Origin of the sequence: Leifsonia sp. fls2-241-R2A-40a (genome assembly GCF_030209575.1) — a bacterium.
Taxonomy (GTDB): Bacteria; Actinomycetota; Actinomycetes; order Actinomycetales; family Microbacteriaceae; genus Leifsonia.
This window is the reverse complement of sequence record NZ_JARVRS010000001.1, coordinates 388,660-502,328: the sequence shown is the minus strand read 5'-3', so window position 1 is coordinate 502,328 and position 113,669 is coordinate 388,660. Positions and strand designations below refer to the sequence as shown.

The window sequence follows — 113,669 nt, the reverse complement described above, 5'->3', positions numbered from 1 at the left end:
TCGACGAAGATCGAGGCGTCGCGCACCGAACGGTCGACGTGCGACTCGGCGGCGAAGTGGACCACGGCGTCGACCGTCGGGAACAGCTCGTCGAGCAGTCCGCCGTCGCGGATGTCGCCCTTCACGAAGGTGTAGCGGGGCGAGTCGGCGACCGGCGCCAGGTTGGCGAGGTTGCCGGAGTAGGTCAGTGCGTCGAGAACGACGACCTCGGCGCCCTCGAGGCCGGGGTATGCGTCCTGCAGAGTGCGACGGACGAAGTTGGAGCCGATGAAACCGGCGCCGCCGGTGACGAGAATCTTCATGGAGTAGGGGACCTGCCTCGGGGAGTCGGAGATTTCCCGGGAGATTCTACCGGGTGGGTGGCTCGGGGGAGACATCGGGAAACGGTCAGCCCTTGCGGTCGGCTACATACGGCACGGTATGTTCGGATCATGCTCTTGGGGGGAATGCGGGCTCGGACCCGCGCATTGGTCACTGCTGTGCTCGCTGTCGCCGTGGTGGGAGGCACGCTCGCGGTCACGGCGCCCGCGTCCGCGGACGACTCGCCGAACGCCGAGGCCTACTACGCGGCGCAGGCGCGCTCGGCGGCTGCGCAGCCGAGCGACGAGCAGCAGAACCAGTACCTCGCAGAAGGCCTCGCCGGCTCGGTGCAGCCGTTCGGCGCCGCCGACGCCGACCCGTCGAAGTTCGTCGACGGCGATCTGGTGAGCGATGCGGTGTTCTACAACGGGACCGCCTGGTCCGCTGCGACGATCCAGAGCCTCCTCACCACCAAGGGTTCCGGCTGTCGCGCCACGAGCGAGGCGGTCTGCCTCAAGGACTACACGGCCACCACGCCGGCCAAGGCGGGTGGCGCTGCATGCGCGGCCCTCGCCGCCCAGACCAACGCGACGGCCGCGAAGATCTTCGCCGCCGTCGGTGCCGCCTGCGGCATCAACCCGGCCGTGCTCGTGACGATGGTGCAGAAGGAGCAGGGACTCGTCAGCACGGCAGCGCCGACCAAGTGGATGTACGACCACGCCACGGGCTGGAACTGCCCGGATGTGGGCGCCGACCCGAACTGCGACAACACGCCCACCTCGACCGGCTTCTTCAACCAGGTCTTCGGCGCGGCGTGGCAGTTCAAGCAGTACGGGATCGACTCGTCGTACTTCGACTGGTTCCCGGTGGGCAAGGTCAGCGCGGTCCGGTACAACCTCGACGCGTCCTGCGGAAGCAAGCAGGTCGCAGTGCAGAACAAAGCGACCGCGGCGCTGTACTACTACACCCCGTACACGCCGAACGCGGCCTCGCTCGCGAGCTACCCGGGTGAGGGGAACGCCTGCTCCGCCTACGGCATCCGCAACTTCTGGATGCTCTTCAACGCCTGGTACGGCTCCTCGACGGCAGGGTCGGTCCCCGCCACGACCCGCATCGCCGGCGGTGACCGGTTCGAGACGGCCGCGGCCATCTCGAAGGCCGCGTACCCGACGCCCGGCGTCAACGCCGTGTACATCGCGAACGGGCTCAACTTCCCGGACGCGCTCGCCGCGGCGCCAGCTGCCGCCAAGCTCGGAGGGCCGCTGCTGCTGGTGCAGACGACGGCCGTCCCGCAGGTGATCATGACCGAGCTGGCGCGACTGAAGCCCAAGCACATCTACGTCGCGGGCGGAGCCACCGTGATCACCCAGGCCGTGCTGCAGCGGCTCGCGACCGTCCAGCCCGCGATCACGCGGATCGGCGGGTATGACCGCTTCAACACCTCCGTGCTCATCGCCAAGAACGCCTTCGGCAGCTCGACGACCGCCTACCTCGCCTCGGGACTGGGCTTCCCGGACGCGCTGTCCGCGGGCGGAGCGGCCGGTGCGAAGTCGCAGCCGGTGCTCCTGGTGAACGGCGCGCTCGGATCCGTCGATGCAGGCACCCTGCAGGGACTGAAGGACCTCCACGTCACCACCGTGAAGCTCGTCGGCGGGACCACGATCATCTCCAACGGCTTCCAGAAGAGCCTGACGAATGCCGGCTTCTCGGTGAAGAGGCTGAGCGGGTCCGACCGTTTCGCGACCAGCATCGCGGTCAACGCTGACGCGTTCCCCTCCGCGACCAACGCCTCCTTCTTCGCCTCCGGGACCTCGTTCCCCGACGCGCTCGCCGGAGCGGCGTGGGCGGGACGGGCCGGCGGCCCGCTGCTGGTGTCGCCCGTGGGCTGCGTCTACCCCGGCGCGGCCAACCTCGCGCTCCGCTCCAAGGGGATCGTTCTGCTGGGAGGTGTGAACGCCCTGGGAGGGCCCGTGAAGGCCCTGGCGGTCTGCCAGTAGACTCTCGGGGTGCAGATCCGCGAATTGAGCATCCCCGACTCGTACGAGATCACCCCGAAGCAGCATGCCGACGACCGTGGCGTGTTCCTGGAGTGGTACCGCTTCGACCGGCTGGAGGAGGCCGTCGGCCACCGCCTCGACCTCCGTCAGGCGAACACGTCCGTGTCCCGCCGGGGCTCGGTGCGCGGCATCCACTTCGCCGACATCCCGCCGGGGCAGGCCAAGTACGTGACCGCGACGCACGGGGCGGTGCTCGACTACGTGATCGACATCCGCGTCGGCTCGCCGACGTTCGGCCAGTGGGACTCGGTGCTCCTCGACGACACCGACCGCCGGGCGATCTACCTCGCCGAGGGGCTGGGTCACTGCTTCGTCGCGCTCACCGACGATGCGACCGTCAGCTACCTGGTCACCGACGTCTACAACCCGGGTCGCGAGCACGGGATCAACCCGCTCGACGCCGAGATCGGGCTGCGCTTCCCGGATGCGGCCGGCGAACCGCTGCTCTCGCCCAAGGACACCGAGGCCCCCTCGCTCGCCGAGGCTGCGGCGAGCGGCCTCCTCCCGACCTGGGAGGACGCCCGGGCGTTCTACGCGTCGCTCGACGCATCCACCGACAACGGAGGCAACTGACCGATGCGCGGCATCATCCTCGCCGGAGGCTCCGGCACGCGACTCTGGCCGATCACCAAGGGCATCTCGAAGCAGCTGATGCCGATCTACGACAAGCCGATGGTCTACTACCCGCTGTCCACGCTGATGATGGCGGGCATCGACGAGATCCTCATCATCACGACGCCGGAGTACAACGAGCAGTTCCGCGCGCTTCTGGGCGACGGCTCGCACCTCGGCATCCGGCTCGAGTACGCCGTGCAGGAGTCGCCCGACGGCCTGGCGCAGGCGTTCATCATCGGCGAGGAGTTCATCGGCGACGAGTCGGTGGCTCTCGTGCTCGGGGACAACATCTTCCACGGGACCGGTCTCGGTTCGTCGCTGCGCAACCACAGCTCCATCGAAGGTGCTCTCATCTTCGCGTACCAGGTGAGCAACCCGACCTCGTACGGCGTCGTGGAGTTCGACGACGACTTCAAGGCGATCTCCATCGAGGAGAAGCCGGCGAATCCCAAGTCGCGGTTCGCCGTTCCGGGTCTCTACTTCTACGACAACAGCGTTGTCGAGATCGCCAAGACGATCGAGCCCAGCGCCCGCGGCGAGCTGGAGATCTCCACGGTCAACGAGCGCTACCTCGAGGCCGGACGGCTGCAGGTCCAGGTGCTCGACCGCGGCACCGCGTGGCTCGACACCGGCACCTTCGAGTCGATGATGCAGGCGTCCGAGTACGTGCGCGTGATCGAGGACCGGCAGGGCTTCAAGGTCGGCTGCATCGAGGAGATCGCCTGGCGTGCCGGCTGGATCGACGACGCCCAGCTGGAGACCCTTGCGGCGCCGCTGGTGAAGAGCGGCTACGGCTCGTACCTGCGCGCCCTCCTCCAGCAGGACTGACCTCGACGCGAGGAATGCTCAATATTCCGTCGCGATCGGCACGTTCTCACACGAAATCTGCGTCGCGACGCTGATTCTTTGCGCGCGCGGGCTAAGCTCGCTCGTGTGACGCCTTCTCGCCACCGGTTCCGCCTGCTCACCGCCGTGCTCTCGGTCCTCGCCGTCGTGCTGGTCGGTTCGCTGGCGACGGTGCCCGCTCCGGCGCAGGCGGCGAACGGCGCGGACTTCCAGCCCGGCTACATCATCAGCGACTCGAACTTCTACAACGGGAACGCGATGGACGCCGGGAGCATCCAGGGCTGGCTGAACGCGCAGGTTCCGACCTGCCGTGCGGGCTACACGTGCCTCAAGGACTACCGCGAGTCGACGTACTCGCGGGCCGGCGATGCGATGTGCGCCGCGTACGCCGGCGCAGCCAACGAATCCTCCTCCACGATCATCGCCAAGGTCGGCGCGGCGTGCGGGATCAGCCAGAAGGTGCTGCTCGTGCTGCTGGAGAAGGAGCAGAGCCTGGTCACCGACACCTGGCCGACGACCGGGCAGTACCAGAAGGCCACCGGCTTCGCCTGCCCCGACACCGGGCCCTGCGACCCCCAGACGCTCGGGTTCTACAACCAGGTGTACAAGGCCGCGTGGCAGTTCAAGCGGTACGGGAACCCGCCCGGCACGTCCAACTACTTCTCCTGGATCCCGGTCGGCCAGGTCAGCGCCATCCGCTACAGCCCGACCGCCGCGTGCGGCGCATCCAACGTGCTCGTCCGGAACACCGCGACCGCCGCCCTCTACTACTACACGCCGTATCAGCCGAATGCGGCGGCGCTCGCGAACATGTACGGCACGGGCGATGGATGCTCGGCCTACGGCAACCGCAACTTCTGGCGCCTCTACACGGACTGGTTCGGCTCGACCACCTCCGGCGTCCGCCCGATCGGCAACTACGAGTCCGCAACGCTCGGGGGCTCGACGTTCACCATCGCAGGCTGGGCGATCGACCAGTCGCTGATGCAGACGCCGCTCACCATCCGGATCACCTGGAACACGCCCGCGGGTGTCTCAACGACGTCGGTGGTCGCCAACGGCAACCGGCCCGACGTGGGCAACGCGTACCCGTTCGCTGGACCCGCCCATGGCTTCACGGCGAGCACACCGCGCGCGGGTGACGGCCAGTACTCCGCCTGCATCGTCGCCGTCGCCGCCCCGGGCAACCCGTCGGGCAACAGCGACTTCGGCTGCCGGACGGCGTTCTACTCCACCGCGCTCAGCGGAGCGCCCGCGACCACCCGCCTCCAGGGCGCTGACCGCTTCGACACCTCGGTCGCCGTCTCCAAGGCGGCGTACCCGAACCCGCGGGTTCCGGTGGTCTACATCGCGTCCGGCTTCAGCTTCGCCGACGCCATCGCCGCAGGCCCGGCGGCCGCAGCCCAGAAGGGACCGCTGCTGCTGGCCACGGGCGCGGATGTCACCGCCAACGTCCTCGCCGAGGTGAAGCGCCTGGCCCCGGCCAAGATCGTCGTCGTCGGCGGACCGAACGCGGTGTCCAACACCGCCGTCGCCAAGCTGGCGGCCGTGCAGGGCAACATCCAGCGCATCTCCGGCTCCGACCGGTTCGAGACGTCGCGGCTGCTGGCCCAGTACGCCTTCCCCGGTGTGAAGGGCGCGTACTTCGCCTCGGGGCGCAACTTCCCGGACGCGCTCTCCGCCGCCTCCGCGGCCAGCGCGAGCGGGCAGCCCGTCGTGCTCGTGACCGGCTACGGCGCGGCGGATGCGCAGACCGCCGCCTACCTCGGCACGGCCAAGCTCACCACGGCCACCGTCATCGGAGGCACGGCCGTCATCTCGCCCGCGTTCGACGCCTCGGTGAAAGCGGCCGGCGCGGCGGTGACGCGGATCGGAGGCTCCGACCGCTTCGACACCAGCCACCTGGTGAATTCGCAGAAGTTCCCGACCGCATCGACCGCCTACATCGCTTCGGGCGTCGACTTCCCGGACGCGCTGTCCGGCTCGGCCATGGCGGGGGCGGGAAAGGCGCCGCTGTTCGTCACGCAGTCGTACTGCCTGCCGCGATCGATCGGGAACGACCTGGTGAAGATGAAGACGTCGAAGGTCGTCTTCATCGGCGGTCCCACGGCTCTGTCGGCCGACGTCGCGTCGTTCAGGCCCTGCTGACCGCCCGCCGCTGACGACCGCTGACGGGCCGCCGCTGACGGCCGGTCGTCAGCGGCTGTCGTCGAGCTGCAGGTAGCGGTAGAACTCCGCCTTGCGCTCGGCCAGCGTGTGATGCTGGTTGGTCTCGTCGAGCACGAATTCGACGGGGGTGTCGACCTTGCGCAGCACCCAGCCGCGCTTGCGGGCGTAGCCGCACATCCAGATGTCCTCGAGGAACGCGAAGTAGCGGGGGAGCTCGGTGAAGAACGAAGGGTCGGAGACGATCTCCAGGTCGCAGGCACAACCTCCCGTGCCCACGTAGCTGACGCGGTCGCCGGGCTCCGCGGGCGTGCGGGCCCAGTACTCGCCTTCCATCGTCCACGCCCAGATGCCGGCGATGATGTGCGGTCCGGAGGCGTCGAGCAGGTCGGTGAGGAAGTGGTCGCTGACGTCCTGGTCGTCGTCCAGCATCACGAAGGCGCCGCGGTCGCCGGCCGTCCACAGCTGACGGGCGACGAAGAACCGGCCGAGACCGCCGACGTTGACCGGGCTGCTGAACAGCGAGACCTCGGCGAGGGCCCCGTGCGGCCGGTAGGCGGCGATGCGCTCGCGGTAGTAGTCGTCGTCGGAGGGACGGTTGTTCCAGAGCAGGAGGCGCACCCGGGTGCCCTGCTGCGCATCCAACTGGGTGAGCACGGCGTCGATCCGCTCTCGACGGTTCCACAGGCACATCACCACGGCGATCTCGCCGGGGGCGCCCGCACGCAGCAGCTCGCGCATCCGGAACCGCCCGGCCCGGTAGCGGCGCATGGCCAGCCGCCAGCGGGCGGCGGAGACGGCACGGCGGGCGAAGGAGGCGGCACTCACCGCGAGACCCACCACAACCGGCCCCACAGACCGAGGCGCACGGCCAGCCGCAGCGGGGCGAAGTACCAGGCCGCGTAGCGCCGCGAGAGGTACCGGTAGGCGCTGTCGTGGTGCGCCTTCTCCATGCGCTTGCGCTCGCGGGAGGTGGAGTGGGCGCCGGTGTGGGTGACGACGGCCTCGGGCACGTAGACGTTGCGCCAGCCGGCACGGCCCAGCCGGTCGCCCAGGTCGACGTCCTCGAAGTACATGAAGTAGCCGGGATCGAAGCCGTCGAGCTCGCGGTACGCCGCGCCGCGCACGAGCACGCAGGCGCCGGAGAGCCAGCCGGCGTCGCGGCGAGTCTCCGTCTTGCCCTCCGCGCGGTAGCGGACGGTCCACGGGTTCCCCGGCCAGATGCGGCCGAAGAGGGCGTGGGCGACGCCGGTGCGCAGCGACGGGAGCCGCCGAGCGCTCGGGTACACCGTGCCGTCGGCGTCGAGGATCTTGGGGCCGAGCGAGCCGGCGCGCGGCAGCTGCTCGCCCGCGGCGACCAGGGCGTCGACCGCGCCCGGGGTGAAGATCACGTCCGGGTTGGCGACCAGGATGTAGTCCGGCGTCGCCGAGGCGGCGTCGACCGCGCCACGGACGCCGCCGCCGTAGCCCTCGTTCCGCTCCAGCTCGACGAAGCGGTACCCAGCGGCCCGGACCGCCGCGCCCACCTGGTCCGCTTCGGCGGAGGCGTTGTCGGCGACGATCACCTCGTCGATGCGCCCTGCGGTCGCGAGAGAGGTGAGGAACGGCTCGATGGTGTCCGCGGAGTTGTAGGTCACCGACACCACCAGCACCCGCGGGGCGGCGTGCGGGGCGCCACCGGCCGGTGCGGCGTCGCCCGTCCGGTCGGCCGTCACGCCGACGGCTCGACGACCTCGGGGACGGCGTGGACCATCCCGACCGCGAGCGGGTAGTACGGAACGTCGAACGAGCAGGCCTGCGGCATGTCGGACAGGTGCCGTCCGGCGCTGTCCATCAGCGAGGCGTTGACGAAGTACTTGCCGGCGCCGAAGCGGGCGTCGCGCAGCAGGAAGGCGACCGTCCGGCGCTCGCGGAGGCGGTCGAGGTCCGCACCGACACGGGTCGTCGTGGTGCCGTAGACGGGCTGGCCGAGCGTGTTGTCGATCTGGATGGCGCACATCCAGTCGTCGATGCCCTCGTCGTGCTCCAGGGTGACCTCGATGCGCAGGTCGTCGCCGGGGGCGACCGGGTCGCCGGGCGCTTTGCCGTCGGCCCACGCCCGCGCCTCGATGACGCGGCCGTGCTCGAACGTGACCTCGCCGTGCTTTGACACCTGCACGGCGGCCTCCGCCTCGGCCTCGAGCACGCGGCGGCCCTCGAGGATGTTGCGGAACTCGGTGACCGCGCCGCCGGGCTCGCCGTCGTAGACGACCTCGCCCTTGTTCAGGAGGATCGCGCGGTCGGCGAGCTCGGTCACCTGGCTGAGGTTGTGGGTGACCAGGATGATCGTGCGCCCCTCCTGCTGGAAGGACCGGATCTTGTCGAGGCACTTCCGCTGGAACGCCTCGTCGCCGACGGCGAGCACCTCGTCGACGAGCAGGAGGTCGGGGTCGGTGTGCACAGCCACCGCGAAGGCGAGCCGCACGTACATGCCCGACGAGTAGAACTTGACCTGCGTGTCGATGAAGTCGCCGATGCCCGAGAAGCTGAGGATCTCGTCGAACCGCTCCTCGGTCTCGGTGCGGCTGAGGCCGAGGATCGAGGCGTTCAGGTAGACGTTCTCGCGACCGGTCAGGTCGGGGTGGAAGCCGGCGCCCAGCTCCAGCAGGGCGGCGATGCGCCCGCGGCGCGCGACGCTGCCGCCGGTCGGCTCGATGATGCCGCCGATGACCTTCAGGAGCGTGCTCTTGCCCGACCCGTTGTGGCCGATGAGCGCGACCGTGTGGCCGGCCTGGATGTCGAGGTTCACATGGCGCAGCGCCCAGAACTCCTCGCGGTGCTCGCGGCCGCGGCCGAAGGCCACAAGCCGCTCCTTGAGCGAGTTGTCCTTGCGGATGACGAAGCGCTTGGAGACGTCCGCCACCGTGACGATCTGCGGAGTCTCGTCTTCCGTCGCGGCCGCGAGGGCCGCCGTCGTGTCGGTCGTCATGCTCACACCACCTGCGCGAAGTTGCCCTGCAGGCGCGCGAAGACCCGCTGGAAGCCGAAGAGGAGGACGATCCCGATGACGAACGCGATGCCCATCCGCAGGAGCAGCAGGTCGGGGTAGACGGCCGTGCCCTGCCCGCCGACCCACATGGCCTTCTGAAAGCCCAGCACGGCGAGGGTGATCGGGTTGTCGGTGTAGATGTCGAGCGCGAGTCCGTGCCCCAGCGCCTTGCTCACCATCGACCAGGAGTAGACGATCGGCGAGGCCCACAGCAGGAGCAGGAGCACGACCTCGACGAGGTACTGGATGTCGCGCAGGTAGACGTTCACCGCCGACAGCAGGAGGCCGAACGCCGTGCCGTAGAGCAGGAGCAGCAGCACCGACGGGATGAGGTACCAGGTCTCGGCGTGCAGCGGCGGCTTGCCCACGACGATCGTCGCGCCCAGCAGGATCAGGAACTGGATGATGAAGTTGAACCCGGCGGAGCCGACGCTCGCCAGCGGGAAGATCTCACGGGGGAGGTAGATCTTCTTGATCAGACCGGCGTTTCCGACGATCGACGCGGTCGTGCCGCTGATGATCTCGCTGAACAGCCCGTAGGCGGTGAGGCCGGTGAAGACGTAGATGGCGAAGTCGGGGATGCCCTTCGCGGCGCCGAGCACCTTGCCGATGACGATCGCGTAGATCAGCAGCTGGGTGAGCGGACGCACCAGCGTCCACACGAAGCCGAGCACGCTGTCCTTGTAGCGGGATTTCAGGTCGCGGCGGACGAGCAAGGAGAGGAGTTCGCGGTGGCGCAGGATGTCGCGTACCGCCGCCCAGGACCCTCCGGACTTATCGTCGCCGCCGACCGTCACCATCTGCTCTTGGGAGAGCGCACGGTATCGATCCAGTGCAGTCATTCAGTCGTCGTTTCTGTTCTCGGGCATTCGATGGATTATAGCTTGCGGCGCCGACCGGCGACCCATTCGGAGGCGGCCCGCAGCGGCCGGGTGAGCTTCCAGGAGGAGCTGCCCTCGAGCCCGGCGATGCGCTTGTTGAGGTCGTTGGTGATGCGGGTGCGCTCCGAGACGATCCCGGCGACCCGGTCGGGCGCAGGGGAGGGGTCGGCGCAGAACGCGACCAGCGGGCGGAGCGTGTGCTCCCAGGTGTGCTGCTGAGCGTAGACGGCGATGTTCGCCGCGATGCGCTCCCGGGCGCCCTCGTCGTAGAGCAGCTCCTCGAGGGCGCGTGCGAGCGCATCCACATCCTCCGGCGGGACGACCCGGCCGAGGTCGTTGTCGCGGATGATGTCGGCGAAGGTGTCGCCGTCGGTGCTGATGATGGGCAGCGAGGCCCACAGGTAGTCGAGGATGCGCGTCCGGAAGCTGAACGCCGTCTCGAGGTGCTCGTAGTGCGTGCTCACGCCCAGGTCGGCGTCGAGCAGGTAGTCGGCGCGGTCGGCGTAGGGCACCCACGAGTCGTTGAAGAACACCGTCTCGCCCGCGAGGCCCAGATCTTCTGCGCGCTTCCGCGCCTGGACGGCCATCTGCATGGTCGGGATGTTCGGGTTGGGATGCGCTGCACCCAGGAAGAACAGACGAAGGTCGGGATGCGCCTTCCGCGCGATCGCGACCGCTTCGATGAGCGTGAGCGGGTCGAACCAGTTGTAGATGCCGCCGCCCCAGACGATCACCTTGTCGTCCGGTCCGATCCCGGGAACGGTGCCCTTGATGCCGTGGCGCTTCTGGACCGGCGGCTCGTTCTGCACGCCGAACGGCGCGACGTCGAGGAGGGTGCGCAGGCTCGGGTCGCGGTCGTAGGTGGCCGGGTTGATCCGCGCGAGACCGGCGAGCTGGCCGAGCCAGAAGTCGCGCTGCTTCTCGGAGGCGCACACCAGGAAGTCGGCGCGCTCGAGCTGGTCGTTGAGCACCTCGACGGTGTCGATCGCGACGGCGAGCCGCTGCTCCGGGCCGAGGTCCTTGCCCTGCTCCAGCTGCTCCAGGTGCATGGGGTCGTAGATGTCGGCGACGATGATCGTGTCGGTCGACTTGATCCACGGGTGGCTGCGCAGGATGTGGCCCTGGAAGACGAGCACCTCGGCCCACTCGACGTGGCCCTTCAGGGCGGTGTCGTCAGCGAAGGCCACATGGAAGCGGTCATCCGCGATGTCGCTCACCCGGTTCGTCGAGATCAGGCGCACGTCGCCGATCGCGCTGAGCGCCTGGGCGATCTCCCACGCGCGGATCGCGGGTCCGGCCATCAGCTCGCCGAGCGTGTCGGGCGTCACCACGAGGATGCGGCGGCGGGCGGCGGGATCGGTGGTCGGCATGGTGCTCCTTCTGCGTCGTCGTGCGGGACCGCACCCACCGGTCCGGGCGAGACCGTTCAGAGGGCGACACCGCGGGAGGCCTCTCGCCCGCGTACGGGTAAGCGCCGAGCACGAAAGCCGCTTGGGACGTTACCACCGCTACCGGGGAGGAAGGTGTGCGAAGTGCCGGACGGCCGCGGTTCCGGTGTGCGTCCTCTCAGCCGCGACCGCCGCGCACCAGGCGCGCGGCGCCGTCGGCGAGGCGGACGACGCGGCGGCTCCGCAGCATCCCGAGCTCCTCGTGGAGCGCCCGGTTCTCCTCGCGGGCGGCGTGCAGCTCGGCGTGGGCGCGGGCGGTGTCGTCGAGGGCCGAGGCCAGGCGGCTGTCGAGCTCGGCGAGGGCGAGCCCGACGGCCCGGTCCACCGGCTCGCTCACGGCGTCGATCGGGGTGTCCGCCACCGGGGAGGACACGCGGTCGGCGATCCGGGTGTCCAGCACGTACTCGCCGCTCTCGAGACCGGCGGCGAGCTCGGCCGCGTCGGGGTGCCGGCACAGATAGAGGGGATAGAGCACTCCCGCCAGCAGGCGGCGGTAGTCGCGCATCCCGTGGTGGTTCGGGCTCGGCGTCAGGTCGGAGTTCTCGTACGCGGTGCCGGCGTTGCGGACCTTCCGGCTGTACTGGTCCCACGAGCGCCAGGGGAAGTGGAGCACCTCGACCTCGGAGCCCTCGGGCACCGGTCCGCGGTTCTCCAGGCTGACGAAGTGGTTGCCCTGCACCACCTCCACGCCGGGATCGCCGATGTGCACGGCGTCGTGCGTGGCGTGGGCCTTCAGGCCGACGCGGTGCAGGGCCTCCGTCGAGCGCAGGTCGCGGTAGATCAGGCGCTGCAGGCCGGTGCCGGCGAGAGCGGCCGGTCCGATCATGTCGTGCACGGGGACGTCGAAGGCTTGGATGCGCTTCGGGATGCCGCTGAAGGCATCCTTCAGGGTCAGGCCGTCCGCGCGGGGGAGCCAGAACTCGTCGGCGTCGGCGTTGATCACCCAGTCGGCGCCGTGCTCCGTCGCCGCCTCGCGTGCCATCCGGGTGACGGTGACGGCCTGCTGCTTGCGGTGGACGGGGTCGTGGTGCAGCACGATCCGGCCGTCGGCGGCGTAGCCCTCGAGCAGTTCGGCGGTGCCGTCGACGGAGCCGTTGTCGGTGACGATGATGACGTCGACGCCCTGCGCCAGATGGTGATCGATCATCGCGCCGACGATGTCGGCCTCGTCGCGGACCATCAGGGTCATCGCAAGAATCACGGGCGCCTCCTCGCCCCCAGTCTAGGCGGGACGTGCGCGGCGCCTGCCCGGCTAGACTTGCCCGGATGAACGCATGGATGAGCGGCGCACGTCGCACGCTCGGCCGCCTGCTTCCCCCGCAGTCGCGTCCCGGTAAGGCGCTCCGTGCCGGCAAAGAAGCCGCACGGACCTTCCGATCCGAGCTGCGACCGCCGGCAGCGCTGCCGGGCCGGGTCGGGCCCGGGCTGACCGACTACGACGAGTGGCGCGCCCAACAGCCCCCGCTCGACCCGCTGCCCGCGGGAGCGACGACCACCTTCCTGGTGGTCGTCGAGACCACGGGCGCCGACGACGAGCAGGAGTCGGCGCGCGTGCAGACGACGCTCGACAGCCTGACCGCGCAGGTCGCGGTCGAGCCGCGTCCGCTCGTCCTGCGCACCGGGACCCCGCTGCGTGAGCTGCTGCCCGACGTGGAGGAGGACTTCGTCCTCTTCCTCAAGGCGGGATCGGTGCTCGATCCGCATGCGCTCGAGCAGGTCGCCAAGGAGCACCGGGTCGACCCCGTGCGCCGCGTGATCGCCTTCGACTCGGATCGCCTCGCCGCCGACGGCAAGCGCGTGTCCCCGCTGTTCCGGCCGGTGTGGTCGCCGGAGATCATGCTGGGCGCCAACTACCTGGGCCGCGCGTTCGCCATCCGCGTCCCCGACGCCGGGGCCGTCACGGGCGTGACCCTCGACGATCACGGGATCTGGCGCCTCCTGCTGCACTCGGAGCTGACCGACGCCTCCGTCGGGCGGGTGCCGCACGTGCTGCTGTCCGTGCCCGACGACCCGAGCGCCCCCGCCACCGCGGAGGACGCCGCCATGCTGGCCCGCGCGCTGCGCGACCGGGGCGAGGACGCGACGGCCGAGGTGAGCAACGGCGTGGTCCGCGTGCGCTTCCAGCCCGAGCGCTGGCCGTCCGTCTCCATCGTCGTGCCCACCCGGCACAGCCGAGCGAACCTCGAGCGACTGCTCCCGAGCCTGGCGCAGACCGACTATCCGGAGTTCGACGTCACCGTCGTGGACAACGGCGGCGAGACCGAGGAGAACGAGGCCTGGTACGCGTCGCTCGACCCCGGCATCCCGCTGCGCCACGTCTGGTGGCACGAGGAGCCGTTCAACTACTCGCGCGTGAACACCGTGACGGCCCGGGGGACCGCGGGGGAGGTCCTGGTGTTCCTCAACGACGACACCGAGGTCGCGGACGCCGGCTGGCTGCGCGAACTGGTCGGGATGCTGCACCGCGAGGGCGTCGGCACCGTCGGGTTCCAGCACCGCACCGCCGACGGACGTGTGCAGCACGGCGGGGTCATGATCGGGCCGGGCGGATTCGCCGCGAACCTCTTCGCCGGGATGGACCCCGAGGCCGACACCCTGATCGGACCGGTGCGCTGGTACCGGAACACGCTGGCGGTGACGGCGGCCTGCGTCGGCATCCGGCGCGACCTCTTCGAGGAGGTCGGCGGGTTCGACGAGCGCTTCCAGCTCACCGGCAGCGACGTCGTCCTGGGCCTCGACCAGGTCATCCGCGGGCGCCGGAACGTCGTCATCCCCTTCGACGCGGTCCGGCACTTCGAGTCGCTGACGCGTGGCGGGACCGCTCCGCGAGCCGACTCCTTCGCCAGCTACTGGCGCTACCAGCCGTGGCTGGCGAGCGGAGACCCCTATATCTCGCCGAACGTGTGCCGCCTGGTGGAAGTGCCCCGGTTCGCGGCGAAGGACGACCCGCCGCCCCTCCAGCTGACCATGGCGGGTCTCGGCCGGCCGTGGAAGTCGGACGCGCAGCAGTCCACCATCTCCGAGGACGCGACGGCCCTGCTGCCGCTCGCCACCATCACGGCGGAGGAGGTCGCGCACGTCATCGACACGCACCGCACGACCACCGGACGCCGCGAGGTGCGCACCATCAACTGGCTGCTCCCCGGCTTCGACCTGCCGTTCTTCGGCGGGGTCAACACCACCCTGCGGATCGCCGACAAGCTGGCCCGCGAGCACGGCGTCGTCAACCGGTTCCTGGTGAACGGCCACCCGGCGAACGAGTTCTACGAGTCGGCGATCGTGGCGGCGTTCCCCGGCCTCGCCGGTTCCGAGGTGGGCAACTACTACGGCACCGAGGAGGGCCTCGCAGCAGTCCCGCCCGCCGATGCGGCCATCGCGACCTTCTGGCTCACCGCGCGGGATGTGGCCAAGACCCCCGGCACTCCGCGCAAGTTCTACCTGATCCAGGACTACGAGCCGTCGTTCTACCCGGCGAGCACGATGTTCGCGATGACCGAGCAGACGTATCGTCTCGGGCTCTACGGCATCTGCAACACCCGGAGCATGCACGACATCTATGCGGGCGGCTACGGCGGGACGGCGACCTACTTCGACCCGGCCGTCGACCGCAGCATCTTCCACGCGCAGGGGCGGCCGGAGCGTTCGGCCGATGATCCGGTGACGATCTTCGCCTACGCACGCGACCACTTCCGCAACTGCTGGGAGCTCGTCTTCGCCGCGTTGAGCGAGATCAAGCGGCGCTACGGCGACCGGGTGCGCATCGTCGCGGCCGGGGCCAAGTACCTGCCGCCCTCCGCCGACTTCATCGACCTCGGGCTGCTCGACTACCGGGCCACCGGGAGGCTGTACCGCGACACCGACATCGGCATCACGCTGCAGATCTCACGGCACCCGTCGTACCTCCCGCTCGAGCTGATGGCGAGCGGGGTGGCGATGGTCGTGCCGGACTCGCCGTGGTTCCGCTGGCTGTTCCAGCCGGGCGAGAACGCGCGGACGACGATGATGACCTACGACGAGGTCGTCGCCGGGCTCGACGAGCTCGTCCGGGATGCCGAGACGCGCCGGCGCATCGCCGCGGCGGGTGTCGCCACCATCGACGCGGAGCACTCCGACTGGGATGCGGCGCTCGACGGGATCTACGAGTTCCTGTGCGACCCCGAGTCGAACGCAGTCCCTACGGCGGCTCCGCCCTGGATCGCTCCCTGACGCACTGCGAGGCGCGGTAGGGCCCGCCACACCGCGATCACCCCGAACGCCAGCGCGGCGATGGTGAGCAGGGTGAGCAGGATCGTGCCGCCCGGAGGCTGCCACTGCGGGTCCAGGAGGAATCGGACCCAGGAGTTGTCCGTCACGGCGTAGCGGCGGAGGGTGAACGCGAAGGCGGAGAACAGCCCGATCGCGAGGAGCACGACGAGCGTGCGCACGACATCCACCGACGCCCGGGTCAGCGGCCGTCCGGCGGCGTCGAGCGCCAGGCCTCCGGCGATGGCGATCAGCAGGAGCACCGCGAGCATGTAGCGTCCCTGCCACACGTCGCCGACCTGACGCCACAGGGCGACCTGCGTCGCGATGGGGACGATCAGGAGCACCGCGGTGAACCCGGCCGCGACCCAGCGTTCGCGGCCCCGGCCGAGCACGAGCGGCAGCACGATGATCGCCAGGAACATGGCCGTCCACAGCGTCTGCACCCCTTCGGGCGCGGGCACGTCGACGGTTCCGAACTGGCCGGTGAGCTGGCGCCAGTACACGAAGGTGTTCTCGACCATGTTCTGGGCGACGGTGACCAGGCTGCCGGGGGTGGGATGCGCCTGGCCCTGGACCCCGTTGCCGGGCCGCGTGAACCAGAACAGCTGCGCGGCGCCGATCACCGCGAGAGCGGCGAGGACGACCCAGGTCGAGGTGCGGCGGGACAGCGCGCGCCAGTCGTCCCTGCGCAGGAGCGCGAGCACCCCGGCGCCCGCCACGACGACCCACAGCAGGCCGAGACTCCGGCCGCCCGTGACCAGGGCGGTGGAGGCGACGGCGGTCGCTGCGGCGAAGCCGAACGACCAGCCCGAGGGCCGTACCCGCGCCAGCACGAGCAGCGAGGCGAAGAGCGCGCCGGCGGCGGCCATCTCCACCGCGTTCGGGTTGATGGCCCCGCCGAGGAAGACGACCTCGGGTGTGACGGTCGCGAGCGGCACGAGCAGCGTCCACCGTGCGCCGGGGAGGCGGCGGAGAAGCACCGCGGTCGCAGCGAAGAACGCGGCGACGAGCGCAGCGGAGAGCAGGCGCATCCCGAAGAAGGCGGGAAGTCCGGAGAGGACGAGGGTCGGCAGGCCCACGATGACGTAGTACACCGGCGAGTTGGTCTGCGCGGTGCTGATCGTGTCGCGCAGCTCGGAGCCGTAGGGCGAGGTCCCCACGCACGCCGGCGTCTTGTCCGGCCGCCCGGCGAAGCAGGACCCTGCGCCCGGGATGTAGAGGTAGCCCGGCGCCTGGAAGTGCCGGCCGTCGCCGACGATCTGCCCGTGGGCCGCCGCGGCCGCGCGGACGGTGTGGGAGGCCTCGTCGGGGACGGCGTAGACGGGCGTGGCGAGCGACCAGGCTCCCATGATCACGAAGAGGACGGCGAACACCGAGGCGAACAGCCGGCCGGGGAAGCGCGCGGCGGACGACACCGGATCCACGGTCAGCCCTGTGGGAGGACGAGGGAGGCGAGGAACGTCAGCGCACCGACCCCGGCGAAGATCCAGCGGGGGACCGGGCGCCGTGCGAGCAGGAGCGCCGCGCACGCCAGGAACAGCGGGACGAGCGAGATGCCGTAGCGGCCGGGCGGGGGATCCGGGTACGTGCCGAGGGTCACGTAGGTGACCGCCGACAGCAGCGGCGCCGAGATCACGGCGGCGGCGAAGGTCGCGAGGGCGACCGCGTTGCGGCGACGGCCCCAGCGGGCGACCATGAGCAGACCGATCACGCCGGCCACGGCGATCCAGGAGACCGCGTAGTTGACGAAGAGACCGGGGCCCTTGAGGAACGTCGTGATGTCGCCGACGCCCTTGGTCGCCGTGTCGATGAACAGGCCCGACTGCAGGATGATCGAGGTGATGCCGAGCGGGCGCACCTTCCCCATGTCCGGCGCCGGTCCCACCGCGGTCGCGTTCGAGTAGACGAGCCACGCGAGCTGCGCGGCCACCGAGACGACGACAGCGACGATGACGGTGATGGTGCGGCTGTCGGCGAACAGCCGTCCGATCCAGGAGGCGCGCGAACTGCGCTCGCGGTACGCGGCGACCCCGACGCGCAGCAGCACGAACAGCACGGCCGCGGCCACCGCGGCGAGGTTCTGCACCTTCAGGAGCGTCACGAACGCCGCGCCGGCGACGAACAGGATGCGCCCGCGCCGGTGCTCCACGAAGGTCGCGAGATACAGCATCAGGCCGCCGGCGAACAGGGCCGTCGCGTCCGTGCTGATGTACGTGTTCGACCAGTAGGCGGGGAGGGAGCCGATCATCAGCAGCCCGGTCGCGGTCGCCGCGACCGGGTGCACCCGCAGCCTGCGGAGGGCGAGGTAGAGCAGCAATGCCGCGGCGGCCAGCCAGATCGCGCCGATGAAGCGGCCCGCATCCACGAGTCCGACGCCCGCCCAGACCAGCGGCTCGGCCAGCACCCGCGTGATGGCGAAGTAGAGGGGGGTGTAGATGTACGCCGACGTGGCGCCGTGGAACGGGAACAGTTCCTTGTTCTCGGCGTTGGTCAGCGAGCAGCGCGCGTCGGGCGCCGGCTGCAGGAGGCGCAGGCCGCGGCATCCCAGCTCCTGCCGGGCGAAGGTGCCGGTCTGCTCGCCGCGGTGCACGGTGCCCTGCGTCGCCACCTTGGCGAAGTAGTCGATGTAGACGTACTCGTCGACGGGCGAGACGCCCTTGTGCGCGGGGACCTGCACGATCCCGACCAGCAGCGACGCCAGGATCAGGAGAGCAGGGCCGATCGACGCCCGCGAGAACAGCCGCTCCCGGAAGCGGGGGCGGGGGGCCGCCGTGGCGGTCTCGGTCTGCATGCGGTGGCGGCCTCACATCGTTCGCGTGCCGGGCGGGGGAACGCCAGAGAGCTTAGCAAGTCCGGCTGGCGCGCCCCGGGCGACCCACAGGGCCGCTTGGTAGGCTTGCGGCCGGATTCGCCAGCGAAAGGACCGCATGCCCATCACGCGCCCCGGAGTCGTCTCGGTCGTTCTCGTCAACTTTCGGGGAACCGACGACACGCTGACCGCCATCGAGCATCTCGGCCGCCTCGACTGGCCCGCCGACCGCCTCGAGATCGTCGTGGTGGAGAACGCCTCGGGCGACGACAGCGCCGAGCGCATCCGCCGTGAGGCCCCGCACGTGGTGCTGATCGAATCCAAGGCCAACCTCGGTTTCGCCGGCGGCTGCAACCTCGGCGTCCGATCGGCGTCCGGCGAGTACGTCGCCTTCCTCAACAACGACGCGAAGCCGGATGCCGCCTGGGTCCGGGCGGCGGTCCAGCGCTTCGAGTCGAGCTCGCGCGTCGGCGCGGTCGCCAGCCGGGTGCTCGACTGGGACGGCGACAAGGTCGACTACATCGGCTCGGCGATGACCTGGTTCGGCCAGGGCTACAAGCCGCTGACCGCGCAGCCCGTGCCGACCACCCCGGATGTCCCCAAGGATGTCCTCTTCGGCACAGGGTCGGCGATGTTCGTGCGCCGCTCCGTCTACGAGGCGCTCGGCGGTTTCGACGAGCGGTTCTTCATGTTCTTCGAGGACGTCGATCTCGGCTGGCGTCTCAACCTCGCCGGCCACCGCTTCGTCTACGAGCCGGCCTCGCTGGCGTACCACAAGCACCACGCGTCCATGTCGTCGTTCGGCGCGTTCAAGGAGAGCTACCTCCTCGAGCGGAACGCGCTGTTCACGCAGTACAAGAACCTCGGCGACGAGGCGCTGGCCACGGCGCTGCCCGCGACCCTCGCGCTGACCATTCGCCGCGGCGTGGCCAAGGGCGGCCTCGACTCCACCGAGTTCGACCTGCGCAAGGGCGGGTCGAACGACCCGACCATGGAGATCGGCAAGGAGACGGTCGCCGCCGTCTACGCCATCGACCAGTTCGTCGAGCACCTCCCCGGCCTCGCGGCCGACCGGGAGCGCATCCAGAGCAGCCGGGTCGTCGCCGACAGCCGGATCTGGTCGCTGTTCGGCGAGACCGACGCCCCCTCCTACACGGACGAGCACTACCTGGAGGGCTACGACAAGCTCGCCACCGCGTTCCCGGTGACCGAGCGGCCGGCCGTGACCCGCGTGCTCATCATCACCGGCGATCCGATCGGCGCGAAGATGGCCGGCCCGGCCATCCGTGCCTGGAGCATGGCCGAGGCGCTGTCCAAGGACAACATGGTGACCCTGGTCTCGCTCGCCGGCGTCGAGCCGGTGTCCGCGGCCTTCGACGTCGTGCACGTGCGCCCCGGCGACGACCGCGCCATGCGCGCGCTCGAGCGCGAGAGCGACGTGATCGTGTTCCAGGGTCTCGCGATGGCGCTCTTCGAGAGCCTCCGCAAGACCGACCGGATCATCGTCGCCGACGTGTACGACCCCATGCACCTCGAGCAGCTCGAGCAGGGCAAGGAGCTCGGCCGCGCGCAGTGGGACAAGCAGGTGCTCGACGCGACGGACGTGCTGAACGAGCAGCTCGAGCGCGGCGACTTCTTCCTGTGCGCCTCCGAGCGCCAGCGTCACTTCTACCTCGGCCAGCTGGCCGCCCTCGGGCGGATCAACCCGGCCAACTACGACGAGGACCCGGACCTCGACGGCCTGATCGACGTCGTCCCCTTCGGCCTCTCCGAGACGCCCCCGGCGCACGAGCGCGACGTGCTCAAGGGCGTGCTGCCCGGCATCGGAGCGGACGACAAGCTGCTGCTCTGGAGCGGCGGCCTCTACAACTGGTTCGACCCCAAGTCGCTGATCGAGGCGGTCGCCCGGCTGTCGGAGACGCACGACGACGTCCGGCTGTTCTTCCAGGGCACCAAGCACCCGCATCCCGGCGTCCCGGAGATGGGGATCGTGGCAGAGTCGCGCCAGCTCGCGCAGGACCTCGGCGTGCTCGACCGCTCCGTCTTCTTCAACAGCTCGTGGGTCGACTACGCCGACCGCCAGAACTACCTCACCGAGGCCGACGCGGGCGTGAGCACGCACTTCTCGCACGTCGAGACGACGTTCTCGTTCCGCACGCGCATCCTCGACTACCTGTGGGCGGGACTGCCCATGGTGGTGACCGAGGGCGACCACTTCGCGCAGCTGGTCGAGGAGGAGAAGCTCGGCATCGTCGTGCCCTCCGGCGATGTGGATGCGCTCGCCGCGGCCCTCGAGACCGTGCTCTACGACGAGAAGTTCATCCGCCTGGCGAAGCGCAACGTCGCCCGCGTGCGCCAGCGCTACTTCTGGGGCGTCGTGCTGGAGCCGCTGGTCCGGTTCGTCGCCGACCCGCGGCACGCCGCGGACCTCGTCGCCCGCGGCGTCGTCGGCCAGGGCGGTCCCGCCCGCCGCACGACGACGCGGCGGAAGAAGCACGGCATCCGGCACGACGTCGGTCTCTTCTTCCACTACCTCGGCAACGGCGGCCCGACCGTCGTGGCCAAGAAGATCCGGAGCCGGCTGGGGCGCCGGTGACGCTCGCGCCCGCCGTCTCCGTCGCGCTGTGCACCCACAATGGCGCGCGCTTCATCCGGAGGCAGCTCGCCGGGATCCTGGCCCAGACCCTGCCGCCGGCGCAGCTGGTGGTGTCGGATGACGCGTCTGCCGACGACACGCTCGCGCTCGTCGAGCAGGAGCTGACGGCGCACCGCGCCTCCGGCGCCCCGACGCCGCGGCTCCTGATCCTGCGGAACGAGACGCCGCTCGGTGTGACGGCCAACTTCGAGCAGGCTCTCCGCGCGTGCGACGGGCAGCTCATCGCTCTGAGCGACCAGGACGACGAGTGGGAGCCGGACAAGCTGGAGCGGATGGCCGCCTACTTCGCCAACCGCCCGGGCCTCGGGTTCCTCCACACCGACGCGACGCTGATCGGCGACGACAGCATGCCCGCGGGCGGCACCCTGTTCGGCGTCCTCGAGGTCACGGAGGAGGAGCGCGCGGCCGTCCATTCCGGGCGCGCGTTCGATATCTTCGTGCGGCGCAACCTCGCCACCGGCGCGACCGCCATGATCACCGCCGACCTGCTCCAGGCCGCGCTGCCGTTCCCGGCCGAGTGGGTGCACGACGAGTGGCTGGCCGTCCAGGCGGCCGCGCGCGACCGCCTCGACCTGAGCGAGCGGCCGCTGACCCGGTACCGGCGGCACGACGAGAACCAGATCGGCGCCGGGGATCCGACCCTTCGGCACAAGATCGGCCGTGTGCTCGGCCGCCGCGGGGAGCGCAACCGCATGCTCGCGGTGCGCTCACGCCTCCTCGCCGACCGGCTGGCGGACGCCGACGGCATCCCGTACGAGCATCGCGCGCTCGCGGAGGAGAAGGCCGAGTTCGAGGCGGCCCGTGCGGCGCTGCCCGCGCTGCGGGTGGCCCGCATCCTGCCCGTGCTGCGTCTCTCCGCGGGCGGACGCTACGAGCGGCTGGCTAGCCGTCGACGGCTGGACGTCCTGCGGGACCTGCTGCAACCGTCCTGACCTCGCGGCCCTCGCTCGCGTCGGAGGCCGCGCGGAACAGCAGCACGGCGGCCACGGTCAGTGCCGCCGCGGCGGTCAGCAGCGCCAGCACGACTCCGCCGGGCGGTGCCCAGGCCGGCGAGCCGAACAGGAAGGTCTTGACTGAACCGCTGGAGCCGACCGCGTAACGGTGCAGCGCCGCCTCGAACGCCCACAGCTGGCCCGCGGCGGCCGCTGTGACCACCAGGATGCGTAACCGCAGCCATGCCGACGGCGCGCGGAACGCGTCGCGCCCGAGCAGCGCCGCTAGCCCGATCACCAGGCACAGGAAGAGCGGGAGGTTGTAGCGTCCCTGCCAGATCAGTCCGCCGCCGTGGATGTACACCGCCTGCACCAGCGCCGGCAGCAGGAGGAACGCGCCGACGAGCACCGCTGCGATCAGCAGCCGGCGTCCGCGCAGCACGAGCAGCGCGCCCACCGCGAGGGAGCCGATGGCGAGACCCCAGCCGTAGAGCACGGGGTCGGGCGCCGGGGTGTCCAGCCAGCCGAAGAGGCCCACGAGGCCCTGCGAGTATCCGATCGTGCCGAGGAACACCTTCTGGAAACCGGTGACCGGGGAAGCGCCGACCCCGGGGAACTGCAGGGCGTCCTCGGGATGCGCGATGGCGTTGGCGAGCGAGTTCGTGGCCAGCGTCCAGCCGACGGCCGCGAGCGTACCCGCCGCGATGACGGAGATCGCGACGATCACGGAGGGACGGCGCAGCAACTGCAGCAGCGCGGCGCCCCTCACCAGCAGCAGCGGGACGGCCAGGGCGGCGAGCACCCACAGCGGGGAGAGGCCGCGGGCGTTCACGGCGACGACGGCCGAGACGGCCACGATCGCCACGCGGCCGCGAAGCCGCGCAGGATCGGGCGAGAGTGTGATCGCGAGCATCCCGCAGAACACCGCGAGTGTGGCTGTGGCCTCGACCGCACTCGGGTTCACGGTCCCGCTGAGGAACAGCAGCATCGGGGTGACCGCGACGGCGAAGGCGAGGACCGGGAACCGGCGATCGCGGAGCGTCATCACGACCGAGAAGGCGAGGGCGGCGAACAGCGCAGAGAGCACGGCGCTGGCCACCCGTATCGCGGTCAGCCCGGCCGAGTCGCCGAAGAGCAGGGACGGCCAGCCCACCAGCGCGTAGTACAGCGGGTTGTACAGCCCGGCGGAGGTTGGGGCGACCACGGTGTCCGCCGGGTCGCCACCGGGGACGGGACACGCCGCCGGGATGCTCGGCTGGAAGGCGTAGCAGGTGGCCCGGTGCGAGTCGGCGACGTACCGCGGCACGTGCACGAGGTTGCCCCACGCCGAGGGCTCGCCGAACAGCTCACCGCGGGCGACGCTGGCGGCACGGACGATGTGGGCCGGCTCATCCGGCGAGGCCGAGGGCGGAGTCGCCCACGCCCAGACGGCACCGAGCACGGCGAGGACGGCCCAGGCGGCGAAGAAGGCGGCGACCGGACGCCGTGCTGCTGTCGTGGGGAGGACGGCGACGATGCGGGTGAGCTCCCGCTGCCCGGTTGCCGTCGGCGTCGTCACCGCCGGGCGACGGGCAGCGTCGCCCGCGGGCCGGCATCGGTCAGTGGAGGCACGGCCACACCCTAGCGGAGAAGCGCTACGGCGTCGTAACGGCCACCGGGCGGGTCGATACCTCCGTCAGGGAGGCCGACAGCCGGGTCGCGCGGATCACCAGCCAGGCCGCACCCGCGAGGACCAGCACCTCCAGCAGCAGCCAGATGAGCACACCGCCGGGCGGGCTCCACGGCGGCGTTCCGAGCAGGAACGCCTTGAGCGATCCGGTGAGCCCGACGGAATACCGTCGCATCGTGTTCTCGAACGCATAGAACTGCGCGACCGCCAGGCCGACGGCCGTCACCAGCGTGAGCCGGCGCATCCACACGGGCCAGGTGATGGGCGCGATCGTCTGGTCGAGCGCGACGGCCACGCCGACGCACAGGCAGACGAAGAGCGGAAGCGCGTACCGACCCTGCCAGATGATGCCGCCGCCGGTGATGTAGGCCGCCTGGACGACCGGCGGGAGCAGCACGAACGCCCCGAGCAGGGTGAGGGCGAAGGCCAGCCGGCGACCGCGCAGCACGCAGACGGCCGCGAGCAGCAGCGCGCCGATCAGGCCGGCCCAGAGGAAGAAGACCTCCGGAGGCGCGGGAGTGTCGAGCCAGCCGAACAGGCCGATGGCGCCGTGGGCGTACTCGACCGTGCGCAGCAGGGTGATCCAGAATCCGCTCAGCGGATTCACCCCGATGCCGGGGAAGTGCTGCGGGGTCGAATCCGGGTTGTCGACCGCGTTGTGCAGCGAGTTGCTGCCCAGGGTCCAGGCGAACGCGAAGAGTGTCGCGAGCGCGACGACGGCTGCCGCGATCCACACGGGCCGCCTGCGCAGCAGGTCTCGCAGGGTCTCCACCCGGGCGAGGAGCAGGGGAACGGCGATCGCGATGAGGGCCCAGAGCGGGGACAGGCCGCGGGCGTTGACGGCGAACGCGCCGGCGACCGCCACGATGGCGGCGCGCACCGGCAGGAGGGCGGGGCGCGGGTCGATGACGACCGCGACCATGGCGGCGAACAGCGCGAGGATGCCCGTCGCCTCCACCGCGCTCGGGTTCACCGAGCCGCCGAGGAAGAGCAGTGCCGGCGTCATCGCGAGCGAGAAACCGAGGACGGTCAGCGCCCGCCGCCGCAGCGTCCAGAGGACCGAGAACCCGAGCGCGGCGAACAGCGACGTCAGGATGCCGCTCATGATCCGCATCGCGTAGACGCCGCCGACGTCGTGGAAGAGCAGCGAGGGCCAGCCGACGACCGCGTAGTAGATCGGGTTGTACAGCCCGGCCGTCGTCGGAGCCTGGGTGAGGGCGTCGGGGTCGGCGAGCGGGGGAGTGGACGCGGGGCCGCGGGTGGTGCAGTCCGCCGTCACGCCCTGATTGAAGGCGAAGCAGGTGTCCTGCCCGGTGCGGGCGATGTAAGCCGGGACCGTGACGATGTGACCGTCGCGCGACGGCGTGCCGATCAGCTCGCCCCGGACCACGCTCGCCGCGCGGATGATGTGGGCGGGCTCGTCGGGCGATGCGGAGATCGGGGTCGCGAACGACCAGCAGGCGCACAGCGCCGAGAGCAGCGCCCACACGACCAGCAGTGGACGCCACATGCCTCGCACCCGTTACTCCTTCTCGCGGCTCAGCTGGGCGACCCGCTCCTCGAGCTGACTGATGCGCAGCTCCTGCAGGGCGCTCCGCTCAGCGAGGGTGCGGGACTTGCTCTCCAGGGTCGTCAGCTCGGAGCTGTGCTGGATGCAGACGAGGAACAGCACGGCGATGCTGACGAAGAACACGAGGTTGACCGGAGCGCCGACGCCGACGAGGCCGGCCGCCCAGTCGAGGATCGTCGGGAAGACCCCGATGATCAGCGCCAGTGTGCCGGCGACGATCCACCAGATGGCGTGCCGCTCCCGCATCCGCCCGCGGCGGAGCATCTCGACGACGACCACGAGGGTGAGGAGGGCGGCGAGGATTCCGAAGATGTAACTGGTGATCGACATGTCAGGCGGTCGCCGTCTCCTTCAGGGCGGTCTTCGGCCGCATCAGGGCGACCAGCAGGGCGACGAACGCCCGAGCGAGGTACACCGCGGCCTTGATCGGGTTGTGGGAGGGTTGCCCGGCTGCCCGTGGACGCATCGCAACGGGGACCTGGGTGACCCGCAGACCGGCGCGCGCCGCGATGACGAGGGCCTCGACCGTGTCGCCCAGGTACTCCGCGGGGAACGAGTGCGCGAACAGGGCCACGGCCCGGGGGCCGTTCGCCTTGAAGCCGCTCGTCGTGTCCTTAAGCGGCGACTGCACGACGCGGCTGAGCACGGAGGACAGCACGTTCATCGCCCAGCGTCGCGGTCCGCGGACGGAGTACTCGCCCTCGCCGGAGAAACGCGCCCCGATCACGAGGTCGGCGTCGTCCAGTGCCGCGAGGAGGGTGGGGACGCTGCCCGGGTCGTGCTGTCCGTCGGCGTCGATCTGCACGACCACCGCGTAGTCGTTCTCGACCGCGTACTGGAAGCCCAGCCGCATCGCGCCTCCGACGCCCATGTTGAACGGCATGGAGGCGACCAGTGCGCCGGCCTCGTGCGCGCGCTCCGCGGTGGCATCGAGCGACCCGTCGTCGACGACGAGCACAGCCGCACCCGGAAGCTTCTGCTGGACCTCTGCGATCACCGCCGCGACCGACTCCTCCTCATTGAAGGCGGGCATGACGATGAGAGTGTCGGAGAGGGCGTAGGGCATGGCAGTCACGGTACTAGATGGGGGCGGACTCGGGCGGGCGGACACCGAGCGTCGCTCTCATTCTCGCACGGGCTCTCTGGATGCGAGCAGCCAGGCCCCTGCGACGGAGGCCGCGGTGAGCACGAGGACGGGAGCGACCCATCCCCCCGGCGGCTGCCACAGCGGGTGCCGCAGCAGGTCGAGCCAGGTGCCCGTCGGAGTGAGCCCGGTGACGTAGCGGCGCACCATCCACACGAAGGCGGCGACGTGCCCGATCCCGAGGAGGACGACGCCGACACGGACCAGCGGGCGCAGCGGGAGGTCGAACCGGGCGCCGAGCCCGCGGTCGAGGCCGATGCCCGCCAGGACCACCAGCAGGACCGCCGGAGCGAGCGTGTACCGGCCCTGCCAGATGTACCCGGCGTCGCCGATCACGGCCGCCTGCGAGAACGGCGGGACGAAGACGATCGCGAGGGCGACCGGGAGCGCGGCGAACCCGACGCGGCGTCCGCCGTAGACCAGGCCGGTGAGCAGGAGCCCTCCGCCGAGGGTCGCCCAGATGAGGATCGCGATCGCCGGAGCGGGGATCTCCAGCCAGCCGAACTGCGCGATCCAGCCGGTCATGAAGGAGGACGTCTGATCGATGGTCCACGAGAAGCCCTGGCCCCAGCTGCTACCGGCGCCGATCGGCTGGTAGGCGGGCGTCAGGGGGCGCGGACGCAGGTAGAACACCGCGACCGCGAGCGTCACGGCGACGACGATCCCGACACCGACCCACGTCGCCCACCAGCGGAACACCGTCCGCAGCACGGCCCGGTCGCTCAGGATGAGCGCGGCGACCAGGGCGAGCAGCAGCCAGAGCAACGCGATGCTGCGCGTGTTGACCAGCAGGATGCTCACGACGACGACGCCGGCGAGCCGCCACGCCAGGATGCGCCGGGACGACTCGGTCGCGAAGGTCGCCAGCAGCAACGCGAAGGCGGCCGCGGTCGCCGCCACCTCCAGTCCGTTGGGGTTCACCGTCCCGGAGAGGAACAGGGTCATCGGTGTCACCCCGACGGCCAGGGCGAGGGTCGCCCAGCGCGCGCGGGGCAGTGATCGCAGCGCCACGAAGGCGAGCGCGAGGAGGGCCGCGCAGAGGGCGGCGCCGACCAGGCGCATCGCGTAGAGACCCTTCGCGCCGTCGAGGACGGCGGTGGGCCAGCCGACCGCCAGATAGAACACCGGCGTGCTGATCCCCGTCGAGGAGTGGCCGGTGGTGACCGCATCCTCATCGGCGATCGGGGTGACGCACGCCGGCGTATGGGTGACGTCGCGCTTGAAGCACGGCATGTGCTTCTCGAGCTGGGCGAAGTACTCGGAGACGCGTAGGTCGAGGGTGCCGGGGACGGCCCGGGACTCGGGTCCGAACAGCTGCCCGTGAGCCGCCGCGTAGGCGCGCATCGCGTGCGCCGGCTCGTCCGGGCTCGCGCCCTGGGGAGTGGCCAGCGAGTACGACCCCATCATCAGGAAGAGCACGCCGAATGCCAGCCAGAACGTCGTCCACGGGCCCCTCGGGCCGGTCCGGCGGCGCGGCTGATCGGTCATCACGGATCCTGTCGATCGCGGATCCCGCCCCTCCAGAGGGAGACAGGACTCGTGAGGTAGGTTCGAGTGCTGGGCGGAGGCAGCCCCGGCAGGCACGACGAAATGGGGACAGGTGGACGATACCATCCGACGCTCAGGCGCCCGGTGGTGGGTCGCCGGCGCACTCCTCGTCGTCGCGCTCGGCGGTGCGGCGCTCGCCGCCGCGGGCGTGACCATCTGGGTGCTCGCGGCCGCCGCCGCGCTCTCGGTCGCCGCCGCCTTCCGCTCGCGCCCGGTCGGCGTCGCGGCGGGTGTCGTCGTCCCGCTGGTCGCCCTGGCGTTCGCCGTGCGGGCGTTCCCCAAGGTCGGCCTGGGCCTCGCGGTGGGCAATGTCCTCGTACTGACGGCTGTCGTCCTCATCGCGTGCGTCGCGATCGTCCTCGGCCGCGGGTTCCGGGTGCCGTCGACCGTGGAATGGTGGGGTGCGCTCGCTGCCGCCGTCGTGCCGGCCGTGGTCGCCGTCGTGTTCAGCGGCCTTCCGCTGCTGCGCGGTGGCCAAGCGCTGTCGTGGGCGATGCAGAACGACGCGGTGTGGAACCTGGTCGCCTCGCGCTTCCTGATCGCGGACGACGGGCTCATCCCGTCGCTCCACCCCAACGTCTCCCCGCTCGTCTCGGTCATGCTCGCGGCCGGGATGGCTCCGGGCCGTCCCGCGGCAGGCGCGCCGGGGATGCTCCAGCACGACATCGCGGCGATGGCGGGGGTGTTCGCCGCCTCGACGGTGGTGACGGCCTTCCTCGCGGGACTCGTGGCCGCGCAGCTGGTCCGGGGACGCCATCCGGTGCTGCGTTCGATCGCGGCGGTCGTCGCGTCGGCGCTCATCCTCTCGTGGTTCGTCGCGGGGTTCTCGATCCAGTTCGGGTTCTACAACGTGATGCCGACGCTGGCGTGCCTGTTCGCGGCGTGGCTCGCCTGGCGGGGAGCGGAGCACACCCCCGTCGCTTCCGTCTGCGTGCTGCTGCTGGCGGCCACGGCGCTGCTCGCCCTGTGGGCGTTCCTCGCCGTGATCCCATTGGTCCTCGCCGCTGTGGCGGGGGTCCGCTGGTTGGCCTCCGCCCGCTGGCGCGGCGGGCTGCCCCGTGGCATCCCGTGGTCGTCCTGGGCGGTTCTCGCGCTCGCGGCCCTCCAGCTGGTCGCCTACGTCCTCGTCTTCTCGATCCCGGACCTGCGCCGCGAGCAGAGCGCGCTCGCGCAGGGCGGCTCCATGGCGCCGGTGACCCCGGCGCTGCTGTTCACACTGGCCGGGGTGGCCCTCGCGCTCGCCGCGGTCACGGCCACGTCGCCCGGCCGCCGATCGGATCTGCTCGGGGTGCTGGCCATCGTCGTCCCCGCCGTCGGCGTCTACGTCTTCCTCGCCCGGAGCGTGGGACCGGACCAGTACGCCTGGGGTTACTACCCGGCCAAGCTCGTCTGGTTCATCGGCATCCTGCTGCTCGTCATCCTGCTCGGGATGGCGCTCGACCGGCTGGTGCTGCTGCCGCTCGCCGTGTGGACGCGGGTGACCGCCGTCATCGGCGTGCTGGTCGCCGTGATCTCGACCGCCGCCGGTGTGCTCCCCAAACCCCCGACACTCGGTGCACTGGTGCCGTACACCGACATCGTCCACGGCCAGGGCGTCGCGGCGGGCGACGCCGTCCTCCCGACCCTGTTCGCCCTCAAGGATCCCACCGCGCAGCGGACGATGCTCGCCGGGTACTTCGACTGGAAGGCCGACGCCTTCGCCGATCTGTGGCTCCTCGGTGCCGCTGCGAAGAGCGGGACCGACCCGATCCGCGGGCACAGTTACGCGCTCGACACCGACGACCGGGAGCAGGTGTGCGCGGCGCTGAAGACCTGGGGGCCGGGCGTCGTGATCCGCACGCGGGACGCGGGTCTGGAAGCCGAGCTGCAGAAGCTCTGCCCGGGCAACGGCGCCGAAGTCGTCGTCGGCCCCATCCGCTCAGGCGCCGGGGCCCGCTAGGGCGCAGAGGCCTGGTCGCTCACCAGCCGCGGAGGATGTGCCGCGCGAGCGCCCGCAGGCCGTTACCGTCGCGCTTCGCGACGGCCGAGGGGAGCTTCGTGGCGGCGTTCAGGCGCGACGACCAGTGCGCGCCCGCGACCCGGGCCGCACGTCGCCAGCCCCGCGCCCGCAGGCGCTTCTTGGCGTCGAGGAAGAACGCGCGCTCCTCGTCGAACCGGGTGCCGTCCTGCGCGGTCCACGACGACACGCTGCCCGCGTGCCGGCGGTAGCGGAAGGTGCGCTCCGGCAGCAGCACGAGGCTTCCGCCGTCGAGCACGATGTCCAGCTGCAGCGCGAGGTCGAGGACCACGTCGAAGGCAGCGTCGAAGCCATGCCGGCGCACCGCCGCGGTGTTCCAGCACATCGACGGGAAGTACGTCCAGTTGCCGCGGAGGAGGCTGACCGCGAGCTCCTGCCCCGACAGCACCGTCGGCTCGGAGCGGGTGGGGCGGTACCAGGACTTGACCCGGTCTGCGAGCGGCAGCGCGGGGGAGCCGTCGTCGGCGATGACCGTGACGGCGGGCTGGTAGTACGAGCCGTCGGGGTGGCGCGCGATCGCCGCGCGCATCCCTTCGACGTATCCCGGCTCCATCAGGTCGTCGCAGCCCATCAGGACGAAGTGCTCGGCGCGGACCAGGTCGACGGACTTGCTGAAGTTGCCGCTGACCCCGAGGTTCGTCTCGTTGCGGAGGTACTCGATGCGCGGGTCGCCGAGCGCCGAGACCCACTCCCCGGGAGCGGTGTCGGGGTAGACGTCGTCGATCACGACGAGACGCCAGTCGCCATCGGTCTGGGCCCGGACACTTTCCACGGCGTCGCGGAACAGGCCGGGGTCGCCGTAGAACGGCATCATGATGTCGATCGTCACTGCGTCCAGGCTTTCGTCGTAATGTTGGCGTGCCGCGAGAGGCGGCCGCCGTCCATCCTTTCACGCACCATCGGGGAGAGATCCATCACCGCGTTCGAACCGCTCAACGAGCCCATTCCGGACATCGAGGAGGCGTCGGCGCCCCGCTCGGCGCGCTCGTCGGTCGTGCTCATCCTGGGCGCGACGGCGATCGCCGGGATCGCAGGCTACGTGGTCACCTGGCGGGTGTACACGGAGGTCGGAGCCGCCGGCTACGGCGTGTTCTCGGTGTTCTGGTCGGCGCTGTTCCTGGTGGTCGGCATCCTGTTCGGCCTGCAGCAGGAGTCGACACGGGCGACGGCGCAGACGGTCGTCGCCAAGCGGGACGGGCTCCCCGGCCGGGCGGGCGTGCGCCGCACCTCGCTCTGGGCGTTCGCCGCGATCGCGGCCCTGGTCATCGGCGTCGTGGTGATCGCCACCAGCGTGCTCTGGGCGGTGCCGAGCCTCGGTTCGGCGAATGCGGGTCTCGCGTGGTTCGTGGCCGTCGGCGCCGCGCTGAACTGCCTCGTCGCCGCCGCCTCCGGGGTGATGGCCGGCGCGGGGATGTGGCGTCAGCTCGCGGCCATCGTCGCGCTCGACGGCATCCTCCGCGTCATCGGCGTGGTGGCCGTGCTGGGTGTGACGCACGACATCGTCCCGCTCGCCATCGCGGTGATCGCGCCGTTCCCGATCTCGCTGATCGTCGTCTTCCTCACCGCCCCGCGTGCGTTCGTCGAGAACGCCCGGGTCGCGATCGGCGTGCGCTCCCTGGTGGCGAACACCGGACGGACGATGCTCGCCGCCTCCGCGACCGCCGTGCTGATCAACGGCTTCCCGCTCGTGCTGTCGTTCTTCGCCGGGCCGGAGAACCACTCGGACCTCGGCTCGCTGGTGCTCGCCGTCACCCTGACGCGCGCGCCGATCCTGGTGCCGCTGACGGCACTGTCCAGCTTCCTGGTCAGCCGCTTCTCGCACCATCCCGACCGCACCGCTCGCACCATCGCGCTGCTGCTCGGCGGGATCGCCGTCGTGATCCTGCTGCTCTGCGGTGCGGCGTGGCTGTGGGGCGAGCCGGTCATGCACCTGGTGTTCGGCTCACAGTTCGACCTGTCGGCCGGGGTGCTGGTCGCTCTGATCGCGTCGTCCGGGCTGATCGGCGCGCTGTTCGTCAGCGGTTCCGCCGTGCTCGCACGCAACCTGCACGGGCTGTACGCGCTGGGCTGGGTGGCCGCCTCCGTGGTCACGCTGGCCCTGCTCTTCGTACCGCTGCCCCTCGCCGGGCGCGCGGCGCTGGCCCTCGCGGTCGGACCGGCCGTCGGGCTGGTCGTGCACCTGATCGGCCTTCGTGCCGCCGGGCGCGGCGTCAGCTCTGGTCGCGATGCGGCAGCCGCAGCCGCCAGCTCATCCCCTGCGACGCCTTGACGGTGCAGATGACGAGCACCATCCACCCCGCCTCGATCAGGATGGAGCTCTCGAAGACGCTGGTGGCGAGCAGCGCCACCAGCACCAGCGGCGCCCAGGCGTAGACCACGCTGCGCCGGTTCGAGGCGAGCAGCCACGACCGACCGAAGGCGAGCGCGATGAGGGCGACGAACAGCAGGAGCCCGATGATGCCGACCTGCAGGTAGACGTCCAGGTAGGCGTTCAGCCCGTCCGCGTGGTAGACGCCGGTGGCCGCCTGGATGGCGGTGAACGGGTAGAGATCGGTCGGCCAGGAGCCGACCCATCCCCAGCCGACCGTCTGCTGCACCGGGATGAGCTCCCAGATCTGGATCCACAGCTGGTATCGCACCTGGAAGTCGGCGCGCGCATTGAGCAGGTCGATCACGCGCGTCCGGTAGATGTAGGCGACGACGAGCACCGCGAGCGTCAGGATCGCGAGACCCCACTGGAAGTACGGACGCTGCTGCGGCGCCGCCTTGCGCAGCAGGTAGAGCGCCAGGGTGGCGAGCCCGACGACGACGGAGACGGCGGCGATGACGGGGGAGTGGGCGAGCAGGATGCACAGCCCGGCCAGCGTGATCGAGAACGCCGCGACGGGCGGGCGCACCGACCGGGTCCGCAGTTCGACCAGGAACGTGACGAATGCGATCAGGGCGACGATGCTCAGCTGGTTGCGCGAGCCGAACAGACCCTGGATGGGACCGCCGGCCGCGATGTTCCCCTGGATGCCGAGGAAGCGCAGCGGGGTGTCGATCAGCAGGCCGCTCAGCACTTCGAGGGACAGCGAGACGGTCAGCAGGAACCGCAGCGCGTCGCCGACCACCCGCACGATCTGGATGGCGTCGCGGACGAGCGCGATGTACACCGCCAGGAAGGCGAAGATCAGCTGATAGAAGACGCCCGCGACCGTGGCCCACTGGTATTGGCTCCAGAAGGTCGAGATCGCGCACCAGCCCACGAAGAGCAGCGCCGAGATGGGCAGCAGGCCATGCCATTCGATCAGGCGCCATTGCGCGGCGAAGGACAGCGCTGCGAGCACGACCAGCACCGCCAGCGCGCCGATCAGGCCCGGCCAGCCGATCAGAGCCCGGATGGCGTGGGTCGAGAAGCCCGTGATCACCGCCACCAGAGCCAACGTCGAGTTGAAGCGGGCGGAGCCCAGGAACTCGGTCACCGCGGAGGGCACCAGGGTCCGACGGGGCGTTGCCATGCTCACAGACTACGGGGACGGCGCCTTCCCGCGCGCCCGGGCGGCCGTCGAGACATCGATTACGGAGCGGTCCGCTTGGTCGCCACGGCGAGTGTCACGAGCAGCGCCCAGCCTCCCTCGATCAGCATCCGGCTCTCGGCGAAGCTCTGCGCGATCAGCGCGGCGATCAGCAGCAGCGGGAGCAGCGTGAGGGCACGGTAGGGCTGGTCGTCGGCCACAGTGAAGCGCGGGCGGTCGATCGCGAGGAACCAGGTCCGGCCGAACGTCGTGAGCACCAGCAGGATGAAGACGACGAGTCCCACGATCCCGAGCTGCAGCCAGACATCCAGCCAGGCGTTGTGCGCCTGCAGGTACTCGACGCCGTTGCGGGTGGCGAGCCCGTCGAAGGGTTTGACCCACGGCGCCCAGTAGCTCACCCACCCCCAGCCGAACACCGGCCGCTGCTGAGCGAGCTTGGTCACCGCCGCCCAGATATCGAGGCGACCCGTGAGGTCCTCGCTCTTGCCGAACAGCGCGGGGATGCGGGAGGCGAACACCGAGACCAGCACGATCGTCGCGGCGACCAGGGCGATGCCCACCACGTACACGGGCGTCCGGCGATCGGCGCCGGCACGCCGGGCCCACAGCGCGAAGCCGAGCACCACGGCGGTGACGAGGGCGGCGGCGATGACGGTCGCCGAACGGGTGAGCGCGAGCGTGAGGGCGGCCAGCACCAGCCACGTCACGGAGGAACCCCGCCGGACGGTCCGGTCGGCGACCTGGATCCCGAAGACGATCAGCGACAGCAGCGCGATCATCGCGAGCAGATTGCTGTTCCCGACGATGCCCTGGATCGGGCCTCCGTGGAACAGCAGGTCGCGGCTCCAGTAGAACGCCTGCGGGAGGGTGCCGGACGGGATCGGCTTGACCGGGGTCAATGGCAGCACCGGGTGCCGCACGAACAGGGCGACGACCAGCTCGAAGAGCAGCGACAGCCCGAGGATCCACCGGAACGCATTGCCCAGGGCACTCAGCAGCCCCGGCCAGCCCAGCCGGAGCGCGAGGAACACCCCGCCCGCGGCGGTCAGCAGCGAGCTCAGCACGCCGAGCGCGCTGGCTCCGGGGTACGCCGACCAGGCGATCGACAGCAGGGCCAGCGCCAGGAACAGCAGCAGCGTCTTGGGCGTGGTCCGCCACCGGAAGCGCGGGCGCGAGCGGACCACGAGCACGATGCAGACCACCGCGAGCACCCCGGCGAGGACGAAGTAGCCCGGCCAGCTGATGAGGTTGCGCCAGAAGTCGCCCGCGAAGAGCGTGAACAGCACGACGGCGCCGACGACCGCCTCCCCGGTGCCCGTCGCGGACCGTGCGGCCTCGACCCGGGCCGGGTCGACGCCGCTGCGGCGGCGCGTCACCGACCGGAGCGCCGGTCGCCCGGCGGGCCGGGAGGCGGCACGGCCGGCGTCGTCGGCACGGGTGGGCGGGTGGACGGGCGGGGAGGTCACCTGGGCAGGATAACCGACCCGCCGCTGCTCAACGGTTGGGATGCGCGACGAACAGGGTCCCCCGGCCGGTGGCCGTGAGCTCGCGCTCATCGGTGACGACCGCCGCGTCGCCACGGCGCAGGTGCAGCGATCCGCTCGTGCCGCTCAGCTCGACCTCCCCGTCGGTGACCAGAGCGATGGCGGTGCCCGGAAGCGGGACCGTCGCGCTCGGCACCTCCCCGGTGAGGGAGACGAACTCGAGGGCGAAGTCCGGCACGTCCGGCCGGAACGTCTCGACGCCGGCGGCCGGATGCTCGGCGGCCAACGGGGTCGCCCGGATCGGCCGGAAGTCGAGCACGCCGACGAGCTCCGGCACGTCGATGCGCTTGCGGGTGAGCCCGCCGCGCAGCACATTGTCCGAGGCGGCCATCAGCTCGATGCCGAGTCCGCGCAGGTACGCGTGGATGTTGCCCGCCGGCAGGTACAGCACTTCGCCCGGGCGCAGCGTCGCCCGGTTCAGCAGCAGCGCGAGCACGATGCCCGGGTCGCCGGGGAAGGCCTCGTCGAGCATCCGCACGGTGTCCGCGTCGCGGTCCCCGGGCAGCGCCCGTGCCGCGGCCACGACCTCGGCCACCAGCAGGTCCACGTCGGTGTCCCCGCCGAGCAGCCACTCGGTGGCGCGCCGCAGCACGGCTTCCGGCTCGCCGTCGAGCGTGCGGGCGAAGCCCGACAGCACCGCTCCGCCGTTGCCCGCAGCAGCCAGCCGCTCGAGCGCCGCCCGGCTCTCGGCCGGGTCGCGGAAGCCGCACAGCGCCTCGAAGGGGTCGCTGAGCGCGAAGATCAGCTCCGGCTTGTGGAACGGGTCCTTGTAGTTGCGGTCCGGCGAGTCGGGCGCCAGCCCTGCGGCGTTCTCGCGCTCGAAGCCGGCCCGCGCCTGCTCGGGCGAGGGATGCGCCTGCAGCGACAGCGGCCCGGCGGCGGCCAGCACCTTGAGCAGATAGGGGAGGTCGCTCGTGCGCTCCCACGCGGCGAGGTCGGCGGCGCCGTCGGCCAGCGCAGGGTCGAGGACCCGGGCGGGGGAACCGGGATGCGCGCCCAGCCACAGTTCCGCCTCCGGTCCTCCGCTCGGCTCGGTGCCGAGCAGGCCCGCGATCGCCGTCGTGGAGCCCCAGGCGTAATCGCGCGGAGTGTTGCCGATGCGCACAAACATGCGTTGCCATCCCTTTCGTTGCGTTGGACCAAACTACCAATCGCTTTTGTCGCGACCGGCCGGGTTCCTTAGGCTGACGGGCGCCCGACCATCCACGTGGACGCAATGGAGCAGACATGCCCTTCGAGACCATCGCCGGCGACTTCTACGGCTTCGAGACCCTCCTCACCGATCGCGAGAAGGACTTCATCGCGACCCTGCGCGAGCAGTTGGAGGCCGAGGTGAAGCCGATCGTCAACGAGTACTGGGAGAAGGCGGAGTTCCCGCACCAGATCCTCGATGTCATCCACCGCAACGGCACGGTCGGGCTCGGCTTCCCGGAGACCGCGGCGTTCGAGAACTCGGCGGTCTTCCGCGGCTGGGTCGCGCTGGAGCTGGCGCGCGTCGACGCGTCGGTGAGCACGTACGTCGGCGTCCAGAACGGTCTGGCGCTCGGCGCGATCGGCGTGTGCGGCTCCGACGAGCAGCGCGCCGAGTGGCTGCCGAAGCTGGCGAGCGGCGAGGTGCTCGGCGCGTTCGGCCTCACCGAGCCGACGTCGGGCTCCGACTCGGCGCAGGGCCTCAAGACGATCGCGACCCGCGACGGCGACAACTGGATCCTCAACGGATCGAAGCGGTGGATCGGGAACGCCACCTTCAGCCACATCACCGTCATCTGGGCGAAGAGCGCGGAGGACGGGCAGGTGAAGGGCTTCATCGTCCCGAACTCCACCCCGGGATTCACCACCACGAAGATCGAGGGCAAGCAGTCGCTCCGCATGGTGCAGAACGCCGACATCACCCTCGAGAACGTCATCGTGCCCGAGTCGCTGCGGCTGCAGAACGCGAACAGCTTCAAGGACACCGCCCGCGTGCTGCGCCTGACGCGTGCGGAGGTCGCCTGGGCCGCCGTCGGCGTCGCCGTCGGCGCCTACGAGGCGGCCCTCCGCTACACGAAGGAGCGGGTGCAGTTCGGCAAGCCGATCGCGTCGCACCAGCTGATCCAGGACCTGCTGGTCAAGTCGCTGGGGAACATCACCGCATCCATCGGCCTGTGCACCCGCGTCTCGCAGATGCTCGACGACGGTGAGCAGCGCGACGAGCACTCGGCCCTCGCCAAGGCGTTCGCGACGGCCCGGATGCGCGAGACCGTCGCCTGGTGCCGCGAGGCATTGGGAGGCAACGGCATCGTGCTCGACTACGACGTCGCGCGCTTCTTCGCCGACGCGGAGGCGCTCTATTCGTACGAGGGCACCCGGGAGATGAACACGCTGATCGTCGGCCGGGCGATCACCGGTCAGGCGGCGTTCGTCTGAGCTGAGACGACGGCGGCCGCCTCCGGGCGGTTCGTCCACGGCCGGTAGGGTTGCCCCAGGTCTGTCGGACGAACGAGCAGGAGGACCGCCGTGGCGTGGTTGGTGACCGGAGGCGCAGGGTACATCGGAGCGCACGTCGTGCGGGCGTTCCGCGACCAGGGGATCGACGTGGTCGTCGTCGACGACCTGTCGAGCGGCCATGAGGAGTTCGTCCCGGCGGGCGTCCCCTTCTACCGGGGCACCATCCTCGACGGCGAGCTGCTGTCGCAGCTCTTCGCCGAGAACACCATCACGGGCGTGGTCCACGTGGCCGGCTTCAAGTACGCCGGGGTTTCGGTTCAGCGTCCGCTCCACACCTACGAGCAGAACGTGACGGGCACGGCGGTGCTGCTCGCGGCGATGCAGGATGCGGGCGTCGACGCCATCGTCTTCAGCTCGTCGGCCGCGGTGTACGGCACCCCTGACGTGGACATCGTCACCGAGTCCACCCCCAAGAACCCGGAGTCCCCGTACGGCGAGTCCAAGCTGATCGGGGAGTGGCTGCTGCGCGACCAGGGGGTCGCCGTCGGCCTGCGTCACGCCTCGCTCCGGTACTTCAACGTCGTCGGCTCGGGCGACCCGAGCCTGCGCGACACCAGCCCGCACAACCTGTTCCCGCTCGTCTTCGACGCGCTCGTCGCCGGGCGCACCCCGCGGATCAACGGAGACGACTACCCGACCCCGGACGGCACCTGCGTGCGCGACTACATCCACGTGGCCGACCTGGCGCTCTCGCACGTGGCCGCGGCCAAGCGGCTGGATGCGCACGAGCCGATCGAGCCCGTCTACAACCTCGGAAGCGGCGACGGGGTGTCGGTCGGGCAGATCATGTCGACGGTCGCCGAAGTGACCGGCATCCCCTTCACCCCAGAAGTGGGGCCTCGACGTCCGGGGGACCCGGCGAGGATCGTGGCCTCGGGAGAGCTCGCCGCGCGCGATCTCGACTGGGAGATGCGCCACTCGCTCGAGGACATGGTGCGCAGCGCCTGGGAAGCACGCCAGGCGGCATCCTGACACCGTCCCCGGCCGCGTGAATCGACCGGGCGTGTCGGGATTGTTGTCGATCTCCGGCGCGTCGCGAACTCTCGACCAGCGGTCAAGGCTTTACGATTCGCGACTTGACGTGAGCGAATGACAACGGTGTAATTAGGTCACACGGGAATCCCGTGTTTCAGCTGTTCATGGGTGGGGAGACCGATATGCCAGTTCCTGAATATCGTTCTGGGGTACCCGACGACTGGTTCATCGACCCGGTCAAGCTCGGGGTCCCGGGCGTCCGTACGGTGGAGGTCGAAGAAGACAACCCGCTCGCCTGGCAGACCGACGCCCTGTGCGCGCAGACCGACCCCGAGGCGTTCTTCCCCGAGAAGGGCGGCTCCACCCGCGATGCGAAGCGCATCTGCACCTCGTGCGAGGTGCGGTCCCAGTGCCTGGAGTACGCGCTCGCCAACGACGAGCGGTTCGGCATCTGGGGCGGGCTGTCCGAGCGGGAGCGTCGCAAGCTCCGCAAGCGCGCCGGCTGAGGCCCGCGCCTAATCCACGCCGCGCCCGGCCCAAAGACCGGATCGGCGCGACCCCGACCTAGGCTGACTGGCGATGTATCCGAGAGTCACCGCCATCGTCGTCGCCCACAGCGGCGGCCCCCGCCTGCAGCGCACTCTCGACGCCCTCGCGGGACAGACCCGTCGACCGGACGCCGTGATCGCCGTCGACTGCGCGACGTCCGACGACGCGACGCGCCTGCTGTCCGAGGCCCAGCCCACCCAGCTGCTGAGCGTCCCCGAGAAGCTCCCCTTCGGCGCTGCGGTCGCCGCCGCCGTACGCGTTCTGCCGCCCGCTTCCGATCCGGAGCAGCTGCTGTGGCTGCTCGCGAACGACACCGCGCCGGAACCGCAGGCCCTCGAGGCGCTGCTGGCTGCGCTCGAGGTGTCGCCGTCGGTCGCCGTGGTCGGCCCGAAGTTGGTCGACTGGGACGACCCGGCCTTCATCCGCGAGTTCGGCGAGGCCATGACGCCGTTCGGCGCGTCTGTGCCCCTGGTGGAGAACGAGCTCGACCAGGCCCAGCACGACGGCCTCAGCGATGTGCTCGCCGTGTCCAGCGCCGGGATGCTCGTCCGCCAGTCCCTGTGGGAGCGGCTCGACGGCTTCGACCCGGCACTTCCGACCATCGACGATGCGCTCGACTTCAGCACCCGCGCCCGCCTCGCCGGATTCCGGGTCACTCTGGTCGCGCAGGCGCGGGTCGCCATCGCCGGCGAGGGCGTCGCCGGCCCGAACTTGTCGCCGAAGTGGACGGTCCGCCGCCGCCTGGCGGGGGAGCGGCGTCGCGCACAGCTGCACAGACGCATGGCCTACGCGCCGGGATGGGCGGTGGTGCTGCACTGGCTCACCCTGGTCCCGCTGGGCATCCTCCGTGGCATCGTGCGCCTGCTGCGCAAGGAGCCCGGGTCGATCGGCGGAGAGCTCGGAGCCGCGTTCCGGGTCGCCTTCTCCGGTCGTGCGGTCAGCAGCGCCCGGCGGCGGCTGGCGTCCGCTCGCGAGGTGAGCTGGGCGGCCGTCGCGCCGCTGCGCATCCCGTTCTCGGAGGTGCGGCGCGCCCGCGCTCTGAAACGCGAGGCGGCGACCGTCCGCCAGCAAGGCGAGAAGCAGGACCTCGACTTCTTCGGCGGGGGCGGTGGATGGGCGGTGCTGGCCGCCCTGCTGGTCGGCCTCGCCCTGTTCTTCCCGCTCATCGGCTCCGGAGCGCTCAGCGGCGGCGGGTTGCTGCCGCTCGATTCGTCCGTCGGTCAGCTGTGGGCCGACCTCGGCTACGGCTGGCGCGACGTGAACCTCGGCTTCACCGGTGCCGCAGATCCGTTCTCCGCCGTCCTGGCCGTGCTCGGAACCCTCACGTTCTGGCAGCCGTCGCTCTCGCTCGTGCTGCTCTGGGTGCTCGCCCTCCCGCTCGCCGCACTGGGAGCCTGGCTCGCCGCAGCGCGGCTGACCACGCGCCCGACGCTGCGCGCGTTCGGTGCGCTCGCCTACGCGCTCGCGCCCACTCTGCTCGTTGCCCTGCAGGGCGGCCGTCCGGCCGCGGTGCTCGCACACATCCTGCTGCCCTGGCTGTTCTTCGCCGGGCTCGCCGCTCGCCGGTCGTGGGCGGCCAGTGCGACCACCGCACTGCTCGCCGCGGCGACGGTCGCCTGCGCGCCCATCCTCATCCCGGCCCTGTTGATCGCGTGGATCGCCGCGATCGTCTTCGCCGGACGTCGCGCCGCACGCATCGTGTTCATCCCGCTGCCCGCCATCGTGCTGTCCGCGCCACTCGTCTGGCAGCAGCTCTCCCGCGGGGCGTGGCTGTCGATCTTCGCCGACCCCGGGGTCGCGCTGGATGCACGGCAGACGCCCGCCTGGCAGCTGGCCCTCGGCTTCCCCGACGGGACGCTCGGGGGCTGGCACGAGCTGGCGTCGTACTTCGGGCTCGCGGGGATCGCGGCCAATCTCATCGTCCCCATCCTGCTGGCACCGCTCGGGATCCTCGCCATCCTGGCGCTGTTCCTGCGCGGCACCGTGCGCGCGATCGTCGCCCTGCTGGTGGCCCTCGCCGGCTTCCTCACGGCGGTGCTCGCGCTGCACCTCCAGCTCGCCGTCTCCGGCGGGACCGTCGTGCCGATCTGGGCCGGCAGCGGAGTGAGCCTGTACTGGCTGGGCCTCATCGGGGCAGCGGTGCTCGCCCTGTCCGCATTGGGACGCGCCGCGGTCTACCCGGCCTGGGTCGCCATCGTCACGCTCGCCATCGCGGCCGTCCCGATCGGGATCGCGACGTTGAACGGCCACGCCGCAGTGGCCGAGAGCGACGGCCGCACCATGCCGGCGGTCGTCACCGCGAAGGCCGCAACCCAGCCGCGCGCGGGCACCCTGCGGATCGTGCCCCAGGCCGACGGCGGCATCCGCGCCGAGATCGTGCGCGGGAGCGGTGAGACCCTCGATGACCAGTCCACCCTCGCGAATACCCAGCGTTCCCTGACCCCGGGCCAGCAGAACCTCGCCCTGCTCGCGGGAAACCTGTCCTCGCGGAGCGGCTACGACGCCTCCACGCAGCTGAAGCAGCTCGGGATCGACTTCGTCCTGCTGACGCCGTCGATGACGGAGACGGGCCAGCCGGCCGAGCCCGCTGCGGAGGCGACCCGGTCCCGCGCAGCGGTCGCGATGGATGCCAACCCGCTCCTGGCGCCGGTCGGCGCGACGGGGAACGGCCGGCTCTGGGCCTTCGACCGCGGAACGGCCGCCGTCCCCGCCGCCGCGAAGATCCCCGTGGATGCGGGAGGCATCTGGCGCGTGATCGTGCTGGTCGTGCAGGCGGTCATCATCGGGGCGACGCTGCTCATGGCGATCCCGACCACCCGGTCCGCCGACCGCGTGTCCGAGCTGTCGGCGCGGCGTCCCGGCCGGCGGAAGGCGGAGGAGACGGCCGTCGAGCCGGACGATGAGCCCGAGGGTTCTGAAGCCGCGCCGGACGGCATCGCGGGCGAGAGCCTGGACGAGTACGAGGCGGAACCCGAGGACGAGGCCGTCGTCGAGTCGGCCGAGGTCGAGGAGGTGCCGGAGCGCGAGCCCGTCGCCGAGTCGGAGCCGCTGGAGGAGCCGGAGCCGATCGCCGAGCCGGAGCCGATCGCCGAGCCGGAACCGGAACAGATCGCTGAGCCCCAGCCGGTCGTCGAGCCGGAGCCGGTCGTCGACCCGGAAGCTGATCCCGAACCCGAACAGTTCGCCGACCCGTCAACACGGCCCACCCCGCACCCGGACGTCGACACCGACCACCGCTACGAGCGCGTGACCACGCCGCCCGCCCCGACAACGCTCGAAGAGGGCCTCGAGGAGACCATCATCCGACCCCGACGCACTTTCGAGGGAGGCGACCGTGGCTGACCGCAAAGGCATCGCCCGCATCGGCTTCCGGACCCTCGGCGGGGTCGTGGGGATCGGCGTCGCCGTCGTCGCCATCGCCGGCGCGACGCTGCTCCCTCTGCCGAATTTCGCGATCGCCGCGCCCGCGAAGACCGTGACCCCCGTCCCGGCCGACCAGCAGCGCGTCTGCCCCGGCCCTCTCCTCGAGCTGGCCGCGGACGCCGGCGCGGCCACGCGGCCGAGTTCCGTCGGTGCGCCCACGTTCGCCGCCGACGCGGACACCTCCGAGGTGCGGACCAGCGCGTTGAAGCCGGATGCGGATGCGTCCGGGTCGGACGAAGCGCCGCTCGTCGCCAAGGTCTCCACCCCGCAGGGGTCGACCGCCCCGCCGCTGTTCGCCGCCGCGCAGGTGCAGTCGGCCTCGTCGGAGGACCTCGCCGGACTCGCCGCCGCCGCCTGCGCGGAGCCGAGCGCCGACACCTGGCTCGTGGCCGGATCCACCTCCCTCGGACAGACCAGCCTGGTGCTGCTCGCGAACCCGAGCGAAGTGGATGCGACGGTCGACCTGACGATCTACACCGAGACGGGTCCCGTGAGCGCACCCGGCGCGGCAGGGATCGTCGTCCCGGCCGGATCGCAGAAGGTCGTGCCGCTGTCCGGGCTGGCGCCGTCCGCGTCCGCACCCGTCGTCCGTGTCCAGACCACCGGCGGCGAGGTCGTCGCCTCCCTCCAGCAGAGCTACGAGCAGGGCATCCAGCCGCGCGGTGCCGAGATCGCCGGCGCGACCGGGACCCCGAGCCGTCAGCAGATCATCCCGGGCGTGACGATCGCGTCGATGGCGGCCATCCAGGGCGCCCAGTCCGCCGAGGGAGTGGGCGTCGACTTCCCGGTCGTGCGGCTCCTCGTCCCGGGCGACAAGGACGCCCAGGTGACGATCGGCGCCGTCGGTGAGGCCGGAACGGCCGCGGGCGACTCGTACGCGACGACCGTGAAGGCGGGGACGGTCGCCGAGGTGCCGCTCGACCACCTGAAGGACGGCAACTACACCGTGACCGTCAACTCCAGCGTCCCGCTCGTCGCGGCGGCGCGCACCTCGGTCATCGGACCGAAGACGCGCGACTTCACCTGGTTCTCGTCCTCGCCGGCGCTGCAGAAGAGCTTGCTCGCGGTCATCCCCTCCGGAGCCGTGGCCATGCTGCACCTGGCGAACCCCGGCGACAAGGATCAGACGATCACCGTCGGAGGACTCGATGGCGGCGGCAAGCCCTCGAAGCTCGTCGTGCCCGCGGAGGGCGGCGCGGCGGTCAAGATCGCGCCCGACAGCTACCGGATCGCGGGAGCCGACGGGCTCTTCGGCAGCGTGAGCTTCTCCGGTGCGGGGAGCGCGAGCTCGTTCGCGCTGACGCCTCCCGGGCCGCTCGCGGCGCCGATCACCGTCTACCCGAACTGAGGCCGGGCTCCGCTCAGAAGTGGCGGTACCGGTCGGGCGCGAGGTCCCACGGGTCCTTGCCGAGCAGCTCGGCGACGGCGCGGAAGACGCATCCCTCGATGTACATGCGGCGGTGCAGCTCGTCGTCGCGGTGCAGCTTGGTCAGGCGCTGGATGGGCACGCGGTAGAGCACGATGCGCCGGCGCCCGGCGTCCACCCGCCAGCGATCGACGCCGTCCGACCCGGAGTTGCCGATCGGGGTGGCGGCGACCTCGAAGTGGACGTTCGACAGCTCGTCCGGCCAGACGCCTTTGAGGTAGTCGGCCGTGGAGGCGACGGTCATGTCGAAGAAGTCGATGCGGTTCTGCAGCATCGGCAGGTGCGGACCGGTCACCGGGCCCCGCGCGCCGCGGCCGTGCCTGCTCCGCCAGCGGCTCGTCGCCGGGGGCTGGCTGCTGGTGCGGCGGTTGCGGGGCATGTCGCCATCCTACGACCGTCGTGCTCCGGTAGTCTGAGCCCGATGTTGAGCCGTCCCTGTTCCCGAGTCGCGTGCCCGCGCGACGCCGTTCAGACGCTCACGTACGTGTACGCCGACTCGATGGCCGTTCTCGGGCCGCTGAGCCTCAAGCACGAGCCGCACTCGTACGACCTCTGCGCCATCCACGCCGAACGGCTGTCGGCGCCGCAGGGCTGGCAGATCGTGCGGCACGTCAGCGTTCCCGATCTCTGAACCCTCGCCGCGGTAGGTTAGGGGCCATGAGCATCACCGGTGACCCGCGCCTGCAGTCCGTCGTCAAGACCTACGACATCCGCGGGCTGGTGGGGAAGGATCTCACGGTCGAGGTCGTCGAGGCCATCGCGGCGGCCTTCATCGACGAGGTGGATGCGGCGGGCCGCGACGTCATCGTCGGTCACGACATGCGCGACTCCTCGCCGGCCTTCGCAGATGCGTTCGCGCGCGGCGCGCGGGCGCGCGGCGCGGACGTCGTGTCGATCGGGCTGTGCTCGACGGACGAGTCGTACTTCGCCTCGGGTTACCTGCAGGCGCCGGCCGCCATGTTCACGGCCAGCCACAACCCGCCCACCTACAACGGCATCAAGCTGTCCCGCGCCGGAGCCCAGGGCCTCAGCATGGACACCGGGCTCGGCGCGGTGCGCGACCGGGCCTCCGCTTACCTGAAGGACGGCATCCCGAAGGTGGATCGACCCGGCTCCTTCCGCGAGGAGGACGTCCTCGAGCGCTATGCGGCCTACCTGCGGTCGCTGGTGGACCTCAGCGGGATCCGCCCGATCACGATCGTCGTGGATGCGGGCAACGGGATGGGCGGACTCACCGTCCCGGCCGTGCTGGAGGAGGCGGCCGGCCTCCCCGCGCTGCCGATCACCGTGGTGCCGCTCTACTTCGAGCTCGACGGCACCTTCCCCAACCACGAAGCCAACCCGCTGGAGCCGAAGAACCTCGTCGACCTCCAGCGTGCGGTGGTCGAGCACGGCGCCGACCTCGGACTCGCCTTCGACGGCGACGCCGACCGCTGCTTCGTCGTCGACGAGCGCGGCTCCGCGGTCACGCCGTCGGCGGTCGCCGCCATCGTCGCGCTGCGGGAGATCGCCCGCGCGCGTGAGGAGGACCCGGACGCCGAGATCACGGTCATCCACAACCTGATCACCTCCAACATCGTGCCGGAGACCATCGAGGCGGCTGGTGCGGTCCCGCTGCGCACCCGCGTCGGGCACACGCTCATCAAGGACGCCATGCGTCGTTCCGGCGCCGTGTTCGGCGGAGAGCACTCCGCGCACTACTACTTCCGCGACTTCTGGAGCGCCGACAACGGGATGCTCGCCGCCATGCACCTGCTCGCCGAGTACGGCTCGCAGGACCGGCCGCTCTCCGAGCTCTCCGCCCGCTACACGCCGTACGCGATGTCCGGCGAGATCAACTCCACCGTCGACGACGTCCCCGCCGCGTTCACGCGGGTGGTCGAGGCGTTCACCGGGCGCGCCGAGTTCGACGAGCTGGACGGGCTGACGGTCACCGGGCGCGTCGGGCAGGACGACCCGTTCTGGTGGTTCTCCGTGCGGCCGTCGAACACCGAGCCGCTGCTGCGGTTGAACGTGGAGGCGGCGGACCAGGCGACGATGGCGCGAGTACGGGATGAGGTGTTGGGGCTTATCCGGGGGTGAGGTGCCAGAATAGAGCCCATGCCAGCTAGCACCAGCACCGCCACCTCCCTGCCGTTCAAGGTCGCCGACCTCTCCCTCGCAGAGGCCGGACGCCACCAGATCCGGCTCGCCGAGAACGAGATGCCGGGGCTCATGGCCCTCCGCGCCGAGTTCGGCGACGCTCAGCCGCTCGCCGGTGCCCGGATCGCCGGGTCCCTGCACATGACCGTCCAGACGGCCGTGCTCATCGAGACCCTGGTCGCGCTCGGCGCACGGGTGCGCTGGGCCAGCTGCAACATCTTCTCCACGCAGGATGAAGCGGCCGCCGCCATCGCGGTCGGACCGGAGGGCACCCCCGAGGCCCCGGCCGGTGTGCCCGTCTTCGCCTGGAAGGGCGAGACGCTCGAAGAGTACTGGTGGTGCACCCAGCAGATCTTCGACTGGTCCGCCGAGGCCGCCGCGGACGGCGCCGACTACCTCGGCCCGAACCTCATCCTCGACGACGGCGGCGACGCCACCCTCCTGGTGCACAAGGGCCGCGAGTTCGAGCTCGCCGGAGCCGTTCCGGACGACGCCGAGGGCGACAGCCACGAGTACCGCGTGATCCTCGCCGCGCTCCGCGCCTCCCTCGCCTCGTCGAAGGACCGCTGGACGCGCATCGCGGGCGACATCATCGGCGTCACCGAGGAGACCACGACCGGTGTGCACCGCCTGTACGAGCTCGCCAAGGAGGGACAGCTCCTGTTCCCGGCGATCAACGTCAACGACTCGGTCACCAAGAGCAAGTTCGACAACAAGTACGGCATCCGGCACTCCCTGCCGGACGGTCTCAACCGGGCCACCGACGTGCTGATGGGAGGCAAGGTCGCCTTCGTCGCCGGCTACGGCGACGTGGGCAAGGGCGCCGCCGAGGCGCTCCGAGGGCAGGGCGCCCGCGTCATCGTCAGCGAGGTCGACCCGATCAACGCGCTGCAGGCCGCCATGGACGGCTACCAGGTCGCGCGTCTGGAGTCGGTGATCGACCAGATCGACATCCTCATCACGGGCACCGGCAACCTCAACGTGGTCACCCTCGACCACCTGCTCGGCCTCAAGCACCTGGCCATCGTCGCCAACGTGGGTCACTTCGACAACGAGATCGACATGGCCTCGCTCGAGACGCTCCCGGGCGCCGAGAAGGTCGAGATCAAGCCGCAGGTGCACGAGTGGCGCCTTCCGACCGGCCGCAGCATCCTGGTCCTCTCCGAGGGCCGCCTGATGAACCTCGGGAACGCGACAGGGCACCCGAGCTTCGTGATGAGCAACTCCTTCACGAACCAGGTGCTCGCGCAGCTCGAGCTCTTCGTCTCGCCCGAGAACTACCCGGTCGGCGTATACGTGCTCCCGAAGCACCTCGACGAGAAGGTGGCGCGCCTCCACCTCGACGCCCTCGGCGTCGAGCTCACGACGCTGACCGCCGAGCAGGCGGCCTACATCGGTGTGCCGGTCGACGGTCCCTACAAGGTCGACCACTACCGCTACTGATGGTTCTCGACTTCGCCGACCGGGAGCTCCCCGGCGGCCTGATCCTCCGGGTCCGGAGGGTGCAGGACGCCGGGCCGCTCGCCCACGCCTACCAGCGCAACCGCGGTCACCTCGCGCCGTGGGACCCGACCCGCACCGAGGACTTCTTCACGGAAGAGGGGCAGCTCTCCCAGACGCGGGAGCTGCTCGCCCTGCGCGAGATGGATGCTGCGCTCCCGCTGGTCCTCGCCGACGGCGACCAGATCGCCGGCGGCGTGACGCTCAGTCAGCTCGTCCGCGGGGCGTTCCAGTCGGCGTCGGTGGGCTACTGGCTCGATCGCGACCACGTCGGGCGCGGCCTGGCGTCCACGGCGCTCACGGCCGTGCTCGAGGCGGCACGCGACGACTACGGTCTGCACCGCCTCCAGGCCGCGACGATGCTGGCCAATCACGCGTCGCAGTCCGTCCTCACCCGGGCCGGGTTCGAACGGATCGGCGTCGCACCGAACTACCTGCAGATCGCCGGCCGCTGGCAGGACCACGTCCTGTTCCAGCGCATCCTGCACGACTGAGGCGGCGCGCGGTCAGCTCGCCGGTATCTCGGCGAACGCGCGGACGGGGAAGGTCCCCAAGCCCTCGATCGCGGGAGGTGCCGCGGTGAAGAGCGCACCGTGTTCCGGCAGCTCGCCGAGGCGGGTCAGGTGCTCGACGACGTGGATCCCTGCGGCGAGCAGGATGCTGTGCGCCGGGCGGCTCCCGCCGGACTCGGTGTCGTCGATGTTCAGCGAGTCGATGCCGACCAGCGCGACGCCCGCGTCCACGAGGGCCCGCGCGCCGTCCTCCGTCAGGAACGGTGCTCTGGAGGCGTAGGCGGCCGTGCCGAAGTGCGCGTCCCACCCCGTGTGGAGCAGGACGGCCGAGCCGGGCGCGAACTCGCGGAGCGCTGACGCGGCGATGCCGCGTCCGGCTTCTCCGCTGAGGTGGACGACCTCCGCCGGCAGCCCCAGCAGGGTGTCGAGGTCCAGGCCGGCCAGGTCGCTCCCGTCCGCGTAGCGGTGGAAGGGGCTATCGAGGTACGTGCCGGTGTTCCCGATCATCGTGATGACGTCCATCGCGAACTCCGTGCCCGGCGCGTAGACGGCGCGTGACGCCTTGCGGGTGAGGTGGGGTTCGATCGTCGGTGCGGGCAGCCCCGGGTAGGTGATCAGGCCCGCGCGGATGCGGTGGCTGAGGTCGACGATTCGGCGAGGGGGCACGGGGTCTCCGATACGGGGCAGGTGGCAGGAGTGCAGGGCGGGCGGTGCGGGCGAGGGTGCGGGTCAGCGCTCGGGGAAGCCGTGGGGCAGCGCGCCGAGCACGGGATCCAGCCGGTCCAGTCGCTGCTGCTCGAGGGCGAGCCCGCGGGCATCCCGCTCGCGCCGCAGCACGGCGACAGCGACCAGGAACGTCTCGGCGTCCACGGGCGGGAGCGGTGAGACGTAGGGCGACGCCTCCCGGGCCAGCTCGGTGCTGAGACCGGCCCGCGCGGCCGGCGTCAACTGCGGCGCCTGGCGCACGAACTGTGCGATCCGCCGCGACAGGCGGTCGGGGAGCCGGGCGACGTCGGCCGTCTGCGCCCAGGCGGTCAGGTGCGGTGCCAGGTACAGGGTCAGCGGCTGCGGTCGCGGTACCCGGACCAGCTGGCTGTAGGTGCCGGCGAGAAGGTCGCCGAGTCGCTTCGAGCGGGCGTTGAGCAGCCCGGTCAGCGCGGCGATGGCGCCGATGGTCATGAAGATCTCGAGCACGCCCACGAGAGCGCGGATGAAGGAGTGTCGGAAGCCGATCGCCCCGCCGTCGTCGCGCACGATGCGGGCCCCGACGGCGAGCTTGCCCAGAGAACGGCCGTGGGAGAGCAGCTCGATCGTCGTGGGCAGCACGACCATCCCGAACACCAGGATGAGCACCACCAGGACGCGGACCAGGGCTTCGTCGATCCCCGCGCCGGTCGCCGCCAGCAGCAGGAAGCACCCGAGCATCACCAGCATGTACGTGAGCCAGTCGATGATGGTCCCGGCGGCACGGAGGATGTAGCTCGCGGGCTTCACATCGAGTGCGACGGCCTCGCCGGTGTAGGAGCCCTGCTCGGCCCCGGCCTGCATCATAGATATCATCTAAGCAGATGGACCTCGACGCCTTCACCGCCGCCCGCAGCGCCGACTGGGACGAACTCTCCCGGCTGGCCGCGAAGCGGCGCCTGGACGGCCCGGAGGCGGACCGCCTGATCGATCTGTACCAGTCCGGTGCCGCCGATCTGTCCGCCATCCAGACGAGCGCGGGGGCGACCGCGGTCGGCGATCGGCTCTCGCTCGCCCTGTCGTCGGCGCGACTGCGCTTCACCGGCGCAGGCAGCAATCTGCTCGCGCAGCTGCCGCGGTTCTTCGTCCTGCAGCTGCCCGCGGCGCTGTACCGGCTGCGCTGGATCGTGCTCGGCGTCGCCGTCGCCACGATCATCATCGCGACCCTTTACGCCGTCTGGATCACCGGCAACCCGGACGTGCTCCGGAACCTCGGGGACGACGCGAACCTGCGCCACTACGTCGAGCACGACTTCATCGACTACTACTCCAACAACCCGGCTGCGTCCTTCGCCGGCCAGGTCTGGACCAACAACGCGTGGATTGCTGCGCAGTGCATCGCGTTCGGCATCACCGGCCTCTACGTGCCGTACGTGCTCATCCAGAACGCCGTCGGTGTCGGCACGGCCGCCGGCGTGATGTTCGCCTACGGGCGCGGGGACATCCTGTTCTCGTACATCGTGCCGCACGGCCTGCTGGAGCTGACCAGCGTGTTCGTCGCGGCCGCCGCCGGACTCCGCATCTTCTGGGCATGGATCGCTCCTGGCGCCCGGACGCGCGGGCAGGCGCTCGCCGAGGACGGCCGTGCGCTGTTCACCGTCGCCGTCGGCTGCGCGATCTCGCTGTTCGTCTCCGGCCTGATCGAAGGATTCGTTACGCCGTCCGGCCTGCCGGTCTGGGCGAAGATCGCGATCGGTGCGCTGGCGCTCGCCGCCTACCTGACGTACATGCTGGTGCTGGGCCGCCGCGCCGTGCGGGCGGGCGAGACGGGCGACCTCACCGAGTTCGAAGCCGGAGCGCGACGCATCGTCGTGGGCTGACCGCCGCCGGGCTCAGAGCCGTCCGGCCGCCTTGAGGGCCAGGTAGCGGTCGGCGAGTGCGGGAGGGAGGTCGGCAGGGGATCCGGTGACCACGTCTCCGCCGAGCCGGCGGACGGCCGCCGCCACGCGGCTGAGGTCGAGGAGCGATCGCTCGGCGGCCGCAGCGCGGTAGACCTCGTCCCGGTCGCGCCGCTGCCCGGTGGCCTCCAGCGTGTCGGGGTCGGTCACGCTCGCGACCACCACCAGGTGCTTCGCCGTGAGCTGCGGGAGCACCGACAGCAGCCCGCGGGAGCCGCCCGGCGACTCGATCGACGTGAGCAGGACCACGAGCGAGCGCTGCGAGGTGAGCGACGCGACCTGGGCGGGGACGGCCGACCAGTCCATCTCGATGAGCGCGGGTTCGATGCCGGCCATCGCATCCACCATCCGGGAGAGCAGCTCCGGGCCGCTCGCTCCCTGCACCCGGCCGCGCACGACGCGGTCATAGGCGACCAGGTCGACCCGGTCGCCCGCGCGTGTGGCGAGCGCGGCGAGCAGCAGCGAGGCCTCGAATGCGGTGTCGATGCGCGGCTCGTCGGCCACGCGGGCCGCGGAGGTGCGAGCGGAGTCGATCACGATGATGACGCGCCGGTCGCGCTCCGGCCGCCAGGTGCGCACCATGACGCGAGCGCCCTGTCCGCTAGCGGGGTCGTGCCGCCGTGCCGTCGCACGCCAGTCGATGGAGCGCACGTCGTCTCCGCGCACGTACTCCCGCAGGGAGTCGAACTCCGACCCCTGGCCGCGCAGCAGCACGCTGGTGCTGCCCTCCAGCTCGCGGAGGCGCGCCAGCCGGGAGGGCAGGTGCTTCCGGGCGGTGAACGGAGGGAGCACGCGGATGCGCCCGGGCGCCTCCAGCGTCGCCTGGCGCGCCCACAGGTGCAGCGGACCCCACGACCGGACGGTGACCGTGGCGACGCGCCGCTCGCCGCGCCGCCAGGGCCGGAGGGACGTCACGATCCGCCGGCGCTCGCCCGCAGGAAGGGTGACCCGCGTGCGGGTCGGCTCCGCCGCCGCGGACGGCTCCCACGCGTCTCGTACGGTTCCGCGGATCGTGCGGCGGCCGGTGTTCGTCACGTACAGCTCCGAGGCCGCCTCCGCGCCGAGCCGAACGCGCAGCGGGAGCGACCGCTCGACCGCGACGGACCGCGGAGAGCCCGCGATCAGCAGGTCGAGCAGCCCCAGGAGCACGCACAGCAGCACCCATCCGCCCAGCGTCGCGTAGGCGAGAGCCTCGCGCCCGCCGAGCAGTACGACGGGCACCACGCCTAGAGCGAGCAGGGCGACGAAACGTCCGGAGAGGGTCACGTCGGCGGCCTAGATCGGGACCTGGACCTGCTGGAGGATCGAGCGCAGGATCGCGTCGGCGCCGACACCTTCCAGTTCGGCCTCGGGCCGCAGCTGGATCCGGTGGCGCCAGACCGGCACGAGCATCGCCTGCACGTGGTCCGGGGTGATCGACTCGTAGCCGGAGAGCCACGCCCACGCCTTCGCCGCGGCGAGGAGAGCCGTGGTTCCTCGCGGGCTCACGCCCAGCCGGACCGAGGGACTGTTCCGGGTCGCGCGTGCGAGGTCGACGATGTACGCCAGCACATCCGGATTCGCGCCGACGGCAGCAGCCGACTCGCGCGCGGCGTGCAGTTCGGCCGCGCCGAGGACGGGGGAGACGCCCGCGCCGGCGAGGTCGCGCGGGTTGAACCCCGCCGCGTGACGCCGCAGCACTTCCACCTCGAGCTCGCGCTCCGGGACCTCGAGCGTGAGCTTCAGCAGGAAGCGGTCGAGCTGCGCCTCGGGCAGGGCGTACGTGCCCTCGTACTCGATCGGGTTCTGGGTCGCCGCCACGATGAACGGGTCGGGGAGCCGTCGGCTCACGCCGTCGACGCTCACCTGGCGCTCTTCCATGGCCTCCAGCAGCGCGGACTGCGTCTTCGGGGGCGTCCGGTTGATCTCGTCCGCGAGCAGGATGTTGGTGAACACCGGTCCTTCGCGGAACACGAACCCACCGGTCTGGGCGTCGTACACCAGAGATCCGGTCACGTCGCCGGGCATGAGGTCCGGCGTGAACTGCACGCGCTTGGTGTCGAGGCTGAGCGCCTGGCTCAGCGACCGGACGAGCAGGGTCTTGGCCACACCGGGCACACCCTCCAGCAGGACGTGCCCGCGCGCGAGCAGGGCGATCATCAGACCGGTGACCGCGCCGTCCTGGCCGACCACGGCCTTGCCCACCTCGGCGCGCACCGCCGCCAAAGCAGAGCGCAGGCGTGCGGCGTCGCCGGCGGCGGGGGTGGAAGCGGGGAACCCGGTTCCTGTCGTGACGTCTGTCATGCATCCATTCTTCCGGTCGGGCCCGCGGTGGGCGTGACGGCTGCGGCGGTGGCTCGTTCGAGCTCCGCGAGATCGTCGGAGAGCGCGATGAGGTCGCGGTCGGTCTGCGGCACGCGATCGAGCAGGATGTCGCGGAGCGCGGCCCGGTCGCGGCGGAGCAGCCCGGCGACGGTGTCGGCCACCTCGCTCGTGGTCGCGGTCGTCGGCAGCCCGACGAGTGCGGAGAGCCGGCCGATCGTCCCGACGCGGAGCGCATCCGCCGCGCGCAGCCGTGCCGAGGAGCGCTGGTAGAGGCGGGCCCGGCCCTCGCGGGTCTCGCCGGCGCGCACCACCACCGGCAGGTTCTCGACGACGAGCGGGCCGAAGCGACGGCCGCGCCAGATCGCGGCCGCCACGAAGACCACGAGGAGGAGGAGCATCACCGGCGTGACCCAGCCCGGCGTCAGCGCACCGATGTCCGGAGGTCCGGTGACCGGCCGGTCGCCGACCGACGGCAGGTACCAGACGAGCGTGCGGTGAGCGCCGAGCAGGTTCAGCGCGAGCGCGGCGTTTCCCAGCCGGTCGACGCCGTCGTTGGTGAGCACGGACCCTGAGCCAAGGAGGTACGCGGTCGAGTCGTCGAAGGTGGTGCGCACCAGCGACGCGTGGTCGTCCCGGTCGCTGAAGCAGGCGAGAGCGTCGCCCGACACCCGGAAGGTACCGGGCAGCACGATCCCTTCCGTTCCGGGAGTCGTGCGGGGGTCGATGCGTTCGGCCCGCTCCGCCGCCGGCACGGTGCACCCCGCGGTAACGGTGCCTCGCGGCGCCCCGGCCGCGCTGACGTCGGGTGCCACCGTCTGCAGCGCGCGGAAACCGGGCTCGACGAGGACGAGGGTGCGGCCGTCTCCGGCGAGCCGACGGTACCCGTCGGCCGGGAGGTTCCCGTCGGGATCGAAGATGAGCACCGTCGAATCGTCAGCGGCGGCCGCTTGCGCAGCGGCCAAGGTCGTCACGGACTGCACGTCGACGCCCCGCTCGCGCAGCACCTGGGCGACGGCCTTCGCTCCCGCGGGCGCCGCGTTGGCGGCGTCGAGGGGGGTTCCGGCCCCGACGCGACCCCCGGTCAGCAGGATGCCGCCGAGGGCGATGAGCACCGCGATCGCGGCGAGCACGATCCACGGAACGGCGCGACGAGCGGTCTGTCGCACCGTGGGGGAGAGGGCGGCGGCGTTGGTGTCCGTGCCTCGGCCGGAGGAGCCGTCCGCAGGTGCGTCCGCCTTTCGGACGGGTGCCTGCGCCGGCGCGGGGGCGGGCGGGGGCGCGGTCACGCGACCACCTGCGGCGCCGGGACGCGGACGCCCTGAAGTCGCTGATCGAGACCCACGAGGAGCTGGTACGAGCCCTCGGATCCGGGCCGGTCGAGGTACCGCACCTCGTCGAAGACGCGCGCGGCCCGTCGCAGCGCCTCTCCTTCTCCCGGCGCGATGCGGGCGGCCTGCTGCGCGAACTCCGTCGCGGTGGTACCCGGGGTCACGTGAACGAGTGTCCGCTCGTCGAGCGCGGCCGCGATGGCGCGGAACTGCTCCTCGACGGCCACGACCCAGTCGCCAGAACGCGCGGCCCGCTCCGCCGCGGCGCGGAGGTCGGAGGCGGTGCGCCCGTCCTCGACCCCGAACAGCGACCGGCGGTCGATGGCCGAGCGACGGTTTCTTCGGGGCCGACCGAAGATGAAGAAGGCGGCCACGATCAGGCCGGCGAGGATCAGCAGGACGATCAGGGGGAGGAGCGGACCGCCGTTGCCGCCCGGACCCTGGAACAGCGACGCGATCCAGTCCTGCACCGCTTTCGAGGCGACGTCGAACCAGGTCGGCTTGGCCGCCTGGTACTCCGGGCGCGCCAGTTCGTCGCGCAGCCACTCCTGTGCCTCCGGCGAACTCGGGTCCACCGGGATCTCGAGATGCATCACGATCAGCCGGCGGGCCACCCGGCCGTCGGCGCCGCGGGCTGTGCTGCGGGCGGGAGGTACGGGTCCGGGAGCTCCTGACCGGTCTGGCGCGCCTCCACGAAGCGCACCAGCTCGAGGTCCAGCCCCTCCTTGCGCATCCGCAGATCGAGGTAGAGGAGGGAGACGGCCGCCGTCTGGATGACGCTGCCGATCGCTCCGACGATGCCGGTCACGATGCTGGACACCACATTGACGCTCAGCTGCGCGACGAGGACCTGCGTCAGCGAGTCGGACGTGCTCGCCGACGTCGGTGCGAAGACGCCGCCCACGAGGCCGCCGATGATGCCGAACGGGATGGCGACGGTCTGGGTGATCGCATACACGATGACCCAGACCAGCAGGATGATGCCGAGCGTCCGCCAGTAGAAGCCCGTGGTGAGCCGCCAGGAGCGGGCGACGGCCGCGGTGAGCGACAGCCGCTCCAGCACGATCACGCTGGGGACCATGGCGAGCTTCGTGTTCACCCAGAAGGCGAGGACGATCAGCGCGAGGCCGCCGAAGATGCCGACGAGCACCGCTCCGATCGTCCCGGCGGGACCGCCGATCATCGCGAGGGCGACGATCACGGCGATCACGAGGGCGAACGCGACGATCCAGGCGAGGGCGAGGAGCATGGTCCAGCCGATGAGCGCGCCGATCCGGCCGCGGATCGACTGCCACAGCGCCCGGAAAGTGAGCTTCTCACCGAGGGACTCGCGCGCGACGTCGGCGACGATGACGCCCTGCAGCAGGGCACTGAAGACCGTCGTGATGACGAGCGAGAGGACGGCGAGCACGATGGTGCCGCCGACGAGCCCGGCACGGAGCGTCGGCTGATCCTCCAGCTCACCGGAGACCACGCGTCCGACCAGGAGCGCGACACCGCCGGCGATCAGGACGGAGACGACGATCGACGGGATGCCCTGGAGCAGCAGCGCAGCACCCACCGTGATGCGGGGGTTGCGCCGGAGCGCCTGGAAGGGTCCCGCGAGCAGCGGTCCGAGCGTGAGAGGACGGAGCGGGATGAGGCCGGGCTTCGGCGGAGGCGTCCAGGCGGGCTGGGCGCCGGCAGGGTACGGCTGCTGCCCGTACGGCTGCTGCTGCCACCCGGGCTGCTGCTGCCATCCGGGCTGCGGCGCGTACTGCCCGTACTGCGGCTGCTGCGGCTGCTGCGGCGCTTGCGGCTGCTGCGGCTGGCCTTCCGGCGCGGGCGTCTGCCCCGATGCGCCGGGCGCCTGCCAGTTCTGTTCGTCGCTCACGCCGTGCCCTTCCGTCCCCCGCGTCGTGCGTTGGTCCCATGCTGGCACATCGCTCCGCGGCGCGGTGGCCCTTCCACAGGGCACGCAAGGCTTTCATTCAAGCCCGTAGCAGGCGACTCCATTACGCTGGTCATGTCACTTCACGGCCTGAGGCCGCTCGAGAGGGGTTCGGGGAACTTCGCACATGACTAGTCGCATCCTGGTGGTCGACGACGACACCGCCCTTGCGGAGATGATCGGCATCGTGCTCCGCACCGAGGGATACGACCCCGTGTTCTGCGAAGACGGCGCCCTGGCGGTCGACACCTTCCGGTCGTCGAAGCCCGACCTCGTCCTGCTCGATCTGATGCTCCCCGGCATGGACGGCATCGAGGTGTGCGGCCGCATCCGCTCGGAGTCCGGCACCCCGATCATCATGCTCACCGCGAAGTCCGACACCGCCGACGTCGTCAAAGGCCTCGAATCGGGCGCCGACGACTACATGGTCAAGCCCTTCAACCCGAAGGAGCTCGTCGCCCGCATCCGCACGCGGCTGCGTCCAGCCCCCGTCGCACCGCCCGCCGACGAGCTCAGCGTCGGCGACCTCGTCGTCGACGTGGCCGGCCACGAGGTCCGCCGCGGCGACACCCGCATCGCCCTGACGCCCCTCGAATTCGACCTGCTGCTCGCGCTCGCCTCCAAGCCGCAGCAGGTCTTCACCCGCGAGATGCTGCTGGAGCAGGTCTGGGGCTACCACTACAAGGCCGACACCCGCCTGGTGAACGTCCACGTGCAGCGCCTGCGGGCCAAGGTCGAGCAGGACCCGGACAACCCGAAGATCGTCATGACCGTGCGCGGGGTCGGCTACCGCGCCGGCACGGCCGCCTGACCGGCGGAGGCTCGGGATGCGCTGGTGGCCGACGCGGGACTGGTGGCGGCAGGCGCCGTCACGTCTCGCACGCCTGTGGCGCACCTCGCTGCAGTTGCGGACGGTCGCCATCACCCTCCTGCTGACCGGCGTCGCGATCCTGGTCACCGGCGTCTACATGGCGCTCAGCATCAGCAACGACCTGTACCAGTCGCGGCTCGACCAGGCGCTCCGGGACTCCAGCCGGGCGACCACGACGGCGCAGTCCACGCTCAACGCGTCGGACGTGTCCTCGGGGGATGCCGGCAAGAACCTGCTGAACACCGTGCTGCAGAGCGTGCAGGCCTCGACCTCGAGCCGGCTGGTGGCCGCCTACCGCGTCCCCGGCCAGGACACCGGCATCCTCGCGCCTCCCGATCGCGGGAGCCCCGCCATCAACTCGGTCATCTCTCCCGAGCTGCGCGAGAAGGTGCAGAACGGCGGAACGAAGCAGTACTACCAGTCCGTTGCGCTGCCCGCCGCCGGGGACACCGATCCCGGCATCGTTGTCGGATCGCAGCTGACGCTGCCGTCCTACGGCAAGTACGAGCTCTACATCGGCTACAACCTGCGCGACTCCGAGAACACGCTGCTGTTCGTGCAGAACACCCTGCTGCTCGCGGGGCTCGCGCTCATCCTCCTCATCGGTGCGATCACCTGGGTGATCGTCCGCTTCGTGGTCGAGCCGATCCGCGTCGCCGCCCGCACCAGCGAGCGCCTCGCCGCCGGCGACCTGGCGGTGCGCATCCCGGAACGCGGTGAGGATGTGTTCGCGTCCCTCGCCCGCTCGTTCAACGGGATGGCGGACAGCCTGCAGAGCCAGATCAACCAGCTGGCGACCCTGTCGCAACTGCAGCAGCGATTCGTGTCGGACGTGTCGCACGAGCTCCGCACCCCGCTGACCACGATCCGCCTCGCCGGCGACGTCATCTACGACCAGCGCGAGGGGTTCGCTCCGGCGACCGCGCGGACGGCCGAGCTGCTGCACACCCAGATCGAGCGGTTCGACCGGCTGCTCTCCGACCTGCTCGAGATCAGCCGCTACGACGCCGGTTCGGTGGTGCTGGACGCCGAGCCGACCAACCTGGTGAGGCTCGCGGAGGACTGCGTGGAAGAGCTGCGCACCCTCTCCGAGCAGAACGGCTCCGAGCTCGCCCTGGACGCGCCCGGCGGGTACTTCGACGTTCCGATGGACCCGCGCCGCATCCGCCGCGTCGTGCGCAACCTGATCGGGAACGCGATCGAGCACGGCGAGGGCCGCCCGGTGATCGTCACCGTCGACAGCAACGAGACCGCCATCGCGCTCACAGTGCGCGACTACGGGATCGGCATGAACCCGCAGGACACCGGCCACGTCTTCGACCGGTTCTGGCGGGCCGATCCGTCGCGCAAGCGCACGCTCGGCGGCACCGGTCTCGGCCTCGCGATCTCGCTCGAGGACGCGACCCTGCACTCTGGCTGGCTGCAGGTCTGGTCGGCGCCGGGCGCGGGCTCGTGCTTCCGGCTGACGCTGCCGCGGGTGGTCGGGCGTGAGATCACCGCCTCCCCGCTGCCCCTTCCTCCGGCGGACGCCGGGGCGAGCATGCCGCACGGTGCGAGCACCCCGACCGGAAGCGAGACCCACGCATGACCCGGCGCAGGATGCTCCCGCGCACCGGCGCCGCACGGCTCGGGCTCGCGGCGCTGATGGCGCTGCTGCTGACCGCGCTCGCCGCCTGCGCGAGCATCCCCGACTCCGGGCCCGTCCGCCAGGGTGCACCGGTCGCCCAGGTCAACGACCCGCTCGACCTCGACTTCAACCCGTCACCGCCCGAGAAGGGCGCCAGCCAGCAGCGGATCGTGCAGGGCTTCATCGACGCAGCCTCCAGCCCGAAGAACAACTTCGCCATCGCCCGGGAGTACCTGACCCGGTCCATGGGCGCCAACTGGAACCCCGACGAGTCCGTGACGGTCGACGACGGCCGCAATCGCAGCTACGACGACCAGGGCGCGCTCTGGCGTGTGGAGGTCACCCCGGTGGCCAACGTGGATGCGGTGGGCACCTACCACCCCGTCGGCAGCACGGCCCCCGTCGGCCTGAACTACCAACTGGTCCGTGAGAACGGGGAGTGGCGGATCTCCGTCGCCCCGGACGGTGTCGTCATCGACGACCCGACGTTCCGGGCGGTGTTCGCGCAGCAGACGCTCTACTTCTACAGCCCCGGGTATGCGTACCTCGTCCCCGACGCGCGCTGGTTCCCGGCACGCGTCGCCTCGGCGGCGACCCGGGTCGCCTCCTCCGTGCTGGCGGGACCAGCGCCGTGGCTGACCGGGGCGGTGACCTCGTCGTTCCCGAAGGGGACGCAGCTCGCCGTGCCGTCGGTGACGACATCCGGCGGGGTGGCGCACGTCGACCTGAGTTCCGAGGCCGCCCAGGCCGATCCGGCACAGCTGCAGCGGATGCAGTACCAGCTGGAGCAGTCGCTCGGCAGCCTCGCCCAGAACGTCCAGCTGTCGATCGAGGGCAACGTCCAGCAGGTCCCGTCGTTGAACACCTCGGCGCTGCCGGTCAGGAATCCGCCGGTCGACTCCCGTCCCTTCGTCGCGCGCGGCGACGTCTTCGGCCCGCTCAACGGAGAGTCCGTCACCGCGCTCAACGGACTGAGCGACAAGGTCGCGGCGCTGCACCCGAGTGCGATCACCCTGAGCGCCTCGCACGAGCAGGCCGCCGTGCTGTCTCAGGGCGGCATCTACTCGGTGCGGAGGACGGGCGACCCGGTGCGCGTGGACGCGCGGGCCGGGCTCATCGGCCCGACGCTGGATGCGAACGGATGGGTCTGGTCGGTTCCCGCCGCGAGCCCCAACGCCATCCAGGTCTCGGGCGCAGGAGGAAGCGACGTGCATCCCGTCGCCGCTGCGTGGCCGAATGCGACGTCCATCCTCTCGCTCGCGGTGTCCCGCGACGGGACCCGGGTGGCCGCACTGCTGAAGACGACGACCGGCTACTCGCTGATGGCGGCCGGGATCGTCCGCGGCGGCAATGCGACGCCGACCTCCCTCACCGAGCCGATCGAGCTCGCCGTGCCGAGCTCGGCGCCGCGCTCGGCGGCGTGGACGAGCGACCTCACCATCGCGGTGCTGAGCGCCACCAACGGCGAGGCGACGACGATCACGCAGCAGGCCGTTGGCGGCGAGCAGACCACCACCTCCGGGCCGGCGAGCGGCCGGGTCATCGTCGGCGCGGCAGGGCTCGCGCCCTACGTCGTCCTCAGCGACGACGGCACACTGCTCGCGCCGACGGGAACCGGCTGGCAGGCGCAGACCGACAAGGTCGGTGCTGTGGCCGTGCAGCAGGGGCAGCCCTGATTCTCCACAGCCACCGCCGCTGACCGGTTCTCCACCGATCGAGGTCGCCCCGGCCGTCGCCCTCCGCCTGCCCGGGATGCTCGAGCCATGACAGTTCACACCCTGGTCCGCGAATCCCTCCTCGATGCGTCGGCGATCGTCCTCCCCGTCCGCTGTGCCGGCTGCCGCCGGCCCGATCGCTCGCTCTGCGAGCAGTGCGAGGAGGAATTGCGACCGACCACGCGCATGCACGCGGTCGGAGACATCCCGGTGTGGTCGGCGCTCACCTACGAGGGCATCCCGAGACGGGTGCTGCTCGCGTATAAAGACGGAGGCCGCGTGGAGCTGGCGCGGGCGCTCGCGCGTGCTCTGCGGTGCGTGGTGGCCGAAGCGCAGCGACAGGCGGCGCGGGGTGGTACGGCCGAGGGGTCGGCGCTGCTCCCCGTACTCATCCCGTCGACCCGTTCCGCTTGGCGACGCCGGGGCTATCACCCCACACGGTCGGTGCTGGCGCGGGCGCACATCCTGGTCCCGCCGCTGTGGCGGGCGCTCCGCCTGTCCCGCCAGACGGCTGATCAAGCGGGGCTGTCGGCGCCGGAGCGATCGGGCAACCGGCGGGGGAGCCTGGTGGCGTCCCCGCGGCTCGCCGGGCGCGACTGCCTGATCGTCGACGACATCGTCACGTCCGGCGCGACGATCCTCGAAGCCGCCCGCGCCATCCAGGTCGCCGGCGGGAGGGTGGCAGGCGCGGTCGCCCTCGCCCGCACGCCACTCCGGAATGGAGCAGCGGCTCAGGCAGCATCCAGCGGATCCATCGAGGATGCCGCGTGTTTTCCGGTTCCGTAACCGGCCCGGCAGCACTACGGTGGTCGAAAAGGCGCGAGCGATGCCGCCCTTCGTGATCCGGGCGGACGTTCACGCCGGAACAGGGAGGTCTCCATGGACATCACAATCATCGGACGCAACCTGGGCATCACCGACCGCTTCCGGGAGTACGCCACCGAGAAATCCGAGAAGGTGGCGCATCTGGCCGAAAGGGCGATCTCGTTCGAGATCAAGGTCAGCAGGCACAACGAGAAGATGGGCACCCAGAACGGCGACGACCGCGTCGAGCTCACGCTCGTCGGCCCTCGAGCCGTGGTGAGATCCGAGGCGACGGGGACGGACAAGTACGCCGCCTTCGACATCGCCCTCGGCAAGCTCCTGGAACGTGTACGTCGCGCGAAGGACCGCCGCAAGGTCCACCGCGGGCAGCACCGGCCCACCTCGCTGCGCGAGGCGAGCACCGACGGCTTCAGTGCGGTCGGCCTCGCGGCGGCGCCCGTCGCGGTGCTCGACCAGGTGCGCACCGGCTCCGTGCCGGCCCAGTCCGATGAGACGGCGGAGAACGCGGAGACGGAAGAGGAGTACAGCCCCGTCGTCATCCGCAAGAAGGTGTTCGCCTCCGTTCCGATGACCGTCGACGACGCTCTGTATTACATGGAGCTCGTCGGGCACGACTTCTATCTGTTCGTCGACCAGGAGACCAAGCGTCCGAGCGTCGTGTACCGCCGCAAGGGCTGGGACTACGGCGTGATCACGCTGGACGACGAGGCGGAGGAGCTGCAGGAGGCGGCGACCGCCGCCCGCAAGCTGGGCTGAGCGCCGGGCACTGAGCGGGAGCGTCGATGGTGGCCGCCCGGGCGGCGGCCGCCATCGACCCCTGCTGGCGCGCCGGCGGTGTCGAGCCGGCATCCAGGGTCCTCTCAGGACGGGCAGGTCCAACGTCAGGTCGGAACAAGTAGCATGTCCCTAGCGTCGGCGGAGTATGCCGTTCGGCGTGCGTCCGCCGGGGCGCCGGGCCACGAGCCCGACCGAGCGTAAGTGGAGTTCAATCAGTGGCCTCAGTTCTTGAGAAGGTCCTCCGCGTCGGCGAGGGTCGCACCCTCCGCCGCCTGGAGGCGTACGCGAAGGCGGTCAACGCCCTCGAAGACGATTTCAGCGAACTCACCGACGAGGAACTCGCGCACGAGACCGTCGAGTTGCGCGAGCGCTACGGCAACGGCGAGTCGCTCGACGACCTGCTCCCGGAGGCGTTCGCCGCGGTCCGCGAGGCCGCGAAGCGCACGCTGGGCATGCGGCACTTCGACGTGCAGATCATGGGAGGCGCGGCGCTGCACCTCGGCAACATCGCCGAGATGAAGACCGGTGAGGGCAAGACCCTCGTCGCCACCACCGCGGCGTACCTCAACGCCATCGCCAGCCGCGGCGTCCACGTCATCACGGTCAACGACTACCTGGCCAGCTACCAGTCGGAGCTGATGGGCCGCGTCTTCCGCGCGCTCGGCATGACGACCGGCGTGATCCTCGCCGGCCAGACACCGGAGGAGCGCCGCGAGCAGTACGCCGCCGACATCACCTACGGCACCAACAACGAGTTCGGGTTCGACTACCTGCGCGACAACATGGCGTGGCAGGCGAGCGACATGGTCCAGCGCGGCCACTTCTTCGCGATCGTCGACGAGGTCGACTCGATCCTCATCGACGAGGCCCGCACGCCGCTCATCATCTCCGGCCCCTCGTCGGGCGAGGCGAACCGCTGGTTCAACGAGTTCGCGAGCCTCGCGAAGCGCCTCACCCCGGACGAGGACTACGAGGTCGACGAGAAGAAGCGCACCGTCGGCGTGCTCGAGCCGGGAATCGAGAAGGTCGAGGACTACCTCGGCATCGACAACCTCTACGAGTCCGCGAACACTCCGCTGATCTCGTTCCTCAACAATGCGATCAAGGCCAACGCCCTGTTCAAGCGCGACAAGGACTACGTCGTCATGAACGGCGAGGTGCTGATCGTCGACGAGCACACGGGCCGCATCCTCGTCGGACGCCGCTACAACGAGGGCATCCACCAGGCGATCGAGGCGAAGGAGGGCGTCGAGGTCAAGGCCGAGAACCAGACCCTCGCCACCGTGACCCTGCAGAACTACTTCCGCCTCTACAAGAAGCTGTCGGGCATGACGGGTACGGCCGAGACCGAGGCCGCCGAGTTCATGAGCACCTACAAGCTGGGCGTCGTCCCCATCCCGACGAACAAGCCGATGCAGCGCATCGACCAGTCGGACCTCGTCTACAAGAACGAGAAGGCGAAGTTCGACCAGGTCGTCGAAGACATCGCCAAGCGGCACGAGAAGGGCCAGCCCGTGCTGGTCGGCACGACCTCGGTCGAGAAGAGCGAGTACCTCTCGCGTCTCCTCGCCAAGAAGGGCGTGCGCCACGAGGTGCTCAACGCGAAGAACCACGCGCGTGAGGCGGCGATCGTCGCCCAGGCCGGTCGGCTCGGCGCGGTCACCGTCGCCACGAACATGGCCGGTCGCGGTACCGACATCATGCTGGGCGGCAACTCGGAGTTCATCGCCGTCGCCGAGATGAACGCCCGCGGGCTGTCGCCGGTGGAGACGCCGGACGAGTACGAGGCCGCCTGGGACGACGTCTTCACCGCCGTCAAGGCGCAGGTCGCCGAAGAAGCCGAGAAGGTCGTCGCGGCGGGCGGGCTCTACGTGCTCGGAACCGAGCGCCACGAGTCGCGCCGCATCGACAACCAGCTCCGCGGCCGTTCCGGCCGTCAGGGCGACCCGGGCGAGAGCCGCTTCTACCTCTCGCTGACCGACGACCTGATGCGTCTGTTCAACTCCGGCGCAGCCGAGAGCCTGATGGGCCGCAGCAGCGTCCCGGACGACATGGCGATCGAGTCCAAGGTCGTCAGCCGGGCGATCCGCAGCGCGCAGTCGCAAGTGGAGGCGCGCAACGCCGAGATCCGCAAGAACGTCCTCAAGTACGACGACGTCCTCAACCGCCAGCGCGAGGCCATCTACAGCGACCGCCGCCACGTCCTCGAGGGCGACGACCTGCACGAGCGCGTGCAGCAGTTCCTGACCGACGTGATCGACGACATCCTCGACCAGCACACCGGCGAGGGCAGCGGCGACGACTGGGACTTCGACGCCCTCTGGGCCGAGCTCAAGACGCTCTACCCGATCGGCGTGAGCATCGACGAGGTCATCGCCGAGGCCGGCAACAAGGGCAGGATCAACCGCGACTTCATGCGCCGCGAGATCATGTCCGATGCCAAGCTCGCCTACCAGCGTCGCGAGGAGTCGCTCGGAGCCCCCGCGATGCGCGAGCTCGAGCGTCGCGTCGTGCTCTCGGTGATCGACCGCCGCTGGCGCGACCACCTCTACGAGATGGACTACCTGAAGGACGGCATCGGCCTCCGTGCCATGGCGCAGCGCGACCCGCTGGTCGAGTACCAGCGCGAGGGTTACGCGATGTTCCAGCAGATGATGGGCGCCATCCGGGAGGAGACCATCGGCTTCCTGTTCAACCTGGAGGTCGAGGTCAACCAGGCGCCGGGCGAGGTCGAGGCTCCGGCCGTGGCCGCGAAGGGTCTGGCCCCGAGCGAGAACGAGCCGAGGCTCAGCTACTCCGCACCGGCCGAGCAGGGCGGTGTCGAGGTGCGCAACCAGCGTGGCCAGCTGGAGCAGGCCGCCACGGCGAAGGCTCAGCGGGCGCAGGAGCAGCAGCAGACCGCGCCGGCGGTGGCTCCGGCTCAGGGCGCCACCCAGCGCGGTGCGTTCGGACAGCGTGTCGACTCCTCCGACGATGCAGCGCCGGTAAACCGCGCCGAGCGTCGGGCGCAGGCGAAGAAGCGCTGACGCCAGGACCAACCCTCTGACGCACGAATGGCGGCCCCGCGTGGGGCCGCCATTCGTCGTTTCGGACTCGTCTTCCGGAGCGGTCATTTCGTCCCGCCGGCAGCGGCCCAGCGGTCAGAGCACGTTGACCGCCGTCGCCCGCCAGCGCGTCCGGTGACGCTCCAGCCGGATGGCGACAGCGCGGGAGCGCCCCGGCTGATGCACCAGCACGACCGCTTCCACCACGCCCTCCGAGGGGGAGCTGATCACGGGCTCGCCGATCTGCATGCGCGGACGCAGGGTGTCCTCGGCCGAGTCGGCCCGGCCACGCGCACTGAGCATCGTGCGGCGGAGGAGATGGACGTACACCGAATCGCTCACCCAGCGGCCGATCTGGTCGAGGGAGCGGGCGCCGGCCAGGATCTCCACGACCGAGCGCGCCAGGTTGGAGCAGAGCGTCGACGGGCTGGGATCACCGATCTGCGGAATCTCGCCGCCGTGCCGTGAACTCCGGTTCGCACCGCCGCGGTGCGCCTCACATATCGGCGTCGCCGCGGTCGGACGGTCCGCAGGCGCGGTGGCTGGGGCGAGTGCACGGGGGTCCATGGTTGCTCCTCAAGAGGTGTGTCGGTGGTCCATGCTGAAATAGACCTGTGATATGTACGATCCCTTACTCAAGCAGGCGCGCGCCAACCGGGCCAGGGCATGAACGCTGTGTGGATAACTCGGGAGGCCCCCCGGAGGGCCCCGTTTAGGATGGGATGGTGTCAACGCTCAGCGATCTCGTCCACGCCCACGGCCGCTCCTCGGAGGAGGATGTCGAATGGCTGCACGGGCTGGTGGGCGACTGGCAGCTGATCGCCGACCTGGCATTCGCCGACATCGTGCTGTGGGTTCCCACCCGCGACGACGACTACGTCGCGGTCGCGCACGCGCGCCCGTCCTCCGCCGCGACGCTCTTCTACCGCGACTTCGTCGGCCAGCGGATCAAGCCCGAGTGGCGGCAGCAGGTCACCGACGCGTACCGGTCCAAGCAGATCATCGACACCTCGGCTCCCGACTGGTTCGAGGAGACGCCGACGCGCGTCCGGGCCGTCCCGGTCATCCGTCGCCTGTCGGTCCACTCCCCGCAGACGGCCGAGGAGCCGGTGGCGGTCATCACCCGGCACTCGAATCTCAGCGAGACGCGGACGCCGGGCCGTCAGGAGCTCACGTTCAACGAGTGCGCGAACGACCTCTTCAACATGATCGCCAGCGGCGACTTCCCCGACCTCGGTGCGCCGGCGGCCCCGCGCCGCGGCGCTCCCCGCGCGGCGGACGGCCTCATCCGGCTCGACGTGGACGGTACGACGACCTTCGCCAGCCCGAACGCCCTCAGCGCGTTCAACCGCATGGGCTTCACGGGCGAGCTCGAGGGGGAGTCCCTCGCCACGGTCACGACCGGCCTCCTGACCGGCACCATCACGGCCGACGAATCGCTGCCGCTGGTCGTCACGGGCCGAGCCCCGTGGCGGACGGACATCGAGGCGCGCGGCGTCACGGTGTCGCTGCGCGCCATCCCGATCCGCAACCGCGGGGAACGCGTGGGGGCGATCGTGCTCTGCCGCGACGTCTCCGAGCAGCGTCACCAGGAGCGCGAGCTCATCACGAAGGATGCGACGATCCGCGAGATCCACCACCGCGTCAAGAACAACCTGCAGACGGTGGCCTCGCTGCTGCGCATCCAGTCGCGGCGGACGCACTCGGAGGAGGCCCGCGAAGCCCTCAGTCAGGCGATGCGGCGCGTAGCGGCCATCGCCGTGGTGCACGACACCCTGTCGACCGGACTCGCGCAGATCGTCGACTTCGACGACGTGTTCGACCGCGTCCTCCTGCTGGTCGCCGAAGTGGCGGCGAGCCACACGACCACCGTCCACCCGAAGAAGTCGGGCACCTTCGGCCAGCTGCCCTCCGAGTACGCGACGCCGCTGGCGCTGGCGCTCACCGAACTCGTGACCAACGCCGTCGAGCACGGGCTCGCCGGCCGCGAGGGCCAGGTGGAGATCATCGCGCACCGGTCGGAGGAGTCGCTGACGGTCAAGGTCGTCGACAACGGCTCCGGCCTCCCCGAGGGGAAGGTCGGCTCAGGCCTCGGAACGCAGATCGTCCGCACGCTCATCCAGGGCGAGCTCGGCGGTGCGATCGACTGGCACACGATGATGGGCCAGGGGACCGAGGTCACCATCGAGGTCCCGCTGCGCTACCTCACCAAGCTCTGAGCTTCGAGCAGCCGGCCGCGGCCGGAAGCCGTCAGGCCCGGCAATGAAAGTGCCGAGGAGGCGCTCGGTGCTAGGTGTGTGAGCGCCGCCTCGGCGGTGTCGTACGCGCGGCAGAACCGGTCCGCGCCGACGTATGGTGCTGGGTCGTGCAGGTGGTGCGCTCGCGCGTCAGGAAGCGCGGCGGGCGCGGGCGGCGCGGCGCTTGAGAGCGCGACGCTCGTCCTCGGAGAGACCGCCCCACACGCCCGAGTCCTGTCCGGTCTCGAGGGCGTACTGCAGGCAAATCTCGGTAACGGTGCAGCGTGCGCAGACCGCCTTGGCCTTGTCGATCTGATCGACCGCCGGGCCGGTGTTGCCCACCGGGAAGAACAGCTCGGGGTCCGCGGTGAGGCAGGCGGCTTTGTCGCGCCAATCCATGAAGATGTGCTCCTTGTTTACTGGGGTTCCTGGCCTGAGGGGGCCATAGAATGCAGATAAGCAGTCGAGTAACAGGGTGCATAGATCCGTGGGGAATCAGACCTGCCCACGACCCTGTGAGCGTTAACTCGACCGTTGAACATGCTCCCATAGCAGTTATTCCGAATCAATAGTTTTGTATGGGATAACGCTGAGAACACGAGCCGGAAACGTCAGGATGCTATAGTGCCCGACCCCCAGAACGCCCCCGGGGCCACACCGTCGACCGGACCGGAGGGCGCGCACGTGCCTCCTGCGCGGTCGCCTCTGCTGATCGTGCTCGCCGCGATCCTCGCCCTCGAGGCGGTGCTGGTCGTCGCGCTCGCCGTGTGGCTGCTCGTCGAGCTGTTGACGGAGAAGCCGGCGTCGTACCCGTCGGCGGTCGCGATCGTCGTGCTCGTCTTCCTTGCGGCGGCCTGGGTCATCGCGACGCTCGCCGGGATCCTGCGGCGCCGCGGATGGGCGCGCGCCTCGGCGCTCACCATCCAGATCCTCCAGCTCGCGATCGCGGTGGGATGCTTCCAGGGGCTGTACGCGCAGCCTGTCCTCGGCTGGGCGCTCCTGGTGCCCGCGGTCATCGCGGGCCTCCTGGCCGTGTCGCCGGCCGTCGCGCGGGCCACCGCTCGCAACACGGAGCAACACGAATAGGCGCGAAGCGGGAACAAGCCCCACACTCGGATTGTTATGTCCGACATCGTGACTGATATCTCCACATCGCCCTCCGCCGTGTCCGCTTCCCGTCTGCTCGCTTCCCCGGCGCCCGCCTCCCCGGAGACCGTCGAGCGTGCGCGCGACGGATGGGACTCCTGGCGCGAGAGCCGACTCCGCGGCGTGACGGCTCCCACCGGCAACCTGGCCCTCATCGAGACGCGCTGGCTGCCGGACGGCGACACCACGACGGCGGAGCAGGCGCGAGAGGGTCTTCCCGAGACGGTCACGGCGACGCAGCTCACGCGCCGCAGCCTCGAGACGGGTGAGCTCGAGCGCGGCATCCGTCTGTGGGATGCGCAGTCGCCCGCCATCCGCGCGTTCGAGACCATCGACGTGTTCCCGTTCGATCCCGACTGGGTGATCGCGGCGACGTTCACGCCGGTCGGCGGGGACCGCACCATCCCGTTCGAGCACATGCGCGACAACGGTCTCAGCCGCGACCTCGTCGTTCCCGGCGACATCACCTTCGAGCGCGACGGCGTGGAGTACACGCTGAGCGCGTTCGACGACGACGGCACGCTGCTGCTCGTCTTCGGCGACCCCAGCAACGGCGCGGAGGGCGACGACGGCACGTACGCCTCGGGCCGCTTCCTCTTCGTGCAGCACGACGGCGATCGTGTCGTCCTCGACTTCAACCGGGCGTTCGTCCCGCCCTGCGGATTCTCCGATCAGTACAACTGTCCGCTGCCGCCGCGCAACAACCGTTTCCCCGTCGCGGTCACCGCGGGGGAGAAGCGCGTCGTTCTCCGCGGCGGCGTCCAGCACTGATCCACCGCACCCACACACACAGCACTGGAGTAACACCGTGAAGAAATCCTCCCTGTTCGCGACGCTTGCGATCGGCCTGGCCTCGGCTCTGGCACTCGCCGGCTGCGCGGGGGCGTCGTCGTCGTCCGCAGGCGGCGGCGACGCGACCATCGCGATCGGCTCGCTCTACGAGCCCGTCAACCTGGACAACACCGCCGGCGGCGGCCAGGGCGTCACCGAGGCGCTCAACGGCAACGTCTACGAGGGCCTGTTCAAGCTGACCGACGCGGGCAAGGTGGAGCCTCTCCTCGCCACCAAGTACACGGCCAGCGAGGACGGCCTGACCTACACGTTCACGCTGCGCGACGGAGTGAAGTTCCACTCCGGCAAGGCGCTCACCAGCGCTGACGTGAAGCGCAGCATCGAGCGTGTGACCGCGGACGACTCGCAGTCGGCGCGCAAGTCGCAGCTCGCCGTGATCTCGAAGATCGACACCCCCGACGACAAGACGGTCACCATCACGCTGTCCGCGCGGTCGATCTCGCTTCCGTACAACCTCAGCTACGTCTGGATCTACGGCCCGGGCACCTCCAGCTACAAGACCACGGAGGACGGGACCGGGCCCTACAAACTCGGCACGTGGAAGCGCGGCAGCTCGCTCAGCCTCGACCGCTGGAGCGGCTACTGGGGTCAGCAGGCGAAGAACAAGCAGGTCGAGTTCGACTACTTCACCGACGCCTCCGCCCTGTCGAACGCGCTGCAGACCAAGCAGGTCGACATCGTCACGAGCATCCAGAGCCCGGACGCCCTCAGCACTTTCAAGGGCAACAAGGACTACACGATCTCGAACGGCAAGTCGACGACCAAGGAGCTGCTGGCGTTCAACGACAAGGTCGCGCCGTTCGACAAGGCCGAGGTGCGCAAGGCCGTCTACTCCGCCATCGACACGAAGAAGCTGCTCAACTCCATCTGGGGCGACTACGGCACGCTGATCGGGTCCATGGTGCCGCCGAGCGACCCCTGGTACGAGGACCTCACCAAGGTGAACCCGTACGACGTCAACCTGGCGAAGAAGGAGCTGGCGGACGCCGGCTTCGCGAACGGCTTCAGCTTCACGCTCGACACCCCGACCTACGACCCGCACCCGGCCGTCGCGGAGTTCCTGAAGAGCGAGCTGGCGAAGGTCGGCGTCACCGTGAACATCAACTCCATCTCGGCGGACGAGTGGTACACGAAGGTGTTCAAGAACCACGACTTCCAGGCGACCCTGCAGGAGCACGTGAACGACCGTGACGTGGTCTGGTACGGCAACCCCGACTTCTACTGGGGCTACAACAACCCCCAGGTGACGAAGTGGGTGAACGAGGCCGAGCAGGCGAGCACGACCGCAGAGCAGACCGCCAAACTGAAGCAGGTCAACGAGCAGATCGCGAAGGATGCGGCCAGCGCCTGGCTGTACCTCTACCCGCAGATCGTCGTCGCCGACAGCTCGGTGAGCGGCTACCCGGTCAACGGCCTGAACTCGCAGTTCTTCGCCTACGACATCGTCAAGAAGTAGCAGTTCTCCACACCTGACGCATTCTCCACACCCGGGATGCTCGGGGAGCCGGCCGGCTCCCCGAGCATCTACGCTTTTGTGTGTCCTCCTCCGGAAGGGATCATGACCGCCTACCTGCTCCGCCGCACCGCGTTCCTCGTGGTGTCGTTGCTGCTGGCGATGGTGGTGCTCTTCTTCCTGCTGCGGGTGCTCCCCGGTGATCCGTCGAACGCGCTGCTCTCGGTCGGCGCGACGAAGGAGCAGATCGCTGCGGCGCAGCGCCAGGTCGGCAGCGACCAGCCGCTTCTGCAGCAGTTCTTCACCTGGTTCGGCAGCCTTCTCTCGCTCAACTTGGGCGAATCGTTCATCAGCTCGCTCCCGGTCGGCCCGGAGATCGCCGCGCGGTTGTCGGTGACCGTTCCGCTCACCCTGCTGTCGTTCACTCTGGCCCTCGTGCTCGCCCTTCCGATCGGCTTCGTGGCCGCCTGGAAGGCCGACCGCTGGTACGGCGTCGCGCTGTCCGCGTTCTCGCAGCTCGGCATCGCCGTCCCGGTGTTCTGGGTGGGCATCCTGCTGGTGGATGTGTTCGCCATCACGCTGGGCTGGTTCCCGTCGGGCGGCTTCCCGCGCGACGACTGGTCCGATCCGAACGCGGCCCTGACCTCGCTGGCGCTGCCGGTGGTGACGATCGCGATCGTGATGAGCGCGTCGATCGCCCGCTACGTCCGCAGTGCGACGCTGGACGTGATCGGCAGCGACTACCTGCGCAACGCCCGCGCGCTCGGCTCCGGCTTCGGCCGCGCGATGTGGCGTCATGGACTGCGCAACGGCGCTGTCCCGGTGATCTCGGTTCTCGGGATCGAGCTGGCCACGACCTTCCTCGGTGCTGTCGTGGTGGAGAGCGTGTTCACCCTCCCCGGGCTGGGCAGCATGCTGCTCAAGGCGATCGAGCAGCACGACTACCCGAACATCCAGGGCATCCTCTTCGTCTCGACGCTGCTCGTGCTGGTCGTCGGATTCCTGGCCGACATCGCACAAAGACTCGTCGACCCGCGGTTGCGCCGCAGTATCTCGGGCAACGTATGAGCGCGATCGTGGAGCAGGCGACGGAAGCCGTCGCGCCGGAGCCGGCGGGCCCGGGCCGCAGACGCACGCGCCGCTCGGTGTCGCTGGGCATCGGGCTGGTGCTCGTCGGCGTCATCGTGCTCATCGCGCTGGTGTCGTTCGTCTGGCTGCCGTACGCGCAGGCCGACACGTCCGGTACGCGGCTCGAAGGTCCGAGCGGCGCGCACTGGCTCGGAACGGATCGCTTCGGCCGCGATCTGACCACGCAGCTGATGATCGGGGCACGCATCGCCCTCGCGGTCGGGCTCGGCTCGGTCGCCATCGGCGCGGTGGTCGGCGTGACGCTCGGACTGCTGGCGGCCTTCGCGACCAAGTGGGTGGACGACACCCTCTCGGCCGCGCTGGACATCCTGATCGCCTTCCCGACGCTGCTGCTCGCGATGCTGATCGTCGCCGCACAGGGCGCCTCCCTCGGCACGGCCGTCGTCGCCATCGGGCTCGCGATGTCGGCCGTCGTCGCCCGCCTCACGCGGGTGCTCGCCAAACGCATCCTCGCCCAGCAGTACGTCACGGCGGCGCGGACCTCGGGCACGACGTGGGCGGGCATCATCGCCCGGCACATCCTGCCCAACATCTGGCCGACGCTGAGCGTCAGCCTCGCGCTGCAGTTCGGCGTCGCCGTGCTCGCGGAGGCGAGTCTGTCCTACCTCGGCCTCGGCGCGCCCCCGCCGAACGCGTCGTGGGGCCGGCTGCTGCAGGAGGCGCAGGGGACGGTGTCCACGGCTCCCGTCGGCGCAATCGCCCCCGGTGTCGCGCTCGTCGTGCTGGTGATCGGCGTGAACCTGATCGCCGACGGACTCCGCGACGTCGCCGACCCGACGCGAAGGAGGTCGCGATGAGCGCCGCCCCGGCCACACCCGCACTCCTCGAGGTCGACGGGCTCTCCGTCGCTACGCGCGACGGCCGGCCGCTGGTGCAGGACGTGTCGTTCCGGCTGGAGGCCGGCGATCGGCTCGCCCTCATCGGGGAATCGGGCTCCGGGAAGTCCCTCACCTCGTTCGCGCTCACCGGGCTGCTGCCGGAGGGGCTCGTCTCGTCCGGCGGCGTCCTGCTCGACGGCGTGCCGGTGATCGGCGCGCGAGAGCGCGACCTCGTGCCGCTGCGGGGTCGCGTCGCCTCGACGGTGTTCCAGGAGCCGATGACGGCTCTGGATCCGCTGATGCGGCTCGGCCGCCAGGTCGCGGAACCGCTGCGCCGGCATCTCGGGCTGAAGGGCGACGAGCTGCGGCGCGCGGTCCTCGCTGCAATGAGCGAGGTGGGCCTGCCGGACCCGGAGCGCATCGCGCGCGCGTATCCGTGGGAGATCTCGGGCGGCCAGCGTCAGCGCGTCGCCATCGCGGCGGCCCTCGCGTGCCGCCCGCGGCTGCTCATCGCCGACGAGCCGACGACCGCGCTGGACGTGACCGTGCAGGCCGAGGTGCTGACCCTCCTGGAGGCGCTGGTCGCCGACCGCGGGATGGCCCTGCTCTTCGTCAGCCACGACCTCGCCGTGGTGTCGCGGATGGCGCAGCGGGCGCTCGTCCTCCGCAATGGACGTGTGGTGGAGGAAGGTCCGATGGAGCGGCTGCTGAGCGCCCCGCAGGACCCGTACACGGTCGAGCTAGTGCGCAGCGCCCGTGAGCTCGACGCCGCGCTGGAGGTGTCATGACGCCGATCCTCGAACTCCGCGATGCAGGCTTCCGCTACCGTCGAGCGGCCGCGCCGGCACTCGACGGCGTCTCGTTCTCGGTGGAGCAGGGGCGCAGCCTGGGTCTCGTCGGCGAGTCCGGCGCGGGCAAGACGACGGCGCTCTCCCTGCTGCTGGGCCTCAGCCGCCCCACCAGCGGGGCGGTGCTCTTCGACGGCGCCCCGCTCGACCCGCGCGACCGCGGCCAGCTGCGCAGCTTCCGGCGCAGCGTGCAGCCGGTGTTCCAGGATCCCTACTCGTCGCTCGACCCTCGGCAGAGTGTCGGCCGGATCGTGGGGGAGCCGCTGGCCTCTCTCGGCATCGCGACCGGCGCGGACGCGCGCGAGCGCGTCGCCCGCGCACTCGAGGCCGTCGCCCTGCCGGCGGACGCGATGCGGCGGTACCCGCACGAGTTCTCCGGCGGCCAGCGTCAGCGCATCGCCATCGCCCGGGCCATCGTGTCGCGCCCGCGCGTGCTGCTCGCGGATGAGCCGGTGAGCGCGCTCGACGTGACGACCCGCATCCAGATCATCGACCTGCTCGCCGATCTCGCATCGGCCGAAGGGATGACCGTGGTGATGGTCTCGCACGACCTCAGCGTTGTCGCTTCCCTCTGCGCCCAGACCGTGGTGCTCCAGGGTGGACGCGTCGTCGAGCAGGGGCCGACGCGCGAGGTGCTCGGATCGCCTCGCGACCCCTACACTCGGCGTCTGCTGGCGTCGGTGCCCCGGCTTCCGGCCTAGGCGTCGATCTTGAGCTTCTTGCGCAGCGACGCCACGTGCCCCGTCGCCTTCACGTTGTAGAGCGGCAGGCGCAGCGAGCCGTCCGGGTCGACGACGAACGTGGAGCGGATGACGCCCTCGACCGTCTTGCCGTAGAGCTTCTTCTCGCCGTACGCGCCATACCGCTTGTGGACCGCGAGATCCTCGTCGGAGAGCAGCGGGAAGTTGAGGCCCTCCTGCTCCTGGAACTCCTTGTTGCGCGCGGGCGCATCCTTCGAGACGCCGATCACCTGGTACCCGGCCGACTTCAGCGAGTTCAGATTGTCGCGGAAGTCGCAGGCCTCCGTGGTGCACCCGGGGGTCATCGCCGCGGGGTAGAAGTACACGATCACGTTCTCGCCGGCGAAATCGCCGAGGGAGACCGTCTTGCCGTCCTGGTCCGTCAGGCTGAACGCGGGAGCCTGCTCGCCCGCCTCGAGTCGCACATCAGTCATGAGCCCATCCTCGCACCCCCGCCGTCCCTCCCGCTGAGGTGCTCGTCGTTGCCGCCGACACGCCGCGGCGGCGCGCAACAACGAGCACCTCAGGGAGGGGAGGGAGGCCGCGAGGCGGGACTCAGCGGGCGAAGGTGGCGAGCAGCCGCTGCAGTGAGTCGAGGCGCGCGCGACCGGTCGGGCCGAGCCGGCCCTCCTCGACCGCCTCGATGATCGCGCAGTCGGGGGCGTCCGGCAGATGGGTGCAGCCGCGCGGGCAGTTCTCCGCGATCTCCGCCAGGTCGGTGAAGGCCTTCAGGATGCTGTCCGTGTTCACGTGACCGAGCCCGAACGACCGCACGCCCGGGGTGTCGATCACCCAGCCGTGGCGCCCTTCGCCGTCCTCCACGCGCAGGGACACCGTGGACGACGACGTGTGCCGCCCGCGCCCGGTCACCTCGTTGACGTGGCCGGTTGCGCGCTTCGCCCCGGGGACGAGCGCGTTCACGAGCGTCGACTTGCCGACACCGGAGTGTCCGACCACGACGGTGTCGTGCCCGACGAGCGCCGCAGCGATCTGCCCAACCGGGATGCTGTCCTCGCGGCTCGTGAAGACCGGGAGGTCGAGCCCGGCGAAGTTCGCGAGGAATCCCGCCGGGTCGGCGAGGTCGGTCTTCGTGACGCAGAGCATCGGCTCGATCCCGGCGTCGTAGGCGGCGACGAGGTAGCGGTCGACCAGACGGGTGCGCGGCTCGGGGTTGGCGGCGGCGACGACGATCAGCATCTGGTCGGCGTTGGCCACGACGATGCGCTCGACCTCGTCGGTGTCGTCGGCGCTGCGGCGCAGCAGGGTGGTCCGCGGCTCGACGCGCACGATCCGCGCCAGAGTGCCGGTCTCGCCCGTGGTGTCCCCGACGACCGCGACCCGGTCTCCGGTCACGATCGGGTTGCGCCGCAGTTCGCTCGCCCGGGCGGCGGTGACCGCGTGCTCGTCGTCGGTGTCCTCATCCAACAGCACGGTGTAGCGGCCACGGTCGACGCCGAGCACCCGCGCGATCACCGCGTCGGCGTGCTCAGGCCGGGTCTTGGTGCGCGGCCGGTTGCCCTTCGGGTTGGGGCGGCTGCGGATGCTGGACTCGTCGTAGAGGTCGAGCTCCTCGTCGTCCTCGTCGTCGTCGTTGTCCCACCACGACCCCGTGTTGTCCGTCACGCGGGCAACGTGCCGTTCTGCAGCATCCGCTCCCAGAGCTGCGTGAACTGGGGGAGCGTCTTGGCGGTCGTGGCGACGTTCTCGATCTCGACACCCGGCACGAGGAGGCCCACGATCGCACCGGCCGTGGCCATGCGGTGGTCCTCGTAGCTGCGCCAGACCCCGCCGTGGAGCGGGCGCGGCTCGATGCGGAGGCCGTCCTCGAGTTCGGTGACGGCGCCCCCGAGCCCGTTGATCTCGGCGGCCAGGGCCGCGAGCCTGTCCGTCTCGTGGTGGCGGATGTGCCCGATCCCGGTGATCTCGCTCGGGCCGTCGGCCAGGGCCGCGATCGCGACCAGGGCGGGGGCGAGCTCGCCGCCCGTGGACAGGTCGAGCGTGACGCCGTTCAGGCGCTCCGGCCCGCTGACGGTCAGCCGGTCGCCGTCGAGCGCTACCGTCGCCCCGAACAGCGGGAGCAGCTGGGCGAGATCCGCGCCGACCTGGGTCGTGGATGCGGGCCAGCCGGTGATCGTCACCGTGCCGCCGGTGACGACGGCCGCGGCCAGGAAGGGCGCCGCATTGGAGAGGTCCGGCTCGATGTCGACGTCGAGCGCCGCGATGGGACCGGGTGCGACGATCCAGCGGCCGGTCCCGGGCGACTCGACGGTCACGCCGCGAGCCGCGAGGGCCGCGACGGTCATCTCGATGTGGGGAAGGCTCGGCAGGCGCTCGCCGGAGTGGGTGAGGTCGAGGCCGTTCTCGAATCTGCTCGCCGAGAGGAGCAGGGCGCTGACGAACTGGCTGGAGCTGGACGCATCCACCTCCACCGGGCCGCCGGCTACCCGTCCGGTGCCGTGCACGGTGAAGGGGAGGGAGCCGCGGCCGTCGTCGTTCACGTCGACGCCCAGCGAGCGGAGCGCCGAGATGATGGCGCCCATCGGACGGCCGCGCGCGGAGTCGTCGGCGTCGAACATCGTCGGGCCCAGGGCGAGTCCGGCGATCGGGGGGACGAACCGCATCACCGTTCCCGCCTGACCGCACTCGATCGTCGTGCTGCCCAGCAGCTCCTCCGCGGGCGTCACCAGCAGATCGGCGCCGAAGCCGCCGGCGCCGGGCTGCTCCTCGATCCCGACCCCGAGGGCGCGGAGCGCTTCCACCATGTTCGCGCTATCCCGGGAGTGCAGGGGCGCGCGCAGCAGCGACGGGCCGTCCGCGAGGGCCGCGAGCACGAGCTCGCGCGCGGTGAGCGACTTGGAGCCGGGGAGCGAGACGACCGCGGCGACGGGGCCGCCCGCGACGGGAGCCGGCCACAGAGGGTTCGGCTCGTCGGCACGGTTGTCGCCGTACGGATCGAAGTCCGGAGCGGAATATTTCGAGATCAGCATTGTTGTCAAGATTATCCGGGTTCCCGCCGAGAGGGACCAGGAGGAAGGATCCGCCCGTGGCCGCCACCGCCGTGCTCGACGCCCCCCGCGTCACAACGCGCCGGATCGTCGACCGTGCGCGATCCTCCCGCAGGGGCGCTGCGCGGGCGCCGCAACTAGACTGGCCGGTGATGAGCACCACCGAGACCGAGACCGAGGATCAGGGCCGCCTCTTCGAGGAGCAGGCACTGCCTTTCATGGATCAGCTGTACGCGGCCGCCCTGCGCATGACCCGCAACCCGTCGGACGCGCAGGACCTCGTGCAAGAGACGTTCGTGAAGGCGTACTCGGCGTTCAACCAGTTCCAGCAGGGCACCAACCTGAAAGCCTGGCTGTATCGCATCCTCACGAACACGTTCATCAACACGTACCGCAAGAAGCAGCGCGAGCCCTACCAGGGGACGATCGACGAGCTCGAGGACTGGCAGCTCGGAGGCGCGGAGTCCATGTCCTCGTCCTCCAGCCGCTCGGCCGAGGCCGAAGCGATCGACCACCTTCCGGACAGCGCCGTCAAGGACGCGCTGCAGGCCATCCCGGAGGACTTCCGGCTGGCCGTGTACCTCGCCGATGTCGAAGGGTTCTCCTACCAGGAGATCGCCGACATCATGAAGACCCCGATCGGCACCGTGATGAGCCGCCTGCACCGCGGCCGTCGCATGCTCCGGGAGCTTCTGACCGACTACGCGCACGAGCGTGGCCTCTCCGCCGTTCAGGGAGACAACGCCGTGCAGACCCCCAGGAGCAAGAAATGACCGACTGCGGTTGTGAGAAGGCGAAGGCCGAACTCGAGGAGTACCTGCGCAACGAGCTGTGCAGCGAGGATGCTGCCGACGTGCGCGAGCATCTGGCGAACTGCACGGGGTGCTCCGACGAGGCGCACCTGAACGTGGTGCTCACCGAGGTGGTGCAGCGGGCGTGCAAGGAGACGGCGCCCGAGACGCTGCGCACCGAGGTGCTGCTGCGCATCCGTTCGTTCCAGGCGAGCGTCCACTAAAGGCTCTCGCCGGCGCGATCCGTGCCGAGTGTGCGCCTACGCGGCGCTGCCTGAGCCGACTTCGTGCAAGAAGAACAGGCCGCCGAGCGGATCGGTGACCTGCGCGAAGCGTCCGAACTCGCTGTCCCACGGGTCGCGTACGACGGTCCCTCCCAGTTCGGTGACACGCTCGGACGCGGCGCCCGCATCGGCGACGCCGAAGTAGACGACCCAGTGCGAGGCCACACCCTCTGGCAGCATCTTGTCGGCGTCGAACACCCCGCCCGCAGGTGCCTCGGGGTCGCCGAACGTCACATAACGGAAGTCGGCGGTGTCGCCGAGCACCTGGAGCGACCAGCGGAACACCATGCTGTAGAACTCCACCTGCACGGGATAGTTGCGCGCGTACAGCTCGTGCCAGGAGGGCGCGCCCACCTCGTCCACGAGGTCGAAGCCGCGGTGGTCCGCCGGGTCCCACATGCCGACCACGGCGCCGCCGGGGTCGGTGATGACCGCCAGCCGGCCCTGGTCGCCGACCGTCTCGACGGGGACCGCGACCTGAGCGCCCACCGCGGTGGCGGCGCGCAGTGAAGCGTCGGCGTCGTCGACCAGCAGGTAGGTGAGCCACGAGTCCGGACGCACGCCCTCGACCAGGGGACCGAGCCCCGCGACGGCTCGCCCGTCGCGCCGGAACGTCAGGTACTCGCCGCTTCGCGACTCCTCGGCGGTCCAGCCGAGGAGGGCGGTGTAGAAGTCGCGGGCGCGGGGGACGTCGGAGCTCGCGTAGTCGACCCAGCAGGGCTCGCCGAGCCGGTGATTCGTGACGACGGTCATGGGCTCAAACTACGCCGGCGCGCGCCGACCGCACCAGCACCGGTCGGGCGCGACTGACGGCTGACGCGAGCGAGCCCCCGGTCACGCAGACCGGGGGCTCTCCCGTACGCGTTTCCGCTTACAGGGTCAGAGCGCGCTGGATCAGGACCTGCTGCTCCTGCTGGTGACGCTTGGCCGAGCCGGCGGCGGGCGACGCCGACGGCGGGCGCGAGACCACGCCGAGCGGGCGCGGGCCGAGCTTCGAGGTCTCGAGGATCATGTACGGCCAGGCGCCCTGGTTCTCGGGCTCGTCCTGCACCCAGACCAGCTCCGCGTCCGGGTACGAGTCGACGACCGACTTGAGCTCGGCGGCGGGGAGCGGATAGTACTGCTCGACACGCACCAGCGCGATCTCCGGGTTGGGGTTCTTCTCCAGCTCGTTGAGCAGGTCGTAGTACAGCTTTCCGGCCATCAACAGGACGCGCTTCACGCTGCTCTTGTCGGTGATCCGGGTGTCGTCGATCACCGGCTCGAAGCGGCCGCTGGTGAACTCCTCGACGTCGCTGGATGCGCCACGCAGTCGCAGCATCGCCTTCGGCGTGAAGACGATCAGCGGGCGGCGCGGGCGGGCATACGCCTGGCGGCGCAGCAGGTGGAAGTACGACGCAGGGGTCGACGGACGCGCGACGGTCATGTTGTTCTCGGCGCACATCTGCAGATACCGCTCGATGCGGGCGCTGGAGTGGTCCGGTCCCTGGCCCTCGTAGCCGTGCGGGAGGAGCAGCACCAGCGACGAGCGCTGGCCCCACTTCTGCTCGGCCGACGAGATGAACTCGTCGATGATGATCTGGGCGCCGTTGGCGAAGTCGCCGAACTGGGCCTCCCAGAGCACGAGCGCATCCGCCCGCTCGACCGAGTAGCCGTACTCGAAGCCCATGGCCGCGTACTCGCTGAGCAGCGAGTCGTAGATCCAGAACTTGGCCTGGTTGTCGCTGAGGTTCGCGAGCGGCAGCCACTCCTGGCCGTTCACGCGGTCGTGCAGCACGGCGTGGCGCTGGACGAACGTGCCGCGGCGCGCATCCTGACCGGCGAGGCGCACCGGGGTGCCCTCCATCAGCAGCGAGCCGAGGGCGAGCAGCTCGCCGAAGCCCCAGTCGACGCCGCCGTTGCGACTCATCTCGCTGCGCTTGTTGAGCAGCTGCTGCAGCTTCGGGTGCACCGTGAAACCGGCGGGCGGGTTGTTGAACGCGTCGCCGATCATGTGGATGACCTGCGCGCTGACCGCGGTGGTCTCCGGCTCGCCGACGGTGTCGTCCTCCTGGGGCGCCTGCTCCAGGTCGCCGTTCTCGCCGGGGGTGAGGACGGGCGTCGGAGTGGTCTGCGCCGCGTGCGTCTCCATGAACGCGCGCTCCAGGCGGTCCTGGAAGTCGCGGTGCGCCTGCTCGTACTCCTCCTCGGTGATGTCGCCTCGGCCGACGAGTGCTTCCGTGTAGAGGCGGCGCACGGAGCGCTTCGCCTCGATGAGGCTGTACATCAGCGGCTGCGTCATCGACGGGTCGTCGCCCTCGTTGTGGCCGCGGCGGCGGTAGCAGACCAGGTCGATGACGACGTCGCGCTTGAACTCCTGGCGGTACGCGAACGCGATTTCCGCGACACGGACGACGGCCTCCGGGTCGTCGCCGTTCACGTGGAAGATCGGCGCCTGGATGGTCTTGGCGACATCGGTCGAGTACACCGAGCTGCGGGCCTCACCCGGCGAGGTGGTGAAGCCGACCTGGTTGTTGATGTTGACGTGGATGGTGCCGCCGGTGCGGTAGGCGCGCAGCTGCGACATCTGCATCTGCTCGACCACGATGCCCTGACCGGCCATGGCCGCGTCGCCGTGGATGAGGATCGGCAGCGTGAGGAAGGTGCCGGCCGGGCGGCGGTCCTGCTTGGCGCGGACGATGCCCTCCAGGACGCCGTCGACGGCCTCCAGGTGCGAGGGGTTCGCCGCCAGGTAGACGGGGATCTCCTCGCCGCCGGCGCCCTTGAAGGTGCCCTCGGTGCCGAGGTGGTACTTCACGTCGCCCGAGCCCTGGACCGTGCGCGGGTCCTGCGTGCCCTCGAACTCGCGGAAGATCTGGCCGTAGGTCTTGCCGGCGATGTTCGTCAGAACGTTGAGACGGCCGCGGTGAGCCATGCCGATCGCGACCTCGTCCATCTGGGCCTCGGCGGCGCCCTGGATGATCGCGTCCAGCAGCGGGATGGTCGACTCGCCGCCCTCCAGGCTGAACCGCTTCTGGCCGACGTACTTGGTCTGCAGGAAGGTCTCGAACGCCTCGGCCTCGTTGAGCTTGCCGAGGATGCGCAGCTGCTCGTCGTGGTTCGGCTTCTCGTAGGGGCGCTCCAGCTTGTCCTGGAACCAGCGGCGCTGGGCCGGGTCCTGGATGTGCATGTACTCGACGCCGACGGTGCGGCAGTACGAGTCGCGCAGCACGCCGAGGATGTCGCGCAGCTTCATTTTGCGGCGGTCGCCGCCGAACTGACCAGTGACGAACTCGCGGTCGAGGTCCCAGAAGGTGAGCCCGTGGCTCTCGATCTCGAGGTCGGGGTGGGTGCGCTGCTTGTACTCGAGCGGGTCGATGTCGGCCATCAGGTGGCCGCGCACGCGGTACGAGTTGATGAGCTCCTGGACGCGGGCGGTCTTGTCGACGGCGCTCGCCAGGTCGACACTGATGTCCGGGTTCCAGTGGATCGGGACGTACGGGATGCGCAGCTCGGCGAAGATGTCCTCGTAGAAGTTGCGCTTGCCGATCAGCATCTCGTGCACGATCTTCAGGAACTCGCCGGAGCCGGCTCCCTGGATGACGCGGTGGTCGTAGGTGCTCGTCAGCGTGATGGTCTTGCCGATCGCGAGTCCGGCCAGCGTCTTCTCGCTGGAACCCTGGAACTCGGCCGGGTACTCGAGGGCGCCGGCGCCGATGATCGCGCCTTGGCCCTTCATGAGGCGGGGGACCGAGTGCACGGTCCCGATGCCGCCGGGGTTGGTGAGCGAGATCGTGGTGCCGGCGAAGTCGCCTGCGGCCAGCTTGTTGTTGCGGGCCTTGCTCACGAGCTCCTCGTACGCGGCGAGGTACTCACCGAAGCGCATGGTGTCGGCGCGCTTGATGCTGGGGACGAGGAGAGCGCGGGTTCCGTCCGGCTTCGGCAGGTCGATCGCGATGCCGAGGTTGATGTGCGCGGGGGCGACGACCGAGGGCTTTCCGTCGACCTCGGAGTAGTAGACGTTCTGGCTCGGGAACTCCTTGAGCGCCTGGATGAGCGCCCAGCCGATGAGGTGGGTGAAGGAGACCTTGCCGCCGCGGGCGCGCTTGAGGTGGTTGTTGATGACGATCCGGTTGTCGATCAGCAGCTTCGCCGGGATGGTCCGGACGCTCGTCGCCGTCGGGACGGTGAGCGACGCATCCATGTTCGTGGCGAGCGACTTCGACATGCCGCGCAGCGGGGTGACGCGGTCCTCCTCGGCGGCCTCCTGGGTCGCGTTGGGGGCGGTCACCGGCGCGTCGGCGGGGACGGGCTGCGGTTTCGGCGCCAGGGAGGTGGTGCGGGCGACGGGCTGCTGGCCGATCACCGGGATGGGCGTCGTGACCGGCTTCGGCTCGTTCGGGTGCGGGGCGGGTGCTCCGCCGGCCGCGGGAGCCGGTGTCGACGACTCGGAGGGGCCGGGCGGGGTCGGCTCCGACGGGGCGGGAGTCGTCGGCTCGGCCGGGCTCGGAGCGGTCGGCTCGGAGGGGGACGGAACACTCGGCTCCGACGGGGTCGGGGCGGGGGTCTCGGAGGGGGTCTCACCCGGGGCCGGGATCGACTCGTCCTTCACCGCCGGGTGGTAGTTCTCGAGGATCGGCCACCAGGACTTGTCGACCGAGTTCTTGTCGTGGACGAACTGTTCGTACAGCTCGTCGACGAGCCACTCGTTGGCCCCGAATTCGCCAGCGGAGCCGTCTTCGGTTCCCACTCCGGTCAATTGGCTCGACACAGCCGATCGCCCACTCTCTCCATCGATTTCGTCGTGACCGGGCGGCCTTGCACCGCCCGCTTCCATCCGAACATCAAGCCTAATCCCATCCCTACTCCGGTGCGGGCGCTCAGCCGAGCGGGATAGCGTTATTCCCATGCAGTTCTATGCCACGTCGCCGCGCCACGACCTCACCTACTCCGACGTGTTCCTCGTGCCATCGCGCTCGAACGTCACCAGCCGCCTGGATGTGTCCCTCGCGCCGAACGACGGCACAGGAGCGACCATCCCGATCGTGTCGGCGAACATGAACTCGGTGACCGGGAAGCGCCTCGCCGCGACCCTGGCGCGCCGCGGCGGCCTGGGCGTCCTGCCGCAGGACATGCACCTGCAGGACCTCGACGACGCGATCCGCTGGGTCAAGGCCCAGCCGGTCGCCTTCGACACTCCCTACGAGGCACGCCCGGAGGAGAGCGTGGCCGATGTGCTGCGCCGGATCCCGGCCGTCGAGGGCCACGGGATCGTCGTGAACGACGCGGACGGGAAGTTCCTCGGCTGCCTCGCCGCCGTCCAGCTGGGGTCCGCTCTTGCCGACGCGCGGATCTCGGACCTGCTGCACGGAGCGCTCACCTCGCTGCAGGCGGAGGACCTCACCGATGGCCGCGCCGCGTTCCAGGTGATGGATGCGGCGGGCATCGACTTCGCGCCGGTCCTCGACCACGGGCGTGTCGTCGGCACGCTCTCCAAGCGCAGCGCGCTGCGCTCCACGATCTATACCCCGGCGCTCGACGCGAACGGCCGCCTGCGCGTTGCGGCGGCGGTCGGCATCAATGGCGATGTCGCAGGCAAGGCCAAGGCCCTCGCGGCGGCCGGTGTCGACGTGCTCGTCGTGGACACGGCGCACGGCGACCAGGACGGCATGCTCCGCGCCATCCACACCGTCAAGCAGCTGAACCTCGGGCTGCCGATCGTCGCGGGCAACGTCGTCACCGAGCAGGCCGTGCGCGACCTGGTCTCGGCGGGTGCCGACATCCTCAAGGTGGGCGTCGGACCGGGCGCCATGTGCACCACGCGCATGATGACGGCGGTCGGCCGCCCGCAGTTCTCGGCGGTGCTCGAGACCAGCGCCGCCGCGCGCGAGCTCGGCGCCCACGTCTGGGCCGACGGCGGCGTGCGGTACCCGCGCGACGTCGCGCTGGCGCTCGCCGCGGGCGGAGCGTCCGTCATGATCGGCTCCTGGTTCGCCGGCACCATCGAGGCTCCGGGCGTGCTCGACCGGGATGCGAACGGCGGCCTCTACAAGGAGAGCTGGGGCATGGCCTCCACCAAGGCGGTAAAGGGACGCTTCGAGCGTCTCGACGCGTACGAGCTCGCCCGCAAGGAACTGTTCGCCGAGGGCATCTCCAGCTCGCGCATCTACCTGGACCCGCTGCGCCCCTCCGTCGAGGATCTGCTCGACATGATCACGACCGGTCTGCGCAGCTCGTTCACCTACGCCGGGGCGCGGACGCTGGCCGAGTTCCACCAGCGCGCGCTGGTCGGCATCCAGTCGGCGGCCGGCTACGAGGAGGGCAAGGCCCTGCCCGTCAGCTGGTAGCCGGAGCACGACGAAGAGGGCGACCCGATCGGGGCCGCCCTCTTCGTCGTCCGGGGCTCAGCGCGAGCGGACCAGGGCGGTCACGCCGGCTCCCGTGATCGCCAGAACGGCGACCCCGAGGAAGAGGAGCAGGAACCCGCCCGAGGTCGCGGCGGTCGCGCCGCTGCCCGCCGCGAGCAGCGCGGAGGTCTGCGCGGCGGCGATGCCGCCGAGGATGGCCAGACCCAGGGCGCCGCCGATCTGCTGCGCCGTGTTGACCAGGCCGCTGGCCAGCCCCGACTCGGACTCGGAGACGCCGCGGACGGCGAGCTGCGTGGCGGTCACAAACGTGGCGCCGAGACCCAGGCCGATGACGACGCTCGGGAGCAGGAAGCCCGCGACGAACCCGGTGGATCCGGCCAGTGCCAGCCAGACGACTCCCGCCCCCAGCACCACCAGAGCGCCCGCGAGGGTCGAGCGCAGTCCCGCCTTGGCCACGACCGCGGGAACTACGCCCGCGATGCCGATGAGGGCGATCGCCAACGGCAGCTGGCTCAGGCCGGCCGCGAGGGCGTCGAGGTGCAGCACCTCCTGCAGGTAGACCGACAGGGCGAAGAACAGGGCGACCGTCGAGCCGCCGACGAGCAGCATCACGAGGTTCCCGGCCAGGGCGTCGCGGTTGCGGAAGAAGGAGAACGGCAGCAGCGGGTGGGATGCGCGGCGCTCGACGAGCACGAAAGCGGCGAGCAGCGCGAGGGCCGCGGAACCGAGGCCGAGGACGATCGGGCTGGTCCAGCCGAGAGTGCCGCCCTCGCTCAGCGCGGCGACCGCTGCGGCCAGGCCGAGGGTGGCCGTGGCGGCACCGGCCGCATCCATCCGCTCGCCGCCGGAGGTGCGGTCACGGGTGATGAGGAGCGGGATGGCGACGAGCACCAGGATGCCGACCGGCAGGTTGACGAAGAACACCGCGGGCCAGCCGAAGCTCGCCGTCAGCACGCCGCCGAGGAGCACGCCGGCGGCGCTGCCCATCCCGGCGACGGCTCCCCAGAGGCCCAGCGCCTTGCCGCGCGCGGCGCCGTCCGGGAAGAGCTGCGTCAGCAGTGCGAGCGAGGCCGGCGCGAGCAGGGCGGCGAAGGCGCCCTGGACGGCGCGGGCCGCGAGCAGCATCGTCCCGTCGACGGAGAGGCCGGCGGCGAGAGAGGCGAGGGCGAAGCCGGCGACCCCGATGAGGAAGACGCGACGGTGTCCGAAGCGGTCGGCGAGACGGCCGCCGAGCAGGAGGAGGCCGCCGAACGGGAGGACGTACGCGGTGACCACCCATGCCAGAGCGGCCGTGTCCAGGCCGAGCGCTGTGCCGACGGTCGGCAGCGCGATGTTGACGATGGAGGCGTCGAGGACCACCAGGAACTGGGCCAGGGCCAGCACGGCGAGAGCCCACCAGCGGTGGGAGCTGCGCGGTGCGGGCGGTGCGATCGAGGGGCGGGCTGCGGTTGCGGCTGAGGCGTTCATGATCTTTCCCTTCATGTGAGTGATTGGTCAATCACTCTTTGGATATGCGGATAGAGCGGATGGAACGGATGGGACGGGTGGGTTCAGGGGTGCCGGATGCCCACGGTCAGTGCGCGCGCCCAGGCCTCGGGCACGTCCTCGAGTCCGGCTGTGACGATGAGGTGGCACAGCTGGCCGTAGGCGATGAAGTGCTGGACCGCGTCGCCGTCGGCGCCGGAGCGCGTGGTGGCGAAACGCGTGATGCGGGCGAGGCCCTGGCGTAGCGCCTCGCGGATGACGGCGACGTCGGAGGCGGACTGCGCGTGCACCTGGAGCATCAGCAGCGAGCGGTCCGCGATGAGCTCGGCGTACGCGTCGCCCATGGCGTCGAGCACCTCGGCCGGTGTTCCGCCGTCGGCGGCGCGCGCTCCGTTCTCCAGCGCGCTCTCGATGCGCTCGAAGCAGCGCTCGAGGGCCGCCACGAACAGGCTCTCCTTGCTCGGGAAGAGCTTGAACACGTAGGCGGGGGAGATGTCCGCGTGGGAGGCGATCGCTGCGATCGGCGTGCCGAGGTAGCCGCTCCGTGCGAAGACGGAGATGGCGCTGTCGAGCACCGCTTCGCGGCGGTCGTCTGCGGTGGAGAGCGTTCGTGGCATGTGAGTGACTGTACACTCACTCTTTCGACGATGTCAAGAAAGGGAGGGCCGGGCCGACTCAGTTGCGCCGGGTCGCGTCCTGGACCTCGCCGACGAGCTCCTCGATGATGTCCTCGAGGAACAGCACGCCGGCGGTCGATCCCTCGCCGTCGACGACCCGGGCGAGGTGACTGCCGGAGCGGCGCATGGTCGCCAGCGCGTCCTCCAGGTCACTGCCGGCGAACACGGTCACCAGGCGGCGGATGCGCTTGGCCGGGACGGGGAGCTCGAAGCCGGTCTCCTCGAGGTCCAGCACGTCCTTGAGGTGCAGGTAGCCGGTCGGCTCGCCGTCGGCGTCCGGGACGACGTAGCGCGAGAAGCCGTGCTTGGCGACGGCCTTCTCGACGTCCGCGGGCGTCGGGGAGGCGGGGAGGGTGACCAGCGCGTCCAGGGCGACCGCCACATCCCGGACCTTCTTCGACGTGAACTCGAACGCGGCCGTCAGCGCGCCGGTGCGGTCGGTCAGCAGGCCCTCGCGGGTGGACTGCGACACGATCGTCGCCACCTCGTCGAGGGTGAAGGTGCTGGCCGCTTCGTCCTTCGGCTCCACGCCGAACAGCCGCAGCACGGCGTTCGCGCTCGCGTTCAGCGCCACGATGATCGGGCGAACCGCCCGGCCGATGCCGACCAGGGGAGGGGCGAGCAGCAGCGCCGCCTTGTCGGGCATCGAGAACGAGATGTTCTTCGGCACCATCTCGCCGAACACGACGTGCAGGAACGAGACGACGACCAGCGCGACGATGAACGCGATCGTGCCGATGACCTCCTCCGACCATCCCGTCGCGTGCAGCGGCACCTCCAGGAGGTGGTGGATCGCCGGCTCGGACACGTTCAGGATCAGCAGCGAGCAGACGGTGATGCCGAGCTGGGTGGTCGCCAGCATCAGGGTGGCGTGCTCCATCGCGAACAGGGCCGTCTTGGCGCTGCGCTTGCCGCGCTCGGCGAGCGGCTCGATCTGCGAGCGACGTGCGGAGATGACGGCGAACTCGGCGCCGACGAAGAAGGCGTTGACGGCCAGGAGCACGACCAGCCAGGCGATTCCGGCCCAGTCACTCATGAGCGACCCCCTCGCCGTTCACGTCGCCGGTGACGGCGACAGGGTCCGGCGTGTAGCGGATGCGGTCGACCCGGCGGCCGTCCAGCCGCTCCACCCGCAGCGTGCCGCCGTCGATCGGGACCTCGTCGCCGACCTTGGGCAGGCGGCCCAGCTCGTTCATCACGAAGCCCGCGACCGTCTCGTAGGGGCCGTCCTCCGGCACGGTGACGCTCGCGCGCTCCTCCAGCTCGTCGGGGCGGAGGATGCCGGGGAAGGTGATCGAGTCGCGCCCACGGATGACGCCTGCGCGGGTGCGGTCGTGCTCGTCGGCGACCTCGCCGACGATCTCCTCGACCAGATCCTCCAGGGTGGCGATGCCCGAGGTGCCGCCGTACTCGTCGACGACCACCGCCAGCTGGTACCCGCGCGCCCGCAGCTCGCCGAGCAGGGTGTCGAGGCCCATCGTCTCCGGGACGCGCAGCGGGTCGGTCATCAGCGCCGAGGCGGGCACGCGCGCGCGGCGCTGCCGCGGCACGGCGACCGCCTGCTTCACGTGCACCACGCCCAGCACGTCGTCGATGTCGTCGCCGATGACGGGGAAGCGCGAGTACCCGGTCTTCCGGGCGAGGTCGCTGACCGCCTGGGCGGGCTCGGTGCGCTGCACCGCCTCGATGCGGGGTCGCGGAGTCATGACGTCGGAGGCGGTGCGGGACGAGAAGGCGAGGGTCCGGCTGAGCAGCGTGGCCGTGTCCTCCTCGAGCACGCCGGCGCTCGCGGAGCGGCGAACCAGCGAGGAGAGCTCGTCGGCCGTGCGCGCGCCCGACAGCTCCTCCTTCGGCTCGATGCCCAGCAGACGCAGGAACCCGTTGGCCGTGCCGTTCAGCACCGCGACGAACGGGCGGAACACCGTGGTGAAGACGGTCTGGAACGGGATCACGAGGCGCGCGGTCGCCAGCGGCAGCGCCAGTGCGAAGTTCTTCGGCACCAGCTCGCCCAGGATCATCGACAGCAGCGTCGCCACCGTGATGGCGATGATGGTGGCGATCACGGTCACCGCGCCTCCGGGGAGCCCGGTGGCGGTGAGCGGATCGTGCAGGAGCGAACTGATGGCCGGCTCCATCGTGTAACCGGTGAGCAGCGTCGTCAGGGTGATGCCGAGCTGCGCGCTGGAGAGATGCGTCGACGTGATCTTCAGCGCCGCGATCGTCATCGTCAGGCGCGACTCGCCGCGCTCGCGCCGGGCCTCCAGATCGCCGCGGTCGAGGTTCACCAGGGCGAACTCGCTGGCGACGAACAGGCCGGTGCCGATGGTCAGCAGCAGGCCGACGCCGAGCATGATCCACTCAGAGAGCACGGCGGTCACCTCGCTCGCGTTCGAGGCGGCTCACGCGACGGAATGGGCTACTAGAGGGAGGGTCGTCCATTTGCCCGCCAGTATATCGAGGCAGGATGCGCGGCCTGCGGGAGTTCTCAGGCAGATTCCCAGCCGGATGCCCCGCTCCTAGACACCCGATTCCAGTAGTCCCTCGGCGTGCGCCCGCGCGTATCATCGCGGCCGGATGAAGGAGGAACATCATGTTGGAGTCGTGTGTGACCTACTCCGTGCTTCCTGCCTCCGACCTGCAGCGGGCCACCGCGTGGTACCGCGACAAGCTGGAGCTCGAACCCGAGCAGACGCAAGACCAAGGAGTGCTGTACGGCACCGGATCGGAAGCGAAGATCTTTCTCTACGAGACGCCGAACGCCGGCACGGCGCAGAACACCGCGATGTGCTGGCTGGTCGACGACATCGAGGCCGCTCTGGCGCACCTGAGAGGCCGGGGAGTCGTGTTCGAGGACTACGACTTCCCCGGCCTGCACACCGAGAACGGCATCGCCGAGGATGACATGGGCCGGTCGGCCTGGTTCCGGGACAGTGAGGGGAACTACCTCTGCCTGACCCAGCCCGCCTGATCGGAGCGGTCCGCAGCCGCGTCCCTGGGGGCGGACGCGGTCAGCGGCGCCAGCGGGCCCGGAGGTACTGCGGCGGCCAGTAGTCGACGTCGACCCCGAGTTCGTGGGCGGCGCGCAGCGGGAAGTGCGGGTCGCGCAGCAGTTCGCGCGCCAGCATCACCGCATCCGCCTGCCCGCTCTCCACGATCTCGGCGGCCTGCTGCGGCGTCGTGATGAGGCCGACGGCGCTCACGTCGACGTCGGACGTGCTGCGCACGTGGTGCGCGAACGGCACCTGGTAGCCGGGCTCGAGCGGGATGCGGATCCCGGCCTGGATGCCGCCGCTGGAGATGTCGAAGAAGTCGGCTCCCGCATCCTGCGCCCAGGCGGCGACGGTCGCGGTCTGGTGCTCGTCCCAGCCGCCCTCCGTCCAGTCGCTGGCCGAGAAGCGGACGAACAGGGGCGCCTCTGGCGCTTCCTCGCGCGCCGCGGAGACGATGCGCAGGAGGAGCCGGGCACGGTTCTCGAGCGAACCGCCGTACTCGTCGGTCCGCTGGTTCGAGATCGGCGAGAGGAACTGGTGCAGCAGGTAGCCGTGCGCGGCGTGGAGCTCGATCACCCGGAAGCCCGCCTCCAGCGAACGCCGCGTGGCGGAGCGGAAGTCGTCGACGATCCGGTCGATGCCTGCGGCATCCAGCTCTTCCGGGACGTCGTAACCGTCGAAGGCCAGCGCCGACGGCGCGACGGTCCGCCAGCCGCCCTCGGACGCGGGCACAGTGCCGGTGCGGCCCTCGAAGCCCCACGCGGCCCACGTGGACGCCTTGCGGCCCGCGTGGGCGAGCTGGATGGCGGGGACGGCTCCCTGGGACTCGATGAACGCGGCGATCGGCTTCCACGCGTCGCGCTGCTCATCGGTCCAGATGCCGGTGTCCTGCGGGCTGATCCGGCCCTCGGCGTTGACCGCTGTCGCCTCGGTGAACACGATCCCGCTGCCGCCCGCGGCGAAGCCGCCGAGGTGGACGAGGTGCCAGGTGTTCGGGATGCCCGACTGGTCCAGCACGGAGTACTGGCACATGGGGGAGGTCCAGATGCGGTTGCGCGCGGTCACGCCGCGCAGGGTCAGAGGGTCGAAAAGAGACGGCATGTCTTTATCTAAGACCCGAGACCTTCCAGATATGCCCGGAGCTCCTTCGGACTCGTGAAGACGTGGCCGGCGATGCCGAGCGCCTCGGCGCCGCGGACGTTCGCCTCCTTGTTGTCGACGAAGACCGTCTGCTCGGGGGTGACGCCGAGCTCGTCCATAACGTGCTCGAAGATCTCGGGGCTGGGCTTGATGGTGCCCAGCTCGCCGCTGACGAAGACTTTCTCGAAGAGGTCGCCGAGCGCGCCGTGCCGGAAGTAGGAGCCGAAGTCGCGGCCCGCATTCGAGAGCAGCGCCAGGCGCGTCCCGCCTTCCTTGAGGTCGAGCAGGACGTCCAGCGTCTCGTGGTCGATGGTGAGCCAGCTGCGGAAATCGGCGAGCCACAGCCGGTGGATGGTCGCATCGCCCCAGCTCTCGCCGAGCTCGCGCTCGATGCCCCGCCAGTAGGACTGGATGCTCAGCGTGCCCTGGTCGAGCGCATCCCGATGCCGCCAGTACGCCGGCCAGAAAACGCGGGCATCCCCGCCTGCGAGTTCTGTCAGAGCCGCGCGGTCCTCCTCGGACGGGGTCACCGAGATGACCTCGCCGTAGTCGAACACGATCACCTTTCTGGGGATGCTGATCGCCATGGTCTCAACCTATCGTGAGGTCGGAAGGGGTTCGATGGGTGCGGGCAGGCCCATCGGGCGGACGGCGACGAGCGGAGGCGCGATGACCGAGTGGCAGAGCTGGGACGAGCGGGATGCGGCGGCATGGATCGCCGTGCCGCAGGAGTCGAGCGACAAGTACTCCCGGGGCGTCCTCGGGGTGGTGACGGGCTCGGAGCGGTACCCGGGAGCCGCGGTGCTCGGTGTGGAGGGCGCGTCGCGCACGGGAGTCGGCATGATCCGGTACCTCGGGGCCGACCGCCCGGCCGAGGAGGTCGTCCGCCGCCGTCCGGAGGTGGTCACGGCACCGGGCCGGGTGCAGGGCTGGCTGATCGGCTCGGGGATGGATGCGGCCTCCCGTCCCGCCGACGACGCGCAACGCCTGCGCACGGCGTTGCGCGACGGAACGCCCCTCGTCATCGACGCCGGAGCCCTCGATCTGGTGGGCCGGGCGTCCGCCCCGGTCGTCGTCACGCCGCACTTCCGCGAACTGGCGACCGTGCTGGCCGCGGGCGCCGACGACGACTCGGATGCCGTGACCGCCGACGACATCGCTGCGGACCCGGCGGCCTGGGCGGTGCGGGCCGCCGACAGCCTCCGGGTCACCGTACTGCTGAAGGGCCACACGACGTACGTCGCCGCCCCGGGCGGTCCGCACTACGCGGTGACCGCCGGTCCCGCCTGGCTCGCCACGGCGGGCAGCGGGGATGTGCTGGGCGGCGTGCTGGGCGCCCTCGTCGCCACCCACGCCCGCGAGATCGACGAGGACGGGCACACGGCGCTGGCGGCGCTCGCCGCCACCGCGGCATGGGTGCACGGCCGGGCCGGCGAGCGGGCCTCCGGCGGCGGTCCCATCGTCGCCCTGGACATCGTCGGCGAACTGCCCGCCGTGGTGCGGGAGCTGGTGCGCGCGGGCGCCTGACCGGGTTCAGGGAGCCGTCTCCCGCATCCCCTAGGATGTGGCGCTATGGGGATGGAAGCGGCGCCGATCCGCGCCGAGTCGACTCCGCGCACCGAGCAGGGAACGCTCCGTCGCGTCCTCTACAGTCCCCTGTCGCTGTGGATAGCGTTCCTGGCTGTGCACCTCATCATCAGCGGGCTGGCGCTCGATCAGGGCAAGGGGCTCGGCGACGTCTTCCTCGTCTACAAGCCCTGGGCCCAGCTGGCGGCGCAGGGCACGCAGATCGTCGGGGTGAACTCCGACTGGGTCTACCCGTTCGGCGCCATCGTGCCGATCATGCTGCCGCTGCTGTTCGGTGCGGACGGCTACGTGTGGGCCTGGCTCAACATGGTGATGGTGCTCAACGCCGCCGCTTTCGCCGTGCTGATCGTCGGCCGCGAGCCGCGGCGCCTGATCGCCGCCTGGTGGTGGCTGGCGTTCCTGCTGCTCCTCGGCCCGATCGCAGTCGGCCGGCTCGACTCCGTCTCGGCGTCGCTCGCCATCGTCGGGCTGCTGTGGCTGACACTGCACGAGCGGGCCGCCGTCGTCGTGCTCACGGCCGCGACGTGGATCAAGGTCTGGCCCGCGGCCATTCTGCTAGCCGCCGTCGTGGCACTGCGCAGCCGCTGGCACATCGTGTGGGTGGCGGTCACGACCTCGGTGGTGATCGCCGCCGTACCGCTGATCTTCGGGGCGGGGTGGCACCTCCTCAGCTTCATCACCATGCAGACCGACCGGGGACTCCAGATCGAGGCGCCCGTCAGCACGATCTGGATGTGGCAGGCGGCGCTGCACGTGCCGGGCGCCGAGGTGTACTACTCCCGCGACCTCCTCACCTTCCAGGTCAGCGGGCAGGGCACGGCCGTGGCCGGCTCGCTCATGAACCCCTTGTTCGCCGTGACCGCGATCGTGGTGATGCTGATCGGTGTGCGGGCGATGCGGCGCGGGACGCCGTACACGCGCATCCTTCCCGAGCTCACGCTCGCACTGGTGACGGCGTTCATCGCGTTCAACAAGGTCGGCTCGCCGCAGTACGTGGTGTGGCTCGCCGCTCCCGTCGTGATCGGGCTGGCGTATCAAGGGCGCGGCTTCCGTACACCGGCGGTGCTGGTGCTGGTCACCGCGGGACTCACGCAGGTGTTCTACCCGTTCCTGTACGACTGGCTGCTGGTGCCGGAACCCGCGATGGTGGCCGTGCTGACCGTGCGCAACGTGATGTACTTCGTGATACTGGGCTGGACGATCGCAGCGCTGTGGCGGCGACGCCACCGTCAGGAGGCCGCGGGCGACCTCGTCCCGGCGCACGCGTGGCCGTTCCACTCGGCACCGGACGCGCACCCGGAACCGGTCGGCGGCAACGCCCGCTGAGAGAAGGAGGAAGACATGCTGGTGGCATTCTCCGTAGCACCGAGCGGCGGCGAGGGAGCCGACGCATCCGTGCACGATGCGGTCGCGGCGGCGGTGCGCGTAGTGCGCGAGTCGGGGCTCCCGAACCACACCGACGCGATGTTCACGACCATCGAGGGGGAGTGGGATGAGGTCTTCGACGTCGTCCGCCGCGCCACCGAAGCGGTCGGCCGGTTCGGGACGCGCGTGTCGCTGGTCCTGAAGGCGGACATCCGCCCGGGGTACTCGGGCGAGCTCGACGGCAAGGTGCAGCGGCTCGAGGCCGCGCTGGAACAGGGCGACTGACGTGGACCTCTACACGCTCATCAGCCTCCTGTTCGGTCTGTTCGTCGCGTTCGGGCCCTTCCTCATCGTCGTCGCCGTACTGGTGGCCGGTGTGCTGCTCGGCTGCGTGATCGTCGCCATCGTCGGCGCTGTCCGCACCGGGACCACCCGGCCCGAGGAGACACGGGACGTGGATGTCGCCGAGTTCTTCGAGGAACAGACCGCCGCTGCCGCGAGTCGAAACGATTCGATATAGGCTGGGCGGGTGACCCCGCTTATCGACGGGCCGGCGAAGATGTCGTCGGCCCGTATCCGTCTTGCCCTGCTTGCGCTCGCCCTCGGCGGCTTCGGCATCGGATCGACCGAGTTCGTCGCGATGGGTCTGCTGCCCAACATCGCGCACGACCTGCTGCCGCAGGTCTATGCGGCCTCGCCGACCGATGCGAACGCCCAGGCGGGCTGGATCATCTCGGCCTACGCGCTCGGGGTCGTCGTCGGCGCGCCGACCATCGCGGCGTTCGCCGCCCGCTGGCCGCGCAAGAAGCTGCTCCTGTGGCTGCTCGTCGCCTTCACCGTCGGCACCGTGGCGTCCGCGGTCGCGCCCACCTTCCAGCTGGTGATGCTCGCGCGCTTCGTCTCGGCGCTGCCGCACGGCGCCTACTTCGGGATCGCGTCGCTGGTCGCCGCATCCCTCATGGGCCCGGGGAAGCGGGGACGCGGGGTCGCGTTCGTGCTCTCCGGTCTGACGATCGCCAACGTCATCGGCGTTCCGACCATCACCTGGATCGGGCAGCACAACGGCTGGCGCATCGCCTACCTGGTGGTCGCTGCGATCTTCGCGCTCACCTTCGTCGCGGTCGCCTTCCTGGTGCCCTGGCAGTCGGGCGACGCCAAGGCCACGGTCAAGAACGAGTTGCGTGCGTTCACCCGGCTGCAGGTGTGGCTGGCCCTGCTGATCGGTGCGGTCGGCTTCGGCGGGTTCTTCGCCGTCTACACGTACATCGCGCCGATCTCGACCACGATCACCGGGCTCCCCGAGGGCGCCGTGCCGCTCGTCCTCATCCTCGCCGGGCTCGGCATGACCGTCGGCAACATCATCGGCGGCCGCGCGGCGGACCACAGCGTCCCGCGCAGCATGCTGCTGTTCTTCGCGATCCTGCTGGTGGGACTGGCGGCACTGTGGCTGACCGCCTCCACCCTCGTCGGACTGCTGGTGTCGGTGTTCGTCGTCTCGGGCGCCTGCTCGGCGCTGTCGCCGACCATCCAGACGCGGTTGATGGATGTGGCGCACGACAGCCAGTCGATCGCCGCGGCGCTCAACCATTCGGCCCTGAACATCGCGAACGCGGCCGGGGCGTTCTTCGGCGGGCTGACGATCGCCGCGGGCCTCGGTTACCTGTCGCCGGTGGTGGTCGGCGGTCTGCTGGCCATCGGCGGCATCCTGCTCGCGCTGATCTCGTTCGGCATCGACCGCTCCCGGGCCCGCCGCGGGGTGGACACCGGCGTGGTGCACGCCCAGCGCCCCGAGCCCGTCTCCGTAGACTGACCCCCTGGCCCCCGAGCACAGGAAAAACGCCCCGAATCCATGTGGATCCGGGGCGTTTCTCCTGTGCTCGGCGGCCTCGGCGGCCCGACGAGGGGGTCAGTCGTTCTGGAGGAGGATGCCGTCCTGGATGGCGCGCTTGCGGAGCGCGACCTTCGTGCCGACGTCGTAGCCGGCGACGCGGTACTTCTCGCGGATGCGCTTGAGGTAGCTCTTCGCGGTCTCGTCCGAGATGCCGAGCTGGAAGGCGACCGCCTTCACGGGCTCGCCCGCGCCGTACAGGGCCATGACGCGACGCTCCTGCGCGCTCAGCTTGGGCGCCCCGCCCGCCTCGCCGGCGTTGAGCGCCAGGTCGAGCTCGGCCGAGATGAACGACTCTCCCTTGCGGGCGGCGCGGATCGCCTCGACGATCATCTCCGCATCCTCGCTCTTCACGAGGTAGCCCATGGCGCCCGCGGCGAGAGCCTCGCGTACGACCGCCGGCTCGGAGTAGGTGCTCATCAGCACCGTCGCGACACCGGTCGTCTTCAGCGTCGACAGCTTCAGCGAGATCGGGATGTTGTCCTTGAGGTCGAGGTCGAGCAGGACCACGTCGACCGGGAACTCGGGATGCGTCAGCAGTTCCGGCCAGCTGGCGACGGCCGCGACCATGCGGATGTCGTCAGCGGCGCTGCGGATCCACTCGGTCAGTGCTCCGAGGAGCATCTTGTGGTCGTCGACGATCGCGATCCGAATCGGCGGTTCCTCGCTCATGGGGGTGCCTCTCTCTGTACCGGTCGGGCTGGTTTCAGCCCAGCTCGGCTGATTTGTCGCTCACCGTGGTGATCTCGATGCGCAGGGTCGATCCTGAGAACGACTCGACGTAGCGTCCTACCTTACGGATAGCTTGCCATGCCGCCGGGTCTACCCCGTTTCGCGGCACACCGCTGGTCGCGATCACGATCGACATCGTCGCGTTGGGGTTCGCGGTCCGCGGGTACGTGCCGACCGGGCGTGTCAGATCGAGCGTGAGCGTGCGCGGCTGGCCGGCGCCGGTGCGCACGGGGTCGCTGATCAGCAGCCACACAGCGGTGAGCAGACCGTCGCGCTGATCGCGCTTGAGGCCGGCGGCGAGTCCGTCGGGGTCGGTCAGCGTGACCGAGGGCCCGAGCAGCGCCGACTCGGTGACGGCGTGATAGAGCCAGGTCTCTTTGCGGCCCTGGATGAGGTGCAGGCGCAGCTCGGTCGCGATGCTGGCCGCCGCGTCCGCCGTGTCCTCGTCGAGTGGGAGCGCCGTGCGTCCGGTGGCGACGCCGTCGAGCAGGCGCTCGGCGGCGAGGTCGAGCCGGGCGAGCTCCTCGGAGGCGAGCATCCCGATCGCGTACCCCGGCGACACCACCGTGCTCTGCACCTGGACGAGGTCGAGTTCCAGCTGGACCAGGATGCGCAATGACCGGACGATCTGCATGCCCACGAGCGGCGGGGCGACGGCGATGGCGACCGTCACGAGCCCGGGGCCCAGGAGTTGCGGGTCGGGCAGCGCGCGCCAGATCACGACGACGCCGAGGACGACGCCCAGCACTGTGGCCGACAGCAGGATGTCGCGGGCGGGCCGCACCGGGACGCACAGCAGCAGAGCCGGACCGACCGCGGCTGCGGCGGTCAGCGGCACGTCGGCGCCCCCGACCGGCCAGGTGCCGGCGATGTCGAGCACGACCGCGGCCGCCCAGATCGCGAGCGCTCCGAGGAACAGCCAGAGCGGCAGCTCGTCGGGGAGGCGGAACCGCAGGACGAGGGCCGCGACCAGCGTGACGGCCACCAGCACCCACGCCGCGACGCTGAGCCCGAGCGCCGGGTACTCGGGCACGTTCAGGGCGAACAGGATGAGCAGGAAGGCGATCAGCGCGACCGTGGCCACGTTGAAGCCGAGATCGAGGCGGGCGCGGCTCAGCGCATCCCGCTCGTCGCCGACGGCGCCCCGCGCCATCGGACTGCGCGGGACGGTGCGCTCGTCGAGACGGCTCACTTCGGGACCTCCAGCACCACGGTCGTCCCGCTGCCGGGCGAGGAGAACAGGCGGGCGTTGCCGCCGACGTCGCGGAGTCTGGCCACGATCGACTCGGTGAACCCGAGCCTTCCGGTGTCGATCGTCGCCACGTCGAAGCCCTTCCCCGCATCCGTCACCATCGCCCGCACGTTCGCCTCATCGTCGGTGATCGTGACGTGGGCCTCGTTCACGCCGGAGTGACGGCGGACGTTCTCGAGGCACTCGCCCAGGGCGAGCAGGAAGGCGTCCAGCACATCGCTCGGCAGCAGCACCTGGCCGGCGCCGTGCCAGTTGACCTCCAGCCCCATGCGGCGGAAGCGCTGCTTGACCGATTCGAGGGTGTTGCCCAGGGTGGACTCCTCCACGGGCTTCAGCTTGTAGTCGCCGGACCGTGCAGGGTCCGGGGTGAAGCCGAGGCGGAGCTGCCGCAGCAGGGCCGCATCCTCGGCCGCCTGCTCGCGCAGCGCTCCGTGGCTGACGCCGACACCGGAGTGGGCGAGCAGCGTCAGCGTCGCAAGGACCGTGTCGTGGAGCAGTCGAGCGCTCTGCCGGCGGCGCGCCTCCGTCTCGCTGGCCTGGCGCTCGACGCGGTAGGCGCGGCTCATCGTCGAAATGCGCTTCAGAGTGCGGGGGACCGTCCGGGACAGCCACACCCCGGTCGCGGTGAGGGCGATCCAGCCGGTCATGGTGAAGACGAGCGGCTCGATCATCCGCGAGCCGGTCATCCCGAGCGTCACGCCGAGCGCGGTGACGGTGGCGGCGGCCCACGCGACCAGCAGGATCACGCGGGCGCGCGTGGTCACCGCGAGCACGCAGACACACGCCACGGATGCGGCGCCGATGACGCCGACGGCACTGATCGCCGACGGTCCGAGGGCCGTGCCGGGCAGCATGTGGATGAGGATGAGCGCGACGCCCGCGACCACGATGACCCACATCCAGAGCGTGAGCCGGAGCAGGCCGGCGAGCTGCCACTGCGCGTAGCCGAGGCACACGATCAGCACCACGGAGGCCAGGTACAGCGGGAGCGGCAGCGAGCCCGGGACGCTCAGGCAGAGGAACGCCGTGACGGTGGCCGTCAGACCGACGGTGCGGGCCGTAGCGGCGAGCAGCCGATCACGCTCCTTCTGGATGCGCGACATGCCACTCCACCTTTCGTCAGTCGGCGAGCAGTCGCCGCAGCTGTGCGCTGACGGCGTCGTCCTCGATCAGGAATCCGTCGTGGCCGAAGTCCGAGCGGATCACCACTGGAACTCTACCGTCCAGCGTGTGCGGAACATGGTAGGCGATGAGCTCTTGTCCTTCGACGGGGAACAGGCGGTCGCTGTCGATGCCGACCACCAGGGTCCGGGCGCTGACCCGCGACAGCGCTGCCGCGAGTCCGCCGCGGCCACGGCCGACGTCGTGCGAGTTCATCGCCTCCACCAGTGTGATGTAGCTGTTGGCGTCGAAGCGGCGGGTGAACTTGTTGCCGTGGAAGTCGAGGTACGACTCGACGGCGAAGCGCCCGCCTCCGCCCAGCGGGCTGATCTCGCTCTGCCAGGCGCGCTCGAACCGCACGTTGAGCTCCGACGGGCTCCGGTAGTTGAGCAGCGCCATGCGGCGGGCGAGCGCGAGACCCCGATGCGGCCCGTTGCCGTCGCCCGCGTCGTAATACTGGCCGCCGCGGAACAGCGGGTCGGTGCGCACGGCCTCGATCTGCACCGAGTTGAGGGCGATCTGGTCGGCCGTCGAGTGCGGGGGAGCGGCGATCACGGCGAGCCGTTCGACGCGGTCCGGGAACATGATCGCCCACTCCAGTGCCTGCATCCCGCCCATGGAACCGCCGACGACGCCCGCCCAGCGCTCGATGCCGATGGTGTCGGCGAGGGCGGCCTGGGCGTTCACCTGGTCGCGGATGGTGGTGAACGGGAAGCGCGCGCCCCACTCGGCCCCGTCGGGGGCGAGGGAGGCGGGGCCGGTGGTCCCTTGGCAGCCGCCGAGCATGTTGGGCGCCACGACGAACCAGCGGTCGGTGTCGATCGCCTTCCCCGGGCCGACGATGCCCTCCCACCAGCCGGGAGTGCGGTGGCCGGGGCCCGCCGGGCCGATCGCGTGCGAGTCGCCGGTCAGGGCGTGGAGCACGAGGACCGCGTTGTCGCGCTCGGGGGACAGCTCGCCCCAGGTCTCGTACGCCACCCGGACGAACGGGAGGCTCTCGCCGCTCTCGAAACCGAACGCGCCGATCCCCGCGAAGAGCCGGCCTCCCGGTGCGTCGGACTCCTTCCAGGCGCCGCTCGCCGGCGGCTTGCCGAGCAGCGTCCGCGCCTGGGCGTCGGTGATGAAACTCGACGGCGCCGTGTCGGCGGTTGTCTGCCACTCCATGCTGTCTATTCTTCCCGAGCGCGCGCATCCCCTGCGCTCTGTTACGCCCCGCCGCCGAGCACAGGCAAAACGCCCGCCGAATCCGCATTCGGCGGGCGTTTTTCCTGTGCTCGGCGGCTACGGGCCAGGGCTAGGCGCGGGCGGCCTCCACGACCGAGCGGGCGGCGGCCAGGCCTGCGGTGAGGTCGGCCTTCAGGTCGTCGACGTTCTCGAGGCCGACCGAGAGGCGCACCAGGCCCGGGGTGACACCCGCGGTGAGCTGCTGCTCCGGGGTCAGCTGCGAGTGGGTGGTGGACGCCGGGTGGATGACCAGGCTGCGCACGTCGCCGATGTTGGCCAGGTGGCTGAACAGCGAGAGGTTGTCGACGAGGGCGGCGCCCGCATCCACACCGCCCTTGAGCTCGAACGACAGGACGGCGCCGACACCCTTCGGGGCGTACCGGTTGGCGGCCGCGTACCACGGGCTCGTCGGCAGGCCGGAGTAGTTCACCGTCGCGACATCGGGGTGCGCCTCCAGGAACTCGGCGATCTCCTGCGCGTTCTGCGTGTGGCGCTCGACGCGCAGCGAGAGGGTCTCGATGCCCTGGATGAGCTGCCAGGCGCTCGCCGGGGCGATGGCCGCGCCGAGGTCGCGGAGCAGCTGGACGCGCGCCTTGATGATGTAGGCGAGTCCGTCGCCGACCGCGGCCGTGTAGCTCGCGCCGTGGTACGACGGGTCCGGCTCGGTCAGGCCCGGGAACTTCTCGACGTTCTTCGACCACTCGTACGTGCCGCCGTCGACGATGATGCCGCCGATGACCGTGCCGTGGCCGCCGAGGAACTTCGTCGCGGAGTGCACGACGATGTCGGCGCCGTGCTCGAACGGACGGATCAGGTACGGGGTGGCGATCGTGTTGTCGACGATCAGCGGGACGCCCGCCTCGTGCGCCACGTCGGCGACGAGGGCGATGTCGAGGATGTTGATCTTCGGGTTGCCGATGGTCTCCGCGAAGAACAGCTTGGTGTTCGGGCGGACCGCGCGACGCCACTCGTCGGCGTCGTCCTGGTTCTCGACGAACGTCGTCTCGATGCCGAGCTTCGCCAGCGTGTACTTGAACAGGTTGTACGTGCCGCCGTAGATCGAGCTGGAGGAGACGATGTGGTCGCCGGCCTGGGCGATGTTCAGCACCGCGAAGGTCTCGGCGGCCTGGCCGGAGGCGACGAGCAGCGCGCCCGTGCCGCCTTCGAGCGCGGCGACGCGCTCCTCGACGACGGCCTGCGTCGGGTTCTGGATGCGGGTGTAGATGTTCCCGAACTCGGCCAGCGCGAACAGGTTCTTCGCGTGCTGGGCGTTGTTGAAGACGTACGAGGTGGTCTGGTAGATCGGCGTGGCCCGGGCGTTGGTCACCGGGTCCGGGGCAGCTCCTGAGTGGATCTGCTTGGTCTCGAACTGCCAGTCGGCGGCATCGGTCATGGCGTCTCTCCTTCGGGTGTGAGGTCAGGGGTCGCGAGCGGTCTGCCACCGCCGTCCCCAGCAGGCTATTCGCGTGGCAGCGTGTGGGCAACGGATCCGAAACACGCCGTAACCCGCCACAAATTCGTCCGATCCCGCCAGAATGACGTCATGGAAAGACGCGTGGTCGTGACAGGAGCGAGTTCAGGAATCGGTGCGGCCACGGTGCGGGCCTTCCGAGCGGAAGGCTGGGACGTCGTGGGCGTCGCGCGGCGCGAGGACCGGCTCCGCGCGCTCGCCGAGGAGACCGGCGCCGAGGTGTTCGCGGCCGACCTGACGAAGCAGGACGATGTGGATGCGCTCCGCGACCACCTGGCGGCGACCGGCGGCATCCACGCCCTCGTCAACAACGCGGGCGGGGCGAAGGGGCTGGACTCGGTCGAGAAGTCGAGCATCGACGACTGGGCCTGGATGTACGAGATCAACGTCCTCGGCACCAAGCGGGTCATCTCGGCGCTGCTGCCGCTGCTCCGCCATGGCGCGCGCGAAACCGGCCACGCCGACATCCTGAACCTCACCTCGATCGCGGGCCTGACGGCGTACGCCGGCGGCGGCGGGTACAACGCGGCGAAGTTCGCCGAGCACGCCCTCACCGAGGTGCTGCGGCTGGAACTGAACGGCGAGCCTATCCGCGTGGTCGAGGTCGCTCCGGGGATGGTGGCGACGGAGGAGTTCTCGCTGGTCCGGTTCGGGGGCGACCAGGCCAGACGGGATGCGGTGTACGAGGATGTGCCGGAGCCGCTGTCGGCGGAGGACGTCGCCGAGACCATCGTCCACGCGCTGAGCCTTCCCCGGCACGTCGACCTCGACCTCATCGTGGTCAAACCCGTCGCCCAGGCAGCTCCCTACCGGCTGCACAAGGGCCCGCTGCAGGTCGGGGACTGACATGAGCGACGAGGATGACGCCAAGCGTCTGCGGTGGGAGCGGGCGACCGCCTGGCCCGGCATCGGGGCGAGCGTTCTCTTCCTCATCGCGTACTCGTGGAACATCCTCGACGAGACCAAATCGGCGACGACCACCGTCATCCTGGTCGTGGTGCTGGTGGCGGTGTGGGCGTTCTTCGTCCTCGACTTCGTGACGCGGCTCGTCCTCGCCCGCCACAAGAGCGACTTCGTCCGGCACAACCTCGTCGACCTGCTGTCGGTGTTCGTCCCCATGGCGCGGCCCTTCCGGCTGCTGACCGGCCTACGGCACCTGCCCGGGCTCCAGGGCAACAGCGGGTCGCACCTGCGCCGGCGCGTGATCATCATCGCGGCGAGCTTCATCATCATGTTCATCTACGTGATCTCGCTCGCGGAGTTCCAGGTGGAGCGGTACGCGCACGGCTCGAACATCCGCTCGTTCGGCGACTCGGTGTGGTGGGCGTGCGTCACGATGGCGACCGTGGGCTACGGCGACTACTACCCGGTGACCGTGCCGGGCCGGGTGCTCGCCGTGGTGCTGATGGTCGGTGGCGTGGCGATCGTCGGAACCGCGAGCGCCACCATCGTCAACTACCTGAACGAGCGGACGCGCGCCCTGCGGCACGACCGCGAGGAGCAGGAGCAGCGGCTGCTCGACCACCCCGCGCTCGACCACCCCGCGGACGAGCGCGGCGACGGCGGCTGACGGCGTCAGCCGCGCTCAGTCGTCGGCGACCGCGACGCAGGCGCGCAGCAGCTCCAGCGCTTGCCTACCGTCGCGCACGGTGAACGTCTGGCGTTCTCCCGCGCGATCGCGCACGGCCCGCCGCAGCAGCTCGGCGTGCTCCGGCCAGCGCTCGGCCGCATAGTCCGCGGCCGCCGTCTTGGTCAGCACTTCGCCGGTGTCGATCGTGGCGACCAGCCGGATGGGGCCCAGGGCGACCCAGCGGACCGTCTCCGGCCGCAGCGGCGCGTCATCCTGCCGCTCGGAGAGCTCCTTCTCGAGGCTCTCGCCGATGCGCTGCCAGTAGTCGACCAGATTGTTCCGCGAGAACGCGACGACGCCCTGCGGACTGCCGGGGTGCCGGTCGGCCACCGGCGTCCAGATCACGTCGCCGCCGTCGACGACGCCCTGGACGCCGGACTCGAGTTCGCGCCAGGTGATCCAGCTGAGCTGCGCGCCTGCCAGTGCGGAGACGAGGACGCCCTCCACCACCTGGGGCGCCGTCTGCACGATGTCCGGCCCCCGGGCGAGTTCCGACTCGGTCAGGTAGACGCCGTCGATGTGCGGCTCGGAGGAGGCGTGCAGCTCCGCGAGCGCGGGGAGGTCGTCGACGGGATCGCGCGTGACCACGAAGACGACGTCGATGTCGCTGACGCCGGGATGCCAGTCCCCGGCGGCTGCCGATCCGGTGACGACCGCGCGGCTCACCAGGCCCGGGGCGACGCGTCGTTGTTCCAGGAGGAACTGCGTGAGAGCATCGGCGACGGCGGGAGGCAGCTGCGCGTTCATTGTCACTCCAAAGCGGATAGTTCGGGTTCGGGTTCCGCGGATCCGGCGGGCTCCGCGTCGGCGAACGCGAGGCGCGGCACGAAGAACAGCAGCACCGCCGCGACGAGGGCGCCCAGGCCGCAGATGGTCCACACGATCATGTAGCCGAAGAGGCTGGCGGCCGTGGCCGTCACGGTGGCCGCACCGGCCAGCAGCACGACCCCGAAGACTGCGGAGGCGAAGGAGCCGCCGATCGTCTTGGTCGTGTTCGTCAGAGCTGTCGCGACACCGGTCTGCCCGCGTGGCGCTGCTGCCGCTGCGGCGGCGGGGAGGGCCCCGACGAGGGCGCCCGAGCCGAGGCCCGCTACGCCCATGTTGGTGAACACCTGCCACGTCTCCAGATGGAACGGCAGGAAGAGCAGGTACCCGATCGCGACCAGGAACGACGCGCCGATCAAGGTCACGCGGGGTGTCAGCCACGAGGAGACCAGCGGGAAAAGCAGTGCGCCGACGATCATCGAGATCAGGTAGGCGCCGATCAGGATGCTGCGCTGGCCGGCCGTGAGCCCGAGGCCGTAGCCGTTCGCTGGGTCCGTCCCGGCGTACGTGCTGAGCGGGGCCTGGGCGCCGAGCAGGCTGATCCCGATGAGACCGGCGGTCAGCTGCACCGGCCACATGGAGGGTCGGCGCAGCACCCGCAGGTCGACCGCCGGGTCCGCCTGCCGCAGCTCCCACCGCCCGAACGGGATGAACGCGAGCACCCCCAGAAGGATGAGCGCCCATACCCACCAGGTGCCCACGCCGTTGAGGCGGAGGAAGGTCAGCCCGGAGGTGATGAGCAGCAGACCCAGAGCGAGGAGGGTGAATCCGACGCCGTCGAGCGTGCGCCCGGGCACGGGCTCGGATTCGGGCACCCCGAAGAGGATGGCGAAGAACACGAGCGTGACGGCGACCGCCGGGACCATCAGGGTCAGTGTGACGTCGCCGCCCAGGGCCTCGAAGAGGAGCCCGGCGCCGATCGCACCCACGATCGCTCCCGCCTCCAGGGCCACCACGAGCAGTCCGGCCGCGCGGCGGGTCCCCGAGGCGGCGGCGCCGGTGCGCCGGCCCCGGTCGAAGATCAGGGCGACCTCGAGCGGCAGCCACACGACGTAGAACCCCTGCAGGGCGAACGCCAGCAGATAGCTGACGAAGTCGCCGGAGAACGCGAGCGCCCAGCTCGCCAGCGCGGTCAGCACCGTGGCGATGAGCAGGATGCGCTTGTGGCCGAACATGTCGCCGAGCTTCGCGAGCACCGGCACGACCAGGGCCGACACCAGCAACTGGGCGGCCTCGAACCAGTTGTAGTCGGCGTCGCGGATGCCCAGGTGGTGCACGATGTCGGAGATCAGAGGGACGTAGTACCCCTGCAGGATGCCGCTCGTCAGCTCCACAAGGGCGAGCCAGCCGATGAGGCCTGCCGTTGCACCGATCGCGACCGTCGCCCTGCGCTGAGCCGACGTCTTCTCCGGGGTCATGCGCGGATGCTAACACCAGCACGCCCCCGGTACGGTAGAGCAATGGCCAGCGAACTCGACGATTCCGGAGCAGACGTCCTTCAGGAGACGGAACGGGAGGTCCTGGGCTGGCTCGAGTTCGGCGAGGCCTCTCGTCACCTGGCCGGCGAGGTCGTCGAGTCCGGGTTCGAGCCGGACATGGTCGTGGCGATCGCGCGCGGCGGTCTGCTGCTGGCCGGCGCCATCTCCTACGCGCTGGGGATCAAAGCCTGCGGCGCGCTCAACGTCGAGTTCTACACCGGCGTCGACACCCGGCTCCCCGAGCCCGTCGTGCTGCCTCCGCTGCTCGATGCGGCCGCCCTGGACGCCAAGCGTGTGCTCCTCGTCGACGACGTCTCCGATTCGGGCCGCACCCTCGCGATGGTGGTCGACCTGATCGCCGCCTCCGGTGCCGACGTGCGCACCGTCTGCCTCTACTCGAAGCCGCGCACCGTGCTGGAGCCCGACTTCGTGTGGCGCCGCACGGACCGCTGGATCACGTTCCCGTGGTCCGCTCTCCCGCCGGTCACCGCCGCCACGCACTGAGCCCCGCGTGCCGAAGTCGCTCGCCGAACTGGCTGCCGACGGGTCGATGGACCCGGGCTGGGCCGCCGCCCTCGAGCCCGTCGCCGGCGACATCGCCGCCATGGGCGAGTTCCTTCGCGCAGAGGTCGCGGCGGGCCGCTCGTATCTTCCCGCGGGGGATGTCGTGCTGCGGGCGTTCAGCGCCCCGCTCGCGGATGTGCGCGTGCTGATCGTCGGGCAGGATCCGTATCCCACCCCAGGGCATCCCATCGGACTCTCGTTCGCCGTTGAGCGCCACGTGCGCCCGGTGCCCCGCAGCCTGCAGAACATCTACCGCGAGCTGCGCGACGACCTCGGCGTCACCCCGCCCACGCACGGCGACCTGAGTGCGTGGTCCGGTCACGGCGTCATGCTGCTCAACCGCGTCCTCACGGTCCGGCCCGGGGAGCCGGCCTCGCACCGCGGGAAAGGATGGGAGGCGGTGACCGAGCATGCCATCCGCTCGCTCGTCGCGCGTGGCCGTCCGTTCGTGTCGATCCTGTGGGGAAGGGACGCCTCGACGCTGAAGCCGCTCCTGGAGGGGAACCCCTTCATCGAGTCGGCGCATCCCAGCCCGTTGTCGGCCTCGCGCGGGTTCTTCGGGTCGAAGCCCTTCTCCCGGGCCAACGCCCTGCTGGAGCAGGCCGGCGAGAAACCCGTGGACTGGACGCTCGAACCGTAACGCGCACGCAATACGAGCGACGTAGGCTTGTCGACGTGCTGGAAGAGGAATACCAGGAGCGCCGAGTGCTCCCGCGCCACCTGCGCAAGCCGCCGCCGTCGGAGGCGCCGTTCGAGTACGCCCTCCGCGAGGCGCGCCCGGAGGATCTCCCGCACATCCGCGAGATCTACAACCACTACGTGGCCAACAGCACCGTCACCTTCGATGAGGATGCGATGACGCTGCGCGAGTGGAAGAGCAAGTTCGCCTACCTGAAGAAGCTCGGGATGCCGTTCATCGTCGCCGAGTCGCCGAACGGGCAGATCCTCGGCTATGCGCTGGTGCAGCCGTGGAAGCAGAAGCGCGCGTACCGCTTCACGGTCGAGAACTCGATCTACCTGGGGGCCGCCTCCACGGGCAAGGGTCTCGGACCGGTCCTGATGCAGGAGCTGATCGACCGTTCGAAGGCCGCCGGCCTCAAGGAGATCATCGCGGTCATCGCCGACAAGGGCGCAGAGGCGTCGATCCGGATGCACGAGAACTTCGGCTTCACGGAGATCGGCCGGATGGGTCGCGTCGGCTACAAGTTCGACCGCTGGCTCGGCACCGTGCTCATGCAGAAGTCGCTGAAGTAACTCTTCGGCAACGCCCATCCCTCGCGGCTCAGCGATGCGCTAGCCTCGCGGTGCGCGCCCTCGTCGGCGCGCATTCCTAGGGGGGAATATATGAACAGGACTCGTGCCGGCGCGCTCGCCGGAATGGCCATCGTGGTGGCGCTGCTGGGGGGCTGCGCCGCACCGCACCCGGGGGGAACGGGCGACCCGGCCCCCTCGCGCACCGCGACGCCGACGCCGACACCGGCGGCTGCATCCAAGCCGACCAGCCGCGTGCCGCTGACGTGCGACCAGCTGGTACCGCCGGCCGTCGTCGAAGCCGCCTTCCGGGCGCCCGTCACCGCAGTCACGGCCGATCCCGTGCACAACCCCGCGGCCTACGCGGACACGCGCGACGGCGGCCTGCGCTGCACCTGGGCGGAGGGGGATCCCGCAGAGCCGCTCGGCCAGAAGAAGCTCTACGGATGGGTCACCGTCGTTCCCGGTGTCACGCACCAGGCTCTGGAGGACTACCGAGGCAGCATCGACGTCGGCGGCCTGGACGAACCGCTGGGGACGGAACCGGACACGTATTCCATGTGCTCGCCGACCTTCTTCCAGCTGTGCGGTTTCTTCGCGCGCACGCCGGACTACGGCGTCCACGCCGGCGTGTGGGACTACGGCGCGGCCACCTACGACAGCCAGTCCGCATGGGTCGACGCGGTCTCCTCGGCCGTCCTGCCCGCTGTGCGCGCGCTGCCCACGCCGGAACCGTTGTGGCAGCCCGAGGGCGCCACGCTCCGCGGTGCGCAGAACTGCGACCAGCTGATCGGCGAGGATGCGCTGAGCGCGATCCTGGGGGAGGAGGCGACCGTCTCGAAATCGGACGACGGTGAGAACGCGTTGTCGACGATGGGCGTCAACCGGCTGGTCGGCTCGTACAACTGCATCTGGTCGACCCGGGGCCCGTCGTCCGTGTCGGTCTCGGCGTCCGTCCTCCCCGGAGGGGCGAGCTATGCCGAATCCACACGTCCCGCCGACGCCACGGACGTGTCCGGCCTGGGCGAGTCCGCCTATCGGACCGGTACGGAGCTCGATGTCATCGCCGCGCACGGCTGGGTGCAGGTCGAAGGCTCCGACTCGGTGGACGAGGGGAAGTCGGCGGCGATCATGCGGCAGGTGCTGATCAACGTGGGCTACACGGGCTGACCGGCGCTAGGCTCACGCTCGTGACCACCGTGACCCCCGGAACCGGCCAGGTCGCCTCCGCCGCTGCGGCGACGCCGGTGAACCTGCCGTTGCGCAAACGTCCCGTCGACATCTTCTTCATCGTGATGTTCTCGCTGTTCATCGTGACGTGCATCATCAGCGACGCCATCCCGACGCTCGGGATCCCGCAGACCGCGACGACGACGAACATCCTGGCCCAGTGGAACTACACGTACTCGTCCCAGTACGACCCGCTGTACATGCAGGAACCGCTGTGGCTGCGGTTCATCACCGGCACGAGCGCGTTCGTCTACCTGCCGTTCTACGTGCTGCTGGTGATCTGCCTGGTGAAGGGCTTCAACTGGATCCAGCTGTTCGCCGTCATCTACGCGACCATGATCATCAGCCTGACGGCCATCCCGATCTTCGGCGTGGAGTTCTTCGGGCCCGTCGGCCAGCGCACGCCGAACCCGGTCGTGTTCCTGCTGTACAACGGGCCGTACGTGCTCGTCCCGCTGCTGCTGCTCATCCGGATGCGCAAGCCGCTGCCCTTCACGAGGAGGTTCTGAGATGCCCCTGCTGGAAGACCTGACGGTGTACGAGGACGGCGACCGGTTCGAGGTGTACGACCACTCGTTCCCCGACGAGGACGCGGAGCTCGGCAGGGGACGCCTGCTCGGCGAGATCACCGTGACGCCCGAGGGGGAGTACGTGCCGTCGGGACCCGGCGCGGTGTACGAGTACATCCCTCCGGCGCGCACGCTGGACGAGGCGCTGGAGGCGTTCGTCGGCTCCGCTTAGGCGGGGTGCCGGGCGCCGAGCTCCAGCAGCCCGACGCCGCCGATCACCAGCACGAGGCCGGCGAGCTGCACCCAGGTGAGCGACTCCTTGAAGAACACCCACGAGATGATCGCGATCGCGGCGACGCCGACGGCCGACCAGATCGCGTAGGCGATCCCGAGCGGGACGCCGCGCCCGAGGGCGAGCGACAGCGCGAAGAACGACGCGAAGTAGCCGACGACGACGATGACGAACGCCCACCACTTGGGGTTGTCGCCGGAGGTGAACTTGAGGAACGTCGTCGCGACGACCTCGGTCGCGATCGCGACCCCGAGGAAGAGATAGCCCAGCACGGGACACACGCTAGCGAAGGCGGCGGTCGGGCGTCGCCTTGCCGCCGGCTATGAGTTCACCGGGCGTTCGTTCCACGGCCGTCGCGGCGTCGTAGCCTGACGGCGCCGAGATCGTCGGACGGCGCGGTCACCGCTCCGGCCGAGTGAGGCCGATGGCATAAACCGTGGCCGGGAGCGCATCGCTCCCGGCCACGTCCATGCCCGGCGCCGGCCGGCGCGCGTCAGCTGCGCGGGGTGGCGCGACCCAGCACGAGATAGCCGGCGACCGCGGCGAGGGCCGTCGGGATGAGCAGCCAGGTGGCGACGCCGACCGGCCCGCTCGCGGCGAACCACTCGCCGACCGCCGGCCAGCTCTGCGTGAAGGTGATGAGCGCGACGGCACCCACCAGCACCAGGGCGAGCACCGCGCCCGCGACGAGGATGCCGTTCATCCGCCACCGCATGAACAGTGCCGCCGAGAAGGCGCCCACCGCGAACATGAACAGCATCGTGACGAACGCGATGAACAAGCGTTCACCGAAGTTCGCGCCGGCGAAGTACACCGACGTGAACAGGTGGCCGCCGAGGCCCCACCCGTTCGTCCACTCCTCGATCGCGGAGAGCACTGTGAAGCCGAGGGAGTAGCCGGCGGCGAGCAGCAGGAACGTCAGCCCCGACCCGAGTGCGAAGTCGCGACGGGTGGCGCTGTAGCCGAGTGCGAACGAGAACGTGGCGGAGATCACCTGGATGCCGATCACCAGCATGTAGACGAAGATGTAGAACGCCGCGCCGCTCCACTGCGTGCCGTCCATCGCCTCCGCACGGTCGGCCGGAGCGGTCGCCGCCCAGATGATCCACCAGATCAGCCAGTTCACCAGCCAGATGAACGACATGATCAGGACGGGGATCCAGATGACGCTCCACTTGTTGACGACGTTGAGCCGCACCACGCGCCAGATGCGCTGCCCGGCGGCGGGGGCGGCGATGAGCGTGGGGGCGGGGGTTGCGGCGGTCATGCGGTCTGCTCGATTCCTGTCTCACGGACGTCGGTCCTGCGGACGATCAACTGCTGGAGGGAGACCGGTGCGAGCTCCAGTCCGGCGGCCGCGGCCTGAGCGCGGTCGGACGGGCCGAGGCCTGCCACGGTGACGGAGGCGAGGCCGCCGATGCCGTCGCGGTGGATGACCTCGCGGCTTCGGACGAACTCGTCGACGGCGCTCCGCGGTCCCACCACGGTGCTCGCCGACGTGCGCAGCGTCTCGGCGTCCTCATCCATCAGGATGCGGCCCCGGTCGATGACGATGACGTGCTCCAGCAGGTTGGCGACTTCGTCGATGAGGTGCGTGGAGAGCACGACGGTGCGCGGGTGCTCGGCGAAGTCTTCGAGCAGCCGATCGTAGAAGAGCTGCCGGGCGACCGCGTCGAGACCGAGGTACGGCTCGTCGAAGAACGTCAGCGGTGCCCGGGAGGCGAGCCCCACGATCACGCCGACGGCGGACAGCTGGCCGCGGGACAGCTTCTTGATGCGGCGGTTCAGCGGGAGGCGGAACTCGTCGACCAGCTGCTCCGCGAACTCGGCGTCCCAGTTCTCGAAGAACCACGGCGCGCTGCGCAGCACGTGCTTGGGCTGGAAGTCGTCCGGGTAGCGCTGGCTCTCCTTGATGAAGCAGATGTTCTGCAGCACGCGTGCGTTCTCGGTCGGCTTCTCGCCGAACACGTGGATGTCGCCGCGCGTCGCGAAGTCCTGCCCGGTGATGAGCTGCATGAGCGTGGTCTTCCCGGCGCCGTTGCGGCCGAGCAGCCCGTGGACGCGGCCGGGCTTGATGGTCAGGGAGACGTCGTCGATCGCGGTGAACGACCCGAACCGCTTGGTCAGGCCCGATACCTGCACCGCGGGTGCGATGGAGGTCGGTGCGGGGGCGGCGCTCATGCGCGCACTCCTCTCGTCTGGACGGCCGGCTGGGCGGCCGTGTGGATCATCCGGGTGAGCTGGTCGGGGTCGATGCCGAGCTTGGCGGCCTCGACGAGCAGGGGGCGGAGGTACTGGTCGCTGAAGGCGTCGCGCCGCTTGGCCACGAGCCGCTCGCGCGCTCCGTCGGAGACGAACATGCCGATTCCTCGCTTCTTGTAGAGGACCCCCTCGTCGACCAGGAGGTTCACGCCTTTGCCCGCCGTCGCGGGGTTGATCCGGTAGAAAGCGGCGAACTCGTTCGTGGACGGCACCTGGGTCTCGGCGGGGTACACCCCGTCGATGATGTCGTTCTCGATCTGTTCGGCGATCTGGACGAAGATCGGCTTGCCTTCGTCGATCATCCGAGCTTCACCGGTTCATTACTCATGTAACTAACCAACCAGGTGCACGCGGTCGTTGTCAAGACCCGGTTCCGCCGTCATGAAGCGGGAGACGGATTCGTCCTACGGGTATGGGGATACTCGCTGCGGTGCTGGGCGCAGGGCTGCTCTCGCTCCTCGCCTGGTGGGCGGTGCGCCGCGTCGGAGTGGCCTACGCGCGAGCGGTCGTGGCGCCGCGCCCGGGAGCGCTGACGCGCATCCACTCGAGCACCGACACCACGGTGACGCTCGAAGCCGACCGGCGGACGCTTCACCGGGGGCAGTTCGGTCTCTGGTTCGGGAGCGCCGGTCACGCCGTGGTCGGCCCGGCGAAGGCCCACGACCGGACCACCGGGACGGTGACGCGCGAACTGCTCACGGTCAGCGGCGACCTCGCGTCGGCGCGGCGAGGCCACTGGACGGCCCACGTCCACCCGGACCCGGCGTCGCTGCGGCGGTGCCACCGCGAGATCGGGCTCGAGGTGGCCGGCGGCACCGCGCCGGCCTGGCTGATCGAGCCGAGCGAACCGGGACGTCCGGCTCCGGTCTGGGCCATCCACATCCACGGCCTGAACACCACGCGGGTGACGGTGCTGCGGTCGGTGCCCGCCACCGACGCCCTGGGGATCCCGTCGCTGGTCGTGTCCTTCCGGGGCGACGGCGAGGCGCCGGATGCGCCGGGCGGCGTCTCCGCGCTCGGGCAGACAGAGTGGGAGGACGTGGAGGCGGCCATCGCCTACGCACTCGATCACCAGGCACAGCGCATCGTGCTGGTCGGATGGTCGCTGGGCGGCGCGATCGCTCTTCAGCTGGCGGAGCGCAGCGTCCACCGGGCCGCCATCGACCGGCTCGTCCTGGTCGGCCCCGTCACGGACTGGCGTGCCGCCATCCGGCACACCGCGGTCGATCAGGGCGTCGCCGGCTGGGCGGCCCCGCTCGCGATCCGGGCACTGGGCGACCGGCGCATGAGTGCGCGTGCCGGCCTCCCCGAGCCGATCGTGTTCGACCGGCTGGATTGGGTGCGGCCGGGCCGGCTCGCGGTGCCGGCCCTCGTCATCCACTCGGACGGCGACAGGGTGGTCCCGTTCTCGTCGTCCGTGATGTTCGCGATGGCGAATCCGCAGCTGGTACGCCTCGTCGAGCTGCCGCCGGCCGAGCACGGCTGGGAGTACAACGTCGACCCCGCGGCGTTCAACCGGGCCATCATCGACTTCCTGCAGGCGCCGCGCGACGGGTGATCGGCTCGGATAGCCTGAGCCCATGGCCGACCTCCACGAGCTGACTGCACTCGCGCTCTGGCAGGAGCTCCAGACGGGGCGCGTCTCGCCCCGAGAGCTCGCCTCGCACTACCTCGACCGCATCGAGCGTCTCAACCCGGAGTTGGGCGCCTTCGTCACAGTCACGCGGGAACGCGCCCTCCAGCGCGCCGACGAAGTCGCCGAACGCGTCCCGAAGACCGCACCGCTGTGGGGGCTCCCCTCCGGCGACAAAGACCTGTGGATGCGCGCCGGCGTGCCGACGGGCTTCGGGTCGCGCGCCATGGCCGACTTCGTGCCGGAGACCAGCGACGAGATCGTCGAGACTCTGGACGAGGCC

General features: G+C 70.6%; 102 protein-coding genes (2 of these 102 only partly in view). 52 read left to right on the top strand and 50 right to left on the bottom strand.

Annotated features, from left to right (window positions below; genetic code table 11):
- Positions 1-302, bottom strand: partial view of a dTDP-glucose 4,6-dehydratase gene (gene rfbB, locus QRN40_RS02475; RefSeq protein ID WP_018190037.1) — the start only. 688 nt of this gene lie to the left of the window's left edge; the window shows 302 of its 990 coding nt (coding positions 1-302); the start codon lies at positions 300-302; its stop codon lies beyond the left edge, outside the window.
- Between the two features lie 129 nt (positions 303-431).
- On the opposite strand from rfbB, the gene QRN40_RS02470 reads away from it, so the two are divergent.
- The 4 genes from QRN40_RS02470 (at position 432) to QRN40_RS02455 (ending at position 5,966) form a co-directional block, all read left to right on the top strand.
- Positions 432-2,297 carry a cell wall-binding repeat-containing protein gene (locus QRN40_RS02470; RefSeq protein WP_285113898.1) on the top strand — a complete coding sequence of 622 codons (1,866 nt, stop codon included), beginning with the start codon at positions 432-434 and terminating at the stop codon, positions 2,295-2,297.
- A gap of 9 nt (positions 2,298-2,306) precedes the next feature.
- A complete protein-coding gene (locus QRN40_RS02465; protein ID WP_285113897.1) occupies positions 2,307-2,930 on the top strand; it encodes a dTDP-4-dehydrorhamnose 3,5-epimerase family protein in 624 nt (207 codons plus the stop codon).
- A 3-nt stretch (positions 2,931-2,933) separates the two neighbouring features.
- Positions 2,934-3,800 (top strand): glucose-1-phosphate thymidylyltransferase RfbA, encoded by an 867-nt coding sequence (gene rfbA / locus QRN40_RS02460; protein WP_285113896.1) that lies wholly within the window; start codon positions 2,934-2,936, stop codon positions 3,798-3,800.
- A gap of 105 nt (positions 3,801-3,905) precedes the next feature.
- Entirely contained in the window at positions 3,906-5,966 is a 2,061-nt protein-coding gene (locus QRN40_RS02455; RefSeq protein ID WP_285113895.1) for a cell wall-binding repeat-containing protein, read from the top strand.
- Between the two features lie 48 nt (positions 5,967-6,014).
- Here QRN40_RS02455 and QRN40_RS02450 read toward each other — a convergent pair whose 3' ends face one another.
- The 6 genes from QRN40_RS02450 to QRN40_RS02425 all read right to left on the bottom strand — a co-directional run bounded on the left by QRN40_RS02450 (position 6,015) and on the right by QRN40_RS02425 (position 12,530).
- A complete protein-coding gene (locus tag QRN40_RS02450; protein ID WP_285113894.1) occupies positions 6,015-6,812 on the bottom strand; it encodes a glycosyltransferase family 2 protein in 798 nt (265 codons plus the stop codon).
- Positions 6,809-7,699, bottom strand: coding sequence for a glycosyltransferase family 2 protein (locus tag QRN40_RS02445; RefSeq protein ID WP_285113893.1), 891 nt, complete (start codon positions 7,697-7,699; stop codon positions 6,809-6,811). Before QRN40_RS02445 ends, QRN40_RS02450 begins: the two co-directional genes overlap by 4 nt.
- Complete coding sequence (locus QRN40_RS02440) at positions 7,696-8,952, bottom strand: ABC transporter ATP-binding protein (protein ID WP_285113892.1); 1,257 nt, start codon at positions 8,950-8,952, stop codon at positions 7,696-7,698. The genes QRN40_RS02445 and QRN40_RS02440 overlap by 4 nt, the downstream gene beginning before the upstream one ends.
- A gap of 2 nt (positions 8,953-8,954) precedes the next feature.
- On the bottom strand, positions 8,955-9,854 hold the full coding sequence (locus tag QRN40_RS02435) for an ABC transporter permease (RefSeq protein ID WP_285113891.1): 900 nt from the start codon (positions 9,852-9,854) through the stop codon (positions 8,955-8,957).
- A 35-nt stretch (positions 9,855-9,889) separates the two neighbouring features.
- Entirely contained in the window at positions 9,890-11,263 is a 1,374-nt protein-coding gene (locus QRN40_RS02430; protein ID WP_285113890.1) for a glycosyltransferase family 4 protein, read from the bottom strand.
- A gap of 196 nt (positions 11,264-11,459) precedes the next feature.
- A complete protein-coding gene (locus QRN40_RS02425; protein ID WP_285113889.1) occupies positions 11,460-12,530 on the bottom strand; it encodes a glycosyltransferase family 2 protein in 1,071 nt (356 codons plus the stop codon).
- 77 nt (positions 12,531-12,607) lie between these two features.
- Between QRN40_RS02425 and QRN40_RS02420 the strand changes: the two genes are divergently transcribed.
- Entirely contained in the window at positions 12,608-15,547 is a 2,940-nt protein-coding gene (locus tag QRN40_RS02420; RefSeq protein WP_285113888.1) for a rhamnosyltransferase WsaF family glycosyltransferase, read from the top strand.
- On the opposite strand, the gene QRN40_RS02415 is transcribed toward QRN40_RS02420, so the two are convergent.
- Positions 15,478-17,001 carry a DUF2142 domain-containing protein gene (locus QRN40_RS02415; RefSeq protein ID WP_285113887.1) on the bottom strand — a complete coding sequence of 508 codons (1,524 nt, stop codon included), beginning with the start codon at positions 16,999-17,001 and terminating at the stop codon, positions 15,478-15,480. The two genes, QRN40_RS02420 and QRN40_RS02415, sit on opposite strands and share 70 nt — an antisense overlap.
- Positions 17,002-17,012: 11 nt before the next feature.
- Positions 17,013-18,377, bottom strand: a complete 1,365-nt coding sequence (locus tag QRN40_RS02410; protein ID WP_285113886.1) for a hypothetical protein — start codon at positions 18,375-18,377, stop codon at positions 17,013-17,015.
- 136 nt (positions 18,378-18,513) lie between these two features.
- Here QRN40_RS02410 and QRN40_RS02405 point away from each other — a divergent pair, with 136 nt between their 5' ends.
- Both QRN40_RS02405 and QRN40_RS02400 read left to right on the top strand, forming a co-directional pair.
- Positions 18,514-20,991, top strand: coding sequence for a glycosyltransferase (locus tag QRN40_RS02405; protein WP_285113885.1), 2,478 nt, complete (start codon positions 18,514-18,516; stop codon positions 20,989-20,991).
- The gene (locus tag QRN40_RS02400; protein ID WP_285113884.1) at positions 20,988-21,983 is read left to right on the top strand and encodes a glycosyltransferase; all 996 of its coding nucleotides are present in this window, start codon (positions 20,988-20,990) and stop codon (positions 21,981-21,983) included. The genes QRN40_RS02405 and QRN40_RS02400 overlap by 4 nt, the downstream gene beginning before the upstream one ends.
- On the opposite strand, the gene QRN40_RS02395 is transcribed toward QRN40_RS02400, so the two are convergent.
- The 5 genes from QRN40_RS02395 to QRN40_RS02375 form a co-directional block, all read right to left on the bottom strand.
- Positions 21,934-23,541: a DUF2142 domain-containing protein gene (locus QRN40_RS02395; protein WP_285113883.1), complete on the bottom strand. Its 1,608-nt coding sequence runs from the start codon at positions 23,539-23,541 to the stop codon at positions 21,934-21,936. The genes QRN40_RS02400 and QRN40_RS02395 overlap by 50 nt on opposite strands.
- A 76-nt stretch (positions 23,542-23,617) precedes the next feature.
- Positions 23,618-25,162: a DUF2142 domain-containing protein gene (locus tag QRN40_RS02390; protein WP_285117426.1), complete on the bottom strand. Its 1,545-nt coding sequence runs from the start codon at positions 25,160-25,162 to the stop codon at positions 23,618-23,620.
- A 12-nt stretch (positions 25,163-25,174) separates the two neighbouring features.
- Positions 25,175-25,552 carry a DUF2304 domain-containing protein gene (locus tag QRN40_RS02385; RefSeq protein WP_285113882.1) on the bottom strand — a complete coding sequence of 126 codons (378 nt, stop codon included), beginning with the start codon at positions 25,550-25,552 and terminating at the stop codon, positions 25,175-25,177.
- Position 25,553: 1 nt separating this feature from the next.
- A complete protein-coding gene (locus QRN40_RS02380; protein ID WP_285113881.1) occupies positions 25,554-26,288 on the bottom strand; it encodes a glycosyltransferase family 2 protein in 735 nt (244 codons plus the stop codon).
- 57 nt (positions 26,289-26,345) lie between these two features.
- Positions 26,346-27,854 carry a DUF2142 domain-containing protein gene (locus QRN40_RS02375; RefSeq protein ID WP_285113880.1) on the bottom strand — a complete coding sequence of 503 codons (1,509 nt, stop codon included), beginning with the start codon at positions 27,852-27,854 and terminating at the stop codon, positions 26,346-26,348.
- Between the two features lie 112 nt (positions 27,855-27,966).
- Between QRN40_RS02375 and QRN40_RS02370 the strand changes: the two genes are divergently transcribed.
- On the top strand, positions 27,967-29,853 hold the full coding sequence (locus QRN40_RS02370) for a hypothetical protein (protein ID WP_285113879.1): 1,887 nt from the start codon (positions 27,967-27,969) through the stop codon (positions 29,851-29,853).
- A 19-nt stretch (positions 29,854-29,872) separates the two neighbouring features.
- On the opposite strand, the gene QRN40_RS02365 is transcribed toward QRN40_RS02370, so the two are convergent.
- Positions 29,873-30,760, bottom strand: a complete 888-nt coding sequence (locus QRN40_RS02365) for a glycosyltransferase family 2 protein (RefSeq protein ID WP_285113878.1) — start codon at positions 30,758-30,760, stop codon at positions 29,873-29,875.
- Positions 30,761-30,781: 21 nt separating this feature from the next.
- Here QRN40_RS02365 and QRN40_RS02360 point away from each other — a divergent pair, with 21 nt between their 5' ends.
- Complete coding sequence (locus tag QRN40_RS02360; RefSeq protein ID WP_285113877.1) at positions 30,782-32,200, top strand: lipopolysaccharide biosynthesis protein; 1,419 nt, start codon at positions 30,782-30,784, stop codon at positions 32,198-32,200.
- On the opposite strand, the gene QRN40_RS02355 is transcribed toward QRN40_RS02360, so the two are convergent.
- Genes QRN40_RS02355 through manA form a run of 3 tightly spaced genes read right to left on the bottom strand, consistent with a single transcriptional unit; the run spans position 32,142 to position 36,104 of the window.
- The gene (locus QRN40_RS02355) at positions 32,142-33,431 is read right to left on the bottom strand and encodes an O-antigen ligase family protein (RefSeq protein WP_285113876.1); all 1,290 of its coding nucleotides are present in this window, start codon (positions 33,429-33,431) and stop codon (positions 32,142-32,144) included. The genes QRN40_RS02360 and QRN40_RS02355 overlap by 59 nt on opposite strands.
- Before the next feature lie 59 nt (positions 33,432-33,490).
- Entirely contained in the window at positions 33,491-34,915 is a 1,425-nt protein-coding gene (locus QRN40_RS02350; RefSeq protein WP_285113875.1) for an O-antigen ligase family protein, read from the bottom strand.
- Between the two features lie 28 nt (positions 34,916-34,943).
- Positions 34,944-36,104: a mannose-6-phosphate isomerase, class I gene (manA, locus tag QRN40_RS02345; protein ID WP_285113874.1), complete on the bottom strand. Its 1,161-nt coding sequence runs from the start codon at positions 36,102-36,104 to the stop codon at positions 34,944-34,946.
- A 116-nt stretch (positions 36,105-36,220) separates the two neighbouring features.
- Here manA and QRN40_RS02340 point away from each other — a divergent pair, with 116 nt between their 5' ends.
- The 5 genes from QRN40_RS02340 to QRN40_RS02320 all read left to right on the top strand — a co-directional run bounded on the left by QRN40_RS02340 (position 36,221) and on the right by QRN40_RS02320 (position 43,775).
- Positions 36,221-37,399: an acyl-CoA dehydrogenase family protein gene (locus QRN40_RS02340; protein ID WP_285113873.1), complete on the top strand. Its 1,179-nt coding sequence runs from the start codon at positions 36,221-36,223 to the stop codon at positions 37,397-37,399.
- Positions 37,400-37,489: 90 nt separating this feature from the next.
- Positions 37,490-38,452, top strand: coding sequence for a UDP-glucose 4-epimerase GalE (gene galE / locus QRN40_RS02335; RefSeq protein ID WP_285113872.1), 963 nt, complete (start codon positions 37,490-37,492; stop codon positions 38,450-38,452).
- A gap of 185 nt (positions 38,453-38,637) precedes the next feature.
- Positions 38,638-38,961, top strand: a complete 324-nt coding sequence (locus tag QRN40_RS02330; RefSeq protein ID WP_285113871.1) for a WhiB family transcriptional regulator — start codon at positions 38,638-38,640, stop codon at positions 38,959-38,961.
- A 73-nt stretch (positions 38,962-39,034) separates the two neighbouring features.
- Complete coding sequence (locus QRN40_RS02325) at positions 39,035-42,346, top strand: glycosyltransferase family 2 protein (protein ID WP_285113870.1); 3,312 nt, start codon at positions 39,035-39,037, stop codon at positions 42,344-42,346.
- A complete protein-coding gene (locus QRN40_RS02320) occupies positions 42,339-43,775 on the top strand; it encodes a DUF5719 family protein (RefSeq protein ID WP_285113869.1) in 1,437 nt (478 codons plus the stop codon). Before QRN40_RS02325 ends, QRN40_RS02320 begins: the two co-directional genes overlap by 8 nt.
- 13 nt (positions 43,776-43,788) lie before the next feature.
- Here QRN40_RS02320 and QRN40_RS02315 read toward each other — a convergent pair whose 3' ends face one another.
- Complete coding sequence (locus QRN40_RS02315) at positions 43,789-44,232, bottom strand: metallopeptidase family protein (protein ID WP_285113868.1); 444 nt, start codon at positions 44,230-44,232, stop codon at positions 43,789-43,791.
- 42 nt (positions 44,233-44,274) lie between these two features.
- On the opposite strand from QRN40_RS02315, the gene QRN40_RS02310 reads away from it, so the two are divergent.
- Genes QRN40_RS02310 through QRN40_RS02295 form a run of 4 tightly spaced genes read left to right on the top strand, consistent with a single transcriptional unit; the run spans position 44,275 to position 47,989 of the window.
- Positions 44,275-44,484, top strand: coding sequence for a DUF3499 family protein (locus QRN40_RS02310; RefSeq protein ID WP_285113867.1), 210 nt, complete (start codon positions 44,275-44,277; stop codon positions 44,482-44,484).
- A gap of 26 nt (positions 44,485-44,510) precedes the next feature.
- Positions 44,511-45,935: a phosphomannomutase/phosphoglucomutase gene (locus QRN40_RS02305; RefSeq protein ID WP_285113866.1), complete on the top strand. Its 1,425-nt coding sequence runs from the start codon at positions 44,511-44,513 to the stop codon at positions 45,933-45,935.
- 18 nt (positions 45,936-45,953) lie between these two features.
- Complete coding sequence (ahcY, locus tag QRN40_RS02300; protein WP_285113865.1) at positions 45,954-47,438, top strand: adenosylhomocysteinase; 1,485 nt, start codon at positions 45,954-45,956, stop codon at positions 47,436-47,438.
- Positions 47,438-47,989, top strand: a complete 552-nt coding sequence (locus QRN40_RS02295) for a GNAT family N-acetyltransferase (protein ID WP_285113864.1) — start codon at positions 47,438-47,440, stop codon at positions 47,987-47,989. Before ahcY ends, QRN40_RS02295 begins: the two co-directional genes overlap by 1 nt.
- A 12-nt stretch (positions 47,990-48,001) precedes the next feature.
- Here QRN40_RS02295 and QRN40_RS02290 read toward each other — a convergent pair whose 3' ends face one another.
- On the bottom strand, positions 48,002-48,673 hold the full coding sequence (locus tag QRN40_RS02290) for a cyclase family protein (protein WP_285113863.1): 672 nt from the start codon (positions 48,671-48,673) through the stop codon (positions 48,002-48,004).
- A gap of 63 nt (positions 48,674-48,736) precedes the next feature.
- A complete protein-coding gene (locus QRN40_RS02285; protein WP_285113862.1) occupies positions 48,737-49,558 on the bottom strand; it encodes an RDD family protein in 822 nt (273 codons plus the stop codon).
- A gap of 17 nt (positions 49,559-49,575) precedes the next feature.
- Here QRN40_RS02285 and QRN40_RS02280 point away from each other — a divergent pair, with 17 nt between their 5' ends.
- Positions 49,576-50,571, top strand: coding sequence for a stage II sporulation protein M (locus QRN40_RS02280; protein ID WP_285113861.1), 996 nt, complete (start codon positions 49,576-49,578; stop codon positions 50,569-50,571).
- A 12-nt stretch (positions 50,572-50,583) separates the two neighbouring features.
- Here QRN40_RS02280 and QRN40_RS02275 read toward each other — a convergent pair whose 3' ends face one another.
- Genes QRN40_RS02275 through QRN40_RS02255 form a run of 5 tightly spaced genes read right to left on the bottom strand, consistent with a single transcriptional unit; the run spans position 50,584 to position 56,154 of the window.
- Positions 50,584-51,915: a DUF58 domain-containing protein gene (locus QRN40_RS02275; RefSeq protein WP_285113860.1), complete on the bottom strand. Its 1,332-nt coding sequence runs from the start codon at positions 51,913-51,915 to the stop codon at positions 50,584-50,586.
- Positions 51,916-51,924: 9 nt separating this feature from the next.
- Positions 51,925-52,932 (bottom strand): AAA family ATPase, encoded by a 1,008-nt coding sequence (locus QRN40_RS02270; RefSeq protein WP_285113859.1) that lies wholly within the window; start codon positions 52,930-52,932, stop codon positions 51,925-51,927.
- Complete coding sequence (locus tag QRN40_RS02265) at positions 52,929-54,239, bottom strand: DUF4350 domain-containing protein (protein ID WP_285113858.1); 1,311 nt, start codon at positions 54,237-54,239, stop codon at positions 52,929-52,931. Before QRN40_RS02265 ends, QRN40_RS02270 begins: the two co-directional genes overlap by 4 nt.
- Positions 54,236-54,874 (bottom strand): DUF4129 domain-containing protein, encoded by a 639-nt coding sequence (locus QRN40_RS02260; protein WP_285113857.1) that lies wholly within the window; start codon positions 54,872-54,874, stop codon positions 54,236-54,238. Before QRN40_RS02260 ends, QRN40_RS02265 begins: the two co-directional genes overlap by 4 nt.
- 5 nt (positions 54,875-54,879) lie before the next feature.
- Positions 54,880-56,154, bottom strand: coding sequence for a DUF7847 domain-containing protein (locus tag QRN40_RS02255; protein ID WP_285113856.1), 1,275 nt, complete (start codon positions 56,152-56,154; stop codon positions 54,880-54,882).
- Positions 56,155-56,338: 184 nt separating this feature from the next.
- On the opposite strand from QRN40_RS02255, the gene mtrA reads away from it, so the two are divergent.
- The 6 genes from mtrA to secA all read left to right on the top strand — a co-directional run bounded on the left by mtrA (position 56,339) and on the right by secA (position 65,052).
- Positions 56,339-57,022 (top strand): MtrAB system response regulator MtrA, encoded by a 684-nt coding sequence (gene mtrA / locus QRN40_RS02250; RefSeq protein WP_285113855.1) that lies wholly within the window; start codon positions 56,339-56,341, stop codon positions 57,020-57,022.
- Positions 57,023-57,038: 16 nt separating this feature from the next.
- Positions 57,039-58,670, top strand: a complete 1,632-nt coding sequence (mtrB, locus tag QRN40_RS02245; protein WP_285113854.1) for an MtrAB system histidine kinase MtrB — start codon at positions 57,039-57,041, stop codon at positions 58,668-58,670.
- Entirely contained in the window at positions 58,667-60,385 is a 1,719-nt protein-coding gene (locus QRN40_RS02240; RefSeq protein ID WP_285113853.1) for an LpqB family beta-propeller domain-containing protein, read from the top strand. Before mtrB ends, QRN40_RS02240 begins: the two co-directional genes overlap by 4 nt.
- Before the next feature lie 87 nt (positions 60,386-60,472).
- Positions 60,473-61,210, top strand: coding sequence for a ComF family protein (locus QRN40_RS02235; protein WP_285113852.1), 738 nt, complete (start codon positions 60,473-60,475; stop codon positions 61,208-61,210).
- Positions 61,211-61,303: 93 nt separating this feature from the next.
- Positions 61,304-62,005 carry a ribosome hibernation-promoting factor, HPF/YfiA family gene (gene hpf / locus QRN40_RS02230; protein ID WP_285113851.1) on the top strand — a complete coding sequence of 234 codons (702 nt, stop codon included), beginning with the start codon at positions 61,304-61,306 and terminating at the stop codon, positions 62,003-62,005.
- A gap of 236 nt (positions 62,006-62,241) precedes the next feature.
- A complete protein-coding gene (gene secA, locus QRN40_RS02225; protein WP_285113850.1) occupies positions 62,242-65,052 on the top strand; it encodes a preprotein translocase subunit SecA in 2,811 nt (936 codons plus the stop codon).
- 114 nt (positions 65,053-65,166) lie between these two features.
- On the opposite strand, the gene QRN40_RS02220 is transcribed toward secA, so the two are convergent.
- Entirely contained in the window at positions 65,167-65,637 is a 471-nt protein-coding gene (locus QRN40_RS02220) for an Rv3235 family protein (protein ID WP_285113849.1), read from the bottom strand.
- A 158-nt stretch (positions 65,638-65,795) separates the two neighbouring features.
- Between QRN40_RS02220 and QRN40_RS02215 the strand changes: the two genes are divergently transcribed.
- Positions 65,796-67,289, top strand: coding sequence for a sensor histidine kinase (locus QRN40_RS02215; RefSeq protein ID WP_285113848.1), 1,494 nt, complete (start codon positions 65,796-65,798; stop codon positions 67,287-67,289).
- Positions 67,290-67,457: 168 nt separating this feature from the next.
- On the opposite strand, the gene QRN40_RS02210 is transcribed toward QRN40_RS02215, so the two are convergent.
- Positions 67,458-67,706, bottom strand: a complete 249-nt coding sequence (locus QRN40_RS02210; protein WP_018190103.1) for a WhiB family transcriptional regulator — start codon at positions 67,704-67,706, stop codon at positions 67,458-67,460.
- A gap of 225 nt (positions 67,707-67,931) precedes the next feature.
- On the opposite strand from QRN40_RS02210, the gene QRN40_RS02205 reads away from it, so the two are divergent.
- The 7 genes from QRN40_RS02205 (at position 67,932) to QRN40_RS02175 (ending at position 74,274) form a co-directional block, all read left to right on the top strand.
- Positions 67,932-68,393 (top strand): hypothetical protein, encoded by a 462-nt coding sequence (locus QRN40_RS02205; protein ID WP_285113847.1) that lies wholly within the window; start codon positions 67,932-67,934, stop codon positions 68,391-68,393.
- A gap of 36 nt (positions 68,394-68,429) precedes the next feature.
- Positions 68,430-69,224, top strand: coding sequence for a DUF1684 domain-containing protein (locus QRN40_RS02200; protein WP_285113846.1), 795 nt, complete (start codon positions 68,430-68,432; stop codon positions 69,222-69,224).
- Between the two features lie 37 nt (positions 69,225-69,261).
- Positions 69,262-70,761: an ABC transporter substrate-binding protein gene (locus tag QRN40_RS02195; protein WP_285113845.1), complete on the top strand. Its 1,500-nt coding sequence runs from the start codon at positions 69,262-69,264 to the stop codon at positions 70,759-70,761.
- Positions 70,762-70,863: 102 nt separating this feature from the next.
- Positions 70,864-71,826, top strand: coding sequence for an ABC transporter permease (locus QRN40_RS02190; protein ID WP_285113844.1), 963 nt, complete (start codon positions 70,864-70,866; stop codon positions 71,824-71,826).
- On the top strand, positions 71,823-72,704 hold the full coding sequence (locus QRN40_RS02185; protein WP_285113843.1) for an ABC transporter permease: 882 nt from the start codon (positions 71,823-71,825) through the stop codon (positions 72,702-72,704). Before QRN40_RS02190 ends, QRN40_RS02185 begins: the two co-directional genes overlap by 4 nt.
- Complete coding sequence (locus tag QRN40_RS02180) at positions 72,701-73,513, top strand: ATP-binding cassette domain-containing protein (protein ID WP_285113842.1); 813 nt, start codon at positions 72,701-72,703, stop codon at positions 73,511-73,513. The genes QRN40_RS02185 and QRN40_RS02180 overlap by 4 nt, the downstream gene beginning before the upstream one ends.
- Positions 73,510-74,274: an ABC transporter ATP-binding protein gene (locus tag QRN40_RS02175; protein WP_285113841.1), complete on the top strand. Its 765-nt coding sequence runs from the start codon at positions 73,510-73,512 to the stop codon at positions 74,272-74,274. The genes QRN40_RS02180 and QRN40_RS02175 overlap by 4 nt, the downstream gene beginning before the upstream one ends.
- Here the strand turns inward: QRN40_RS02175 and bcp are convergent.
- From bcp to aroA, 3 genes are all read right to left on the bottom strand, one after another.
- On the bottom strand, positions 74,271-74,747 hold the full coding sequence (bcp, locus tag QRN40_RS02170) for a thioredoxin-dependent thiol peroxidase (RefSeq protein ID WP_285113840.1): 477 nt from the start codon (positions 74,745-74,747) through the stop codon (positions 74,271-74,273). The genes QRN40_RS02175 and bcp overlap by 4 nt on opposite strands.
- 121 nt (positions 74,748-74,868) lie before the next feature.
- Entirely contained in the window at positions 74,869-75,936 is a 1,068-nt protein-coding gene (gene rsgA / locus QRN40_RS02165) for a ribosome small subunit-dependent GTPase A (protein WP_285113839.1), read from the bottom strand.
- Complete coding sequence (aroA, locus tag QRN40_RS02160; protein WP_285113838.1) at positions 75,933-77,300, bottom strand: 3-phosphoshikimate 1-carboxyvinyltransferase; 1,368 nt, start codon at positions 77,298-77,300, stop codon at positions 75,933-75,935. The genes rsgA and aroA overlap by 4 nt, the downstream gene beginning before the upstream one ends.
- Positions 77,301-77,470: 170 nt before the next feature.
- Between aroA and QRN40_RS02155 the strand changes: the two genes are divergently transcribed.
- Both QRN40_RS02155 and QRN40_RS02150 read left to right on the top strand, forming a co-directional pair.
- On the top strand, positions 77,471-78,091 hold the full coding sequence (locus tag QRN40_RS02155) for a sigma-70 family RNA polymerase sigma factor (protein ID WP_285113837.1): 621 nt from the start codon (positions 77,471-77,473) through the stop codon (positions 78,089-78,091).
- Positions 78,088-78,333: a zf-HC2 domain-containing protein gene (locus QRN40_RS02150; protein ID WP_018190122.1), complete on the top strand. Its 246-nt coding sequence runs from the start codon at positions 78,088-78,090 to the stop codon at positions 78,331-78,333. Before QRN40_RS02155 ends, QRN40_RS02150 begins: the two co-directional genes overlap by 4 nt.
- A 36-nt stretch (positions 78,334-78,369) precedes the next feature.
- Here QRN40_RS02150 and QRN40_RS02145 read toward each other — a convergent pair whose 3' ends face one another.
- Both QRN40_RS02145 and QRN40_RS02140 read right to left on the bottom strand, forming a co-directional pair.
- Positions 78,370-79,146, bottom strand: coding sequence for a VOC family protein (locus QRN40_RS02145; RefSeq protein ID WP_285113836.1), 777 nt, complete (start codon positions 79,144-79,146; stop codon positions 78,370-78,372).
- A gap of 118 nt (positions 79,147-79,264) precedes the next feature.
- Positions 79,265-83,143: a multifunctional oxoglutarate decarboxylase/oxoglutarate dehydrogenase thiamine pyrophosphate-binding subunit/dihydrolipoyllysine-residue succinyltransferase subunit gene (locus tag QRN40_RS02140; protein ID WP_285113835.1), complete on the bottom strand. Its 3,879-nt coding sequence runs from the start codon at positions 83,141-83,143 to the stop codon at positions 79,265-79,267.
- A 136-nt stretch (positions 83,144-83,279) separates the two neighbouring features.
- On the opposite strand from QRN40_RS02140, the gene guaB1 reads away from it, so the two are divergent.
- On the top strand, positions 83,280-84,719 hold the full coding sequence (gene guaB1 / locus QRN40_RS02135; protein ID WP_285113834.1) for a GMP reductase: 1,440 nt from the start codon (positions 83,280-83,282) through the stop codon (positions 84,717-84,719).
- Between the two features lie 57 nt (positions 84,720-84,776).
- On the opposite strand, the gene QRN40_RS02130 is transcribed toward guaB1, so the two are convergent.
- From QRN40_RS02130 to QRN40_RS02115, 4 genes are all read right to left on the bottom strand, one after another.
- Entirely contained in the window at positions 84,777-86,207 is a 1,431-nt protein-coding gene (locus tag QRN40_RS02130) for a DHA2 family efflux MFS transporter permease subunit (protein WP_285113833.1), read from the bottom strand.
- A gap of 83 nt (positions 86,208-86,290) precedes the next feature.
- Positions 86,291-86,842 (bottom strand): TetR/AcrR family transcriptional regulator, encoded by a 552-nt coding sequence (locus QRN40_RS02125; RefSeq protein WP_285113832.1) that lies wholly within the window; start codon positions 86,840-86,842, stop codon positions 86,291-86,293.
- 58 nt (positions 86,843-86,900) lie between these two features.
- Positions 86,901-87,938 carry a hemolysin family protein gene (locus tag QRN40_RS02120; RefSeq protein WP_285113831.1) on the bottom strand — a complete coding sequence of 346 codons (1,038 nt, stop codon included), beginning with the start codon at positions 87,936-87,938 and terminating at the stop codon, positions 86,901-86,903.
- Complete coding sequence (locus QRN40_RS02115; protein ID WP_502878890.1) at positions 87,931-89,280, bottom strand: hemolysin family protein; 1,350 nt, start codon at positions 89,278-89,280, stop codon at positions 87,931-87,933. The genes QRN40_RS02120 and QRN40_RS02115 overlap by 8 nt, the downstream gene beginning before the upstream one ends.
- A gap of 212 nt (positions 89,281-89,492) precedes the next feature.
- Here QRN40_RS02115 and QRN40_RS02110 point away from each other — a divergent pair, with 212 nt between their 5' ends.
- Positions 89,493-89,870, top strand: coding sequence for a VOC family protein (locus tag QRN40_RS02110; RefSeq protein ID WP_285113830.1), 378 nt, complete (start codon positions 89,493-89,495; stop codon positions 89,868-89,870).
- A 40-nt stretch (positions 89,871-89,910) separates the two neighbouring features.
- Here the strand turns inward: QRN40_RS02110 and QRN40_RS02105 are convergent, their stop codons facing one another.
- Positions 89,911-90,993: an NADH:flavin oxidoreductase/NADH oxidase gene (locus tag QRN40_RS02105; RefSeq protein WP_285113829.1), complete on the bottom strand. Its 1,083-nt coding sequence runs from the start codon at positions 90,991-90,993 to the stop codon at positions 89,911-89,913.
- Between the two features lie 8 nt (positions 90,994-91,001).
- Positions 91,002-91,619, bottom strand: coding sequence for an HAD family hydrolase (locus QRN40_RS02100; RefSeq protein ID WP_285113828.1), 618 nt, complete (start codon positions 91,617-91,619; stop codon positions 91,002-91,004).
- An 82-nt stretch (positions 91,620-91,701) separates the two neighbouring features.
- Here QRN40_RS02100 and QRN40_RS02095 point away from each other — a divergent pair, with 82 nt between their 5' ends.
- From QRN40_RS02095 to QRN40_RS02075, 5 genes are read left to right on the top strand one after another with little or no spacing between them, the layout of a single operon-like run.
- On the top strand, positions 91,702-92,559 hold the full coding sequence (locus QRN40_RS02095) for an ADP-dependent NAD(P)H-hydrate dehydratase (protein ID WP_285113827.1): 858 nt from the start codon (positions 91,702-91,704) through the stop codon (positions 92,557-92,559).
- A gap of 45 nt (positions 92,560-92,604) precedes the next feature.
- Positions 92,605-93,945 (top strand): glycosyltransferase family protein, encoded by a 1,341-nt coding sequence (locus tag QRN40_RS02090; RefSeq protein WP_285113826.1) that lies wholly within the window; start codon positions 92,605-92,607, stop codon positions 93,943-93,945.
- Positions 93,946-93,960: 15 nt separating this feature from the next.
- On the top strand, positions 93,961-94,269 hold the full coding sequence (locus QRN40_RS02085) for a thiamine-binding protein (protein ID WP_285113825.1): 309 nt from the start codon (positions 93,961-93,963) through the stop codon (positions 94,267-94,269).
- Position 94,270: 1 nt separating this feature from the next.
- Positions 94,271-94,504 carry a hypothetical protein gene (locus QRN40_RS02080; RefSeq protein ID WP_285113824.1) on the top strand — a complete coding sequence of 78 codons (234 nt, stop codon included), beginning with the start codon at positions 94,271-94,273 and terminating at the stop codon, positions 94,502-94,504.
- A 9-nt stretch (positions 94,505-94,513) separates the two neighbouring features.
- Entirely contained in the window at positions 94,514-95,794 is a 1,281-nt protein-coding gene (locus tag QRN40_RS02075; protein ID WP_285113823.1) for an MFS transporter, read from the top strand.
- A 96-nt stretch (positions 95,795-95,890) separates the two neighbouring features.
- On the opposite strand, the gene QRN40_RS02070 is transcribed toward QRN40_RS02075, so the two are convergent.
- The 5 genes from QRN40_RS02070 to QRN40_RS02050 form a co-directional block, all read right to left on the bottom strand.
- Positions 95,891-96,544: a response regulator gene (locus QRN40_RS02070; RefSeq protein ID WP_285113822.1), complete on the bottom strand. Its 654-nt coding sequence runs from the start codon at positions 96,542-96,544 to the stop codon at positions 95,891-95,893.
- A 34-nt stretch (positions 96,545-96,578) separates the two neighbouring features.
- Positions 96,579-97,796, bottom strand: a complete 1,218-nt coding sequence (locus QRN40_RS02065; RefSeq protein ID WP_285113821.1) for a hypothetical protein — start codon at positions 97,794-97,796, stop codon at positions 96,579-96,581.
- On the bottom strand, positions 97,793-98,959 hold the full coding sequence (locus tag QRN40_RS02060) for a sensor histidine kinase (protein ID WP_285113820.1): 1,167 nt from the start codon (positions 98,957-98,959) through the stop codon (positions 97,793-97,795). The genes QRN40_RS02065 and QRN40_RS02060 overlap by 4 nt, the downstream gene beginning before the upstream one ends.
- Before the next feature lie 16 nt (positions 98,960-98,975).
- Entirely contained in the window at positions 98,976-100,181 is a 1,206-nt protein-coding gene (metX, locus tag QRN40_RS02055; RefSeq protein ID WP_285113819.1) for a homoserine O-acetyltransferase MetX, read from the bottom strand.
- Positions 100,182-100,311: 130 nt separating this feature from the next.
- Complete coding sequence (locus QRN40_RS02050) at positions 100,312-101,634, bottom strand: bifunctional o-acetylhomoserine/o-acetylserine sulfhydrylase (RefSeq protein ID WP_285113818.1); 1,323 nt, start codon at positions 101,632-101,634, stop codon at positions 100,312-100,314.
- Positions 101,635-101,784: 150 nt separating this feature from the next.
- Between QRN40_RS02050 and QRN40_RS02045 the strand changes: the two genes are divergently transcribed.
- Both QRN40_RS02045 and QRN40_RS02040 read left to right on the top strand, forming a co-directional pair.
- Complete coding sequence (locus QRN40_RS02045) at positions 101,785-102,558, top strand: SDR family oxidoreductase (RefSeq protein WP_285113817.1); 774 nt, start codon at positions 101,785-101,787, stop codon at positions 102,556-102,558.
- 1 nt (position 102,559) lies between these two features.
- A complete protein-coding gene (locus tag QRN40_RS02040) occupies positions 102,560-103,282 on the top strand; it encodes a potassium channel family protein (RefSeq protein WP_285113816.1) in 723 nt (240 codons plus the stop codon).
- A gap of 15 nt (positions 103,283-103,297) precedes the next feature.
- On the opposite strand, the gene QRN40_RS02035 is transcribed toward QRN40_RS02040, so the two are convergent.
- Both QRN40_RS02035 and QRN40_RS02030 read right to left on the bottom strand, forming a co-directional pair.
- Positions 103,298-104,089, bottom strand: a complete 792-nt coding sequence (locus QRN40_RS02035; protein WP_285113815.1) for a nucleotidyltransferase domain-containing protein — start codon at positions 104,087-104,089, stop codon at positions 103,298-103,300.
- Between the two features lie 2 nt (positions 104,090-104,091).
- Positions 104,092-105,585 carry an MFS transporter gene (locus tag QRN40_RS02030; protein WP_285113814.1) on the bottom strand — a complete coding sequence of 498 codons (1,494 nt, stop codon included), beginning with the start codon at positions 105,583-105,585 and terminating at the stop codon, positions 104,092-104,094.
- A 42-nt stretch (positions 105,586-105,627) separates the two neighbouring features.
- On the opposite strand from QRN40_RS02030, the gene QRN40_RS02025 reads away from it, so the two are divergent.
- The 6 genes from QRN40_RS02025 (at position 105,628) to QRN40_RS02000 (ending at position 109,431) form a co-directional block, all read left to right on the top strand.
- The gene (locus QRN40_RS02025) at positions 105,628-106,149 is read left to right on the top strand and encodes a phosphoribosyltransferase (protein WP_285113813.1); all 522 of its coding nucleotides are present in this window, start codon (positions 105,628-105,630) and stop codon (positions 106,147-106,149) included.
- A gap of 46 nt (positions 106,150-106,195) precedes the next feature.
- Complete coding sequence (locus QRN40_RS02020; RefSeq protein ID WP_502878932.1) at positions 106,196-106,849, top strand: uracil-DNA glycosylase; 654 nt, start codon at positions 106,196-106,198, stop codon at positions 106,847-106,849.
- A gap of 35 nt (positions 106,850-106,884) precedes the next feature.
- Positions 106,885-107,463 (top strand): GNAT family N-acetyltransferase, encoded by a 579-nt coding sequence (locus tag QRN40_RS02015; RefSeq protein ID WP_285113811.1) that lies wholly within the window; start codon positions 106,885-106,887, stop codon positions 107,461-107,463.
- Positions 107,464-107,553: 90 nt separating this feature from the next.
- A complete protein-coding gene (locus tag QRN40_RS02010) occupies positions 107,554-108,630 on the top strand; it encodes a hypothetical protein (RefSeq protein WP_285113810.1) in 1,077 nt (358 codons plus the stop codon).
- Positions 108,631-108,650: 20 nt separating this feature from the next.
- On the top strand, positions 108,651-109,199 hold the full coding sequence (locus QRN40_RS02005) for a DUF2781 domain-containing protein (RefSeq protein ID WP_285113809.1): 549 nt from the start codon (positions 108,651-108,653) through the stop codon (positions 109,197-109,199).
- A gap of 1 nt (position 109,200) precedes the next feature.
- Positions 109,201-109,431, top strand: a complete 231-nt coding sequence (locus QRN40_RS02000; RefSeq protein WP_285113808.1) for a hypothetical protein — start codon at positions 109,201-109,203, stop codon at positions 109,429-109,431.
- Here QRN40_RS02000 and QRN40_RS01995 read toward each other — a convergent pair.
- From QRN40_RS01995 to QRN40_RS01980, 4 genes are all read right to left on the bottom strand, one after another.
- Positions 109,428-109,763 (bottom strand): DMT family transporter, encoded by a 336-nt coding sequence (locus QRN40_RS01995; RefSeq protein ID WP_285113807.1) that lies wholly within the window; start codon positions 109,761-109,763, stop codon positions 109,428-109,430. The two genes, QRN40_RS02000 and QRN40_RS01995, sit on opposite strands and share 4 nt — an antisense overlap.
- Positions 109,764-109,984: 221 nt before the next feature.
- Complete coding sequence (locus QRN40_RS01990) at positions 109,985-110,758, bottom strand: hypothetical protein (protein WP_285113806.1); 774 nt, start codon at positions 110,756-110,758, stop codon at positions 109,985-109,987.
- The gene (locus QRN40_RS01985; RefSeq protein ID WP_285113805.1) at positions 110,755-111,672 is read right to left on the bottom strand and encodes an ABC transporter ATP-binding protein; all 918 of its coding nucleotides are present in this window, start codon (positions 111,670-111,672) and stop codon (positions 110,755-110,757) included. The genes QRN40_RS01990 and QRN40_RS01985 overlap by 4 nt, the downstream gene beginning before the upstream one ends.
- Positions 111,669-112,055, bottom strand: a complete 387-nt coding sequence (locus QRN40_RS01980) for a GntR family transcriptional regulator (protein WP_285113804.1) — start codon at positions 112,053-112,055, stop codon at positions 111,669-111,671. The genes QRN40_RS01985 and QRN40_RS01980 overlap by 4 nt, the downstream gene beginning before the upstream one ends.
- Before the next feature lie 128 nt (positions 112,056-112,183).
- Here QRN40_RS01980 and QRN40_RS01975 point away from each other — a divergent pair, with 128 nt between their 5' ends.
- Positions 112,184-113,311 (top strand): alpha/beta hydrolase family protein, encoded by a 1,128-nt coding sequence (locus QRN40_RS01975; RefSeq protein WP_285113803.1) that lies wholly within the window; start codon positions 112,184-112,186, stop codon positions 113,309-113,311.
- Between the two features lie 22 nt (positions 113,312-113,333).
- On the top strand, positions 113,334-113,669 hold the 5' end (the start) of the coding sequence (locus QRN40_RS01970) for an amidase (protein WP_285113802.1). It continues 1,092 nt past the right edge of the window; 336 of the gene's 1,428 nt are visible here — the first part of the coding sequence; its start codon is at positions 113,334-113,336; its stop codon lies off the right edge, out of view.

Bases quoted from the DNA above. Each gene is read 5' to 3' on its own strand.
- QRN40_RS02285 (WP_285113862.1), bottom strand. From the start codon at position 49,558: ATGATGCAGGCCGGGGCCGAGCAGGGCTCCTACACCGGCGAGGCCGTC.
- QRN40_RS02125 (WP_285113832.1), bottom strand. From the start codon at position 86,842: ATGCCACGAACGCTCTCCACCGCAGACGACCGCCGCGAAGCGGTGCTC.
- QRN40_RS02470 (WP_285113898.1), top strand. From the start codon at position 432: ATGCTCTTGGGGGGAATGCGGGCTCGGACCCGCGCATTGGTCACTGCT.
- metX (WP_285113819.1), bottom strand. From the start codon at position 100,181: ATGGAGTGGCAGACAACCGCCGACACGGCGCCGTCGAGTTTCATCACC.
- mtrB (WP_285113854.1), top strand. From the start codon at position 57,039: ATGCGCTGGTGGCCGACGCGGGACTGGTGGCGGCAGGCGCCGTCACGT.
- QRN40_RS01980 (WP_285113804.1), bottom strand. From the start codon at position 112,055: ATGATCGACGAAGGCAAGCCGATCTTCGTCCAGATCGCCGAACAGATC.
- QRN40_RS02070 (WP_285113822.1), bottom strand. From the start codon at position 96,544: ATGAGCGAGGAACCGCCGATTCGGATCGCGATCGTCGACGACCACAAG.
- QRN40_RS02260 (WP_285113857.1), bottom strand. From the start codon at position 54,874: ATGCATCTCGAGATCCCGGTGGACCCGAGTTCGCCGGAGGCACAGGAG.
- QRN40_RS02155 (WP_285113837.1), top strand. From the start codon at position 77,471: ATGAGCACCACCGAGACCGAGACCGAGGATCAGGGCCGCCTCTTCGAG.
- QRN40_RS02150 (WP_018190122.1), top strand. From the start codon at position 78,088: ATGACCGACTGCGGTTGTGAGAAGGCGAAGGCCGAACTCGAGGAGTAC.
- QRN40_RS02325 (WP_285113870.1), top strand. From the start codon at position 39,035: ATGTATCCGAGAGTCACCGCCATCGTCGTCGCCCACAGCGGCGGCCCC.
- QRN40_RS02385 (WP_285113882.1), bottom strand. From the start codon at position 25,552: ATGTCGATCACCAGTTACATCTTCGGAATCCTCGCCGCCCTCCTCACC.
- QRN40_RS02440 (WP_285113892.1), bottom strand. From the start codon at position 8,952: ATGACGACCGACACGACGGCGGCCCTCGCGGCCGCGACGGAAGACGAG.
- mtrA (WP_285113855.1), top strand. From the start codon at position 56,339: ATGACTAGTCGCATCCTGGTGGTCGACGACGACACCGCCCTTGCGGAG.
- QRN40_RS02235 (WP_285113852.1), top strand. From the start codon at position 60,473: ATGACAGTTCACACCCTGGTCCGCGAATCCCTCCTCGATGCGTCGGCG.
- bcp (WP_285113840.1), bottom strand. From the start codon at position 74,747: ATGACTGATGTGCGACTCGAGGCGGGCGAGCAGGCTCCCGCGTTCAGC.
- QRN40_RS02020 (WP_502878932.1), top strand. From the start codon at position 106,196: ATGGACCCGGGCTGGGCCGCCGCCCTCGAGCCCGTCGCCGGCGACATC.
- QRN40_RS02310 (WP_285113867.1), top strand. From the start codon at position 44,275: ATGTTGAGCCGTCCCTGTTCCCGAGTCGCGTGCCCGCGCGACGCCGTT.
- QRN40_RS02180 (WP_285113842.1), top strand. From the start codon at position 72,701: ATGAGCGCCGCCCCGGCCACACCCGCACTCCTCGAGGTCGACGGGCTC.
- QRN40_RS02390 (WP_285117426.1), bottom strand. From the start codon at position 25,162: ATGTGGCGTCCACTGCTGGTCGTGTGGGCGCTGCTCTCGGCGCTGTGC.
- aroA (WP_285113838.1), bottom strand. From the start codon at position 77,300: ATGCTGATCTCGAAATATTCCGCTCCGGACTTCGATCCGTACGGCGAC.
- QRN40_RS02095 (WP_285113827.1), top strand. From the start codon at position 91,702: ATGACCGAGTGGCAGAGCTGGGACGAGCGGGATGCGGCGGCATGGATC.
- QRN40_RS02425 (WP_285113889.1), bottom strand. From the start codon at position 12,530: ATGACCCTGATGGTCCGCGACGAGGCCGACATCGTCGGCGCGATGATC.
- QRN40_RS02190 (WP_285113844.1), top strand. From the start codon at position 70,864: ATGACCGCCTACCTGCTCCGCCGCACCGCGTTCCTCGTGGTGTCGTTG.
- QRN40_RS02185 (WP_285113843.1), top strand. From the start codon at position 71,823: ATGAGCGCGATCGTGGAGCAGGCGACGGAAGCCGTCGCGCCGGAGCCG.
- QRN40_RS02010 (WP_285113810.1), top strand. From the start codon at position 107,554: ATGAACAGGACTCGTGCCGGCGCGCTCGCCGGAATGGCCATCGTGGTG.
- hpf (WP_285113851.1), top strand. From the start codon at position 61,304: ATGGACATCACAATCATCGGACGCAACCTGGGCATCACCGACCGCTTC.
- QRN40_RS02175 (WP_285113841.1), top strand. From the start codon at position 73,510: ATGACGCCGATCCTCGAACTCCGCGATGCAGGCTTCCGCTACCGTCGA.
- QRN40_RS02315 (WP_285113868.1), bottom strand. From the start codon at position 44,232: ATGCCCCGCAACCGCCGCACCAGCAGCCAGCCCCCGGCGACGAGCCGC.
- QRN40_RS02430 (WP_285113890.1), bottom strand. From the start codon at position 11,263: ATGCCGACCACCGATCCCGCCGCCCGCCGCCGCATCCTCGTGGTGACG.
- QRN40_RS02130 (WP_285113833.1), bottom strand. From the start codon at position 86,207: ATGAACGCCTCAGCCGCAACCGCAGCCCGCCCCTCGATCGCACCGCCC.
- QRN40_RS02035 (WP_285113815.1), bottom strand. From the start codon at position 104,089: ATGAACGCGCAGCTGCCTCCCGCCGTCGCCGATGCTCTCACGCAGTTC.
- QRN40_RS02000 (WP_285113808.1), top strand. From the start codon at position 109,201: ATGCCCCTGCTGGAAGACCTGACGGTGTACGAGGACGGCGACCGGTTC.
- QRN40_RS02280 (WP_285113861.1), top strand. From the start codon at position 49,576: ATGGACCTCGACGCCTTCACCGCCGCCCGCAGCGCCGACTGGGACGAA.
- QRN40_RS02025 (WP_285113813.1), top strand. From the start codon at position 105,628: ATGGCCAGCGAACTCGACGATTCCGGAGCAGACGTCCTTCAGGAGACG.
- QRN40_RS02240 (WP_285113853.1), top strand. From the start codon at position 58,667: ATGACCCGGCGCAGGATGCTCCCGCGCACCGGCGCCGCACGGCTCGGG.
- manA (WP_285113874.1), bottom strand. From the start codon at position 36,104: ATGTTTGTGCGCATCGGCAACACTCCGCGCGATTACGCCTGGGGCTCC.
- QRN40_RS02050 (WP_285113818.1), bottom strand. From the start codon at position 101,634: ATGACCGATGCCGCCGACTGGCAGTTCGAGACCAAGCAGATCCACTCA.
- rfbA (WP_285113896.1), top strand. From the start codon at position 2,934: ATGCGCGGCATCATCCTCGCCGGAGGCTCCGGCACGCGACTCTGGCCG.
- QRN40_RS02145 (WP_285113836.1), bottom strand. From the start codon at position 79,146: ATGACCGTCGTCACGAATCACCGGCTCGGCGAGCCCTGCTGGGTCGAC.
- QRN40_RS02360 (WP_285113877.1), top strand. From the start codon at position 30,782: ATGTTGGCGTGCCGCGAGAGGCGGCCGCCGTCCATCCTTTCACGCACC.
- QRN40_RS02375 (WP_285113880.1), bottom strand. From the start codon at position 27,854: ATGACCGATCAGCCGCGCCGCCGGACCGGCCCGAGGGGCCCGTGGACG.
- QRN40_RS02040 (WP_285113816.1), top strand. From the start codon at position 102,560: ATGAGCGACGAGGATGACGCCAAGCGTCTGCGGTGGGAGCGGGCGACC.
- QRN40_RS02120 (WP_285113831.1), bottom strand. From the start codon at position 87,938: ATGAGTGACTGGGCCGGAATCGCCTGGCTGGTCGTGCTCCTGGCCGTC.
- QRN40_RS02355 (WP_285113876.1), bottom strand. From the start codon at position 33,431: ATGGCAACGCCCCGTCGGACCCTGGTGCCCTCCGCGGTGACCGAGTTC.
- QRN40_RS02200 (WP_285113846.1), top strand. From the start codon at position 68,430: ATGTCCGACATCGTGACTGATATCTCCACATCGCCCTCCGCCGTGTCC.
- QRN40_RS02435 (WP_285113891.1), bottom strand. From the start codon at position 9,854: ATGACTGCACTGGATCGATACCGTGCGCTCTCCCAAGAGCAGATGGTG.
- QRN40_RS02210 (WP_018190103.1), bottom strand. From the start codon at position 67,706: ATGGATTGGCGCGACAAAGCCGCCTGCCTCACCGCGGACCCCGAGCTG.
- guaB1 (WP_285113834.1), top strand. From the start codon at position 83,280: ATGCAGTTCTATGCCACGTCGCCGCGCCACGACCTCACCTACTCCGAC.
- QRN40_RS02100 (WP_285113828.1), bottom strand. From the start codon at position 91,619: ATGGCGATCAGCATCCCCAGAAAGGTGATCGTGTTCGACTACGGCGAG.
- ahcY (WP_285113865.1), top strand. From the start codon at position 45,954: ATGCCAGCTAGCACCAGCACCGCCACCTCCCTGCCGTTCAAGGTCGCC.
- QRN40_RS02030 (WP_285113814.1), bottom strand. From the start codon at position 105,585: ATGACCCCGGAGAAGACGTCGGCTCAGCGCAGGGCGACGGTCGCGATC.
- QRN40_RS02410 (WP_285113886.1), bottom strand. From the start codon at position 18,377: ATGCAGACCGAGACCGCCACGGCGGCCCCCCGCCCCCGCTTCCGGGAG.
- QRN40_RS02305 (WP_285113866.1), top strand. From the start codon at position 44,511: ATGAGCATCACCGGTGACCCGCGCCTGCAGTCCGTCGTCAAGACCTAC.
- QRN40_RS02105 (WP_285113829.1), bottom strand. From the start codon at position 90,993: ATGCCGTCTCTTTTCGACCCTCTGACCCTGCGCGGCGTGACCGCGCGC.
- QRN40_RS02405 (WP_285113885.1), top strand. From the start codon at position 18,514: ATGCCCATCACGCGCCCCGGAGTCGTCTCGGTCGTTCTCGTCAACTTT.
- QRN40_RS02380 (WP_285113881.1), bottom strand. From the start codon at position 26,288: ATGCCCTACGCCCTCTCCGACACTCTCATCGTCATGCCCGCCTTCAAT.
- QRN40_RS02090 (WP_285113826.1), top strand. From the start codon at position 92,605: ATGGGGATGGAAGCGGCGCCGATCCGCGCCGAGTCGACTCCGCGCACC.
- QRN40_RS01990 (WP_285113806.1), bottom strand. From the start codon at position 110,758: ATGACCGCCGCAACCCCCGCCCCCACGCTCATCGCCGCCCCCGCCGCC.
- QRN40_RS02060 (WP_285113820.1), bottom strand. From the start codon at position 98,959: ATGTCGCGCATCCAGAAGGAGCGTGATCGGCTGCTCGCCGCTACGGCC.
- QRN40_RS01985 (WP_285113805.1), bottom strand. From the start codon at position 111,672: ATGAGCGCCGCCCCCGCACCGACCTCCATCGCACCCGCGGTGCAGGTA.
- QRN40_RS02330 (WP_285113871.1), top strand. From the start codon at position 38,638: ATGCCAGTTCCTGAATATCGTTCTGGGGTACCCGACGACTGGTTCATC.
- QRN40_RS02270 (WP_285113859.1), bottom strand. From the start codon at position 52,932: ATGACAGACGTCACGACAGGAACCGGGTTCCCCGCTTCCACCCCCGCC.
- QRN40_RS02295 (WP_285113864.1), top strand. From the start codon at position 47,438: ATGGTTCTCGACTTCGCCGACCGGGAGCTCCCCGGCGGCCTGATCCTC.
- QRN40_RS02085 (WP_285113825.1), top strand. From the start codon at position 93,961: ATGCTGGTGGCATTCTCCGTAGCACCGAGCGGCGGCGAGGGAGCCGAC.
- QRN40_RS02340 (WP_285113873.1), top strand. From the start codon at position 36,221: ATGCCCTTCGAGACCATCGCCGGCGACTTCTACGGCTTCGAGACCCTC.
- QRN40_RS02220 (WP_285113849.1), bottom strand. From the start codon at position 65,637: ATGGACCCCCGTGCACTCGCCCCAGCCACCGCGCCTGCGGACCGTCCG.
- QRN40_RS02045 (WP_285113817.1), top strand. From the start codon at position 101,785: ATGGAAAGACGCGTGGTCGTGACAGGAGCGAGTTCAGGAATCGGTGCG.
- QRN40_RS02110 (WP_285113830.1), top strand. From the start codon at position 89,493: ATGTTGGAGTCGTGTGTGACCTACTCCGTGCTTCCTGCCTCCGACCTG.
- QRN40_RS02420 (WP_285113888.1), top strand. From the start codon at position 12,608: ATGAACGCATGGATGAGCGGCGCACGTCGCACGCTCGGCCGCCTGCTT.